The sequence below is a fragment of the Synechococcus sp. BMK-MC-1 genome (genome assembly GCF_014279955.1).
Classification (GTDB): domain Bacteria; phylum Cyanobacteriota; class Cyanobacteriia; order PCC-6307; family Cyanobiaceae; genus Synechococcus_C.
Map to the genome: position 1 here is coordinate 1,778,811 of NZ_CP047939.1, position 102,003 is coordinate 1,880,813.

Annotated in this window: 128 protein-coding genes and 4 tRNA genes (2 of these 132 running past the window's edge); 67 read left to right on the forward strand and 65 right to left on the reverse strand. The window is 61.5% G+C overall.

The window, feature by feature from the left end; genetic code table 11:
- Positions 1-103: the start of a hypothetical protein gene (locus SynBMKMC1_RS09930; RefSeq protein WP_011933716.1), read on the reverse strand. 197 nt of this gene lie to the left of the window's left edge; only the first 103 of its 300 coding nucleotides appear in the window; its start codon is at positions 101-103; the stop codon falls past the left edge of the window.
- Between the two features lie 60 nt (positions 104-163).
- On the opposite strand from SynBMKMC1_RS09930, the gene xth reads away from it, so the two are divergent.
- The gene (gene xth, locus SynBMKMC1_RS09935; RefSeq protein ID WP_186471614.1) at positions 164-994 is read left to right on the forward strand and encodes an exodeoxyribonuclease III; all 831 of its coding nucleotides are present in this window, start codon (positions 164-166) and stop codon (positions 992-994) included.
- Here the strand turns inward: xth and SynBMKMC1_RS09940 are convergent.
- The gene (locus tag SynBMKMC1_RS09940; RefSeq protein ID WP_186471615.1) at positions 991-2,463 is read right to left on the reverse strand and encodes an FAD-linked oxidase C-terminal domain-containing protein; all 1,473 of its coding nucleotides are present in this window, start codon (positions 2,461-2,463) and stop codon (positions 991-993) included. The genes xth and SynBMKMC1_RS09940 overlap by 4 nt on opposite strands.
- A gap of 135 nt (positions 2,464-2,598) precedes the next feature.
- On the opposite strand from SynBMKMC1_RS09940, the gene hemL reads away from it, so the two are divergent.
- Both hemL and SynBMKMC1_RS09950 read left to right on the forward strand, forming a co-directional pair.
- A complete protein-coding gene (hemL, locus tag SynBMKMC1_RS09945; RefSeq protein ID WP_186471616.1) occupies positions 2,599-3,900 on the forward strand; it encodes a glutamate-1-semialdehyde 2,1-aminomutase in 1,302 nt (433 codons plus the stop codon).
- A 143-nt stretch (positions 3,901-4,043) separates the two neighbouring features.
- Entirely contained in the window at positions 4,044-5,153 is a 1,110-nt protein-coding gene (locus SynBMKMC1_RS09950; RefSeq protein WP_255486161.1) for a carbohydrate porin, read from the forward strand.
- 1 nt (position 5,154) lies between these two features.
- Here the strand turns inward: SynBMKMC1_RS09950 and SynBMKMC1_RS09955 are convergent, their stop codons facing one another.
- Positions 5,155-5,649, reverse strand: a complete 495-nt coding sequence (locus SynBMKMC1_RS09955; protein ID WP_011933721.1) for a YajQ family cyclic di-GMP-binding protein — start codon at positions 5,647-5,649, stop codon at positions 5,155-5,157.
- A gap of 25 nt (positions 5,650-5,674) precedes the next feature.
- Positions 5,675-6,274 carry a CHRD domain-containing protein gene (locus SynBMKMC1_RS09960; protein ID WP_186471617.1) on the reverse strand — a complete coding sequence of 200 codons (600 nt, stop codon included), beginning with the start codon at positions 6,272-6,274 and terminating at the stop codon, positions 5,675-5,677.
- 22 nt (positions 6,275-6,296) lie between these two features.
- Here SynBMKMC1_RS09960 and SynBMKMC1_RS09965 point away from each other — a divergent pair, with 22 nt between their 5' ends.
- Positions 6,297-6,743 (forward strand): MAPEG family protein, encoded by a 447-nt coding sequence (locus SynBMKMC1_RS09965; protein ID WP_186471618.1) that lies wholly within the window; start codon positions 6,297-6,299, stop codon positions 6,741-6,743.
- Here the strand turns inward: SynBMKMC1_RS09965 and SynBMKMC1_RS09970 are convergent.
- Complete coding sequence (locus SynBMKMC1_RS09970; RefSeq protein WP_186471619.1) at positions 6,740-7,654, reverse strand: SPFH domain-containing protein; 915 nt, start codon at positions 7,652-7,654, stop codon at positions 6,740-6,742. The two genes, SynBMKMC1_RS09965 and SynBMKMC1_RS09970, sit on opposite strands and share 4 nt — an antisense overlap.
- Before the next feature lie 57 nt (positions 7,655-7,711).
- Here SynBMKMC1_RS09970 and SynBMKMC1_RS09975 point away from each other — a divergent pair, with 57 nt between their 5' ends.
- The gene (locus SynBMKMC1_RS09975) at positions 7,712-8,155 is read left to right on the forward strand and encodes an NfeD family protein (protein ID WP_186471620.1); all 444 of its coding nucleotides are present in this window, start codon (positions 7,712-7,714) and stop codon (positions 8,153-8,155) included.
- A gap of 3 nt (positions 8,156-8,158) precedes the next feature.
- On the opposite strand, the gene SynBMKMC1_RS09980 is transcribed toward SynBMKMC1_RS09975, so the two are convergent.
- Genes SynBMKMC1_RS09980 through ebsA form a run of 3 tightly spaced genes read right to left on the reverse strand, consistent with a single transcriptional unit; the run spans position 8,159 to position 10,203 of the window.
- Positions 8,159-8,671, reverse strand: a complete 513-nt coding sequence (locus SynBMKMC1_RS09980; RefSeq protein WP_011933726.1) for a hypothetical protein — start codon at positions 8,669-8,671, stop codon at positions 8,159-8,161.
- Between the two features lie 36 nt (positions 8,672-8,707).
- Positions 8,708-9,796, reverse strand: coding sequence for a phosphotransacetylase family protein (locus tag SynBMKMC1_RS09985; protein ID WP_186471621.1), 1,089 nt, complete (start codon positions 9,794-9,796; stop codon positions 8,708-8,710).
- Positions 9,797-9,822: 26 nt separating this feature from the next.
- Positions 9,823-10,203 carry a type IV pilus biogenesis protein EbsA gene (gene ebsA, locus SynBMKMC1_RS09990; protein ID WP_186471622.1) on the reverse strand — a complete coding sequence of 127 codons (381 nt, stop codon included), beginning with the start codon at positions 10,201-10,203 and terminating at the stop codon, positions 9,823-9,825.
- Positions 10,204-10,223: 20 nt separating this feature from the next.
- On the opposite strand from ebsA, the gene SynBMKMC1_RS09995 reads away from it, so the two are divergent.
- Complete coding sequence (locus SynBMKMC1_RS09995; protein WP_255486162.1) at positions 10,224-11,006, forward strand: SDR family oxidoreductase; 783 nt, start codon at positions 10,224-10,226, stop codon at positions 11,004-11,006.
- Here the strand turns inward: SynBMKMC1_RS09995 and map are convergent.
- Complete coding sequence (gene map / locus SynBMKMC1_RS10000; protein ID WP_011933730.1) at positions 10,987-11,826, reverse strand: type I methionyl aminopeptidase; 840 nt, start codon at positions 11,824-11,826, stop codon at positions 10,987-10,989. The genes SynBMKMC1_RS09995 and map overlap by 20 nt on opposite strands.
- A 70-nt stretch (positions 11,827-11,896) precedes the next feature.
- On the opposite strand from map, the gene SynBMKMC1_RS10005 reads away from it, so the two are divergent.
- The 6 genes from SynBMKMC1_RS10005 to gltX all read left to right on the forward strand — a co-directional run bounded on the left by SynBMKMC1_RS10005 (position 11,897) and on the right by gltX (position 14,815).
- The gene (locus SynBMKMC1_RS10005; RefSeq protein ID WP_011933731.1) at positions 11,897-12,211 is read left to right on the forward strand and encodes a hypothetical protein; all 315 of its coding nucleotides are present in this window, start codon (positions 11,897-11,899) and stop codon (positions 12,209-12,211) included.
- Between the two features lie 32 nt (positions 12,212-12,243).
- On the forward strand, positions 12,244-12,738 hold the full coding sequence (gene rplS / locus SynBMKMC1_RS10010; protein WP_186471623.1) for a 50S ribosomal protein L19: 495 nt from the start codon (positions 12,244-12,246) through the stop codon (positions 12,736-12,738).
- Positions 12,739-12,801: 63 nt separating this feature from the next.
- Positions 12,802-12,874 (forward strand) — tRNA-Trp (locus tag SynBMKMC1_RS10015).
- A 36-nt stretch (positions 12,875-12,910) separates the two neighbouring features.
- Complete coding sequence (locus SynBMKMC1_RS10020) at positions 12,911-13,099, forward strand: hyperconserved protein Hcp (RefSeq protein WP_006043540.1); 189 nt, start codon at positions 12,911-12,913, stop codon at positions 13,097-13,099.
- A 190-nt stretch (positions 13,100-13,289) separates the two neighbouring features.
- Positions 13,290-13,363: transfer RNA gene (locus tag SynBMKMC1_RS10025), tRNA-Asp, on the forward strand.
- A 21-nt stretch (positions 13,364-13,384) separates the two neighbouring features.
- Positions 13,385-14,815, forward strand: coding sequence for a glutamate--tRNA ligase (gene gltX, locus SynBMKMC1_RS10030; protein WP_186471624.1), 1,431 nt, complete (start codon positions 13,385-13,387; stop codon positions 14,813-14,815).
- Here gltX and SynBMKMC1_RS10035 read toward each other — a convergent pair.
- From SynBMKMC1_RS10035 to wecB, 4 genes are read right to left on the reverse strand one after another with little or no spacing between them, the layout of a single operon-like run.
- Positions 14,798-16,048, reverse strand: coding sequence for a sodium:proton antiporter (locus SynBMKMC1_RS10035; RefSeq protein ID WP_186471625.1), 1,251 nt, complete (start codon positions 16,046-16,048; stop codon positions 14,798-14,800). The genes gltX and SynBMKMC1_RS10035 overlap by 18 nt on opposite strands.
- On the reverse strand, positions 16,038-16,283 hold the full coding sequence (locus SynBMKMC1_RS10040) for a hypothetical protein (RefSeq protein WP_011933736.1): 246 nt from the start codon (positions 16,281-16,283) through the stop codon (positions 16,038-16,040). The genes SynBMKMC1_RS10035 and SynBMKMC1_RS10040 overlap by 11 nt, the downstream gene beginning before the upstream one ends.
- Positions 16,283-16,864 (reverse strand): DUF1643 domain-containing protein, encoded by a 582-nt coding sequence (locus SynBMKMC1_RS10045; protein ID WP_186471626.1) that lies wholly within the window; start codon positions 16,862-16,864, stop codon positions 16,283-16,285. Before SynBMKMC1_RS10045 ends, SynBMKMC1_RS10040 begins: the two co-directional genes overlap by 1 nt.
- Positions 16,809-17,921, reverse strand: coding sequence for a non-hydrolyzing UDP-N-acetylglucosamine 2-epimerase (gene wecB, locus SynBMKMC1_RS10050; RefSeq protein WP_186471627.1), 1,113 nt, complete (start codon positions 17,919-17,921; stop codon positions 16,809-16,811). The genes SynBMKMC1_RS10045 and wecB overlap by 56 nt, the downstream gene beginning before the upstream one ends.
- A 113-nt stretch (positions 17,922-18,034) precedes the next feature.
- On the opposite strand from wecB, the gene SynBMKMC1_RS10055 reads away from it, so the two are divergent.
- The gene (locus SynBMKMC1_RS10055) at positions 18,035-19,216 is read left to right on the forward strand and encodes a type IV pilus twitching motility protein PilT (protein ID WP_186471628.1); all 1,182 of its coding nucleotides are present in this window, start codon (positions 18,035-18,037) and stop codon (positions 19,214-19,216) included.
- 19 nt (positions 19,217-19,235) lie between these two features.
- Here the strand turns inward: SynBMKMC1_RS10055 and SynBMKMC1_RS10060 are convergent, their stop codons facing one another.
- Positions 19,236-19,427 carry a hypothetical protein gene (locus SynBMKMC1_RS10060; RefSeq protein ID WP_041428909.1) on the reverse strand — a complete coding sequence of 64 codons (192 nt, stop codon included), beginning with the start codon at positions 19,425-19,427 and terminating at the stop codon, positions 19,236-19,238.
- A gap of 42 nt (positions 19,428-19,469) precedes the next feature.
- Positions 19,470-20,540: a tRNA (adenosine(37)-N6)-threonylcarbamoyltransferase complex transferase subunit TsaD gene (tsaD, locus tag SynBMKMC1_RS10065; RefSeq protein WP_186471629.1), complete on the reverse strand. Its 1,071-nt coding sequence runs from the start codon at positions 20,538-20,540 to the stop codon at positions 19,470-19,472.
- 76 nt (positions 20,541-20,616) lie between these two features.
- On the opposite strand from tsaD, the gene SynBMKMC1_RS10070 reads away from it, so the two are divergent.
- A complete protein-coding gene (locus tag SynBMKMC1_RS10070) occupies positions 20,617-21,096 on the forward strand; it encodes a photosystem I reaction centre PsaF protein (RefSeq protein ID WP_011933742.1) in 480 nt (159 codons plus the stop codon).
- Between the two features lie 38 nt (positions 21,097-21,134).
- The gene (gene psaJ / locus SynBMKMC1_RS10075) at positions 21,135-21,248 is read left to right on the forward strand and encodes a photosystem I reaction center subunit IX (protein WP_011933743.1); all 114 of its coding nucleotides are present in this window, start codon (positions 21,135-21,137) and stop codon (positions 21,246-21,248) included.
- A 61-nt stretch (positions 21,249-21,309) separates the two neighbouring features.
- Here psaJ and gmk read toward each other — a convergent pair whose 3' ends face one another.
- The gene (gene gmk, locus SynBMKMC1_RS10080) at positions 21,310-21,885 is read right to left on the reverse strand and encodes a guanylate kinase (RefSeq protein ID WP_186471630.1); all 576 of its coding nucleotides are present in this window, start codon (positions 21,883-21,885) and stop codon (positions 21,310-21,312) included.
- A 63-nt stretch (positions 21,886-21,948) separates the two neighbouring features.
- On the opposite strand from gmk, the gene SynBMKMC1_RS10085 reads away from it, so the two are divergent.
- Positions 21,949-23,664 (forward strand): NFACT family protein, encoded by a 1,716-nt coding sequence (locus tag SynBMKMC1_RS10085; protein ID WP_186471631.1) that lies wholly within the window; start codon positions 21,949-21,951, stop codon positions 23,662-23,664.
- Positions 23,665-23,777: 113 nt separating this feature from the next.
- A complete protein-coding gene (gene tatC / locus SynBMKMC1_RS10090; protein WP_186473420.1) occupies positions 23,778-24,512 on the forward strand; it encodes a twin-arginine translocase subunit TatC in 735 nt (244 codons plus the stop codon).
- Here the strand turns inward: tatC and SynBMKMC1_RS10095 are convergent.
- Entirely contained in the window at positions 24,463-24,828 is a 366-nt protein-coding gene (locus SynBMKMC1_RS10095; protein WP_255486163.1) for a DUF3067 family protein, read from the reverse strand. The two genes, tatC and SynBMKMC1_RS10095, sit on opposite strands and share 50 nt — an antisense overlap.
- Before the next feature lie 85 nt (positions 24,829-24,913).
- On the opposite strand from SynBMKMC1_RS10095, the gene petC reads away from it, so the two are divergent.
- The 6 genes from petC to SynBMKMC1_RS10125 all read left to right on the forward strand — a co-directional run bounded on the left by petC (position 24,914) and on the right by SynBMKMC1_RS10125 (position 29,114).
- Positions 24,914-25,450 carry a cytochrome b6-f complex iron-sulfur subunit gene (gene petC, locus SynBMKMC1_RS10100; RefSeq protein WP_011933748.1) on the forward strand — a complete coding sequence of 179 codons (537 nt, stop codon included), beginning with the start codon at positions 24,914-24,916 and terminating at the stop codon, positions 25,448-25,450.
- Positions 25,451-25,491: 41 nt separating this feature from the next.
- Positions 25,492-26,424, forward strand: a complete 933-nt coding sequence (gene petA / locus SynBMKMC1_RS10105; protein ID WP_186471632.1) for a cytochrome f — start codon at positions 25,492-25,494, stop codon at positions 26,422-26,424.
- Positions 26,425-26,429: 5 nt separating this feature from the next.
- Entirely contained in the window at positions 26,430-27,296 is an 867-nt protein-coding gene (lgt, locus tag SynBMKMC1_RS10110; RefSeq protein WP_370593915.1) for a prolipoprotein diacylglyceryl transferase, read from the forward strand.
- Entirely contained in the window at positions 27,293-28,060 is a 768-nt protein-coding gene (gene cobM, locus SynBMKMC1_RS10115) for a precorrin-4 C(11)-methyltransferase (RefSeq protein WP_186471634.1), read from the forward strand. The genes lgt and cobM overlap by 4 nt, the downstream gene beginning before the upstream one ends.
- 32 nt (positions 28,061-28,092) lie before the next feature.
- Positions 28,093-28,164: transfer RNA gene (locus SynBMKMC1_RS10120), tRNA-Val, on the forward strand.
- Positions 28,165-28,277: 113 nt separating this feature from the next.
- Positions 28,278-29,114, forward strand: coding sequence for a helix-turn-helix domain-containing protein (locus tag SynBMKMC1_RS10125; RefSeq protein ID WP_255486164.1), 837 nt, complete (start codon positions 28,278-28,280; stop codon positions 29,112-29,114).
- Here the strand turns inward: SynBMKMC1_RS10125 and SynBMKMC1_RS10130 are convergent.
- Positions 29,098-30,693, reverse strand: coding sequence for a Ppx/GppA phosphatase family protein (locus tag SynBMKMC1_RS10130; RefSeq protein WP_255486165.1), 1,596 nt, complete (start codon positions 30,691-30,693; stop codon positions 29,098-29,100). The two genes, SynBMKMC1_RS10125 and SynBMKMC1_RS10130, sit on opposite strands and share 17 nt — an antisense overlap.
- Before the next feature lie 163 nt (positions 30,694-30,856).
- Here SynBMKMC1_RS10130 and SynBMKMC1_RS10135 point away from each other — a divergent pair, with 163 nt between their 5' ends.
- Both SynBMKMC1_RS10135 and SynBMKMC1_RS10140 read left to right on the forward strand, forming a co-directional pair.
- A complete protein-coding gene (locus tag SynBMKMC1_RS10135; RefSeq protein ID WP_186471636.1) occupies positions 30,857-31,753 on the forward strand; it encodes a 4-hydroxybenzoate polyprenyltransferase in 897 nt (298 codons plus the stop codon).
- Positions 31,753-32,670 (forward strand): LD-carboxypeptidase, encoded by a 918-nt coding sequence (locus SynBMKMC1_RS10140; protein ID WP_186471637.1) that lies wholly within the window; start codon positions 31,753-31,755, stop codon positions 32,668-32,670. Before SynBMKMC1_RS10135 ends, SynBMKMC1_RS10140 begins: the two co-directional genes overlap by 1 nt.
- Here SynBMKMC1_RS10140 and ispD read toward each other — a convergent pair.
- Positions 32,661-33,332: a 2-C-methyl-D-erythritol 4-phosphate cytidylyltransferase gene (ispD, locus tag SynBMKMC1_RS10145; protein WP_011933756.1), complete on the reverse strand. Its 672-nt coding sequence runs from the start codon at positions 33,330-33,332 to the stop codon at positions 32,661-32,663. The genes SynBMKMC1_RS10140 and ispD overlap by 10 nt on opposite strands.
- A gap of 72 nt (positions 33,333-33,404) precedes the next feature.
- On the opposite strand from ispD, the gene SynBMKMC1_RS10150 reads away from it, so the two are divergent.
- The 3 genes from SynBMKMC1_RS10150 to fabG are packed head-to-tail and all read left to right on the forward strand — an operon-like array spanning position 33,405 to position 36,153.
- Positions 33,405-34,232: a glycosyltransferase family 9 protein gene (locus tag SynBMKMC1_RS10150; protein ID WP_186471638.1), complete on the forward strand. Its 828-nt coding sequence runs from the start codon at positions 33,405-33,407 to the stop codon at positions 34,230-34,232.
- Positions 34,232-35,353 carry a TrkA family potassium uptake protein gene (locus SynBMKMC1_RS10155; RefSeq protein WP_186471639.1) on the forward strand — a complete coding sequence of 374 codons (1,122 nt, stop codon included), beginning with the start codon at positions 34,232-34,234 and terminating at the stop codon, positions 35,351-35,353. Before SynBMKMC1_RS10150 ends, SynBMKMC1_RS10155 begins: the two co-directional genes overlap by 1 nt.
- A 47-nt stretch (positions 35,354-35,400) precedes the next feature.
- Positions 35,401-36,153, forward strand: coding sequence for a 3-oxoacyl-[acyl-carrier-protein] reductase (gene fabG / locus SynBMKMC1_RS10160; RefSeq protein WP_011933759.1), 753 nt, complete (start codon positions 35,401-35,403; stop codon positions 36,151-36,153).
- 21 nt (positions 36,154-36,174) lie between these two features.
- Here fabG and SynBMKMC1_RS10165 read toward each other — a convergent pair whose 3' ends face one another.
- The gene (locus SynBMKMC1_RS10165) at positions 36,175-36,351 is read right to left on the reverse strand and encodes a hypothetical protein (RefSeq protein WP_186471640.1); all 177 of its coding nucleotides are present in this window, start codon (positions 36,349-36,351) and stop codon (positions 36,175-36,177) included.
- A 129-nt stretch (positions 36,352-36,480) separates the two neighbouring features.
- On the opposite strand from SynBMKMC1_RS10165, the gene groL reads away from it, so the two are divergent.
- Positions 36,481-38,151, forward strand: a complete 1,671-nt coding sequence (gene groL / locus SynBMKMC1_RS10170; RefSeq protein ID WP_186471641.1) for a chaperonin GroEL — start codon at positions 36,481-36,483, stop codon at positions 38,149-38,151.
- A 36-nt stretch (positions 38,152-38,187) separates the two neighbouring features.
- Here the strand turns inward: groL and SynBMKMC1_RS10175 are convergent, their stop codons facing one another.
- From SynBMKMC1_RS10175 to SynBMKMC1_RS10205, 7 genes are read right to left on the reverse strand one after another with little or no spacing between them, the layout of a single operon-like run.
- Positions 38,188-38,370 (reverse strand): hypothetical protein, encoded by a 183-nt coding sequence (locus SynBMKMC1_RS10175; RefSeq protein WP_011933762.1) that lies wholly within the window; start codon positions 38,368-38,370, stop codon positions 38,188-38,190.
- Positions 38,371-38,388: 18 nt separating this feature from the next.
- The gene (locus tag SynBMKMC1_RS10180) at positions 38,389-39,078 is read right to left on the reverse strand and encodes an N-acetylmannosamine-6-phosphate 2-epimerase (RefSeq protein WP_186471642.1); all 690 of its coding nucleotides are present in this window, start codon (positions 39,076-39,078) and stop codon (positions 38,389-38,391) included.
- Positions 39,078-39,521 carry a hypothetical protein gene (locus SynBMKMC1_RS10185; protein ID WP_186471643.1) on the reverse strand — a complete coding sequence of 148 codons (444 nt, stop codon included), beginning with the start codon at positions 39,519-39,521 and terminating at the stop codon, positions 39,078-39,080. Before SynBMKMC1_RS10185 ends, SynBMKMC1_RS10180 begins: the two co-directional genes overlap by 1 nt.
- A 4-nt stretch (positions 39,522-39,525) precedes the next feature.
- Positions 39,526-40,383: an ABC transporter permease gene (locus tag SynBMKMC1_RS10190; protein WP_186471644.1), complete on the reverse strand. Its 858-nt coding sequence runs from the start codon at positions 40,381-40,383 to the stop codon at positions 39,526-39,528.
- A gap of 37 nt (positions 40,384-40,420) precedes the next feature.
- Positions 40,421-41,434 (reverse strand): ATP-binding cassette domain-containing protein, encoded by a 1,014-nt coding sequence (locus tag SynBMKMC1_RS10195; RefSeq protein ID WP_186471645.1) that lies wholly within the window; start codon positions 41,432-41,434, stop codon positions 40,421-40,423.
- A 29-nt stretch (positions 41,435-41,463) separates the two neighbouring features.
- Positions 41,464-42,465, reverse strand: coding sequence for a heme o synthase (locus SynBMKMC1_RS10200; RefSeq protein ID WP_186471646.1), 1,002 nt, complete (start codon positions 42,463-42,465; stop codon positions 41,464-41,466).
- The gene (locus SynBMKMC1_RS10205; RefSeq protein WP_186471647.1) at positions 42,458-43,387 is read right to left on the reverse strand and encodes a heme A synthase; all 930 of its coding nucleotides are present in this window, start codon (positions 43,385-43,387) and stop codon (positions 42,458-42,460) included. The genes SynBMKMC1_RS10200 and SynBMKMC1_RS10205 overlap by 8 nt, the downstream gene beginning before the upstream one ends.
- Positions 43,388-43,612: 225 nt before the next feature.
- Between SynBMKMC1_RS10205 and SynBMKMC1_RS10210 the strand changes: the two genes are divergently transcribed.
- From SynBMKMC1_RS10210 to SynBMKMC1_RS10225, 4 genes are all read left to right on the forward strand, one after another.
- Positions 43,613-44,437, forward strand: coding sequence for a cytochrome c oxidase subunit II (locus SynBMKMC1_RS10210; protein ID WP_186471648.1), 825 nt, complete (start codon positions 43,613-43,615; stop codon positions 44,435-44,437).
- Entirely contained in the window at positions 44,434-46,104 is a 1,671-nt protein-coding gene (gene ctaD, locus SynBMKMC1_RS10215; protein WP_186471649.1) for a cytochrome c oxidase subunit I, read from the forward strand. Before SynBMKMC1_RS10210 ends, ctaD begins: the two co-directional genes overlap by 4 nt.
- Positions 46,101-46,703, forward strand: coding sequence for a cytochrome c oxidase subunit 3 (locus SynBMKMC1_RS10220; protein WP_186471650.1), 603 nt, complete (start codon positions 46,101-46,103; stop codon positions 46,701-46,703). Before ctaD ends, SynBMKMC1_RS10220 begins: the two co-directional genes overlap by 4 nt.
- Before the next feature lie 95 nt (positions 46,704-46,798).
- Positions 46,799-47,176: an AbrB family transcriptional regulator gene (locus SynBMKMC1_RS10225; protein ID WP_186473423.1), complete on the forward strand. Its 378-nt coding sequence runs from the start codon at positions 46,799-46,801 to the stop codon at positions 47,174-47,176.
- Positions 47,177-47,258: 82 nt separating this feature from the next.
- Here SynBMKMC1_RS10225 and SynBMKMC1_RS10230 read toward each other — a convergent pair whose 3' ends face one another.
- A complete protein-coding gene (locus tag SynBMKMC1_RS10230) occupies positions 47,259-47,849 on the reverse strand; it encodes an HdeD family acid-resistance protein (RefSeq protein WP_186471651.1) in 591 nt (196 codons plus the stop codon).
- Positions 47,850-47,922: 73 nt separating this feature from the next.
- Positions 47,923-48,570 (reverse strand): riboflavin synthase, encoded by a 648-nt coding sequence (locus SynBMKMC1_RS10235; protein ID WP_011933774.1) that lies wholly within the window; start codon positions 48,568-48,570, stop codon positions 47,923-47,925.
- A 66-nt stretch (positions 48,571-48,636) separates the two neighbouring features.
- Here SynBMKMC1_RS10235 and SynBMKMC1_RS10240 point away from each other — a divergent pair, with 66 nt between their 5' ends.
- The gene (locus tag SynBMKMC1_RS10240) at positions 48,637-49,224 is read left to right on the forward strand and encodes a bifunctional nuclease family protein (RefSeq protein ID WP_370593956.1); all 588 of its coding nucleotides are present in this window, start codon (positions 48,637-48,639) and stop codon (positions 49,222-49,224) included.
- 77 nt (positions 49,225-49,301) lie between these two features.
- Positions 49,302-50,378, forward strand: coding sequence for an aldo/keto reductase (locus tag SynBMKMC1_RS10245; RefSeq protein WP_050815938.1), 1,077 nt, complete (start codon positions 49,302-49,304; stop codon positions 50,376-50,378).
- Here SynBMKMC1_RS10245 and SynBMKMC1_RS10250 read toward each other — a convergent pair.
- From SynBMKMC1_RS10250 to topA, 5 genes are read right to left on the reverse strand one after another with little or no spacing between them, the layout of a single operon-like run.
- Positions 50,367-51,377, reverse strand: a complete 1,011-nt coding sequence (locus SynBMKMC1_RS10250; RefSeq protein WP_186471652.1) for an ABC transporter substrate-binding protein — start codon at positions 51,375-51,377, stop codon at positions 50,367-50,369. The two genes, SynBMKMC1_RS10245 and SynBMKMC1_RS10250, sit on opposite strands and share 12 nt — an antisense overlap.
- Before the next feature lie 9 nt (positions 51,378-51,386).
- Entirely contained in the window at positions 51,387-52,586 is a 1,200-nt protein-coding gene (locus SynBMKMC1_RS10255) for a nicotinate-nucleotide--dimethylbenzimidazole phosphoribosyltransferase (RefSeq protein ID WP_186471653.1), read from the reverse strand.
- Positions 52,558-53,202, reverse strand: a complete 645-nt coding sequence (locus tag SynBMKMC1_RS10260; RefSeq protein WP_011933779.1) for a DUF2232 domain-containing protein — start codon at positions 53,200-53,202, stop codon at positions 52,558-52,560. The genes SynBMKMC1_RS10255 and SynBMKMC1_RS10260 overlap by 29 nt, the downstream gene beginning before the upstream one ends.
- Positions 53,202-53,714: a hypothetical protein gene (locus SynBMKMC1_RS10265; RefSeq protein ID WP_186471654.1), complete on the reverse strand. Its 513-nt coding sequence runs from the start codon at positions 53,712-53,714 to the stop codon at positions 53,202-53,204. Before SynBMKMC1_RS10265 ends, SynBMKMC1_RS10260 begins: the two co-directional genes overlap by 1 nt.
- Entirely contained in the window at positions 53,714-56,419 is a 2,706-nt protein-coding gene (gene topA, locus SynBMKMC1_RS10270; RefSeq protein ID WP_186471655.1) for a type I DNA topoisomerase, read from the reverse strand. The genes SynBMKMC1_RS10265 and topA overlap by 1 nt, the downstream gene beginning before the upstream one ends.
- A 127-nt stretch (positions 56,420-56,546) precedes the next feature.
- On the opposite strand from topA, the gene SynBMKMC1_RS10275 reads away from it, so the two are divergent.
- From SynBMKMC1_RS10275 to SynBMKMC1_RS10285, 3 genes are read left to right on the forward strand one after another with little or no spacing between them, the layout of a single operon-like run.
- The gene (locus SynBMKMC1_RS10275; RefSeq protein WP_186471656.1) at positions 56,547-58,118 is read left to right on the forward strand and encodes an NAD(P)H-quinone oxidoreductase subunit N; all 1,572 of its coding nucleotides are present in this window, start codon (positions 56,547-56,549) and stop codon (positions 58,116-58,118) included.
- Positions 58,111-58,848: an ABC transporter ATP-binding protein gene (locus SynBMKMC1_RS10280; protein ID WP_011933783.1), complete on the forward strand. Its 738-nt coding sequence runs from the start codon at positions 58,111-58,113 to the stop codon at positions 58,846-58,848. The genes SynBMKMC1_RS10275 and SynBMKMC1_RS10280 overlap by 8 nt, the downstream gene beginning before the upstream one ends.
- A 31-nt stretch (positions 58,849-58,879) precedes the next feature.
- Positions 58,880-59,620, forward strand: a complete 741-nt coding sequence (locus tag SynBMKMC1_RS10285) for a response regulator transcription factor (protein WP_186471657.1) — start codon at positions 58,880-58,882, stop codon at positions 59,618-59,620.
- Here the strand turns inward: SynBMKMC1_RS10285 and SynBMKMC1_RS10290 are convergent.
- From SynBMKMC1_RS10290 to SynBMKMC1_RS10310, 5 genes are read right to left on the reverse strand one after another with little or no spacing between them, the layout of a single operon-like run.
- Positions 59,609-60,580, reverse strand: coding sequence for a M23 family metallopeptidase (locus tag SynBMKMC1_RS10290; RefSeq protein ID WP_186471658.1), 972 nt, complete (start codon positions 60,578-60,580; stop codon positions 59,609-59,611). The two genes, SynBMKMC1_RS10285 and SynBMKMC1_RS10290, sit on opposite strands and share 12 nt — an antisense overlap.
- A 30-nt stretch (positions 60,581-60,610) precedes the next feature.
- On the reverse strand, positions 60,611-61,381 hold the full coding sequence (locus SynBMKMC1_RS10295; RefSeq protein ID WP_011933786.1) for a biotin--[acetyl-CoA-carboxylase] ligase: 771 nt from the start codon (positions 61,379-61,381) through the stop codon (positions 60,611-60,613).
- Entirely contained in the window at positions 61,381-62,574 is a 1,194-nt protein-coding gene (locus SynBMKMC1_RS10300) for an aminotransferase class I/II-fold pyridoxal phosphate-dependent enzyme (RefSeq protein WP_011933787.1), read from the reverse strand. The genes SynBMKMC1_RS10295 and SynBMKMC1_RS10300 overlap by 1 nt, the downstream gene beginning before the upstream one ends.
- Entirely contained in the window at positions 62,561-62,887 is a 327-nt protein-coding gene (gene trxA, locus SynBMKMC1_RS10305; protein WP_186471659.1) for a thioredoxin, read from the reverse strand. Before trxA ends, SynBMKMC1_RS10300 begins: the two co-directional genes overlap by 14 nt.
- A gap of 54 nt (positions 62,888-62,941) precedes the next feature.
- Positions 62,942-63,709 (reverse strand): PspA/IM30 family protein, encoded by a 768-nt coding sequence (locus SynBMKMC1_RS10310; RefSeq protein WP_186471660.1) that lies wholly within the window; start codon positions 63,707-63,709, stop codon positions 62,942-62,944.
- An 83-nt stretch (positions 63,710-63,792) separates the two neighbouring features.
- Here SynBMKMC1_RS10310 and SynBMKMC1_RS10315 point away from each other — a divergent pair, with 83 nt between their 5' ends.
- Positions 63,793-64,335, forward strand: a complete 543-nt coding sequence (locus SynBMKMC1_RS10315) for a DUF721 domain-containing protein (RefSeq protein ID WP_186471661.1) — start codon at positions 63,793-63,795, stop codon at positions 64,333-64,335.
- On the opposite strand, the gene SynBMKMC1_RS10320 is transcribed toward SynBMKMC1_RS10315, so the two are convergent.
- Genes SynBMKMC1_RS10320 through SynBMKMC1_RS10330 form a run of 3 tightly spaced genes read right to left on the reverse strand, consistent with a single transcriptional unit; the run spans position 64,329 to position 68,235 of the window.
- A complete protein-coding gene (locus tag SynBMKMC1_RS10320) occupies positions 64,329-66,173 on the reverse strand; it encodes a glycosyltransferase family 39 protein (protein WP_186471662.1) in 1,845 nt (614 codons plus the stop codon). The genes SynBMKMC1_RS10315 and SynBMKMC1_RS10320 overlap by 7 nt on opposite strands.
- On the reverse strand, positions 66,170-67,276 hold the full coding sequence (locus SynBMKMC1_RS10325; RefSeq protein WP_186471663.1) for a glycosyltransferase: 1,107 nt from the start codon (positions 67,274-67,276) through the stop codon (positions 66,170-66,172). Before SynBMKMC1_RS10325 ends, SynBMKMC1_RS10320 begins: the two co-directional genes overlap by 4 nt.
- Positions 67,273-68,235 carry a DMT family transporter gene (locus SynBMKMC1_RS10330; protein ID WP_186471664.1) on the reverse strand — a complete coding sequence of 321 codons (963 nt, stop codon included), beginning with the start codon at positions 68,233-68,235 and terminating at the stop codon, positions 67,273-67,275. Before SynBMKMC1_RS10330 ends, SynBMKMC1_RS10325 begins: the two co-directional genes overlap by 4 nt.
- Positions 68,236-68,288: 53 nt before the next feature.
- Here SynBMKMC1_RS10330 and sppA point away from each other — a divergent pair, with 53 nt between their 5' ends.
- The 14 genes from sppA to SynBMKMC1_RS10400 all read left to right on the forward strand — a co-directional run bounded on the left by sppA (position 68,289) and on the right by SynBMKMC1_RS10400 (position 79,828).
- On the forward strand, positions 68,289-69,101 hold the full coding sequence (gene sppA / locus SynBMKMC1_RS10335; RefSeq protein WP_011933793.1) for a signal peptide peptidase SppA: 813 nt from the start codon (positions 68,289-68,291) through the stop codon (positions 69,099-69,101).
- Positions 69,098-69,478: a chorismate mutase gene (aroH, locus tag SynBMKMC1_RS10340; protein ID WP_186471665.1), complete on the forward strand. Its 381-nt coding sequence runs from the start codon at positions 69,098-69,100 to the stop codon at positions 69,476-69,478. The genes sppA and aroH overlap by 4 nt, the downstream gene beginning before the upstream one ends.
- Before the next feature lie 98 nt (positions 69,479-69,576).
- On the forward strand, positions 69,577-70,167 hold the full coding sequence (locus SynBMKMC1_RS10345) for a DUF2808 domain-containing protein (protein ID WP_011933795.1): 591 nt from the start codon (positions 69,577-69,579) through the stop codon (positions 70,165-70,167).
- A 54-nt stretch (positions 70,168-70,221) separates the two neighbouring features.
- Positions 70,222-70,359: a 50S ribosomal protein L34 gene (gene rpmH, locus SynBMKMC1_RS10350; protein ID WP_011128745.1), complete on the forward strand. Its 138-nt coding sequence runs from the start codon at positions 70,222-70,224 to the stop codon at positions 70,357-70,359.
- A gap of 24 nt (positions 70,360-70,383) precedes the next feature.
- Positions 70,384-70,779: a ribonuclease P protein component gene (locus SynBMKMC1_RS10355; RefSeq protein WP_186471666.1), complete on the forward strand. Its 396-nt coding sequence runs from the start codon at positions 70,384-70,386 to the stop codon at positions 70,777-70,779.
- Positions 70,776-71,207, forward strand: a complete 432-nt coding sequence (locus SynBMKMC1_RS10360) for a PH domain-containing protein (protein ID WP_011933797.1) — start codon at positions 70,776-70,778, stop codon at positions 71,205-71,207. The genes SynBMKMC1_RS10355 and SynBMKMC1_RS10360 overlap by 4 nt, the downstream gene beginning before the upstream one ends.
- 75 nt (positions 71,208-71,282) lie before the next feature.
- Positions 71,283-72,434, forward strand: coding sequence for a membrane protein insertase YidC (gene yidC / locus SynBMKMC1_RS10365; protein WP_186471667.1), 1,152 nt, complete (start codon positions 71,283-71,285; stop codon positions 72,432-72,434).
- Positions 72,431-72,985: a DUF177 domain-containing protein gene (locus SynBMKMC1_RS10370; RefSeq protein WP_186471668.1), complete on the forward strand. Its 555-nt coding sequence runs from the start codon at positions 72,431-72,433 to the stop codon at positions 72,983-72,985. Before yidC ends, SynBMKMC1_RS10370 begins: the two co-directional genes overlap by 4 nt.
- Entirely contained in the window at positions 72,978-74,477 is a 1,500-nt protein-coding gene (locus SynBMKMC1_RS10375) for an AAA family ATPase (RefSeq protein ID WP_186471669.1), read from the forward strand. The genes SynBMKMC1_RS10370 and SynBMKMC1_RS10375 overlap by 8 nt, the downstream gene beginning before the upstream one ends.
- A gap of 72 nt (positions 74,478-74,549) precedes the next feature.
- On the forward strand, positions 74,550-74,711 hold the full coding sequence (locus SynBMKMC1_RS10380) for a hypothetical protein (protein WP_011933801.1): 162 nt from the start codon (positions 74,550-74,552) through the stop codon (positions 74,709-74,711).
- Between the two features lie 58 nt (positions 74,712-74,769).
- Complete coding sequence (gene serS / locus SynBMKMC1_RS10385; RefSeq protein WP_011933802.1) at positions 74,770-76,047, forward strand: serine--tRNA ligase; 1,278 nt, start codon at positions 74,770-74,772, stop codon at positions 76,045-76,047.
- Positions 76,048-76,066: 19 nt separating this feature from the next.
- Positions 76,067-77,155, forward strand: coding sequence for an RIP metalloprotease RseP (rseP, locus tag SynBMKMC1_RS10390; RefSeq protein WP_011933803.1), 1,089 nt, complete (start codon positions 76,067-76,069; stop codon positions 77,153-77,155).
- A 43-nt stretch (positions 77,156-77,198) separates the two neighbouring features.
- Positions 77,199-77,501 (forward strand): 30S ribosomal protein S14, encoded by a 303-nt coding sequence (gene rpsN / locus SynBMKMC1_RS10395; RefSeq protein ID WP_011933804.1) that lies wholly within the window; start codon positions 77,199-77,201, stop codon positions 77,499-77,501.
- Between the two features lie 161 nt (positions 77,502-77,662).
- Complete coding sequence (locus SynBMKMC1_RS10400; protein ID WP_011933805.1) at positions 77,663-79,828, forward strand: polyribonucleotide nucleotidyltransferase; 2,166 nt, start codon at positions 77,663-77,665, stop codon at positions 79,826-79,828.
- Positions 79,829-79,840: 12 nt separating this feature from the next.
- On the opposite strand, the gene SynBMKMC1_RS10405 is transcribed toward SynBMKMC1_RS10400, so the two are convergent.
- Positions 79,841-80,752 (reverse strand): 3'(2'),5'-bisphosphate nucleotidase CysQ, encoded by a 912-nt coding sequence (locus SynBMKMC1_RS10405; protein WP_186471670.1) that lies wholly within the window; start codon positions 80,750-80,752, stop codon positions 79,841-79,843.
- Between the two features lie 23 nt (positions 80,753-80,775).
- On the opposite strand from SynBMKMC1_RS10405, the gene rsmI reads away from it, so the two are divergent.
- On the forward strand, positions 80,776-81,642 hold the full coding sequence (gene rsmI, locus SynBMKMC1_RS10410; protein WP_186471671.1) for a 16S rRNA (cytidine(1402)-2'-O)-methyltransferase: 867 nt from the start codon (positions 80,776-80,778) through the stop codon (positions 81,640-81,642).
- A 22-nt stretch (positions 81,643-81,664) separates the two neighbouring features.
- Entirely contained in the window at positions 81,665-81,892 is a 228-nt protein-coding gene (locus SynBMKMC1_RS10415) for a hypothetical protein (RefSeq protein WP_041428917.1), read from the forward strand.
- A 1-nt stretch (position 81,893) separates the two neighbouring features.
- Here the strand turns inward: SynBMKMC1_RS10415 and SynBMKMC1_RS10420 are convergent, their stop codons facing one another.
- Positions 81,894-82,640, reverse strand: a complete 747-nt coding sequence (locus SynBMKMC1_RS10420; RefSeq protein ID WP_186471672.1) for a helix-turn-helix domain-containing protein — start codon at positions 82,638-82,640, stop codon at positions 81,894-81,896.
- A 68-nt stretch (positions 82,641-82,708) separates the two neighbouring features.
- On the opposite strand from SynBMKMC1_RS10420, the gene SynBMKMC1_RS10425 reads away from it, so the two are divergent.
- The 4 genes from SynBMKMC1_RS10425 to SynBMKMC1_RS10440 all read left to right on the forward strand — a co-directional run bounded on the left by SynBMKMC1_RS10425 (position 82,709) and on the right by SynBMKMC1_RS10440 (position 85,155).
- Positions 82,709-82,782, forward strand: a tRNA-Arg gene (locus tag SynBMKMC1_RS10425).
- A gap of 127 nt (positions 82,783-82,909) precedes the next feature.
- On the forward strand, positions 82,910-84,199 hold the full coding sequence (locus tag SynBMKMC1_RS10430) for a hypothetical protein (protein ID WP_186471673.1): 1,290 nt from the start codon (positions 82,910-82,912) through the stop codon (positions 84,197-84,199).
- Between the two features lie 85 nt (positions 84,200-84,284).
- Positions 84,285-84,605: a DUF1778 domain-containing protein gene (locus tag SynBMKMC1_RS10435; protein WP_186471674.1), complete on the forward strand. Its 321-nt coding sequence runs from the start codon at positions 84,285-84,287 to the stop codon at positions 84,603-84,605.
- Between the two features lie 4 nt (positions 84,606-84,609).
- Complete coding sequence (locus SynBMKMC1_RS10440) at positions 84,610-85,155, forward strand: N-acetyltransferase (protein WP_186471675.1); 546 nt, start codon at positions 84,610-84,612, stop codon at positions 85,153-85,155.
- 4 nt (positions 85,156-85,159) lie between these two features.
- Here SynBMKMC1_RS10440 and SynBMKMC1_RS10445 read toward each other — a convergent pair whose 3' ends face one another.
- From SynBMKMC1_RS10445 to SynBMKMC1_RS10470, 6 genes are all read right to left on the reverse strand, one after another.
- The gene (locus tag SynBMKMC1_RS10445; RefSeq protein ID WP_186471676.1) at positions 85,160-85,396 is read right to left on the reverse strand and encodes a helix-turn-helix domain-containing protein; all 237 of its coding nucleotides are present in this window, start codon (positions 85,394-85,396) and stop codon (positions 85,160-85,162) included.
- Positions 85,396-86,196: a KilA-N domain-containing protein gene (locus tag SynBMKMC1_RS10450; protein WP_186471677.1), complete on the reverse strand. Its 801-nt coding sequence runs from the start codon at positions 86,194-86,196 to the stop codon at positions 85,396-85,398. Before SynBMKMC1_RS10450 ends, SynBMKMC1_RS10445 begins: the two co-directional genes overlap by 1 nt.
- A 135-nt stretch (positions 86,197-86,331) precedes the next feature.
- Positions 86,332-86,679 carry a hypothetical protein gene (locus SynBMKMC1_RS10455; protein ID WP_186471678.1) on the reverse strand — a complete coding sequence of 116 codons (348 nt, stop codon included), beginning with the start codon at positions 86,677-86,679 and terminating at the stop codon, positions 86,332-86,334.
- The gene (locus tag SynBMKMC1_RS14735; protein WP_255486168.1) at positions 86,672-87,163 is read right to left on the reverse strand and encodes a hypothetical protein; all 492 of its coding nucleotides are present in this window, start codon (positions 87,161-87,163) and stop codon (positions 86,672-86,674) included. The genes SynBMKMC1_RS10455 and SynBMKMC1_RS14735 overlap by 8 nt, the downstream gene beginning before the upstream one ends.
- 207 nt (positions 87,164-87,370) lie before the next feature.
- Positions 87,371-87,640 (reverse strand): Txe/YoeB family addiction module toxin, encoded by a 270-nt coding sequence (locus tag SynBMKMC1_RS10465; protein ID WP_186471679.1) that lies wholly within the window; start codon positions 87,638-87,640, stop codon positions 87,371-87,373.
- A complete protein-coding gene (locus tag SynBMKMC1_RS10470; protein WP_186471680.1) occupies positions 87,637-87,879 on the reverse strand; it encodes a type II toxin-antitoxin system Phd/YefM family antitoxin in 243 nt (80 codons plus the stop codon). The genes SynBMKMC1_RS10465 and SynBMKMC1_RS10470 overlap by 4 nt, the downstream gene beginning before the upstream one ends.
- On the opposite strand from SynBMKMC1_RS10470, the gene SynBMKMC1_RS10475 reads away from it, so the two are divergent.
- Positions 87,878-88,150 carry an integrase core domain-containing protein gene (locus tag SynBMKMC1_RS10475; RefSeq protein WP_370593916.1) on the forward strand — a complete coding sequence of 91 codons (273 nt, stop codon included), beginning with the start codon at positions 87,878-87,880 and terminating at the stop codon, positions 88,148-88,150. The genes SynBMKMC1_RS10470 and SynBMKMC1_RS10475 overlap by 2 nt on opposite strands.
- Positions 88,151-88,316: 166 nt before the next feature.
- Here SynBMKMC1_RS10475 and SynBMKMC1_RS10480 read toward each other — a convergent pair whose 3' ends face one another.
- The 5 genes from SynBMKMC1_RS10480 to SynBMKMC1_RS10500 form a co-directional block, all read right to left on the reverse strand.
- Entirely contained in the window at positions 88,317-89,093 is a 777-nt protein-coding gene (locus SynBMKMC1_RS10480; RefSeq protein WP_186471681.1) for a hypothetical protein, read from the reverse strand.
- A 162-nt stretch (positions 89,094-89,255) separates the two neighbouring features.
- The gene (locus SynBMKMC1_RS10485) at positions 89,256-90,071 is read right to left on the reverse strand and encodes an HNH endonuclease (protein WP_186471682.1); all 816 of its coding nucleotides are present in this window, start codon (positions 90,069-90,071) and stop codon (positions 89,256-89,258) included.
- 196 nt (positions 90,072-90,267) lie between these two features.
- The gene (locus SynBMKMC1_RS10490; protein WP_186471683.1) at positions 90,268-90,981 is read right to left on the reverse strand and encodes an endonuclease/exonuclease/phosphatase family protein; all 714 of its coding nucleotides are present in this window, start codon (positions 90,979-90,981) and stop codon (positions 90,268-90,270) included.
- Between the two features lie 606 nt (positions 90,982-91,587).
- Positions 91,588-92,025, reverse strand: a complete 438-nt coding sequence (locus SynBMKMC1_RS14845; RefSeq protein ID WP_186471684.1) for a GNAT family N-acetyltransferase — start codon at positions 92,023-92,025, stop codon at positions 91,588-91,590.
- Between the two features lie 130 nt (positions 92,026-92,155).
- Complete coding sequence (locus SynBMKMC1_RS10500) at positions 92,156-92,710, reverse strand: hypothetical protein (protein ID WP_186471685.1); 555 nt, start codon at positions 92,708-92,710, stop codon at positions 92,156-92,158.
- Between the two features lie 332 nt (positions 92,711-93,042).
- Here SynBMKMC1_RS10500 and SynBMKMC1_RS10505 point away from each other — a divergent pair, with 332 nt between their 5' ends.
- Positions 93,043-94,137: a hypothetical protein gene (locus SynBMKMC1_RS10505; protein ID WP_222930358.1), complete on the forward strand. Its 1,095-nt coding sequence runs from the start codon at positions 93,043-93,045 to the stop codon at positions 94,135-94,137.
- A 9-nt stretch (positions 94,138-94,146) separates the two neighbouring features.
- On the opposite strand, the gene SynBMKMC1_RS10510 is transcribed toward SynBMKMC1_RS10505, so the two are convergent.
- A complete protein-coding gene (locus SynBMKMC1_RS10510; protein WP_186471687.1) occupies positions 94,147-94,575 on the reverse strand; it encodes a type II toxin-antitoxin system VapC family toxin in 429 nt (142 codons plus the stop codon).
- Entirely contained in the window at positions 94,575-94,859 is a 285-nt protein-coding gene (locus SynBMKMC1_RS10515) for a hypothetical protein (protein ID WP_255486169.1), read from the reverse strand. Before SynBMKMC1_RS10515 ends, SynBMKMC1_RS10510 begins: the two co-directional genes overlap by 1 nt.
- 49 nt (positions 94,860-94,908) lie before the next feature.
- On the opposite strand from SynBMKMC1_RS10515, the gene SynBMKMC1_RS10520 reads away from it, so the two are divergent.
- Both SynBMKMC1_RS10520 and SynBMKMC1_RS10525 read left to right on the forward strand, forming a co-directional pair.
- On the forward strand, positions 94,909-95,439 hold the full coding sequence (locus SynBMKMC1_RS10520; RefSeq protein ID WP_186471688.1) for a hypothetical protein: 531 nt from the start codon (positions 94,909-94,911) through the stop codon (positions 95,437-95,439).
- A gap of 27 nt (positions 95,440-95,466) precedes the next feature.
- On the forward strand, positions 95,467-96,027 hold the full coding sequence (locus SynBMKMC1_RS10525; RefSeq protein WP_186471689.1) for a hypothetical protein: 561 nt from the start codon (positions 95,467-95,469) through the stop codon (positions 96,025-96,027).
- A 17-nt stretch (positions 96,028-96,044) separates the two neighbouring features.
- Here the strand turns inward: SynBMKMC1_RS10525 and SynBMKMC1_RS10530 are convergent, their stop codons facing one another.
- Both SynBMKMC1_RS10530 and SynBMKMC1_RS10535 read right to left on the reverse strand, forming a co-directional pair.
- Positions 96,045-96,308, reverse strand: a complete 264-nt coding sequence (locus SynBMKMC1_RS10530; RefSeq protein WP_186471690.1) for a hypothetical protein — start codon at positions 96,306-96,308, stop codon at positions 96,045-96,047.
- Positions 96,305-96,505, reverse strand: coding sequence for a hypothetical protein (locus tag SynBMKMC1_RS10535; protein WP_186471691.1), 201 nt, complete (start codon positions 96,503-96,505; stop codon positions 96,305-96,307). Before SynBMKMC1_RS10535 ends, SynBMKMC1_RS10530 begins: the two co-directional genes overlap by 4 nt.
- A gap of 53 nt (positions 96,506-96,558) precedes the next feature.
- Here SynBMKMC1_RS10535 and SynBMKMC1_RS14740 point away from each other — a divergent pair, with 53 nt between their 5' ends.
- From SynBMKMC1_RS14740 to SynBMKMC1_RS10555, 4 genes are all read left to right on the forward strand, one after another.
- On the forward strand, positions 96,559-96,987 hold the full coding sequence (locus SynBMKMC1_RS14740) for a hypothetical protein (protein WP_255486170.1): 429 nt from the start codon (positions 96,559-96,561) through the stop codon (positions 96,985-96,987).
- A complete protein-coding gene (locus SynBMKMC1_RS10545; RefSeq protein ID WP_222930359.1) occupies positions 96,960-97,406 on the forward strand; it encodes a PIN domain-containing protein in 447 nt (148 codons plus the stop codon). Before SynBMKMC1_RS14740 ends, SynBMKMC1_RS10545 begins: the two co-directional genes overlap by 28 nt.
- Before the next feature lie 71 nt (positions 97,407-97,477).
- Entirely contained in the window at positions 97,478-98,407 is a 930-nt protein-coding gene (locus tag SynBMKMC1_RS10550) for a hypothetical protein (RefSeq protein WP_186471692.1), read from the forward strand.
- A gap of 12 nt (positions 98,408-98,419) precedes the next feature.
- Positions 98,420-98,692 (forward strand): hypothetical protein, encoded by a 273-nt coding sequence (locus tag SynBMKMC1_RS10555; RefSeq protein ID WP_186471693.1) that lies wholly within the window; start codon positions 98,420-98,422, stop codon positions 98,690-98,692.
- A gap of 277 nt (positions 98,693-98,969) precedes the next feature.
- Here the strand turns inward: SynBMKMC1_RS10555 and SynBMKMC1_RS10560 are convergent, their stop codons facing one another.
- From SynBMKMC1_RS10560 to SynBMKMC1_RS10585, 6 genes are all read right to left on the reverse strand, one after another.
- Positions 98,970-99,188 (reverse strand): hypothetical protein, encoded by a 219-nt coding sequence (locus tag SynBMKMC1_RS10560; RefSeq protein WP_186471694.1) that lies wholly within the window; start codon positions 99,186-99,188, stop codon positions 98,970-98,972.
- Positions 99,188-100,354, reverse strand: a complete 1,167-nt coding sequence (locus SynBMKMC1_RS10565) for a DUF4912 domain-containing protein (RefSeq protein ID WP_186471695.1) — start codon at positions 100,352-100,354, stop codon at positions 99,188-99,190. The genes SynBMKMC1_RS10560 and SynBMKMC1_RS10565 overlap by 1 nt, the downstream gene beginning before the upstream one ends.
- 114 nt (positions 100,355-100,468) lie before the next feature.
- Positions 100,469-100,909 (reverse strand): hypothetical protein, encoded by a 441-nt coding sequence (locus SynBMKMC1_RS10570; protein WP_255486171.1) that lies wholly within the window; start codon positions 100,907-100,909, stop codon positions 100,469-100,471.
- 103 nt (positions 100,910-101,012) lie between these two features.
- Positions 101,013-101,285, reverse strand: coding sequence for a hypothetical protein (locus SynBMKMC1_RS10575; RefSeq protein WP_186471696.1), 273 nt, complete (start codon positions 101,283-101,285; stop codon positions 101,013-101,015).
- An 89-nt stretch (positions 101,286-101,374) separates the two neighbouring features.
- Complete coding sequence (locus tag SynBMKMC1_RS10580) at positions 101,375-101,599, reverse strand: DUF2811 domain-containing protein (protein ID WP_186473430.1); 225 nt, start codon at positions 101,597-101,599, stop codon at positions 101,375-101,377.
- Between the two features lie 320 nt (positions 101,600-101,919).
- Positions 101,920-102,003: the end of a hypothetical protein gene (locus tag SynBMKMC1_RS10585; RefSeq protein ID WP_186471697.1), read on the reverse strand. Its footprint extends 300 nt past the window's final position; only the last 84 of its 384 coding nucleotides appear in the window; the start codon falls outside the window, past its right edge; its stop codon occupies positions 101,920-101,922.

Genomic DNA, 102,003 nt, shown 5'->3' on the forward strand with positions numbered 1-102,003 from the left:
CCCCAGTCTCGGAAAGAGACGTCTGCGCGGCCGCCGGCAAGGGAGCGAGCAACAGAGCGGAACCTGCCACCGCCAGGACTGCGCCATTCAGAAGGGAGGGCATGGGTCGACTCCGGTCCAGGGCTGTAATGCTAAGGGTCGTTGGCCATCAACAACAGGGTCTGTGCGGATCGCCAGCTGGAACGTCAATTCGGTGCGGACCCGTCTGGAGCATGTTCTCGGCTGGTTGGATCGGAACACCATCGATGTGCTCGCCCTTCAGGAAACCAAGGTTGACGATCCTCTGTTTCCGCTGAAGCCCTTCCAGGAGAGGGGATATCACCTCAGCATCCACGGGCAGAAGTCCTACAACGGCGTTGCCTTGATCAGCCGCCAGCCCCTCGAGGATGTGCGCCTTGGCTTTACGGGCGAATTGCCCGGCGACGCGGATGCCGAAGCACTCGGCACGCAAAAGCGCGTGATCAGCGCCCTGGTGGACGGCATCCGCGTCGTGAATCTCTACGTGCCGAATGGTTCCAGCCTGGATTCGGAGAAGTTCAGCTACAAACTGAACTGGATGGGCTGCCTTGAGCGCTATCTGCGCGCTGCGGAAACCAGGGATGAACCACTCTGTGTGGTGGGTGACTTCAACATCGGACCGGAGGCAAGAGATCTCCACGACCCCGAACGCCTCACCGGAGGGATCATGGCCTCGGAGGCGGAACGGAAGGCTTTGGTTCAGGTGCTCGGCTCCAATCTGGGCGATGCCTTCCGCCTCTTCGAACCGGGCAGCGGACATTGGAGCTGGTGGGACTACCGCAGCGGAGCCTGGAACCGCGACAGCGGCTGGCGGATCGATCACATCTACCTCAGCAGCGATCTTCAGGAGCTTGCGCGCAGCTGCAGCATCGACAAAGAGGAGCGGGGCAGGGAGCAACCCAGCGACCATGCGCCGGTGGTGGTGGATCTGGCTTGGGACTTCGACGAGGACGACGAGGACCCTGAAAACGATTAAAAAACGCCGGCCCCGTCGGGTAACCGGCGACCGGAGCGTTCCAGGGCGACAACGCGCCGCTGCGATTCGCCACAGCTTTTCGGCGTGGGAAAGATCTTGCCGGGGTTGGCCAAGCCGTCGGGGTCAAACGCCAAACGCACCCGTTTCATCGTGGAGAGATCGTCTTCGCTGAACATGCGATCGAGGAAGCAGCGCTTGTCGCTGCCCACGCCGTGTTCTCCGCTGATGCTTCCGCCTGCGGCAAGGCAGAGCTCCATGATCGCGGCACCAAGGGTCTTCACCTTCTCGTTCACACCAGGGTCTGAAGCCCGGTACAGGATCAGGGGGTGAAGGTTGCCATCACCGGCATGAAACACGTTGGCCACCACCAGACCGTGCTCAACGCTGAGGCGGTCGATCGCCGCCAGAACGGACGGGAGGGCTGTTCGAGGAACAACGCCATCCTGCAGGTAGTAACTGGGGCACTGGCGCCCGAGAGCTGAAATCGCGCTTTTACGGCCCTTCCAGAGCCTGGCCCGTTCAGCCTCATCCCAAGCCTCGCGCACCTCCCCTGCTCCTGCTTCGCGGCAAAGAGTGATGGCCAGGGCCACAGCATCCTTCACCTCGAGGGACTGGCCATCCAGCTCAACGAGAAGAACAGCTCCGGCTTCCGGGGGATATTCCTCCTCCGCGAAGGCGGCATTGACCGCTGCGATGCAGGTGTGGTCCATGATCTCCAAACCAGCGGGCAGCACTCCGGCGGCCGTGATGCGCCGTACGGCCTCACCGGCGGGCTCCATGGAAGGGAAGTCGGCCAGAAGCACAGCCACCTCCTGGGGCGCTGGCAACAAGCGCAGGGTGATCTCCGTGGCGATTCCCAGCGTGCCTTCGCTGCCGATGAACGCCCCGCGCAAGTCGATGGCACAGGTCTCTGAAAGCGCTCCACCGAGCTCCGTGACCTGACCATCAGGCAACACCACCCGCATCGACAGAACGTGATTGCTCGTGACTCCGTATTTGAGGCAGTGCACGCCGCCGGAATTCTCGGCAACGTTCCCACCGATGCTGCAAACCACCTGACTGGAGGGATCGGGCGCGTAATAGAAACCATCACCGGCCACAGCACGGGTCACCCAGCTATTGATCACACCGGGTTCCACGGTGATCGTTTGGTTGCTGAGGTCGACAGCGAGAATCCTGCGCATCCGGCTGGTCACAATCAGGAGCGCCTCCTCTTCCACCAGAGCGCCTCCAGACAGCCCGGTTCCACTGCCCCTGGCCACAAAGGGGATGCCATGGCGATGACAGGCCGCAACGATGGCCGCCACCTCGTCTGTGCTTTTCGGGAGCACCGCCAGGGGAGGCGCGTGGCGATCCATGGTGAGCCCGTCGCAGTCGTAAACGAGCAGTTCTTCCCGGCGGGAGACCACAGCTTTGGGCTCCAAAAACCGCTTCAGATCTCGCTCAAGCGCGGCCCAGTCGTGAATCACTCCCGGTTTGCAAGACGCCAACAACCTAATAAGCAAACATGTCAAATCCAGGCTTCTGACACAGTTCCAGCGATTTGGGCCGTTCCTGGGTCAGGATGTTGCACGGTTTGCATCGGCCCATTGGCTACCGCCCCCGTGACTGCACCCACCCTCAACACCACCCGCTCCCAGGAGTTGTTCAGTGCCGCGCAGGCGCTGATGCCCGGTGGCGTGAGCTCTCCGGTGAGGGCATTCCGCTCGGTGGGAGGCCAACCCCTCGTTTTCGAGCGGGTCAAAGGTCCCTACGCATGGGACGTGGATGGGAACAAATACATCGATTACATCGGCAGTTGGGGGCCTGCGATCTGCGGCCATGCCCACCCCGAGGTGATCAGCGCTCTCCAGGAAGCGATTGAGAAAGGCACGAGCTTCGGCGCTCCCTGTGCCCTGGAAAACACCCTGGCGGAGATGGTGATCGACGCTGTCCCCAGCGTGGAGATGGTGCGTTTCGTGAACAGCGGCACCGAGGCCTGCATGGCCGTGCTGCGCCTGATGCGGGCCTTTACCGGCCGCGACAAGGTGATCAAATTCGAGGGCTGCTATCACGGCCACGCCGACATGTTCCTCGTGAAGGCTGGATCTGGAGTGGCCACCCTTGGTCTCCCCGACTCTCCCGGGGTTCCTCGGAGCACCACAGCCAACACCCTCACCGCCCCCTACAACGACCTGGAGGCGGTCAAGCAACTCTTCGCTGAAAATCCAGCCGCCATTTCGGGCGTGATCCTTGAGCCCATCGTGGGCAACGCCGGATTCATCCAACCGGAGCCAGGCTTTCTCGAAGGTCTGAGGGAGCTCACGAAGGAGCATGGAGCGCTGCTGGTCTTCGACGAGGTGATGACCGGTTTCCGGATCAGTTACGGAGGAGCCCAGGCGCACTTTGGCGTCACTCCCGACCTCACCACCATGGGCAAGGTGATCGGTGGCGGACTGCCGGTGGGTGCCTACGGCGGACGCCGCGACATCATGGAGATGGTGGCCCCTGCTGGCCCGATGTATCAGGCGGGCACCCTCAGCGGCAACCCCCTGGCGATGACTGCTGGTATCAAGACGCTGGAACTACTCCGTCAGCCAGGCACGTACGAAAAGCTGACGGCCACCACTGAGAAACTGATCGCGGGGATCAAGGACGCTGCGTCAGCCGCCGGCCTGCCGATCACCGGTGGCAGTGTCAGCGCCATGTTCGGTTTCTTCCTTTGTGAAGGTCCGGTTCGCAATTTCGAAGAAGCAAAAGCCACCGACGCCGAGCGCTTCGGGAAACTGCATCGAGCGATGTTGCAGCGGGGTGTCTATCTGGCCCCTTCAGCGTTCGAAGCAGGGTTCACCTCCCTGGCGCATTCCGATGGCGATATCGAAGCCACGCTTCAGGCGTTCCGCGAATCCTTCGCTGACATCGCCTGAATCCGGTGAGGTCTGCGATCAAGGGCATCAGCACTTCCATTGTGTTGGGGGTGCTCGGTGCACCTGTTGAAGCGGGCCTCCTGCAACCGTTACTTAGGCTCCCAGATTGGGTTGACTTCAGCATTCAGTTCACCTCTGAACCGATGGGAGGCATCCAAGGGGGCCTCAATCCATCGGCGAGCAGCTGGTTTCAGAACACGGTGGTGGGACTGAGCCTGGGCAGCGGCCTCAACAAGCCAGAAAAAAACTGGAAGGAGCTCGATCACTGGCAGGTGAATCTTGAACTCACCCATCAGGCAGGAAACCCCAACCTCAACAAGGAGCTCGGCTCAGCATTCCCGCTGCAAACCTTGGTGAACCCGGTCGGAACCTGGATCACGGCCGCCAGTGTGGAGCGCAATCGCGGCGAAAGCTGGTGGAGCGCATCGGCAGGTTTGCTGTCGATGGATCCAGACTTTCTGGTCACACCGGCGATGAATTCCTATATCAACTCAACCCTCAACAACACCCTCAACCTGCTGGTGGTGGGTCTACCGATCAATCCCTTCGTCACCCCTGGGGTGAAAGTGGCGGCCCACTCAGAAACGATGGGCTCCCTGGCCTATGGATATTTCCATCTCGATCCGGAAACATCGATCGCTGCCAGCCTGGGCGTGAACCCTGAGCAGCCGCAGGTGCAAGGAGGCGTCCAGGCGCTGCAGTGGAGCATCAATCCACTGAGGTCACGCCAGGATCTTCTTGAACCGATTCGCCTCAACAACAGTCACGTCACCGTGGAGCGCATGCTGCCTTCACCGGAGGCGCAACTCGGAAGCTATCTCGCTTCCACCAAGCTTCCATCGGCGCAGACGCCAGGGATGGGGTCAGGCCTGAATCGTGGGATTTACGGCTCACTCACCTGGCCCTTGCACGTTCCTCTGGGAATGGACAACCGAATCTGGGCTGCGGGAAGCCTCAGCCTCGATCCCGACAACAACCCGTTTCCAACCTTTCTGGGAGGGGGTTGGCAGTCTCAAGGGGTTCTGCCCAACCGTCCACTCGATGTTCTCGCTCTTGGGGTCAGCCGCACGAGTTTCAGCCCGACCCTGTCCCCAGGCGCGACCTACGAAGGCGTGATTGAACTCAATTATTCAATCCATGTGTCTGAAACAGTGCAATTGCAACCGGTCATGCAGTGGATCATCAATCCCGGCGGTGAAGGCCAGGTTCAAGGCATTTGGGCCGGAGGCGTTCAGTTGAATCTGAATCTCTAAGTCAGCGATAGTTCTCAAACTGAAGAGGCACATCCAGCTCATCCTCCTTCGAACGCAATAACTGAATCACCTGCTGAAGATCATCCTTACTCTTGCCGGTCACCCGGAGGCTCTCGCCCTGGATCGCAACGGTGACCTTTTTCAGTTCATCACGCACGATCTTGCTCATTTTCTTCGCCAGCTCCTGACTAAGACCTTTTTTCAACTGCACCACCTGCTTCACGCGGTTACCTCCTACAGCCTCAGGCGTTTGAAAATCAAAAATTTTCAACGACAGATTGCGCTTGGTTGCCTTCGCGCGAAGAACATCTTCAACAGCCTGCAACGTCATATCACTGGCCGTTGTAATCACGACCGCTGCCTCCTCCAGCTCAATCTCAGTATTGGAATCTTTCAGGTCGTAACGCTGGCCAACATCCCGTCGCACCTGGTCGAGAGTGTTGACCAACTCTTGACGATCAAAATCAGAGACGACGTCGAAGGAATACGTTGCCATCGTTCAGATCTTCACTTCGACCACCCTAGCGCTGGGGCACCAACGTTCCTCTGATTTCTCCATTGGGATATTTCTTGGAGTGGATATTGATATAGGTCTGGGATCCCAACAAAGCCTTGAGATCCTTGGACTCGATCTGCACGGATCCTGTGAGGCGACCAGCGCGAACCCCTTCAGGCAGGGGACCGCGGCTGAGTTTGAGGGTGGGTTGAAACTGATCTGTTGTGTTGAGCTTGTAAAGCACGCCCACATTGGCGCCAGGCTTGCCTTGGGGTGTGGGGCCATGGATGTGAATCCCCCCATGCACAGCGGGGAGAAACAGACCGCCACTGGAAAGATCCTGAAACGCGAAATCGAAGTGCAGCGTGCGGGTCTTGGCGTCGTAATAAAGACTTTTGGGATCAATCAGCCCACCGGTTGCCGATGAATCCTTTTTGTCTGCAAAGCCCTTGCCGGACTCTCCATTGCCTGGCAACAAGCCATTGCCTTGCTCTCCGGTGAGACGAAAGACAGTGACGTCAGCGACGGCAGGCATCGCTGTGGCGACAACGCCCAAGGCGACAACGCCTGGAAGGAGCAGGGCACGGCGCATGACGATTCCAGCGATTCCTATCGTCATAGCCATCGCGCTGTTCATTGTGAACTTGATGGATCTACTGACCCAAACACCCGCCGCCCCCTATGCCTGGTCGCTGGTGCTGTCGGGCGGCGTGGTGATCGCCAGCATCGTGCCCCTCGGCGCGGCTCGCTCCCAAGCCAATTTCACCATGAGTGACATGAAGGCACCCCGCGCGATGTTCGAGCGCCTTCCCGCGTGGGGACAGCGGGCCAGCTGGGCGCATCAGAACAGCTTCGAAGCCTTCACCCTGCACGCCCCCGCCGCACTACTGGCCCTGATTGCTGTGCTGCAAATGGGCCCCCTGGGCGGTCTTGCGCTGCCAGCGGCCCTGCTTCAACCCGTGCTCAGGCTGGTGTATCTGCCGGCTTACATCGCCAACGTGCCGCCTCTGAGAGGTCTCTGCTGGGCCGGGGCCCTGTCGTGCACCGGAATTCTGTATCTGGAGGGCCTGCGGGCCCTGATCGCAGCGGCTTAACGATCTCCCTGTTGAAATTGCTTCAAGGCCGCCAGCAACGATGCTGGGGACTGGGGATCGACCATCAACACGCTGCCAGCGGGAGAATCAGCCATCCGCTGACCCATCTCCATCCAGTTCTCAGCAAGCATCAAACGGATCGCTTCCTCTGTTTGCGGACTCTCTGAAAGGGCTTTGGCTACAACCAGAGCGGCCTGGGATTTCGCTTCCGCCAGCACGCTCTGCTGCTTGGCCTGGGCTTCTGCTTCAAGCAAGAGAGCCTCCTTCTGGGCTCGCGCATCGAGCACAAGGGCCTCAGCCCGTCCCCGCGCTTCGTTGAGCTGCGCTTCCTTTTCTCCCTCCGATCGCAGAATCGCTGCCCGTTTTTCCCGTTCTGCCGTCATCTGTGCCTCCATCGCCTGCTTCACCCCAGGGGAGGGATTGATGTCGCGCATCTCCACCCGGGTTACTTTCACGCCCCATGGATCGGTGGCCTCATCCAGTTCTCTGAGAAGTAATTCATTCACCTCACTGCGCGTGGTGAAGGTCTGATCGAGATCGAGTTTGCCCATTTCCGCACGGATCTGGGTCAGCACAAGATTCACCATGGCCGCCTGGAGATTGTCAACGGCGTAATAGGCCTGGGAGTGTTCCAGAAGCTGCCAATACACCACAGCGTCCACCTCGATGGAGACGTTGTCTCGCGTGATGCAGAGCTGGGGAGGAATGTCGAGCACCCGTTCCTTCAGGGATTCGTGACTCACAACTTTCTCCACTACAGGAAGCACAATCGACAGCCCGGGCTGGAGCTCACGGTCATATTTCCCGAGGCGCTCCACCAACCTGGATCGCCCGCCGCTGGTCACCTTGACGCTGCCGGCGCCGAGGAGCGCCAACAAAACGAGAGCGGGCAAACCAACCAGAGCTTCCATGATTTTTTTGTTTTCCCAGACGTTAGAGACCAGAGTGAGAGAAGTCAGTTCTCCGCGATGCCTCCTCTTGTCGGCCCCCTGGGTTGGTTACTGCTGGCAGGGCTTCTGCTGGCGATCGAACTCTCACAACCAGGCTTTGATGGGCTGATGGTTGCCGTGCTGGGAGGGCTGAGCCTTTCGGTTCTGACAGCTCTGCTCCCGGTGCCGCTCTGGCTTCAGATCAGCCTTTTCATGGTGATCACCGTGGCGGGGACCATCTGGCTCAGCCGCTGGTCGGCGAGGCGCTCGCCATCATCCGCTCGCCGCCTGCTGAAGGAAGACACCGCGGAGGTCCTCGGCACGATCAGTCCTGGTGGGGAAGGCCGGGTGCGATGGCATGGCCAGAGCTGGGCCGCGAGTTCGCTTGACCTGGAGCACGCCATAGCGGCCGGAGATCAGGTTCTGGTCATGGGAAGGGACGGAACCCACCTTCAAGTTCTGCCGATCAAGGCGCTGCGCTGACCTTCAGTCGAAGTACAGCAAACTCACCACTTTGCCCATGTCTTCAGCATTGCGGCAACTCGCCAGCAAGGTTTCGCTGTCGTGAAAGGCCAGACAGATCAACTGATCGCAGCGGCTGATGATGTCCTGATTGCAGAGACTGCTGGCCATTGGCAAGGGAAGATCGTCATGCTCTGGCTTTTCGATGAGGTGGAGCACCTGCTCCAACTGATCCTGGATCTCAGGTCCTTGGCGGCTCAGGCTTTGGGGAAGCAGCACGGTGAGCTTCGAGGCATCAACAGCCAACACACCCCTGATCACGGCAGCATTCACGCCCTGGGCTCCGGAGGTCACCAAGGAATGTCCCTCTTGGGCCAAAGAGCGCGCAATCAATTCAATGAGGTGAATGGCCACCACAGGAACATGGCGGCTTCCAAGGATGGCGATGCGCCGCTGGCCCTTGTCCTGCAGCAAGGCCAGTTCCTGAGCAAGGGTGTCGACCTTGTCCAGTGCAGGAAGATCGAGTGATCGGCTCAATGACGACGCGCGTGCGTCTCTTGAAACTAGCAGCGATTAAGCAAGACCAACGGCCTGGATGAGCTCATTCAAACGGCAATGCTCTTCGACCAGGCGAAAGGCATAGGTGGCTTTCACCGCCTCGTGCAGGCGCACATGGCCAAACGCCTGCTCGATCACTTCCACCGTGGCCAGGGTGTCGTGATCCACCTTCAGCAACGGAACTTCCAGCTCGTCGGCTCGGTTGATCAATTGCGGGAGAGGTTCGCCGGCGCCCGTGAGGATCAGGCACTGGGTGGAGGCCTCCAGGGCAGCCAGCTGAATGTCGGTGCGGTCAGCACCAGTAACCACGGCCATATTGCGGCGACGCCTGAAGAACTCCATCGCTGAGTTCACATTCATGGCACCGATACTCAAGGTTTCCACCAGAAGATCCAACTTTTCTGGGCAGCAGATAACCCGCGCGTCCAGTCGACGCACAAGCTCACCCACCGTGACGCTGCGCAACAGGGGGGAGCGGGGCATCACCCCAAACACAGTGAGTCCCAGCCTTTGCAGGGCTGGAACCACTTCTCGCTCGAGCAATTCAACGTCATCAGGAGTGACTGCATTCAGCACAACACCACGCAAGCGCTCCCCCAGTTGCGCCTTGGCTGCAAGCAGAGCATCCACACTGCAGCTGTCCTGCCAGAGATGCACCAGCACCACGGGAGCATCCAGATCATTCGCCAGCTGCACCAAACTCAAGCCGTAAAGCAAGCCTTCGTGGAGGTTGCCGGCAGCCTCGAGGAGGGTCACCCCACCGTCGAATTCGAGAAGGTGCTTGCGCAGATGATCCAGACCATCACCCGCGGATAGGAGCCCTCCCGCCAAACGGCTTTCGGCACTGGATGGCGACAGGAGATGCAGCGATGGAATCAACTCCTGATCATCAAGACCAAGGGTCTCACCAACAAAACGCACATCGTCATCGATCAGAGGATCCGGCAGGACACCCTGTTCAGGCAACCAATCGAAACTGGTGGCCAGGGGCTTCCCGAACCGAACCCGTTGCCCCGACGAGAGCAGATGACGGGCCAGCCCTAAGACGAGGGCTGATTTGCCACTGAAGGGTTCGCAGGATCCGATCAGCAGCGTGGAGCCCATGCAGAAATTGGTGGTTGTTCTGCAATTTAGAGGGGTCTGTCGTCAACAAACCTGCTGAGCAGCAGCCATTGCCAAAACCCGTCAGGGAGATCGCGTTCTTGGCCCTGCACCGGCCCCTCCATCAACCAGCTCAGCAACTGATGCGCGGGGCATTCGAAGCGGTACTCCACGTCGGGACGGTCCGCAAACAGCAGCACACAGCGACAGGGTTCGAGCGGAGCCTGCACGCGATCCCAGCGCAGAACAAAACGATGTGCGGGGGCATCGACAAGCAGTCGTTCACCGGCATACTCCCCTGACGGCAGCATGGCCAGCGCCTCCCGGAGGGATGGCTCCAGCTCACGCCCCCCGCAGTAGGGAGCGAAGAGCGCCAACTGAGCCTCCCAGGACAGGCCGAACAACGTCATACCGTCGGTGTGCCTTAAGCATGCCCCAGTTCATCGCGATGGCACAGACCAACAACACCTCTGCTCAGATCGGTGTGGGTGCCAAGGGATGGCAAGGAAAACGGGTGGGAATCACCGGCGCGAACGGTGAACTGGGGCGAGCGCTCACCGAGCAGTTGAGGGCTCGCGGCGCCTGGGTGGTTGGCATCAGTCACCGCGCCAGAGTTGAGACACCTTCGCCCCTGCGGTCGGCCCAGGATTGGGTGTGCTGGTGCAGTGGGAAGGAAGAGACCCTCGATCCAACGCTGAGAGATCTGGATGTGCTGGTGCTCAACCATGGCGTGAACCCTGGGGGTGATCAAACTCCTGAAACCTTGACCAAGGCGTTGGAGATCAATGCCCTGAGCCAGTGGCGTCTGATCCAACGTTTCGAGCAGATTTGCGTCGAAACCCCCCAGCGACCGAGAGAACTGTGGGTCAACACCTCAGAAGCTGAAATCCAACCGGCTCTCAGCCCCGGCTACGAACTGAGCAAACGACTGATCGGTCAATTGGTCAGTTTGCGCTGGAACGTTCCCGAACGCCATCGTGCCGGTCTGCCTCGCCTGCGCAAATTGGTGCTCGGGCCCTTTCGCTCGAGCCTGAATCCGATCGGTGTGATGCCTGCAGCCTTTGTCGCCCAGCAGGTTGTCTTTCAAGCGAACCTCGGGCTGCCGCTGATCGTGGTCACACCGAATCCGATCACCTTTGTCCTAATGCCGTTAACAGAGCTTGGTCGTTGGCTGTACAACCGAAGCTTCAGGCTCAATCGCCCCGGTCCGTAAGAATTTCACAACCATCCGATGTCACCACGATGGTGTGCTCCCACTGCGCCGACATCGAGCCGTCTCGCGTCACCACAGTCCAGCGATCCTTCAGGGTGCGGCAATCCTTGCTCCCGGCATTGAGGATCGGTTCCACAGCGAGGGTCATGCCCGGGCGGAGCGTCACATTGGGCAGCGCATCGGTGCGGAAATTGAACACAGACGGCTCCTCATGAAGATTGCGGCCGACGCCGTGGCCCGTGTAGTCCTCCACCACACTGAAACCACCTTCACGCACGCGATCTTCGACCGCACCAGCGATATCGAGCAGGGTGTTACCCGCACGAATCTGAGCCAGTCCAGCCAAAAGTGATTCCTGAGCGACCCGACTGAGGGTGGCCGCTTCTTCGCCCACATCGCCCACACAGATCGTGACGCAGCTATCGCCGTGATAGCCCTCAAAGAAGGCGCCCGTGTCGACCTTGAGGAGGTCTCCTGCCTTAATCACCCGCTTGCTGCTGGGAATGCCATGCACAACCTCGTTGTTAATGCTGGCGCAGATGCTGGCTGGAAACCCGTGATACCCCTTGAAGCTTGGGGTGGCTCCCATTTCACGAATCCTTCGCTCGGCATGGGCATCAAGATCACCTGTGGTCTGGCCTGGCTCCACCAGATCCATGATTTCCCTGAGCACCGTGGCCACGATGCGACTGGCTTTCGCCATGATCTTGAGTTCGCGTGCCGACTTGATCTCCACCCCACGTCGCTGCTGAATGCGTGGGCCTGTCGCGGTAACAGTGCTGCCTTGGGCTGATGCGAGAAGATCTGCGAACAAGTTCATCGGTCGTTCCTTCGGGCCAATCCCGACGTCTTGCTGTCACGCTATCAATCGTGCAAAGGGAATGACGGTGATGCGTTGGATAGCGCAGATCAGGCGCTGGCATCGGTGGATTGCCCCCTTCGTTTTGCTTCCGCTGCTGACCTCCGTGATCAGTGGTTTGACGTATCGATTGGCGCGGGATTGGGGAGGGTTAAGTCGTGATCAGGCCCACTGGCTGATGAGCCTCCACGAGGGCGAGTGGCTGGGGCCTGAACTCGAACCCGTCGTGGTTCTTCTCAACGCGCTCGGGGTGCTTTGGATGTTGATCACTGGTGGGGCTTTGCTCTTGCAGAGCTGGAGCGCAGCTTTGAAAAAGCGGGTGAAGGAGGGTGAGTCGGCAGGGTAAGCTGGTTGTTTGGCGTGATTCCCCGGAGCTGGATGGCAGCGGATCCAAACGACACTTCTGCAAAGGAGAGCGCAACAGCGACGACGGATGGCGCTGTGGAGACCAGTGGTGCTGATACTGCAGTTGCAGAGGCGACGAAAGCGTCAACCCCCACAGTGAGCAGCGTTCGCCTGAAGCCCGCGGAGCTCATCCGGGAATTTGAAACGGCCCAACTGAAGAGCGATCTCCCTGAGATTTACGTTGGCGACACCGTTCGCGTTGGCGTGCGCATCAGCGAAGGCAACAAAGAGCGTGTTCAGCCCTACGAGGGTGTGGTGATCGCCAAGCGCCATGGCGGCCTGAATCAAACCATCACCGTGCGCCGGATCTTCCAGGGCATCGGCGTTGAGCGAGTCTTCATGCTGCATAGCCCACAAGTTGCCTCCATCAAGGTTGAACGTCGCGGTAAAGTGAGAAGGGCGAAGCTTTTCTATCTGCGGGAACGGGTGGGCAAGGCCACCCGCGTGAAGCAGCGCTTCGATCGCTGAGGTTTCGGCCTCGTTCAATCCAAATGCCATCGTTTCGGCGATGGTCGAGGGGTTCATCGCCTTGCGCCGTTAGTTCAGTTGGTAGAACGCAGGTCTCCAAAACCTGATGTCGGGGGTTCGAGTCCTCCACGGCGCGTCCGATGGCCCCTACTGCAGTTTCCTGAGTTCGAGCATGGAGTTGGATCTTCAACCTGGTGATGTGGTCAAGGTGCTCGAATCAGCCGCCCTCGGCTGGGTTCGCGCACGGGTGATTCGTGTCAAATCTGGTGGTCGTGTCGTTGTTCAAAGCGATCAAGGTCGCGAATTCACCGCTCGCGGCAATCAAGTTCGTTTAATCGAGCCAGCCGGCTTCCGTCCTTAACCGAGAACCATCTGAGTTCTTTAAAACCCCGCCCCCGGCGGGGTTTTTTTATGGGTCGCCGTCCTCAATCAGCCGCAAGGGAGCGTTTCTTGTTCGAGTGTTGACGGAGGGCAGGGCAAAGGTTGATACTGACTTGGTCGCGCAGGCGACACAGGTCAACCGTTCGGAATGAGATGTCCGTCGGCAGCCTGGGACCGTAGTTCAACCGGTTAGAGCACCGCCCTGTCACGGCGGAAGTTGCGGGTTCGAATCCCGTCGGTCCCGTTTCATCACCAATGACCTCGCATGGTTCGCGTTCGTCTGGCTCCGAGCCCTACGGGAACCCTTCACATCGGCACGGCACGTACTGCTGTGTTCAACTGGCTGTTTGCGCGAAACCAGAACGGTTCCTTTCTGCTGCGCATTGAGGACACCGACAAGGAACGATCCAAGCCGGAATTCACCCAGAACATCCTTGAGGGCCTCCAGTGGCTTGGTCTGGACTGGGACGGCGACCCAGTGATCCAAAGCGAACAAACCGAACGCCATCGCAGTGCGATTCAAACTCTTTTGGAGGAGGGTCTGGCCTACCGCTGCTACGCCAGCGAAGAGGAGCTGGATGCCATGCGGACCCAGCAGAAAGCGGCCAACCAAGCTCCCCGTTACGACAATCGCCACCGCGACCTCACGCCCGAGCAAGAAGCGGCCTTCCAGGCTGAGGGTCGGGACGCCGTGATCCGTTTCCGCATCGATGAGCATCGCGAGATTCGCTGGAACGACCTCGTGCGTGGGCCGATGCTTTGGCGTGGAGCCGACCTCGGTGGGGACATGGTGGTGGCCAGACGGGCTCCCGCCGATCAAATCGGTGATCCGCTCTACAACCTGGTGGTGGTGATCGACGACGCCGCGATGGCCATCAGCCACGTGATCCGAGGCGAAGACCACATCGCCAACACAGCGAAACAGCTGCTCCTCTACGAGGCGTTGTCCTTACCGGTTCCGGCATTCGCCCATGCCCCTCTGATCCTCAACCCCGAAGGACGCAAGCTGTCGAAACGGGATGGAGTCACCTCCATCAATGATTTTCGAGCGATGGGCTACACGCCGGAGGCGCTCGCGAACTACATGACCCTGCTGGGCTGGTCGGTTCCTGAGGGCATGAATGAGATTTTCACGCTCGAAGCAGCGGCCAAGGTCTTCGATTTCGATCGCGTCAACAAAGCCGGCGCAAAATTCGATTGGGACAAGTTGAATTGGCTGAATGCCCAGGTTCTCCACAGCTGGGAGCCCGCGAAGCTTCTGAAAGCCCTGGCACCGCTCTGGGCCGATCAGGGTTGGACGCTCCCCGACACCACCGATTGGTCGCTGTCTTTGGTGGAGCTGCTCGGCCCCTCGCTGACCCTGCTGAACGATGGTGTGGATCAGGCCAAACCGTTTTTCATGGAGCCTGCTCTGGAGGACGATGCCCTCAAACAGCTTGATCAGGAGGGTGCCAAACCCTGTCTGCAGGCTCTTCTGAGCACCCTGGAGGAGGCTCCCTGGTCTGGCGAAAGCATCGACCAAGCTCAGGAGATGCTGAAAAGTGCTGCTGCGACAGCTGGTGTGAAGAAAGGGATCTTGATGAAGAGCCTCAGGGCAGCTCTCTTGGGTCGACTGCAGGGCCCCGACCTGCTCACCACTTGGTCTCTTCTGGCCCAGATTGGTCAGGATCTGCCCCGCTTAAGGCGCTGCCTCTGACGGTTCCGCCGGCAACGGCGCCCCGTCGCTGGCCTCGGGGGTCTGATCAATCAGACCAAGAACCTTGGCAAGGGGCTGAGCCGTGAGGCCCTGAAGGCCAACGGTCATCAGAATTGTGAGAAACACCAGGCCTTGCAGGCGTCCTGCTCCGAGCACCCCGGCTTGCTCGAGCCTGATGGCAAACAGCGAGGCCACAGCCGCGGTCACGATTCCCCGCGGCGCGAGCCATCCCAAAAAGAGCCGTTGCCGCCAATCAAGAGGAAGACCCACGGTGGCCACACTGACAGCCGCTGGGCGCACCACAACCATCAGCACCAGCACACAGCTCACCCCACCCCATCCGAGAGGACTGAGCTCCGCCCAGGACACATCAGCGGCCAGAAGCGGGAACAGCATGGTGATCGCAAGCCGGGCCAATTCCCTGATCAACTCATCCAGCTGACCTGCCTGGGTGGAGGGGCGACGCCCCACCACCACACCGGCGGCCACCGAGGCCGGCAGTCCGGACTCCGGGAGCAGCCATTCCGCAATCGAAAACATCAAAAACAGCACTCCCAGGGTGAGTTGCAGCCTCAGCCCCACGGAATGCTCCGAGGGCAATCGCCGCAGCACCTCCGACAGCAACCAGCCCACAGCCAAGCCAATCAGCACGCCGCCACCAAGGCGCGACATCAGCCCGATCGCCAACTCGCGCCAGCCATGGAGATCCCCCAGCAAGAGTTCAAGCAACAGCAGGGCCAGCACCGCGCCCACTGGCTCCAACACCAGGCCTTCCGCTTCCAGCACATCCCCCAAGGGCGAGGCCAGACGGATCTGCTGAACGATCGGCGTGACCACAGTCGGCCCAGTGCCCAACACGATGGCGCTGTAAACGGCAGCCACCGACCATCCCAGTCCTGCCAACCAGTGCGCAGCCAGCACCCCCGCTCCAAGCGACAACAGCAGGCGCAGCAGAGAAATCCGCAACACGGTCGCTTTGATCGTGTCCCCAGGGAGACGCAGGTTCAGACCGCCGTCGAACAGCACCAGACTGACCAGGAGGCCCACGGTGGTCTCAAGCCCCAACCCAAGGTCCAGCGGTTCGACCAGTCCCAGCCCGGAGCGTCCGATCAACAGACCGGAGAGAAGCAGCAAAACAACCCCCGGAAGCCCGGAGAGGGCAGCCAACAACCTGGCCCCGGCACCGGCGAACACCGTGATGCCCCAGAGCAATCCCAGCCGCTCAGGCGTCATCGATGGAGGCGTATTGCGGTTCCACGCGCAGTCCGATCACCGCCTCGGGGCGGATGACCAGATATTCCCCTTCGAGCTCACCCAAGGGAACATTCACGAACGCCTGAGCCTGGCCGCCGTTCACAAGGCCTTGATACCACTCCTGAAAGGTCTCGAGCGTGGGGAAATTCACCACTTCAGTCTGACCACCGGACAGATGGAGAGAAATGCGATAGCGGCGTGGTTGACGTGGCATCAGCGAACCGTACAGGCCCAGGGAGTTGGAACTCGGTCACCTGGAACATAGAGGGGATGGCGCGGCTGTCCGCTGCGCGTGGACCCCAGAGTGAAAGGCCCAGCCCCGGTCCTTCGGCTCTGAAGCGCAGGTTCAAGCTTGGCCAGCATCGCCTGATCCCGCTGAAACAGAGCGCCTCGGGTCCCCCAGCCCAGCCAGAGATCCCAAGAGGGATGGTCTGCCCAATCCTCCATCCAATGCTGCAGAACAGCATCGGTTCTGTCGCCGACCGGGTCGCTGCAGCGCTGCAATGCGCCTGGTGAAGGAGAGATCCGCGCGAACAAATTGACCACCACAAGCCGGTGATACCGCCAACGAGTTCCAAACGCTATGAGCCGTCGCAGCGTTGGATCGTCCCGATGGGCACCGGCGCGGGACGGGTTCAACCCCACAAAGATCAGCGTTCGCGGGTCTTCCGTTGGCAAAGGCTCCACCAGAGCACGGTGCAGCAGCCAGCGGTAACGGCCGCAACTGCTGAAGCAGGCGTCAGCGGACCAACAGCTCGAGGGCGGCTTGGAGGATGCGTCCGCTGGCGAGACCATCCCCGAAGGGATTGACTGCACGGGCCATCTGGTCGTAAGCGGCGGGGTCATCAAGGAGACGGGCTGTTTCCTGAGCGATCGATGCGCTGTCCGTACCCACCAGCCTCGCAGTGCCGGCATCCACAGCCTCCGGACGCTCGGTTGTACGCCTGAGCACAAGAACAGGTTTACCGAGAGCGGGAGCCTCCTCTTGCAGGCCACCGGAATCGGTCAGCAACAGGGTGCACCCTTTCATCGCCGCCACCAAGCGGTCGTAGTCGAGCGGTTCGGTGAGGACGACACGCGGATGGTGCCCCAACAGCTCCTGCAGGGGCTCGCGCACGGTGGGATTCCGGTGCAGCGGCAACAACAATGTGGTGTCGGGGTGGGACTCCAGCACCGCCAACATGCCTTCAGCAATGCTGCGCAGGCGATCCCCCCAGTTCTCGCGTCGGTGCACGGTGGCCAGAATGACGCGCTGGTTGGCCCAGTCGATGGGCAGGTCGGTGAGCGCAGGGGCGCGCTCAGCCATGCGCAGCAGTGCATCAATCACCGTATTGCCCGTGACCATGGCGCGACCAACCACACCGGAAGCCTCGAGATTGGCCTGGGAGCGCTGTGTCGGAGCGAAATGGAGCTGGGCCACCTGAGAAATGAGCCTGCGATTGGCCTCTTCCGGGAAGGGATCGAGGAGGTTGTCCGTGCGCAGGCCTGCCTCCACGTGCCCAACGGGGATCTGCTCGTAAAACGCAGCAAGCGCCGCTGCGAAAGCCGTGGTGGTATCTCCCTGCACGAGCACCAGTTGCGGCGGGAAGGCTTGAAAATCGTCGCGGAGTCCCTGCAAGGCCGCACAGGTGACATGGGTCAGCGTCTGACGGGGTGCCATCAGGTCGAGATCCTGATCGGCGCTGAGCTGGAACAGATCCATCACCTGGGTCACCATCTCCCGGTGCTGCCCAGTGAGCACGACGCGGGTCTCCAGTGCCGAGCAAGCTCGAAATTCCTGGATCACCGGAGCCAGTTTGATCGCTTCCGGCCGGGTGCCGAGCACGATGGTGACACGAGGCTTGGCCGCCATAAATGCAGGATCGGTGGCGGGATCCTAAGCGCGATTTAGCGAGCTCCCAGCCGATCCTCACTTGCCACGGCAGCAGCAGTGGCGAAGCTGAAACAAGAACGAGGCGGAAGCCGATGACTCAACCGATCTTCCCTCCCGGATTCCCCCCCCAACCTGGACCGACCCCGACCCGAAGCCCAACGTCGCGTCCACCGGCATCGAAGCCCCAGTCCTCTGGTGCACCAGGGCAGGGATCGCCAAGCCTTGAGGACATCGTGCAGATCGCCCATGCCAAGGGGCACTCCGACGTGCACCTTGGCGTGGGGGAAATCCCACGCTTTCGCGCCCGCGGCGAGATGCTGCAAACAGAGTGGCCGGTCACAGACCCAGGCACGTTTCAGGGTTGGCTCAGGGAAATTCTCTCGCCGCAGCACATTGATCTCTTTCAGCAAACGAAGGAATTCGACGGCTCCCATGCGTTCCCGTTTGTGAGGGTTCGGATCAACCTCCTCGATTCACTGCTGGGACCCGCGATGGTTCTCCGGCTGATCCCGCAAACCATCCTCACCCTCGAGGATCTGAACCTTCCCGACGTGCTGCGGGAGCTCTCGTCACGTCCGAAGGGACTGGTGTTGGTGACCGGACCCACTGGCTCAGGGAAAAGCACAACCCTGGCGGCAATGATCGACTGGATCAATCGCCATCAGACCCGCCATATCCTCACGATTGAGGACCCTGTGGAGTTCGTTCATCAGAGCCAGCGCTCGCTGATCAGACACCGAGAAGTAGGCCTGCACACGCTGCAGTTTCACAACGCACTCAGAGCGGCGTTAAGAGAAGATCCGGACGTGATCCTTGTGGGTGAGATTCGTGACCGGGAAACCTTGAGCACAGCCCTTGAAGCGTCCCAAACGGGCCACCTTGTGTTCGGGACCCTTCACACCAATTCGGCCGTGAAAACAGTCGAACGCGTGCTGGGACTCTTCCCGCCTGAAGATCAGGACAGCGTTCGCCGCTCGCTCTCGGAATCCCTTTTGGGAGTGATTGCTCAGGGGTTGATCCGAACCAACGATGGCAAGCGCGCCGCTTATCACGACATCCTGATCAACACCGAGGCCTGCAAGGACTACATCCAGCGCGGAGCCCTCGACGACGTCGAGGAAATCATGGAGCGCAGCGGGTTTGATGGGATGGTGACCAGCAATCAGTCGTTGCTTGCGCTCGTGGAGGCCGAACGCATCGAAGCCAGCGATGCGATTGCCCTCAGCCTCAAACCGAACGAATTGGCGCAGGCCATCCGAGGGAGAAGCACTTGAGGCCGAGGACTGATCGCCTTCAGCTTGCAGACAGACCCGAACTGAACGCTCGAACAACAATGAGCGTCAGTAAGCCGAGGGAGAGGCCCAGCATGGCCAGACGCCCATTCCAGATTTCTGCTTGTGGTGTGAAACCGCGACGCCACTCATTGAGTTCGTCGGCCTCCACCGGTTGCGATTGCTGCTGTTGTTGGGACTCGGAATCAACCACCCGCACCAGAGCGCAAGAGCGTTAACGATATTCCCGAAACTCTTAAAACTGTGGATCTTGGGCGTAAAGATCTCCTCCAGCCTCCAAAGGCCAGCGTGCGGAGACGCCAAGCCGGATCGAACTCGAACCCCATCCTGCTTGAAGCCGACCCAATGCCGCGGCACCAACCATGGCAGCGTTATCGGTGCAATAGGCCAGAGGCGCCAGGTGCACCGAAACACCACGCTTGCGCCCTTGCTGCTCCATCTGCACACGCAACCTCACATTCGCCGCCACACCGCCCACCATCACCAGGGTGGACAGGCCTCGATCAAGACAGCAGCGCAGGCTGCGCTCCACCAACACATCCACGACAATCTGCTCGAAGCTTGCGGCGAGATCCTCGAGGGGCAGCGCATCACTTTGAGCCTTCAGGCTCTCCACCTGCCGAAGCATGGCCGTCTTGAGACCGCTGAACGAAAAGTCATAGGGATAAAACCCACCCTCCGGACGGGACACCCGACCTTTGGGAAGGGAGAAACGCTTGGGATCGCCAGCTTTGGCAGCCGCCTGGATGGCAGGGCCACCGGGATAAGCCAGCCCGAGCAAACGAGCCACTTTGTCGAACGCTTCTCCAGCCGCATCGTCATGGCTGCGCCCGAGACGCTGCAGGCCACCGTCGCTGTCCACAAGGATCAATTCGGTATGTCCGCCACTGACCAGAAGCACCACGTAGGGAGCCTCGGGCGGAGATGACGCCAAACGCACCGAAGCAAGGTGCGCCTCAAGGTGGTGCACCCCGAGGAAGGGCTTGCGATGAAGGGCGGCCAGAGTGCGCCCTGTCAGCGAACCCACCATCAGCGCCCCAACCAGCCCGGGCGTCACGGTTGCGGCCACGGCATCCATCTCCTCCACCGCTAGCCCGGCCTCGTCGAGCACCGCGCTGATGAGGTGGGGCAATGCCTCCACATGGCGCCTGGAGGCAATTTCGGGAACAACGCCTCCCCATTGGGCATGTTCCTCAACCTGGGACGCGATGCGATGAGCCAGAACCTCCAATCCGCCAGCGCTGTGCTGCACAACGGCGGCGGCCGACTCGTCACAACTTGTTTCGAGCGCAAGCACCTTGGGCATTAAGGCCAAAACCCTCCACTACTGTCCGCTTGTGACATCCTGCCGCTTCGGGGCAGGCTTAACAGGAATCGTTCCGATGCGTCGTCTCTTCGCTCTCGCGCTCTCGGCCCTGCTGGTGTTTGGCTTTGCACCGGTTGCTAAGGCCGATGTGGCAGGCCTGACCCCTTGCGCTGAAAGTGCCCGTTTCCAGCAGCGTGCCAGCGCAGCCACCACTGATCAAGCCAAAGCCCGGTTTGAGATGTACAGCCAAGCCGTGTGCGGTGAGGACGGGCTGCCCCATCTCATCGTCGATGGCCGCTGGGATCATGCCGGCGAATTCATGCTGCCTGGCTTGATGTTCCTCTACATCGCAGGCTGCATCGGCTGGGCTGGCCGTGAATACCTGAAAGCCACCCGCGGAACCAAGGAGCAGTACACCAAGGAAATTCAGATCGATCTTCCTCTGGCCCTGAAGTCCTGCATCGCCGCAGCCACATGGCCGATTGCAGCCTTTGGAGAACTCACCAGTGGCAAGTTGCTTGAAAGCGACGACAAGATCACGGTGTCTCCCCGCTGAAGCTTCAAGAATTCAACCCTTCACCCAATTTTGGATCGATGCAGAAATTTCTCACAACCGCCCCAGTGGTTGCAGCCATCTGGTTCACACTCACAGCTGGAATTCTGATTGAGTGGAATCGCTTCTTCCCCGATCTTCTGTTTCACCCATAACCATCCACAATCTCAACACGATTCACAGAGGGCTTAAGGCCCTCTTTTTTTGTGGAAAGAATCAGATTGATCCTGCTAGTCCCATCAAACCCTCGAGTTCTAAAAGGGCTGCCTCGAGATCATCATTCACAACAACAGCATCGAATTCAGACTGAGCCTCCAGTTCAGCGCGCGCTCTGTCGAGGCGGCGTTGAATGGCATCATCCGATTCAGTGGCTCGCCCCCGGATGCGCCGTTCGAGCTCGTCGAAACTGGGAGGTGCCAGGAAAATCTGCAGCGCTTCAGGGAAACTCTTTCTCACCTGGCGAGCCCCTTCCAGTTCGATTTCCAGAAGAACGGGAATTCCCGCGCCCAGCCGTTCTTCCACGGGCCCACGGGGAGTGCCATAACAATTATTGGCAAATTCAGCCCACTCCAACAACCCACCGCTGCGAACGAGAGCTTCGAAATCTTGGCGGGTTTTGAAGAAGTAGTGCACGCCATCGCGCTCACCCTCCCGAGGAGCCCGCGTGGTGGCCGACACCGAGAGCCAGAGTTGGGGATGGCGCTCCTGCAAACGGGCGACGAGTGTGCCCTTCCCAACACCGCTGGGTCCGGTGAGCAACGCGAGCCGGGCCGGGGCTTGAGACGATGCCATCGCTTGTCTGCAGTCAGGCTGCAGGGTAGGAAGACACTGACCTCACCGGACCAGCAAGCGCGGATGGCCACCAGCACGCTCCAGGTGATGGATCTCACGGCTCTGAAAGCAGTGCTGAAAGATCTGCGCGACCGCCTGGTGCCCAGCCGGTTCGAAAAGGCGCAGCAACCCGATGCCCACACGCTCCAACTCGGCTTCCGCACCCTGCAAGGCATGGTGTGGCTGGAGCTCAGCTGGCAGGCGGAATCCGCGAGGCTTGTGCAGGTCAATTCTCCGCGGCGCCATGGCGGAGGCAGCACCCTGGCCCAGCAGGTTCAGCACGGGCTGAGGCAACTGGCATTGGTGGAAATCGAACAGCACGACTTCGAGCGTGTTGTGCTGTTCCATCTGGCGCCCCGCCCAGGACGTTCGCCGATCCGAACGCTGGTTCTTGAACTGATGGGCCGCCACAGCAACCTGTTGCTCCTCGATGAACAGAAACGCATCACCGCAATCGGCCGTCAGGTGCGCCAACACCAGTCGAGGATTCGCCCACTCAGCAGCGGTGATGTCTACACACCACCTCCAGCGCTGCAGGGACTGCCACCAACCCTTGATGAGCCCTACGAGCAATGGCAGCGCCGGCTTTCCTTGCTGCCGATTCCCCTCGGCAAAGCCCTACGGGAGACTTACCAGGGCATCAGCCCAGCGCTAGCGAACCAGCTCACCAGCTTTCCCGGGTCGCTCGATCGCCAAGGGAGGTTGTTGAAGGAACAACTGGTCAGCGACATTTCCGAACCGCAATGGCGACAACTCCATGAGCGCTGGGGCTGTTGGCTGCGCCATCTCAACGAAGAAACGTTTTCTCTGCAGCTCGATGACAACGGCTTCCGCCTCTGGAACGAAGCACCTGTCAATGCAGGGGATCAAGGTGTGCTCAGTCTCAGGCTGGGGTGCTACTACCAGGACCATCTGAGCAAGCGTCGCCTGTCGCGGGAGATCAGCACCCTGCAACAGCGACTCCAACAATGCCGAGAGCGGGAGCAGGCCCAGCGCGACGAACAAACGCAGCGACTCAAGGACACCGTTGGGGCCGCAACCCTGCAGTCGGAAGCGGATCAGCTGCTCTGCCAACCGGATCCCGATCGCGACACGATCACCCGTGCGCAGAAGCTCTACCACCAGGCCCGGCGCCTGCGCCGGGCCGTTCCTCTGATCGAGGAGCGACTCAAGCATCACGACCAGCGTTTGATGCTGATCGAAGGCAGTGAGAGCTTCCTAGAAGATCTCACCCAGGCTGACTGGGACGACCCCGATGAGCGCAGCCTGCAATTGAGAAATCTCCAGCAAGAACTGGAGGAGTTAATGGCACCAAGGCAGCGACGTCGCCGCAGCGTTGCACCGACGGGTCAACCTCAGCCCCTCGAGGTTCACACCAATGATGGTCTGAAAATCCAGGTGGGCCGCAACCACCGCCAGAACGAGTGGATCAGCCTGCGTCAAGCCAGAAGTGGCGATCTTTGGTTTCACGCGCAGGAATGTCCCGGCAGTCATGTGGTGTTGAAAGCCTCAATGGCGCCAGCCTCCGAGGAAGCGATCCAACAGGCTGCTGATCTGGCGGCGTGGTTCAGTCGTGCCCGGGGCAATCGCACCGTGCCGGTGGTGATGGCGGCCGTTGATGCGTTGCAGCGCATTCCAGGCGCCATGCCTGGAACCGTGCGCCATCGCAACGCAGAACTGCTCTGGGCAGAGCCTGACCGGGCCAGACGTCAACTTGAGGGGAGAAAACTCTTAGCCTGAGGGTTGAGCCGATTCATGATCTGAAGCCTTCCGACCCCAACGAATCCAGCGTTCTTCCTGCGCCGCCGCCGATCAAGGTGTCGGCAACTGGCGATGCGGAGAATGACGTTGAGATGCCTCTGGTGGACCATCTTGAGGAGCTGCGGCAGAGGGTTCTTCGCAGCCTTCTCGCTGTGGCGGTGAGTGCTTTCGCTTGCCTGCTGGTCGTGAGGCCTTTGGTTCGGCTGCTGGAGGAGCCCGCAGGCTCGATTCGATTTCTTCAACTGGCTCCAGGGGAATTCCTGTTCGTTTCGTTCAAGGTGGCTGGCTATGCCGGACTCACCCTGGCGCTGCCTTACGTGCTGTATCAGGGACTGGCCTTCGTTCTCCCTGGACTCACGCGCAACGAACGTCGCCTGATCGCCCCGGCCGTTGCAGGGTCAGCGGTGTTGTTTTTGGCTGGACTCGCCTTTGCCTGGTGGGCCCTCGTGCCGGCGGCACTCAGTTTTCTGGTGAGCTATGGAGCCGACGTGGTGGAACCGATCTGGTCGATTGAGCGCTATCTCGATTTCGTGCTGCTCTTGATGCTGTCCACAGGACTGGCCTTCCAGTTACCGGTGCTTCAGCTGCTGCTTGGTGCCCTTGGGTTAGTGAATTGGCGGCGGATGCTGTCGGCCTGGCGGTGGGTGGTGCTGACCTCCGCCCTGGCCGGAGCGGTGCTCACTCCCTCCACAGACCCCATCACCATGCTGCTTCTAGGAGGAGCGATCACCGCCCTCTTCCTGATCGGCGTGTTGCTGGTGGCGATTGTGCAGCGTTTCAAAGCAGAAACTCCTCCAGTCGCCCCTCCCCCGGCAGCTGCAGGCTGAGAGCTTTACCGAGCCGGGGCCGATCCTTGGTTGTTTGCAGCCAATCCCTCACGGAGCCAGCTTCTCCGAGCCTGTTCACCACTTCGAGCACCTCAGCCAGATGCTGGCGATAGGCGTCTTCCGTGAGCGGAAAGGATTGCTGTTCGAGATAAGCCCACATCACCTGCACATACAAACGGCGACGGCGGGTGACGATCTGCATGTCGTAACTGGCCTGCCAGCGGGAGCGGAAGAGGGCGACGACCTCGTCCGCACTGAGTGGTTCAGCCGGTGTTGAAGCAGCAACCTGGGGCATTCCGGAGTCGTCTTTGAACATCAGTGAAAATCCCAGTCGCCGCAAAGACTGACAGGGCCTAATGCACCCATAATGAACGCCATCCAGTGCCGATTGACATCCCGTCATGACCCAAATGCCAGCAGGTGATGTGCCCGGAATGGGGCGCAGGCAGTTCATGAATCTGCTGACCTTCGGGTCGGTCACGGGAGTAGCGCTTGGTGCTCTGTACCCGGTTGTGAACTACTTCATCCCCCCCCGCGCTGCAGGCAGCGGTGGCGGCACCAGTGCTAAGGACGAGCTTGGCAATGCAGTGACCGCCAGTGGTTGGTTGAGTACTCACCCAGCCGGCGACCGCAGCCTCGTGCAGGGACTCAAAGGCGATCCCACCTATTTGATCGTTGAAGGCGACGATGCCATCGGCAGCTACGGCATCAACGCGATCTGCACCCACCTCGGCTGCGTTGTGCCCTGGAACAGCGGCGCCAACAAATTCATGTGCCCTTGCCACGGCAGCCAGTACGACGCCACGGGCAAAGTGGTTCGCGGTCCTGCGCCCCTCTCGCTCGCCCTGGCCAATGTGAGCGTCGAAAACGACAACGTGTTCGTGAGCCAATGGACGGACACCGATTTCCGCACAGGCGAAAAGCCCTGGTGGGCCTGATCAACCTCGCTTTCCACGCTCCTCTCCGTTTCCAGCCACCGATGCGTCGCCTCCTCTCACCTCTGTTCGCTGCCCTGATCGTGGGCATCACAGTGCTGACCGCTCCCAGCACCAGTTGGGCTTACCCCTTCTGGGCCCAGCAAAATTACGACTCTCCCAGGGAAGCCACCGGGAAAATTGTTTGCGCCAACTGTCACCTTGCGCAGAAACTGACGCAAGCTGAAGTGCCCCAGTCGGTCTTGCCCGACAGCGTGTTCAAAGCTGTCGTCAAAATCCCCTACGACACATCTGTGCCTGAAATCGGTGCCGACGGGAGTGAAGTGCCGCTCCAGGTTGGCGCTGTGGTGATGCTGCCCGATGGGTTCACCCTTGCTCCACAAGATCGCTGGACGGATGACATCAAAGAAGAAACCGAAGGCGTTTACTTCTCTGAGTACAGCGACGACCAGCCCAATGTGATTCTCGTGGGGCCGATCCCTGGCGACCAACACCAGGAAATTGTCTTCCCCGTGCTGTCACCGGATCCGGCCACGGATAGCAACATCCATTTCGGCAAATATTCCATTCACGTGGGTGGCAACCGCGGCCGTGGCCAGGTGTATCCCACCGGTGAAAAGAGCAACAACACCGTGTTCACGGCTCCGTCCACTGGAACCGTGCGTTCCATTGAAGCGGGCGAGAACGGCGCCAGTGTGGTGACCATTGCCTCAGCTGATGGCACTGAACTGTCAGAAACCGTTCCTGTGGGCCCGGCACTGATCGTGTCGGTTGGCGATGCCGTTGAGGCGGGTGCTCCAATTACCAATGACCCCAATGTGGGCGGCTTTGGACAACTCGACACCGAGGTTGTGCTCCAGAACCCTGTGCGCATTTACGGACTGCTGGCCTTCTTCGCGGCCGTGGCCCTGGCCCAGATCATGCTGGTGCTGAAGAAGAAGCAGTTTGAAAAAGTGCAGGCTGCGGAGGGCGTTTGAATTCGGTGTTGATTCCTGCAGTCTTCACCTCCCCAGGGCCCGAGCTTTTTCAGCTCGGGCCTTTCGTTCTGCGCTGGTACGGCCTTCTCATTGCCCTGGCTGTGCTGATTGGCCTCAATCTCTCCAGTTGGCTTGCCAAACAACGGGGGCTTGATGGCGCATTAATCAGCGACCTGCTGCCCATTCTCGTGCTGGCCGCCGTTGTGGGAGCACGCATGTATTACGTGGCCTTTGAGTGGAAGACCTACCAGGGGTCGTGGTGGGATGCCTTCGCCATCTGGCGTGGGGGGATTGCCATCCATGGAGCGTTGATCGCAGGAACGTTGTCGGTGGTTCTGTTCTGCAGGTGGCGAAAGGTTGCCTTCTGGGATGTTCTCGACGTTCTTGTGCCATCGGTCATTCTTGGCCAGGCCATTGGCCGCTGGGGCAACTTCTTCAACTCAGAAGCCTTCGGAGTCCCGACCGATCTTCCCTGGAAACTCCTGATTCCCTTCGCGAACAGACCAAAGATTTTCGCGGATTCTGAGTATTTCCATCCCACATTTCTCTATGAATCGCTCTGGAACCTGGCTCTCTTCATTGCGCTGATTGTGTTGTTCAGGCTGGGGCAGCGCGGCCGAATTCAATTGCCTGCTGGCGCCCTGAGTTGTTTTTACCTCCTTGGCTACAGCCTCGGACGGGTGTGGATTGAAGGGCTGCGCATTGACCCGCTCTGCCTGGGTGGTCAGCCGCCGTTCTGCGACGGCGGTTTACGGATCGCGCAGTTCATGAGTCTCGCGCTGATGGCGCTGGCTTCCGCTGGGCTGTTTTGGCTCTATGGACGCGGAGCATCCCTTCCCGATCCAGGCCTCCGCCGCTGCGATCCTTCATGACAACCATTTCCATCGTTGGCGCCGGACCCGGCGCTCCAGACCTGCTCACCCGCAGAGCTGAACAGAGAATTCAGGCGGCCGATGTCCTGCTCTGGACTGACTCGCTGGTATCGCCTCAAATCGCCGCCTTGGCATCTGAGCAATGCGAACGGATTCGCACCAGCACACTCACGCTGGAAGAGGTGATCCCCCTGATGATTGATCGGGCGAACCAGGGATTGCGCGTGGTCCGCCTCCACGACGGCGACCCCTGCCTTTACAGCGCTCTCAACGAACAGATCTGCGCATTGGCCGATGCTGATCTCAACGTTGAAGTGGTGCCTGGGATTAGTGCCTATCAAGCCACCGCAGCAGCGATTAATGCAGAGCTCACGATTCCAGGCGTGGTGCAAACGATCGTGCTGGGCCGCACCGGGGGCCGCACTGGCGTTCCTGAGCGCGAACAGCTGGATCACCTCGCCAGATTGCAGGCGTCACTGTGCCTTTATCTCAGTGCGCGGCATGTTGACGAGGTTCAGTCCACGCTTCTCAAGCATTACCCCGCAGACACACCGGTCGCGATTGGCTACAGGGTGAGCTGGCCTGACCAGTCCATCGATGTGGTTCGCCTCGACGCCATGGCCGACGCAACACGGGCAAGGAAGCTGATTCGCACCACCTTGTATGTGATCAGTCCAGCACTTCGTGAGCAAAAGGGATCGGAGCGGTCGCGGCTGTATTCTCCCGATCACGACCATCTCTTTCGACCCGCAGGCGGAAACTGAGCTGCAGCTGGTGGTTTAAGATTACGTTGTGCGGGCGATTAGCACAGTGGTAGCGCACTTCCTTCACACGGAAGGGGTCACTGGTTCGAATCCAGTATCGCCCATGAATTTTGTTGCAGGTCTTGCTCAGCGAGCGCTGTGACTGTTCGTTCCCCATCGAACTGACAGGATCGGCAATCACCTCTATGTTCGAACGGATTCAGAGATTCGTTCATCAATGTCCTCTGACGCGTCAGCGAATATTGCAAGGAACGAAACGGCGTCCAGGTTGGAGTCTGTTGGCAGCCAACTGCGCTCAGCGAGGGAAGCGGCCGGCCTGAGTGCTGCGCAACTGGCTGAGTCCCTGCACATGGGGCATGAACAGCTCGACGCGTTGGAACGAGGTGAACGCGAGCGTCTGCCCGAACCGGTGTTCATCAAGGCCATGACCAGGCGCGTCGCGGCCAGGCTTCAACTCGATGCAGACCCGCTCATCCACGAGCTGACCATTGCCTTGGCAGCAGAACAAAAGGGTCAATCCCCACAGAAGAGCGCTGCCAAACCGTCGCCAGCTGTCTCCAACACCCGAGTGTCAAACGCTCAATCTGAATCCACACCATCGGCAACGCTCTGGAAGTCCGTGGCAACCATTGCCCTTCTGGGCGGTGTTGGTGTGGGCAGCGCCTTGGTGTTCGCCAAACAGCGGCCCATGCCAACGCCTGCAGTGGCCGTTAATGCAGCGTTGCCTCAGCCGGCACCAGAGACTGCGAAGCCAGCCACGACGACAGAAGCCGAACCCTCGCTGACTTCCCCATCAGCTGCTCCTGACGTGACCGAGACCGTGACCGTGACCGTGACCAGTCAGGAACCCAGCTGGCTGGAAGTTCGCAATGCCGACCTTGAGACGGTCTATGCGGGCACCCTCAACGACGAAACTCCCCTGACTGTCAATCCGGGAGACGAGATTTATGCAGGTCGGCCTGATCTCGTCTTCATCAGCAACGGGAACAATCAACCCCAACCGCTGGGGGACATCAGCGATATCCGCTGGCACAAGATCACTCCTGAACGCTGACCTTCAGGTTGAGTCCTGTGACCTCGCGAACGATCGATTCACAACTTTCCAAGCTCCATTGCTCAAGACTGAGGTTCTGATTCAGACGCTCGGGCACCAGTTCCAGGGTGATTGAACTGGATGTGAACTGCGCGGCGAGCGTTTTCACCACAGGGTCTGGACGACGATCCAAAGCGGCTGCCAAGCGAAGCAACAAGGCCATTTCAGACACGGTGCGTCGGTTCTGACGGGTCTGCAACGCTTGCCAGGCTTCATGTCGCTTCTTGGGCAAACTACGGCGGTGGTAGCGCGCGATCGCGGCGATCATCAGATGCTCAGATTCGGAGTAGCCAAGCAGTTCTCCATGACGTATCAAATACCACGAATGTTTGTGATAAGCACTGAGATTGATGTGTTGGCCACAGGCATGAAGCAAGGCCGCCGCCCACAGCAGATCACGACCTGACCCGTCATCACGGTGCAGGCAACCCTGGGTGTTGTCGTAAAGACTGAGCGCATGGGTGGCCACCCGTTCAGCCCGCACCTGGTTAACGGCAAATCGCTGAGCCTGATGCATCACCGTGCGCTGGCGGATGCTGCTTTGAAAGCTGAAGCGGTCCTCCAGCAGTCCATGGCGCAGCATCCAGTCCACGATCAGCCCTTCCCTCAGAGCTCTTTCACTGAGAACCAGTTCTCCCACACCCAGCATTTGCATGGTGGTTTGCAGAATCAAGGCTCCAGGAACAATGATCTCGGCTCTTCGGTCGTTGATCGGTGCCAGGTCGCGGCGTTGCTCCGGTGTCATCACCACCAGGCGCTCCACCACACGATCGAGGCGCTGTTTGGACACCCTGTAACCGTGCAGCTTCAGCGGCGGACGGTCGTCTTCAGTGGCGGCCAAAGCACCGATGGCCATGGCCGTGCCGCTGGTAGCAACCAGAACAGGGGTCTCACCCGGTTTGATCCGCCGGTGAACCTTGTCAACAGCGGGCTCGAGGGATCCCTGAATGAACGCCTGAAGAAACGATCGCCGATGGGGCGGGATGGGATCGTCCTTCACAAAATCCCGTTGCAAACGCACCGCACCAACCCGGGTGCTGGTCAGAGCGCGGGCATCACGGCCATCGGCAAGGATCAACTCGGTGGATCCGCCACCGATGTCCAGCACGAGATGGGGACGGTCGCCGAAGGGCATCCCAGAGAGGACCCCCAGGTAGATCAGACGAGCCTCCTCCGGACCGCTCACCAGATCCACATCCAGCCCGAGCTGATCCTGCACCGTCTGTAGAAAATCCCGACCGTTGGGGGCTTCACGCACAGCGCTGGTGGCTGCGATCACGATCTGCTCCACCTGGTGACTGATCGCCAGTTCCTGGAAGCGGCGAAGGCTGGACATCCCTCGATCCATCGCCTCGGCCGTCAGCTCGCCCGTGTCTGGATCCTTCTCACCCAATCGGGTGGTGGATTTCTCGGCTAGCTCGATGCTGAACGTTCCCAAGCCAACATCGACGGATGCCACCAGCAGGTGTGTGGAATTCGTACCGACATCGATGGCGGCGACTTTGCGCAGGCGTTGCCCGAACCGAACGTTCGCGGGCATCTCTTGCTGGGGCTGCCGGCCGTTCTGATCCCTCGCAGTCTCAAGAAATGGCTCGGCACCTGCCATGGAGCACCGTGATGGAAACCAGCCCACTTTGCCATCGGCACCAGGGGGCGCCTGCGCTGATTAAGGTTTGAGAAACACAAGTGCGTCATCCCAGTCCGTGACCGGCACGCTCCCCTCCCGCCTGACGTCGCCCTGGGTCGCCCTGTTGCGCTGGAACAAACCCAGTGGGCGTCTGATTCTTCTCATTCCAGCCGGATGGAGTCTCTGGCTGAATCCAGCAGGTCCACCCTCGCTGCAGCTCATTCTGCAAATCCTGATCGGAGGACTCTCCGTCAGCGCTGCAGGCTGCGTTGCCAATGATCTCTGGGACCAGAGAATCGACCGTGAGGTGGCACGCACAAGCCAAAGACCCTTGGCCCGAGGCGATCTCAACCGTGTGCAGGCCTTCACATTGCTCGCCGTTCTGCTGACGCTGTCGCTGCTGGTGGTGATCAGCCTGCCTGGCGACGTGAGGTGGCTCTGCCTTCAATTGGCCGTTCTTGCGTTGCCACCCATTCTTTTTTATCCCTCGGCCAAGCGCTGGTTTCCCTTCCCGCAGGCCATCCTCGCTCTGTGTTGGGGCTTCGCCGTCCTGATTCCCTGGGCCGCAGCCACGGGGTCCCTGAGTATCAGCTTGCCGCTGCTGGCCACCTGGGGAGCAACGCTTTGCTGGACCTTCAGCTTCGACACCGTCTACGCGATGGCAGACCGTGTTGATGACGCCAAACTCAAGCTGCGCAGCAGCGCCTTGACCCTTGGTGATTCCGCCGTCAGGGTCGTTCGCGCTGGCTATGGCCTCACGGCCGCGGGGCTGGCGATGGCCGCCGCCGCAACCCAGGCGGGGGTGATCTTCTGGATTGTTTGGGCTGTTGCCTGCATCGGCTTCTGGCGTTCAACCCTTCCTCTGAAAGCCGAGAAACAGCAAGCTCCCTCGGTGTATGCCAATCATTTCGCCCGGCAGGTGCAACTCGGCAGCTTGTTGCTCGCCGGGGTGATCCTGAGCCGCTTGGGTTGATGCCCGAGGCCATTCCAACGCTTGTTCCGCCACCGCTCAAGCGCGGCGATGCTGTGGCCATCGCCGCCCCCAGTTCGGCGTTGCGCGACGACGACAGCCTGAAACGCGGAATCAGCGTGTTCGAATCCTGGGGACTGGAGGTGACCCCCCAGGATCTTTCTGCGCGGAACTGGGGATATCTGGCGGGGTCCGACGCGCAACGCAGAGCCGATCTCGATCCGCACCCCACCCCACCGCTGCTGGCCTGCGCCCGTGGTGGGTGGGGAGCGGCACGCCTGCTCGAACACCCCTGGCCCTGGCGCCCTGGCTGGCTGCTGGGGTTCTCCGACATCACGGCCCTGCTCTGCTCACGGCTCGCCCAGGGTGTGGGGGGCGGCGTGCACGGACCGTTGGTCACCACCCTGGCCGATGAACCCGACTGGAGCCAGCAACGCCTCCAGGAACTGCTGTTCGATCGAGTGGCACCTGATCTTCAAGGAACGACCTGGGTGGGAGGACAAGCCCAAGGTCCGTTGGTCACCGTCAATCTCACCGTGGCATCACACCTGCTCGGCAGCGCCCATCTGCCTGATCTGAAAGGGAGGATCCTCGTGATCGAAGACGTGGGTGAGGCGCCTTACCGCTTGGACCGGATGCTGACGCACTGGCGTCTGACGGGCACGCTTCAGGGTCTGGCAGGTCTGGCCCTGGGGCGGTTTAGCGGTTGTGATGATCCCAACCTGTCAGCCGACGCGGATCAAACCTTCAGCCTGGAGCAGGTCCTGAAAGAGCGCACGCTCGACCTGGGCATTCCTGTGATCTCGGGATTGCCGGTCGGTCACGGTCCAGGTGGCAATGCAGCCCTGCCGATGGGCGTGCCCGCCAAGTTGGATGCCGATCGCGGAACGTTGGCTCTGGAACGTGCGGATCAGCGCTGAGCCAACACCGCCGCTGCCACGGTGAGATCGAACGGTGTGGTCACCTTGATGTTGCCCGGTCCTGCATCAAGCACCCGCACCGGCCAGCCCAGGCGCTCAAACAACGAGGCATCGTCCGTCACCACCCAGTTCCTGGCCCGCGCCTGGGCATGTCCTTCGCGCAGTTCAGACACAGAAAATCCCTGAGGCGTCTGAGCGGCCCAGAGCTCAGAGCGATCGGGAGTGTCTGTGATCACGCCCTGGGCATCAACGCGCTTGATGGTGTCACTCACCGGTGTGGCGGCAATGACCGCGCCACCCTCCAGGAGTGCTTCAGCGCAGCGATTGAACACTTGCGGCGCCACCAGGCAACGGGCGCCGTCGTGAATGAGCACATGGCGTGCATCCCCAGGCAACGCCTGCAAACCTCGCTCCACCGACTCCTGCCGGGTGCTTCCCCCCTCAATCCAGGTCACGGGTTGCCCTGCATGGTGAAACAAGGCCGCCATGGCGGAATGGTCCAGCGGTTGACCAATCACACCGATCCAATCGATCGACTGCGCGGCGCCGGCAGCTTCCAGGGTCCACGCGAGGACGGGTCGCCCATGCACAGCAAGCAGAAGCTTGTTGCGATCCGCCCCCATGCGCCGGCCACTGCCGGCTGCAGCAATCAACAGATGCACAAGCGACTCCTGCTGACAGCAGGCTGAAACGGCCTCCATACAATCAGCACGCACCACCTGTGCTGCCGCTTCATGCGCGTTCTTGCTCTCAGCCCCGGAAGCCTGCAGCTGCAGCTGGAGCGACTTCCAGCCCTTGCGGCCGTTGCCGAACAACTCGGAGCCCAGATTCAGGTGGCCTGCGAACCAGCCCATCGGCCGCTGTGGAGCTTGCTTCCCGCCGTTGAGAAAGTCATTCCCTTTCCGTTTGCCGGAAATCCCAACCTCGCTGAGTGGGCCAACCTTCTCGGACTCGTGCGCGAGCCCGACTTCCAGGCCTGTCTCAATTTCGCGACTGGACGCCAGGTCAACCTGATGCTCTCGATGAGCCACATCCCCGTTCGTGTGGCCACCGAGGGGTTTTCGAGCACCGCCCAGGTCACTCCAGGCCAGGGCTGGAAACCACAGCAACTCGCGTCCTATCTCAAACCCTTGGGCCTGTCTCTGAAGGCGGACGACTTCCGCCTCAGCCTGCCTGCCGACGCGATGGAGGCGGCCCGCCAGCAACAACCCCCTGGAGAGGGTCCCCTGCTGCTGTTGGCTCCGGATGACTCCGCCGACGACTGGCCGAACGAACGCTGGCAATCGTTGCCCGAGAGGATTCGGGAGCGGTTGCCCCAGCTGCGCTGCGAGGTGATCCCCCCCCAGGCAGCGCTGCCGCGACGGGCGGCGGCGGTGGCCTGCGCTGATGTGGTTCTGAGCAGCTGCGCGACCACCCAACTGCTGACCGCCTACTGCGGCGTTCCCCTGGTGGCGATGGGATCTGCAACCGATGCCCTGCCTGAACGCGACGTGATCCGGGTGCTAGCAGGCGAGCGCCAGGCGCTGAGCACCGAGGAGGTGATGAAAGCCCTCGGGTTCTGATGAACGAACAGCGACGCCAACGAAGACCGGGCCGAGCAAGGACTGGTCAGCGTCGGCGCCACCTGCAGCTGCTGGCCCGCCCGTGGGTTCTGCCCGTGATGGCGCTCACGGTCGTCATTGTCAGTGGCGCCATTGGTTATCGCATCACCGAAGGCTGGGACTGGGGCGACTGCCTCTGGATGGTGCTGATCACCATCAGCACCATCGGCTATGGCGAGGTGGAACCGCTCTCCCAGGCTGGACGCCTGGTGACCGTGCTGATCATCGCCGGCGGCCTGTTGGTGGTTCAGCTCACGATTCAACGGGTGCTGGGACTGTCACAATCTGGTTACTTCCGCCAGCTGCGGGAGCTTCGATTTCGTCGGATGCTGCGGCGCATGCACGACCATGTGATCCTCTGCGGATATGGCCGGATCGGCAAGGAAATCGGCGAGCAGCTGCTGCTTGAGAACGTTCAGGTTCTGGTGGTGGAACTGGATCCCAAACGCCACAAAGCCGCCCAGGAACGTGGACTGCAAGTGCTGCAGGCCGATGCAACCCTTGATGAAACGCTCCTGGAGGCTGGGCTCGACCGCTGCCGAAGCCTGGTGGCGGCGCTACCCAGCAATGCCGCCAATCTGTACGTCATCCTGAGTGCGAGGGGCCTCCGCAAAAACTGCCGGCTGATCGCCAGAGCCGACAGCGATGAGGCCGCCTCCAAACTGGAACTGGCGGGTGCGTCCGTGGTGGTCAGTCCCTACGTGGCAGGTGGGCGTGTGATGGCCGCCACGGCCCTGCGGCCGATCGCCGTTGACTTCATGGATCTGCTCGCTGGAACCGCCTGCGAAATCGAGGAGTTCCGCTTGAGCCGAGATCCTCTGCTCATCAGCCACCTCTCCCACCGCAGCCTGGAGGAGCTGGCGCTCGATCGTCGCAGTGGCGCCATGCTGCTGGCCATCCGCGACAACAGCACGCTCACCGCCAATCCGAGCGGGGACATGACCCTGGCACCGGGACAGATGCTGGTGGTGATGGGCAGCCAGGATCAGCTGACGGCGTTCAAGATGCTCCTAGGAGACGCCCTCGACACTGTTGAAACCATGGGCGGAAGCAGCCCATGGACTGAATCAACGTGGCGATGAAGCCCGGTTGGGGCTGATGCTTACGATCATTCGGCTGCAGAGATCGGATGAACCCAACCCGGACCCTCGATGGTCAAACCGCCCTCGTGACCGGTGCCAGCCGGGGCATCGGGCGTGCCGTGGCGCTGGCCCTGGCGGAGTGCGGCGCGGAAGTGGTGGTGAACTACGCCAGCTCGCCGGATGCTGCAGATGCCGTGGTGAAGGAGATCGAGAGCGGAGGAGGCAAGGCCTATGCCCTTCAGGCCGATGTGGGCGATGAAGAGGCCGTGGATGCCCTGATCAAAACGGTGCTGGAGCGCAGCGGTCGCATCGATGTGTTGATCAACAACGCGGGGATCACGCGCGACGGACTGCTGATGCGGATGAAAGCCGCCGACTGGAACGCGGTGATCAATCTCAATCTCACAGGGGTGTTTCTGTGCACCCGTGCCGTGGCCCGACCGATGCTGAAGCAGAAAAGCGGGCGGATCATCAACATCACGTCAGTGGTGGGGCTGATGGGCAATGCGGGGCAAGCCAATTACGCCGCTGCCAAAGCCGGCGTGGTGGGCCTGACGCGCAGCGCAGCCAAGGAAATGGCCAGCCGGGGCATCACGGTGAATGCCGTGGCACCGGGGTTCATCGCCACAGACATGACCAAGGACCTAGACGCCGAAGGCATTCTCAGCGCCATTCCCCTCGGCACCTTCGGGACCCCGGAGCAAGTGGCAGGCACGGTGCGCTTCCTTGCTGCCGATCCAGCAGCGGCCTACATCACCGGTCAGGTCCTGCAGGTGGATGGCGGCATGGTGATGGGCTGAACGCAACCCAGGGAAACCGACTCAGGGTTCGAGGGGCTGCACCAACTCGTCTCTGAGCCGGCGGATGTTCTGGAGCAGCTTGTATCGGCGACGGCGCTCCGTCGCCGTGAGAAAAATGCGCAGGGGGACATAAACCACCGCCATGATCCCGGCCAGACCGGTCATGAGAACGAAGAACAGCGCGCCTGAATCGTTCATGGGACAACGCTACCGAGCAGGCGTCGCTCTGGGGGGGCGAGCTGTTGAAAGATTCGGCTTTCCCCACATCAGGGACCGCCCAAACGACCCTGACGCTGTGGGACATTGATCGACGGGTAAGTGTCAATCATGGCCAAACTTCTCAAGTTTTCGGATGAATCTCGCGCTGCACTGGAGCGAGGCATGAATGCTCTCGCCGATGCGGTGCGCGTCACGATCGGCCCCCGTGGACGCAACGTGGTGTTGGAGAAAAGCTTCGGTGCTCCCGATATCGTCAACGACGGCGACACGATCGCCAAGGAGATTGACCTCGAGGATCCCTTTGAAAACATCGGCGCCAAACTGATTCAGCAGGTGGCGTCGAAGACGAAGGACAAAGCCGGTGATGGCACCACGACCGCAACCGTGCTCGCTCAGGCCATGGTCGAGGAAGGTCTGCGCAACACCGCAGCCGGTGCCAGCCCGATCGAACTCCGTCGCGGCATGGAGAAAGCGGTCGCCTTGATCGTGAAAGGGCTCGGCGAGCGCAGCCAGTCGGTGAGCGGAGATGCCATCCGTCAGGTGGCCACCGTCAGTGCCGGTGGTGACGACGAAGTCGGTCGCATGGTGGCTGAAGCCATGGACAAGGTCACCGTGGATGGCGTGATCACCGTTGAGGAATCAAAGTCTCTAGCCACTGAGCTGGAAGTGACGGAAGGAATGGCCTTCGATCGGGGCTACAGCTCTCCTTACTTCGTCACCGATGGTGATCGCCAGATCTGTGAGTTTGAAAATGCCCTGCTGCTGCTCACCGATCGCAAGATCAGTGCTGTAGCCGACCTCGTCCCGGTTCTCGAAACGGTTCAAAAGACAGGCTCTCCCCTGGTGATTCTGGCCGAGGAAGTCGACGGGGAGGCCCTGGCAACGCTGGTGGTGAACAAAAACCGCGGCGTGCTTCAGGTGGCCGCTGTGCGCGCACCGTCCTTCGGCGAGCGACGCAAAGCAGCCCTCGCGGACATTGCCATCCTCACCGGTGGAACCGTGATCAGCGAAGACCGAGCGATGACGCTCGACAAGGTGACGCTGGAGGATCTCGGACGCGCCCGCCGCATCACCATCAGCAAGGAAGAAACCACCATCGTCGCCAGCGAAGACAGCCGTGATGCTGTGGCTGAGCGTGTGGCCTCCATCCGCAGGGAATTGGAGAACAGCGATTCCGAGTACGACCGCGAGAAGCTCAATGAGCGGATCGCCAAACTCGCCGGCGGCGTGGCCGTGATCAAGGTTGGCGCTCCCACGGAAACCGAACTGAAGAACCGCAAACTGCGCATTGAAGATGCTCTCAACGCCACCAGAGCTGCCGTTGAGGAAGGCATTGTTGCCGGCGGTGGCAGCACATTGATTCAACTGGCTGGATCCTTGGACGGTCTGGCCAACCAACTGCACGGCGATCAGCGCACCGGAGTGGAGATTGTGCATCGCGCGCTGAGTGCACCTCTGCGCCAGATCGCGATCAATGCAGGGGCCAACGGCGATGTGGTGGTTGAGCAGGTGCAGCGCAGCGGCCAGGGCTTCAACGCACTCACGGGTGGCTATGAAAACCTTCTGGAAGCGGGCATCCTCGATGCCGCCAAGGTCGTGAGACTGGGTCTGCAGGATGCCGTCTCCATCGCGTCACTGCTGATCACCACTGAAGTGGTGGTCGCCGACAAGCCTGAACCTCCCGCAGCCCCTGCGCCCGGCGGCGATCCCATGGGCGGCATGGGTGGAATGGGCGGAATGGGTGGCATGGGTGGCATGGGCATGCCCGGCATGATGTGAGTCCGCTCACACCCGCCTGGCTCGCGCGATCGGCTGTCAGAGCGAGCGAATCAGGCGGGCGTGAATACGACACACCGCCAAGGCCTCTCGGGGTGGCTTCCGGCAAAGCTGCCCCAACTCCCGATTGAGGGCCTGAAGTTCACCCATTGGCAGAGCTGCCATCGGCAGCCCGAACACAAAACCTGCCATCACGACCGGGAGCACAAACTGGCGATTCACGACCGAGTCTCACGGGACTCACACAGTTTGCCTGGTGATGTGTCGGTGATAAGCCGCCACCTGCAGATCCACTCCCGTGATGGCAGTCCCCACCACCACAGCATCCGCGCCTGCGCTGATCGCATCCCTGGCCGTTTGCGGAGAGGCAATCCCTCCCTCACAGATCAAACCTGTTTGCGCAGGAAGCCCGTCACGCAAAGGCTTCAACAGGTGCAAACCAGGTGGTTTCGAGTCTTGGGTGGTTTCGGTGTAGCCAAAGAGGGTGGTGCCAACCCAGTCACATCCCAGCGACGCGGCTCTCAGGCCGTTCTTGATGCTGTCGACATCCGCCATCAACGGAGCGCCGAGATCATCCTTGGCCCGTTTCACCAAGCGTTCCAACTCTTCACCCTGCGGCCGGAGCCGATCGGTTGCATCCAAGGCCACCACGTCGGCACCCGCGCCCCACACAGCCTTCACTTCATGCCAGCGGGGCGTGATGTAAACCGAGCTTTCAGGCCAAGAACGCTTCCAGAGGCCGATAATCAGCGCCTCCGGGCAACGCTCTCGCACAGCAGCGATGTGCTCAGGGCTCTCCAACCTGACGCCAAGTGCACCGTTTCGCAGTGACGCTTCAGCCATGGCCGCGATCACGTCCGGGTGGCGCATCGGCGAACCTTCAGGAGCCTGAACCGACACGATCAGGCCATTCCCAAGGGGAAGAGTCATCAGGAAGCTTGGGGAAACTCATCATTCGTCACCGGCGTGAGCCAGCGCCGCAGCCGCCGGGGGCTGGCCAGGGGCACTGGAGCCGACGCCGGGCGCTCGCGCTCGAGCACAACCCCGTTGCTCTCATCGTTGCTTTCATCCAAGGTGCGAGCCACCTCATCAAGGGAGTCGCGCAGCAAGGAGGTGAACCGCTCGATTCCTGAGGGGGATTCAAGGCGTTCTTGGGGAGCTTCAGGCGCAGGCTGCACGCGCTCATGCCGGTGACTCTCCGCCTGAACCATGGGCTGAGCGGCAGCGGGCAGGGAGGTCACACCGAAGCGGTGAACCCACTGAAGCTCGAGACGCTGCAAGCGCTCATTATCCCCATCCTGTCGTGATTGCTCGATCTGACGCTGCAACGCGATCTGGCGAGGGTCCTGATGCTGGTAAGGAGAAAAAGTCACGGGATCAGGCGAGCTTGCGATTGAGCAGGGGACGAATGAGCAGAAACAGGCCGGCGGTCAGCAAAGTGAGCACGAGCAGACAGGTGGTGCCGCTGACAGAGCCGTAGGGAGCTTCCAAAAGAACGGAAGACAGATCCAACGGACCGGCATAGGCGGCGCGGATTGGCTCTATCGCGAAGGTAAGGGGATTCAGCGCCGCTAGCCAGCCCAACCAGGGAGGCATGAAACTGAGAGGAGCCAGAGCGGTGCTCGCGAACAACAAGGGAAGGTTCGCCACAAAGATCACGGCAATCAGCTCGATATGGCCGGGCAGCGCGAAGGCGAGCCCCAGGCTCAAGGCCGTGACGGCAAACACCAACAGCAAAAGCGTGACGATCACGAGCAGCAGGCCTGCCGCGCCAGGCCAGCCGTAGCCGAGGAATGCCGCGGTCACCATGATCGCCAGGCTCTGCACCAGGCTCAGGGTGGTGATGTAGATCACCGATGCGAGCACGATCGAACTGCGACTGCGCAGCGGAGCCACCAGCAGCCGGTTCAGAAAACCGAATTCGCGATCGAACATCACGGGCAGGCCAGCATTGAGAGCCCCGCTGAAGGCTGTGAACACGATCACGCCAGCACCCAGAAAACGGCCGTAACTCATCCCTCCCGGAAGAAGGCCTTCCGGTGCCCTGGAAAACAAGGCGCCAAACAGCACGAGCCAGATCAGTGGTTGCAGGATTCCCGCCACCAGCGTGGACGGTCGCCGCTGCAGCTGAACAAACAGCCTGCGGGTGAGTGCGCCGGTCTCCTGCGCCAGCTCCGACAAAGCGGAGCGTTGCTGCTGCTGCGGTGTGGAGAGATCGAGAACGGAGTTGGTCATGGATCAGAACAACGGAAAGAGCGACTGCAACAAGGTTTCAACGCATGGACTGGCGACGCTCCAGCTTTGGATCACGTTGCCCGGCCACCGCCAGTTCAGCGTCCATCAGGGTGCGCCCCGTCGCCTGGAGATAAACGTCATCCAAGCTCGGACGACTCTGAGCCAGAGAGAAAACGCACAGATCGTTGTCACCCAGACGCTGCTTGATACGGGGAAGGACATGATCGCCATCCACCACAAGATTGAGGGAATGCCCTTGGGCCCGGTTGATCACGATCCGGCGCACACCCTCAACCGCATCGAGCAGATCACGGATCGTCTCTGCCTCAACCTGGTCACTGAATTCGCGCACGCGCAACGTGACGCGATCGCCGCCGAGCGCACACTTCAGCTCCTCCGGGGTGCCCTCAGCGATCACCCGCCCGGCGTCGATGATCGCCATGCGTTCGGCCAGGGCCTCCACCTCCTCGAGGTAATGGCTGCTCAGCAGGATGGTGGTGCCTTGGTCCCGCAGGTCTTGGAGCACATCCCAGATCACCGCACGACTTTCAAGATCAAGGCCGACGGTGGGCTCATCCAGCACCAGCAGGCGGGGAGAATGCAGCAGGCCAGCGGCAAGATCCAGCCGTCGCCGCATCCCACCGGAATAAGTGCCGCAACGCCGGTCAATCCACTCCTGCATGGAGAGACGCTGGATCAAATCATCGATGCGCTGGTTTCTTTGCGTTCGCGGCAGGTGATACAGATCGCCCTGCAACGCGAGCAGCTCACGGCCTGTGAGGATTTTGTCGATCGCCACCTCCTGGGCCACGTACCCCAGGATCTGCCGCACCTGACGGGGGTTCTCAAGCGCATCAACGCCAGACACGATCACCCGTCCGCTGTCTGGCGACAACAGCGTGGCGAGGATGCGCAAGGTGGTGGTCTTTCCTGCTCCGTTAGGACCGAGGAATCCGTAGAGGCAGCCCTCAGGAACAGCGAGGGTGAGATCCGTCAGAGCCGGAACCGTCCCGTAGGACTTCACCAGATGATCCAGCTCAATCAGTGACATCCCTTCCTAGGAAACACATGGGGCAAAATCTAGGCATTGATGCCGGGAAGACCGGCGGGGAGGGCGGCAAGCCAGCCTCTCAGCTGGAGGTCGAACACTGCAGCGCCTGACTGACGGCTGAAAACCAACAGCAGACAGATCCCGAAGAGATAAAGAATCGACCAGCGGAACAGCCCCCTGGCACGATCGGTGCTGTCGGGCTCAGCGCCAAGCCGTTCCACCATCTGCAGCAACCGTCCATTGAAAGGAAGCAGAAGCAGCCCATACAGCAGGCCCCCCTCGGGCAGAGCCCACACCCCCAGAAAGCTGAGGAGCACAGTGGCCCAGCCATAACGACGAATGGCCCGTGCCGTCACAACCGGCCCCTTCACCACCGGCAGCATGGGAATGCCGACGGCGCGGTAGTCATCGCGCAGAAGCAGAGCCAGAGCCCAAAAATGAGCCGGAGTCCACACCATGACCAGGGCAAACAACCACCACCCCCCGAGACCCACATGACCGGTGGCTGCGGCGGCGCCAACCAACGGAGGAATCGCCCCGGCCACCCCTCCGATCACAATGTTTTGGGTTGTCCGCGGCTTGAGAAGAGCGGTGTAAAGCAGCACATAACTGCACAGCCCAAGCAACGACAGACCCGCAGCCAGACAATTCACTCCGCTCACCAGCAAGGTGGCAGCGGCCAAAGCGCAAGACACCGCTCCAGCGAACGCCGCCGTGGGAGACAGGCGACCCGATGGCAAGGCCCGCCCGCTGGTGCGTTGCATGCGGCCATCGAGCTCTTGCTCCCAGAGACAATTGAGGACACCGGCAGCTGCGGCTGCCAGCGCACCCCCACCCAGGGTGCAAACCAATCGAGGCGATGACAGAGGCCAGCCTTCGGTGAGCGCCATCCCCCCCAGGGTGGTGGCCAACAGAAGAGGAATCAGCCGCGGCTTGGCCACTTCCAACCAGGCAGGAAGCTTGATGCGTTGTCTCGAAGGAACCACCTGCTCACGGGTGAGCGGGACTGCTGTGGCGGATGAACTAGCCATGACAAGTCTCCAGAGTTGGGGAGTCGAGAACGACAGAACGGGGAGTCGAGGGGGAGGGGGGCCGGCGGCAGCTGAGAGCGGCAAGGACGGCCACCAGAAGACAGGCCACGAGCTGATGCCCCACCGTCAAAGCCGGCTGAGACAGGCCCATGCGCAACGTCGATACCCCGAGGGCGACCTGAGCTGCCACAAGCCCGAGGGCCGTGAGCAGCAGCGGCCATTGCTGCCGGGCCCAGCCACCGGCGAGAAGGGCAACACCAACAAACACAGCGACGGTGAGGGCCGCTGGCGTAGCAAAGGAGCGATGCCAATGCAGCCATTGGCAGGCCTGGCCGGCCTCAAGGCAGCGTTGGGCGGCCCAGGAGGTCGCCATCCGACCGCCCAGCAAGCTCTGCGTGGAGACAGCGACCACACTGAGGCCACCAAGCCAGGGCCACCAGCGAGGAGGTGGACTGGCCGTGGTTCCGCTAAGCAAAACCTGGGTAAGACCACTCACGGACATCACCAGGGTCAGAGCCAACGCCAGATGGGCGGTCACCACAGCCGAAGGCAACAGCTGAAGCACGGTGAGAGCCCCCAAGCCTCCCTGCAAAGCCACCATCAACACCAGTAGACCGCTGACAGGAAGCAGCCAGGTCGGCAGCGTGCGTCGGTACCACCACACGACCGCGAGCTGCACCAGCAGGGCAACGCCCACGACGAACGCGTCAAGCCGGTGGAACCATTCCAGAAAAACCTGCAGATTCATCTGCCGGCCGGGAAGGAAAGTCCCGTAACAAAGCGGCCAGTCTGGGCAGGCCAGACCAGCCTCCATCACCCGGGTGGCGCCGCCAATGACCACCAGAGCCACGAGCGCCACCACAAGATGCGCGGCCAGCTGAGCGAGGCGGAGACGAATCGAATCCAACGACGATGCAGTCAACGCTGACCCCCAGAAGAACCAGTCATGCCCAAAACGTAGCGATCTGATTCAGAACGACACGCTCTATGCAGGAGTGCAACATGAAGTCTCCTGATTAATGCGATTTCGCTGACATGAGCCGGATCAGGCAAGTCAAAACGAAGGAATTTCAGGCGTTTTTAACAATCACCCCGTGGTGAATGACGCGGAGCTCCATAGTCTGAAGATGCTTGTGATGAGGTCATCGTGCAGATCCCCTCAGCGATCGTCACTCTGGTGCTGGGGATGCTCCTCGTCCTCGGGGGGCTGTGGATCGGCCAGAACATCAATCTTCTGCCCGTTGACGCCAGTGCCAATGCACCCATTTATGACGAGCTGTTCCGTGTTCTTTTCAGCATCGGAACAATCCTGTTTCTCGGCATTGTCGGCCTGATCATCTTCAGCCTTGTGCGGTTCCGCCGTCGCCCGGGCCAACTCGGAGATGGCCTGGCCCTGGAAGGAAATCTCCCATTGGAAGTGTTCTGGACTGCTGTTCCGGCGATCGTGGTTCTCTTTGTCGGTCTTTTTAGTTACGACATTTACGAACGAATGGGAGGGATGGCTCCTCTCAGTCATGGTGACCATGGAACAGCGATGCAAACCGAACAACGCATCTGGGGAGGCATCGGATCGTCGGAAATCTCTACAACTTCTTCAGCATCGCCGTTGCAACCATTGCCGGTTGAAGTTACAGCCATGCAATTCGCATTTCTGTTTCATTACCCTGACGGCGACATCATGTCTGGAGAACTTCACGTTCAGGCCGGTCGCCCCGTCAGCCTGCGCATGGAAGCAAAAGATGTCATTCATGCGTTCTGGGTTCCTGAGTTCCGCCTCAAACAAGACGTGATCCCCGGACAACCCACCCTGTTGGATTTCACCCCGACCCGACCGGGGCGTTACCCCATCGTCTGCGCCGAGCTCTGTGGCCCGTACCACGGAGGCATGCGCTCAACCGTTGTGGTGGATAACGCCGACGATTTCAATGCCTGGCTTCAGGCGAACCGCAAATCTCCTGTGCAAGAGGCATGACACTCACCGTTCCCCAGCAATCACCACCCGCCCCTCAATCCCTTCAGCCAACAGGCTGGTTGCGCTATCTGAGCTTCAGCGTTGACCACAAGGTGATCGGACTGCAATACATGGTCTGCGGGTTTGCGTTCTATCTAATCGGAGGAGCGCTAGCAGGCGCGATCCGCACGGAGCTGGTCAGCCCCATCTCAGATTTCATGCCTCGAGATGTTTACAACCAGGTCCTCACTTTGCATGGCACGGTGATGATCTTTCTCTGGATTGTCCCAGTGGTTAATGGTGCGTTTGGGAACTATCTGATTCCCTTTTATGTGGGAGCCCGTGACATGGCGTTCCCCCGCCTCAACGCCGTAGCTTTCTGGCTGATTCCTCCAGCCGGTTTACTTCTGATCAGCAGTTATTTCATCACAGGGGCAGCTCAGTCGGGCTGGACGGCCTACCCACCGCTCAGCCTGACAACACCAGCGAGTGGTCAGATCATCTGGATTCTGAGTGTGCTGTTGCTGGGAGGAAGCTCCATCTTCGGAGGCATCAATTTCATTGCCACAATTCTGAAATTACGCCGACCAGGCCTGAAATTGATGCAACTACCAATGTATTGCTGGGCCATGCTTGGCACCAGCATTCTGGTGGTGCTGTCCACACCGGTGCTGGCTGGAACATTGATCATGCTCAGCTTCGACATCGTGGCTCATACGGGTTTTTTCAATCCTGGGTTGGGTGGCAATGTTGTGGTGTATCAGCACTTGTTCTGGTTTTACTCCCATCCAGCGGTTTACATCATGGTGCTACCGGCCTTTGGCTTGGTGAGTGAAATCCTGCCCATTCATTGCCGTAAACCCCTGTTTGGCTACACCACCATGGTGTATTCGATCATGGCAATTGTGGTGCTGGGTTTGGTGGTGTGGGCCCATCACATGTTCACCAGCGGTACACCGCCTTGGATGCGACTGTTTTTCACGATCGCCACAGCATTCATCGCCGTACCAACAGGCATCAAATTTTTCAACTGGCTCGCCACTCTCTGGGGAGGGAAGATCAGCCTCAACAGCGCCGTCCTTTTCTCCTGTGGCTTCATCGTGAATTTTGTCCTCGGCGGCATCACCGGTGTGGCGCTGGCACAGGTTCCTTTCGATGTGCATGTCCATGACACCTACTTCGTTGTTGCTCATTTCCACTACATCGTCTACGGCGGCTCGGTGTTTGTGATTTTCGCTTCGATCTACCACTGGTACCCGAAGGTGACCGGGCGGCTGATGAATGAACATCTCGGCAGGTTCCACTTCCTGCTCACCTTTGTTGGCTTCAACCTCTGCTTCGCACCGCAACACTGGCTTGGCCTGAATGGAATGCCCCGCCGGGTGGCGGAATACGACCCGCAGTTCCAACTGATCAACCAGTTCAGCAGTGTGGGTGCTCTATTGATGGCCATCAGCACACTCCCCTTTCTCTGGAATGTGATCGCCAGCGCCCTCCAGGGTGAGATCGCTGGCGACAACCCCTGGAATGCCCTCACACCCGAATGGCTCACCACCTCTCCGCCACCGGTGGAGAACTGGAAAGGAGAGCCACCGCTTGTCAGCAATCCCTATGCCTATGGCACTCCGGACGGTGAGATCGATCTTCGTTCCGTGAGTGGCAGTGATCTCTGGAGAAATGGCCAATGACATCCCTCAGCCCTCAGGACCAGATCCAAGAGCAGATCGAACATCACGAGGCGGAGCATCCCGACCATCGCATGTTCGGGCTCGCCACATTTCTTGTGGCCGACGCCATGACGTTTGCTGGCTTCTTCGCCGCTTACCTCACGTTCAAGGCCGTCAACCCCCTGATGCCGGGTGCCATCTACGAGCTGGAATTACCCTTACCCACCCTGAACACCATCCTGCTTCTGGTGAGCAGTGCAACCTTTCACCGTGCAGGGGTGAATCTGCGCAAAGGCTGCAACGAACGCTGCCGCGCCTGGCTCCTGGGAACAGCAGTGCTCGGGCTGGCTTTTCTCGTCAGTCAGATGGTGGAGTACTTCACGCTGCCCTTCGGCCTCGCCGACAATCTCTACGCGAGCACGTTCTATGCCCTCACAGGATTTCACGGCCTGCATGTCACGCTTGGAGCCTTGATGATCCTGATTGTTTGGTGGCAGTGCCGCACGCCCTCAGGGAGAGTTAGCGCCAGCAATCATTTCCCCCTCGAAGCCGCTGAGCTCTACTGGCATTTCGTGGATGGGATCTGGGTGATTCTCTTCGTCATTCTCTACCTGATCTAAGCAAGCCTCTGCCGCACAGCCGGACCCGATTTCCAGTCGATTCCTTGCCCTCAGGGCTGTCTGAAGCCACAATTGTTGTGTCTCTCTCAATTGAGATGCTGGTTGGAGACGAATTGCTATCGAAGGCTCGGGCTCTTAGTAACCGGCCTGAAGATGAAATCGCACGGGGGTGCGGCTACGTCGGCCCGAGTGGCCGCGTTCTGCGCAAAAGCTTCTATCGCGCTCTCGTTGAAGCCAAGGGCTACAAACTTCCCTCCACTTCAGCCAACCCGGGCGGACCGCGTGGCCGTCAGGCTGAATTTCGAACGCGGGTGCACGGCAATGGCAACCTCCTAATCGGCCATGCCTACACCCGCCGCTTGGGACTCACCCCGGGCCAGGAATTCAGGATTGAACTCAACAAGGACACCGGCACGATCGCTCTCAATCCCATGAACGCAGCCGATAGTCCCGACAACAACGGCGAAGACTGAAACAGGACCGGCTGATCATGCGGAATCAGCCGGTCCTGCGTTGGTGATGATTGTCAAGCCTCGGGACTCAATCAGGCCCGAATCAGGCCGCAGCCGGCGGATCCTGATCGTCGTGCATTGAGCTGCTGAATACAATCAGCTCGAGACCACTGAACAGGAAGCTGATTCCCACCAGGGTGCCGAGGACCCAAAGCAATCCCCAGAATTTCAAGGTGACGATCAAGAGCCCAAGGATGAAGGTGACCACGCCATTGGCGATGGCCCATCCAGCTCCTGGACGGTTGGTATGGGCCAAGCCGCTGATGAAGGCCACCACACCCTCCACCAGGAAAACGATTCCGATCGCCAGGGCAAAGGCAGCGACCTGCTGAGCTGCCTCAGCAGGGTCCCGGAAGTTACTGATCATCGAGGCGCCGGCCACGATGAACAGGGTTGACACCACCAGGCGCCAGAAGCAGATCCAACGGCCCATCCGCCCGGAACGGGCCAGATTGCTGATCCAACCCACCAGGCCACCGATCAGGAACAGCACGGCGATCACACCGGTGGTCCAGAACGAGGCGATCACCGGAAACACCAGGGCAAGGATGCCGAGAACGATCAGCAGGATTCCCTCGGCAATGGCAAAGGCCTTGAAGGTTCCAAGGGAACCGGAGCGGTCCTCAGAGCTCATGAAAGGTTCAGTAGGAACATCTCCTGAAAGGTATTGACGGTGCACGATTCTTGCCAGGATTTGTGCTGAGCTCTCATCCCCAGCCATGGGCGGAGAGCCAGTCAGCGCTGAGTTCCCCGCTTGGTGTTCCCCCATCACCGGCTGCGAGGAGCCGTTCGGTGTACCGCGCCAGCAGATCGATCTCCAGATTCACGTCGTCTCCGACGGCAAGATCCCTCAGGGCAGTCACCGACCAGGTGTGGGGAATCACGGCAACCCAGAAGCGTGTGCCCTGATCGCGGCTCCCGGCCACGGTGAGGCTGATGCCGTTGACGGCCACGCTGGCCTTATCGCAGATGTAGCGGCCGAAATGGGACTCCTTCCAGCGCAGTTCCACCGTCCAGGACTGGGGAAGCGCCTCGATCGAGACCACCTCGCCCGTGCCATCCACGTGCCCACTCACGAGATGCCCTCCCAGTCGGTCCGACAGTCGCAGGGCGGGCTCGAGGTTCACAGCCCCACCTCTGGAGGCCTTGCGGCCCAGTGACGTCCTTTGCAGGGTCTCCTCGCTCACATCAGCGAGGAAGCCGTCACCCACCAGTGACGCCACGGTGAGGCACACACCATCAACGGCAACGCTGTCGCCGAGCTGAAGCGGGGCAAACGCGGCGCAGCCCTCCACGAGCAGGCCCCGACCCCGGCGTTCCACCCGTCCCACCGCTTGCACCAACCCCGTGAACATCGGTTCTCTTCCGTGCCCTCATCCCTGGTCATAATCGATACAGCGGCGGAGCCGTCCGTGGTGGAGATGAGTGTGGCCGGCATCGCCCTTGATGCCAGCAGCAGAAGTCCGATCGTGCTGCTGCGCGACCCGTCGAGGCGCCGTCAGGTGCCGATCTGGATCGATCAGGCCCAAGCCCACAACATTATGGCCGGCCTGAACGGAACGCCCCAGCCGCGCCCCCTGAGCCATGACTTGATGGCCGCTTTGCTTGAGGCGGGAGGTCTCCAGCTCGAGCGCGTGATCATCCATGCCATTGAAGACAGCACGTTTCGGGCCGTGCTGCGCCTAAAACACGAGCAGGACGATGCCCAGCCCGGTGCGCAGGGTGCGATCGACACGGAAGCAGAGTCGGAGGCGGAGTGCCTCGCGGAGATCGATGCCCGTCCGAGTGACGCCATCGCCCTGGCCATCCGCACCGGCAGCAGCATCTGGATGCTGGAGGAGGTGGTCGCTGAGGCCTCAATCGCCGTGGATGCGGAAGCCGACGCTGAGGATCAGGATGAATTCCGCCGTTTTCTCGATCAAGTCAGCCCCGCTGCGCTAGTCCGCCACCTGAAAAGCAGGGACTCGGGGAATCCCAACGACGCACCCACCGACTCACCCGAGGTTTGAGCAACGCACCCGCGCCACTGACCCAGCGGCGCGCCTTCGGCGACGGCCCCGCGGTGAGCCTGTTCACCCTCGGAACGATGCGAGCGCTGCAATCACCGGAGCAGATGCTGTCTGTGCTGCGCAGCGCCCGCGACGCCGGCATCAACCACGTCGAGACAGCACCGGCCTACGGTCCAGCGGAGACTTTTCTGGGACAAGCGCTCAAGCAGCTGGATCAGGAGGGGGCCACGCCTGCACAGGGCGACTGGGTCATCACCAGCAAACTGTTGCCCGGTCAGACCCTCGACCAAGCGCGTCGAGCCCTTGATGCCAGCTTGGAACGGCTGAATCGTCCCCGGCTTGAGAACCTGGCGATCCATGGCATCAACCGGCAAGAGCATCTCCACTGGGCTTTGACCGGTGATGGGGCACAGCTGATCGACTGGGCACTGACCAGCGGCAGAGTTGGGCAGGTGGGCTTCACCAGTCATGGATCCAACGCGCTGATCCAGCAAGCCATCCAAAGCGGTCGCTTCCGCTTCTGCGGCCTTCACCTGCACGTTCTGGATCCGCAGCGCATCCCCTTGGCAGCCGAAGCTTTAAGCCAGCAGATGGGTGTGCTCGCCATCTCCCCGGCCGACAAGGGCGGACGTCTGCAGGCACCCAGCGATCAACTGATCAGCGACTGCGCTCCCTTCACTCCCCTGGCACTGGCTTACCGCTTTCTGCTCGCTGCAGGCGTGAGCACACTCACGCTGGGAGCTGAGAGAGCCAGCGACCTGACCCTGGCCGCCGCACTCGCCAACCAGGACGGCCCCCTGAGCGAGCAGGAAGCTGCAGTTCTTGCTCGCCTGCAAGAACTGCGCAAGGAACGCTTAGGCACGGAGTTCTGCGCGCAATGCCGTGCCTGCCTGCCCTGTCCGCGCGAGGTGCCGATTCCCGAGTTGCTGCGACTGCGCAATCTGACCCTTGGCCACGATCTCAGGGAGTTCGCGGAAGAGCGTTACAACTTGATCGGCCGAGCCGGGCACTGGTGGGAAACGGTGAAGGCGGATGCCTGCGCACACTGCGGCGACTGTCTGCCGCGCTGTCCCCATCACTTGCCGATTCCCAACCTGCTCGGTGACACCCACCGCAGGCTTGCCGCGGCGCCGCGACGGCGCCTATGGGGCTGAGGTGCTCCATCGCTGCTGCAGACGCAGCACCTCAGCAGCGGTGGGTGGATAGAGGGTCCAAGCGCGCAGCCAGACCTCCTGAGGAGGAAGCACGAGATCGCGCAGATCGGTTGCAATGCGACCACCTGCCTCGAGAAGCTCTTCGCGCGGGAGTGGCGGAATCCAACCCTGAGCCAAAAGGCGCGTGAGCAAAGGAGGTGTCCAGGCCTCGCTCACCCAGGCCTGAGGCAGGGGCTCCGCCGTGCCCGCAGGCCGGGCCAACAGAGTCCAGTGCAGGGGAGATCCACTGTTGGGCAGCACGGCAGTGAGGCGAGGATCCCGCTTCAAAGCCTGCATGCAGCGCTGGAGAGGCAGCACAGCCACCCGGGCATCGCCCTGCAGAAGCCAATTAAGGCCATAGCGATCGTCAAAGCTGATGGCCGCCTGCCTGAGGCGACGAAGCCCATCGGAACGATCCATGTGATCCGCCAGGGAGATCAGCAGGCGTGGGCTGGCCGGCAGCAGAACCTTGCCCTTAAGGGCCGGATCCAACAAGGTCATCCAGCCGTCGTCCGCCGGCGGAAGCGCCCGACCTTCGCGGCGAAACACCAGCACATAGGGACTGACGCCCACCGGAAGAAGCTTGGACCTCCATTCCGGTGGAGCGTCCTCAAGAAAGCGCTGGCCAAGCGCTCCAAGCCTGGCGGCCAGCGCAGGAGCGGCCACCGACTGAAGCTGATCAGGAGTCAGCGACGACCACCAGCCATCCGTCAGGGCCAGGAGATCCGTGGGATTGGGCCAAGGGGTCTGGAACGGCGTTGATCCACTCAGGGGTTCAAACCGCCAGGGTGCAGGGAGCTGGCGACGCCACAGCGAAGGAAGAATGTCCGCCGGGGCACGGAGCGTCGGCCTACTCCTCCCTTGCGCACACCCCGCCAGGCCTGCCGCCAGGCCAAGAGCACCGATCTGCAGCAACGTCCTTCGACGCAGGAGTGGCGGGGGGGACGGGGCAGCCTTCATGACCCGAAGCTAAGGGGCGGGCGGACGCCGACCCTGGGCCTGCAGCAACCGATCCATCGCATCGTCACACCCCTGCAGCAGCGTGCCGTGGTCCACCCCGCGCAAGGCCGCCAGCAGGGCCAGCCCCCCGGCACCCACCCCTTCCTTCACGTAACCGGATTCAAAGTCGCGCAATTGTTGATGGCGACTGTGGGAGAACCGCAACCCCGCTGCATAGGCCTCCAAGGCAATGCCGAAGTGCTGTTCAAGGCGAAGCAGCAGGGCTTCGAGGGAGGAGGAACCGGTCGCTGACTCCAACGATTCCGTCGCCAACCATGCCGTGGTCCCCAGCATCACCCTGTGGCAGAGAAGTTGCCGCTGGTGTGCTGGCAGCGCTGCCAACGCAAGAGCCAGCACCGCCACCATCTGGCTGCCTCCGGCCAGGAGGATGGGTTGATCCCTCTCCACCGCCCCCAGCAACACACCCATCGTGAGCGCCTGAAAAGGATCCCCAACTGCCGCCAGCAGCGCCTGCGGATCAGTGGTGCCAGGCGCGATCGCCGACAGCCCCTCTGCGACAAGCTCCTGCTTGAGCGCCATCGGTGGATGCAGAGCGCTTCCACTCACGAGTTGGGTCACAGGAAGACCGAGGCCCGTGAGTACCGCCAGCGCCGTTGTGGTCCCACCCGGCACGCACTCCGCCAAAACCAGGGGCCTGCGCAGGTTGCGGCCCATGCGTGTCCCCCGGTGGATCAGCTGGTCCACTCGCTCGGGGTCCATCGCGGCACCACCGCTGATGCAGCGCGCAGGACCATGGCGCGGGGCCTCGAAGCGAAGATGGGGGAAGGGAGGCTCAATCGCAAGCCCAAGGGCTGCCACCTGGAGATTGAGCGGGATTGTTTCGGCAACAACCCTGCTGATCAACGCTGGTGACACGCCTGCAGGGAGTGGGGGCAGCGGCCAGCGCGGAGGCACACCCGGGCCATGAATCAGCAGCTCGGCATCGGCGAGAGCCGTGGTGCGACGCGCTGCTGCCGTGCATCCAGCAGCGGAGATCCCTGGAACCTCAGCGGAGCGGGTGGAGGCGAGCACCAGCAAACAGTCCGGCGTGGGTAACGCCGGGGATTGCCAGCGGTTGCGTAGGGCTGTGGCTCCGGCTCCCGGGGATACCCCTGTCAACCGTCGACAGCCGGCAGGGAGCTCAGAGGGGATCGAGGGCAACCAGACCATGCAGAAGACGGGGCGGCTCTGGCACTGGAGCCTTCAGCCGGGGAAAGATCCAATAGGCCAAGGCATGGAGGGCCAGCACATAAATCAGCTGCTGAATAACCACCAGCACCAGGGCCATGACTTGCACCAACAGCAAATCCGGCGCGAGCGGGAGCTGAAGCAGCTCAAGCAGGCGATCGAGCAGCCCGGCGCCAGCTCGGGTGATCACCACCCAGAGGTTCTCACCCACCAGTAAGGAGAGAGCCACGACTCTCACCAAAAAACCAGCGGCTCCGATCACCACACCCAAGCCCCAACTGATCCACCAGCTCTGCCGATGCTGCCAGCACCAGCCCAGCCAGAGCGATAGCAATCCATAGGGGAAGAGCATCAAGGGGCCTCGAACGGGCCCCATCAAGGCGATCAGCAACAGAATCGAGACCGCCAGTCCCTCGAGGCCCGCACGGCCACCGCGACGCACCGTCAACAAGGCCAGGGGCAGGGGAAGAGCCAGCCGGAAGAGTGAGCCACCCACTGGGAGGTAGTAGAGGGCAAGCCAGATCAGAGCAGCGGCGGCCGCCAAATACGAGCACTCCATCATGCGCAGAGCCTGTCGGTGGCTGAGAGCTGGAGGCATCAGGGCGTTGCAGCGGATCGGTCATCCATGGGCGCAGCCGGCTGGGCCGTGGAGATTTTCTCAATGGTTTCCACTTCAAAACCAATTCCGGCCTTGCGCAGGGCCTCGGTGACGCCCTCAGCCGGTGCGGCTGGATCCGCCGACGACAGTCGGATGGTGATGCGATACGGCAGCGTGCGCCCGCTGGTGGCGCGAGGAGGATTGGCTTCAGACACCCCTGCCTGGCTGTTCACCGCCTTGCTGTCCAGGGAGTCAGCCGTGCCTGGATCCTCTTGGTCTGAATCAGCCACTGGATCGGCCTTCACGGGCTTGTCCTCCTCTGGCTTGTCCTTCTCCGACTCGGTTGTCCCTTGCTCGGCCTTGACCTGAACGGGTCGCGGTGCGTCTTCTGCTGCCGGCTGGGAGGTTGGATCGTCGAAACTGTCCGACAGCCGTTGGCCGAACGGCGTGCCATCACAGGCCTGCAGAAGCATCAACGCCAGCAGTACCCCGGGGAGCAGCCTCAGGGTCATCAGGAATCAGCGGGCCGGATCACCCGCACCGCACTCGCCCGGAGCCGTCCCGACTTGGTGGTGGCCGGGGGCTTTTTCGCCGCTGGTTTTTTGGCGGCAGGTTTCTTCGCCGCCGGCTTTTTGGCAGCCGCGGATTTGCGACTGCTTGATTTTTTCGTTGAAGCCTTCGCGGCCAGCAGCTCGACTGCTTCCTCGAGGGTGATGTCGTCCGCACCCTTGCCTTCAGGCAGCGAAGCATTGACCTTGCCCTGCTTCACGTACAAGCCGTAAGGGCCGTCGTACACCTGAATGGTCTCCTCGCTTCCCTCCGGTTTCCCCAAGTCCTTGAGGGCTGTGCGACCGCCGCGGCCACGCTTGGGCATCGCCAGCAGCTCAAGGGCACGGGTCAGGCCAACGGCCAGCACATCGTCATCGCCTTTCAGCGATCGGTAGTCCTTTTCGCCTTTGCCCTTGTCCCACACCACGTAGGGACCGAAACGACCGAGGCCTGCCTGAATCTTGCCGCCATCAGGGTGCTCGCCAAGCAAACGCGGCAGACGCAGCAAGCCAAGCGCGTCGTCGAGGTTGAGGTCCTCAGGTTTCACCCCTTTGGGCAGCGACGCTCGCTTGGGCTTCGGGTTCTCATCACTCACCTGCCCGCGTTGCACGTAAGGGCCGTACTGCCCGAACAGCAAATACACCAGGTCGCCGGTTTCGGGATCTTCGCCCAACGCTTCAGGGCCATCGGCCTTCTGCTTGAGGATCAATTCCGCCTGGTCGGCATCGAGATCCGCGGGGGTGATTTCCCTCGGCAGCGTGGCCTTGATCAGTTCCTCCTCGCCATCGTCTCCGACGCGTTTCGACTCCAGATAGGCACCGAAACGACCAATCCGCACCACGCACGGCAGGCCTTCGAGATCAATGGTGCGGGAGGCACCGGGATCGATATCCCCTTCCCGTTGATGAACCTGGGATTCAAGCCCTTGGTCACCTTTGTAAAACCCCTCGAGATAGGGAAGCCATTGCACGGTTCCATGGGAGATCTCGTCGAGGGTGTTCTCCATCCGGGCCGTGAACCCCGGATCCACCAGATCAGGGAAATGCTCCTCAAGCAACGATGTCACCGCGAAGGCGGTGAAGCTCGGGGTGAGGGAATTGTTCAGCAGGGTGGCGTATCCACGGTCCACGATCGTGCCGATGATCGAGGCATAGGTGGAGGGCCGGCCGATGCCTTCCTTCTCCAACATCTTCACCAGAGACGCTTCGCTGAACCGTGCTGGTGGCTGGGTCTGGTGGCCGAGAGCTTCCACCTCCTTCAGGGATGGTGCGTCGCCAACACTCAGCGAGGGGAGCAGCACTTCCTGGCCTTCCAGGGCCGCATCAGGATCATCACTGCCCTCCACATAGGCACGGAAAAATCCCGGGAAATCGATGCGCTTGCCGCTGGCCTTGAACACGGCGTCGGCAGCGTTGAGATCCACCGAGAGCATGGTCAAACGCGCCTCAGCCATCTGACTGGCCACGGTGCGCTTCCAGATCAGCTCATACAGGGCCAGATCCCGCCCGTCCAGGCCCGTCTCCTGGGGAGCTCGGAAACTCTCGCCGGCGGGGCGGATCGCTTCATGGGCTTCCTGGGCATTGCGGGACTTGGTGCTGAACTGGCGCACCGACTTGCTGAGGTACTCCTTGCCGTAGCGGGATTCCACACAGCTGCGTGCTGCGCTGATGGCCTGATCCGACAGATGCACCGAATCCGTTCGCATGTAGGTGATGAAGCCCCGCTCATAGAGCCCTTGAGCGCAGCGCATCGTCTCCCGCGCCGACAACCGCAGCTTCCGGTTTGATTCCTGTTGAAGGGTGCTGGTGGTGAAGGGCGGCACTGGACGACGCACCGTGGGTTTCTCCTCCACGGCCGTCACGCTCCAGTCCGCAGCCTCAACAGCGGCGGACAGCTTGCGGGCTTCCTCCTCGCTGAGCAGCCGCACCTTGCTGCCTTCTTTCAGACCACCGGTGCTCTCGTCGAAATCATTGCCGGTGGCAATGCGCTGCCCCTCGAGGTGGGTGAGCTTGGCTTCAAAACGCGTGCCAGCTTTCTCCAGCGCGGCCTTGAGGTCCCAGTAACTGCCGCTTCGGAACGCCCTTCGGGCCCGTTCCCGTTGCACCAGCAAGCGCACAGCCACCGACTGAACGCGGCCTGCGGACAACCCCCAGGCCACCTTCTTCCACAGCAATGGCGACAGGGTGTAGCCCACCAATCGGTCGAGGATCCGACGGGTCTCCTGGGCATGCACGAGCTCCATATCGAGCTCCCGGGTCTGATCAAGAGCGCGCCCGATCGCCTCCTTGGTGATCTCGTGAAACACCATCCGTTTCACAGGCACCTTGGGGGCCAGAAGCTGCAGGAGATGCCAACTGATGCTTTCGCCTTCGCGGTCTTCGTCCGTCGCCAGCAGAAGCTGATCCGCTCCCTTCAGCGCATCCTTGAGCTCCCGAACGATCTTCTTCTTGTCCTTCGGCACCACATAGAGCGGCTCGAAGTCGGCTTCGGTGTTGACACCGAGATTGGCCCATTTCTGCCCTTTGTGAGCCGCAGGAATCTCGCTGGCGTTGTTCGGAAGGTCACGCACATGGCCCATGGACGCCTCCACCCGGAAGGCCTTGGGCAGGAATCCACGGATGGTGCGGGCCTTGGTAGGGCTCTCAACGATGACCAGGGTGTGCGCCACAGGCGGGCCGATAACCGTCCCCTTCTTTATCGCACCGCCGCACCGGCTGCAGCGAATTCACCAATGATCTCAAGCCCGATCGGCAACGCCGCTACAGTCCCCCCTATTGCTCTGCCCTGCGCGCGCCATGCCCGAGATGGGTGCTCTGCTTCTAACCACCCCGGCATTGGCAGCTCCTGGTGAGCTGCTCAATCTCTCGCTGAATGCGAGTGCTGTTGCACCGGAGGGTGCGGTTCTGCTCGCCATGCTGGCCACCTTGCTGGTGGATCTGGCCGGCGAAAAGGTCTCCACGCGCTGGGTTCCCCCCATCTGCTACGCGGGGTTGGGGACTGCGCTCCTGCTGCTGGCGCTTCAATGGAATGCCCCCCTGGAACCCTCCTTCCTCGGCGCCTTCCTTCCCGACCACCTCGCCATCGCCTTCCGGGCGGTCGTGGCGCTTTCCACCCTGCTGTCGCTGATGATCAGCTGGCGGTACGCCGAACAGAGCGGTACCCCCGTTGGTGAGTACGCAGGCATCCTCCTGGCTGCAACCCTCGGCGGAATGCTGCTCTGCGGAGCGACGGATCTGGTGAGCGTGTTCGTGTCGCTGGAAACCCTGTCCGTCGCCAGCTATCTGTTGTCGGGCTACATGAAGCGCGACGCCCGCAGCTCCGAGGCCGCTCTGAAATACCTGTTGGTGGGATCGGCCGCGGCCGCGGTCTTCCTTTATGGCTCCTCCCTGCTCTACGGCCTGAGTGGATCCACCAGCCTGGAAGCGATCGGGCAGGCACTCCTCTCCAGCCCCACCCCGCTGGCCGCCCTGGCCTTGGTGTTTGTCCTGGCCACAGTGGCCTTCAAGATCGCTGCCGTCCCGTTCCACCAATGGACGCCTGATGTCTACGAGGGCTCACCAACGCCTGTGGTCGCCTTCCTCTCCGTGGGTTCGAAAGCTGCTGGCTTCGCCCTTGCCCTGAGGCTGCTGGTGGGATGCTTCGGCAGCTTCGACACGCAGTGGAAACTGCTGTTCACCGTGCTGGCCGTGCTCAGCATGACCCTGGGGAACGTGGTGGCGTTGGCCCAGACTTCGATGAAGCGGATGCTGGCGTACAGCTCCATCGGCCAAGCGGGCTTCGTGATGATCGGCCTGGTGTGCGGCACCGAAGATGGCTTCGCCGCCATGGTTCTGTACACGGCGGCCTACCTGTTCATGAACCTGGGCGCCTTCGCCTGCATCATCCTCTTCTCGATCCGCACAGGCAGCGATCGGATCGCTGATTACGCGGGCCTCTATCAGAAGGATCCACTGATCACGCTCGGACTCAGTTTGTGCCTGCTCTCCCTTGGGGGAATTCCTCCGATGCTCGGCTTTTTCGGCAAGATCTATCTCTTCTTCGCCGGCTGGGCTGACCACCAATACCTGCTTGTGGTGGTTGGTTTGATCACCTCGGTGATCTCGATTTACTACTACATCGGTGTGATCAAGATGATGGTGGTGAAAGAGCCCCAGGAGGCGTCCGACGCAGTGAAGGCCTACCCCCCTGTGCAGTGGTCAACCCTTGGGCTCCCTCCCCTGCGCGTTGCCCTTGTGGCCTGTGTTGTTGTGACAGCAGTGGGCGGCATTCTCTCCAATCCCCTGTTCCAGTGGGCCAGTGATGCGGTGGCCGGTACCCCCCTGCTGCAACAGGCGATCGCCAGTGTGAACGGATCATCCCTTGGCTGATACCAGCCCATCCGAACGCCGACCCGTCGCGGAATTGCGGGCTGTCGAGAAGGTGTATGGCTCCGGAGACACCCAGGTGCGTGCGTTGGATGGTCTTGACCTCACGGTGTTGCAGGGGGATTACCTGGCCGTGATGGGTGCCAGCGGATCCGGCAAGAGCACCGCCATGAACATCCTGGGCTGCCTCGATCGGCCCACCAGCGGGTCGTACCGCCTGAATGGCCATGCGGTCGAGCAGCTCGATGATGATGCGCTCGCCGATCTGCGCAATCAGGAACTGGGATTCGTGTTCCAGCAGTTCCACCTCCTTCCCCATGCCACCGCCATGGAGAACGTGATGCTGCCGATGATCTATGCCGGCATTGATGTGAACCAGCGACGGGATCGCGCCCGTGCAGCCCTGGAGCGGGTCGGTCTGGGGGATCGCCTTGAGAACAAACCCAATCAACTGTCTGGAGGTCAGCAGCAGCGGGTGGCCATCGCCCGGGCGATCATCAATCAACCCGCGCTCCTGCTCGCCGATGAGCCGACAGGGGCCCTCGACTCGCGCACCACAGACGACGTTCTCAATCTGTTTGACAGCCTGCACAGCCAGGGCATCACCGTGGTGCTGGTCACCCATGAGGACGATGTGGCCGCCCGCGCTGAGCGCGTGGCCCATTTCCGGGACGGGCAGGTGGAACGCTGGGAGATCCCAGAACCAACAACAGGTCCTGGCCATCACCCCTGATTAAGGTGTGATGGCAACAGAAATGGTTCGCATGGGAGCTGCTCCTGCTCCATCCATTCGCATCCTTCTGGTGGATGACGAAGCCCGATTAACGGACCTTCTCAAGATGGAGCTGGAGGTGGAAGGATATGACGTAGTTGTGGCCTCCGATGGCGCATCAGGCCTCTTCCATGCCCGCGAAACACCTGGCCCAGATCTGATTGTTTTGGATTGGAATCTGCCCGATTTCAGTGGCATCGACATCTGCCAAAGAATTCGAACCAGTGGTGTCACAACCCCAATCCTGATGCTCACGGGGCATGACGACATCTCCGATCGGGTCACGGCCCTGGATGCAGGCGTGGATGATTACCTCATCAAGCCCTTTTCCATCGAGGAATTGATGGCCAGGTTGCGGGCCATGCAACGCCGCGCGATCACGTTTGCGGCCGTTAATGGTGATGGGCCACAACCGGAAACCCTCAGCGTTGGAAACCTCAGCATGAACACCATCACCAGGGATGTGTCCCGCGGTGAACGGATGATTCAGCTCTCAGTCAAGGAGTACGAACTGCTGAATTTCCTGATGCGCGGTCAGGGCAAGGTGTTGGAACGCGCTGCAATCATGCGCGGAGTCTGGGGAGAAAACTTCTATGGCGACGACAACCTTCTCGATGTTTACATCCGCTATCTGAGACAAAAGGTGGAGTCAAAAGACCTTCCCACCTTGATTCACACCGTGCGAGGGGTGGGATTCATCCTCAGAGAGGAGACGAGCGCTTCAGGCTCCTGACGCTGAGGCGCCCGGCCTTTCCAAACTGTTCATCAGCTGGCCAACCAGCAACGACACCGCATCGTCCCCCGATGCGGTGAGTGGATTGAGATCGAGATCGCCGGGATCGGTCGCCACCCAACCGTCACCGTCGGGGCGGCGCAGTTCGAAGTGAAGGTGGGGTCCGGTGCTGAGGCCAGTGCTGCCGACACGCCCGATCACTTCACCTTGGCGCACGGTCTGGCCCGCTTTCACATAGATCTCGGAAAGGTGTCCGTAGAGCGTCCGCCGTGACGGATTGCCGTGATCGAGCTCAACAGCGATGCCATATCCCCCCGCAAGGCCACTGCTCAGAACCGTTCCTGACAGGGCTGCCACAACCGGCGTCCCTTCTGGAGCAGCAAAATCCTTGCCTGCATGCATCAGCCATTGCCCCACGATGGGGTGCATGCGCCATCCGAATTCACTGGTTGTGATGGCCGATCCAAGAATGGGGAACAGAAGCTTGCGGTTGCCGTTGCCAGGGATCGCAGCCGGACGGGGAGATACCGCAAACACTGATTCAAGGCGGAAGCCAGCCGTTGAGCCAGCAAGCAGCGCTGACACCGGAACGGAGATGGGCGGCAGCGGGCGACCATCCGCACTGCGCCGTCGCAAACCACTGAAGCGTCCATCGCGTCCGTTGAGCACCACACGGGCACCACGGCGTCGATCTCGACCACGCACAGCCACACCCTCACTGCATTCCTGCTTCGAAAGGGCGCCCGTACGGCAAGCCTGCTGAAAGGCGGGCACATCGATCGGGCGTGTCACGCCCGATCCCGTTTCAATCTGCCGTCGCTCTTGGGGGGTGATCACACGATTTTGCTCAAGCGCGTCGAGGGAGTGATCAAACGTCAGTGGAGGTGCCACCGGCGTTTCAACCTCGGGTGCCAGCGGCAGCATGAGAAGGATCGGTGCAGCAAGCCAGCGAAAAGCCAACGGATCGAAGCGATCTCATCGTGCGAGAACTTAGACACTTCTGCCCTGGCTGTCACCCCACCGGGTCCAGCTGCAGGTCCGGTTGCCCTGAGCCAGCAGCAGGCGTCCATCCAGACCCAGCCCCTGAACCTGCCAATCGTCGCCACTGCGGGGGTCGCGCACCCGATCGCTCCAGAGCCGACGCTCCACTTCCCGCACCACAAACGCGGGGTCGCCGGCGAGATCCATCGAGCGGTCGAGGGCCTGCAGCACCGCGCTTTGCCAGCTCCGCAGGCGGCAGCGCCCACGGGGCAACAGCTGCTTCAGGGCCACGGCACCGGAGGGAACGGCATTGCACACATTGAGTCCAATCCCGATGCGGGCTTGCCGGACCCGACTGCCGCGAAACACCAAGGTGGGCAGAATCCCCGCCAGCTTTCTGGAGTGCACCAGCAGGTCGTTGGGCCACTTGATGCACACCGGCACAGCCTGGGCTTCGAGCTGTTCTGCCAGCGCCAGGGCCACCACCAAACCAAACAATCCTGTGGCCTGGATCGGATGGGGCCAGGGCAATGCCGCACTGAGCCAGAGCCCTCCCCGCGGCGCCAGCCACACCCGTCCGTGCTGGCCGTGACTCTGGGTTTGATGGGTGGCGAACACAGCCCGGGGTTGACCACCGCTCCAGGTTTGGCGCTCCAACCAACGCACCAGCTCAAGTTCCGTACTGGTGCAGACCTGCACGTGCCTCAGCCTCCAGTGCGAGCTGCCGCGACGGCGCAGATCCCTGAGAACGGGCGCACCTCCTCGGACCAACGGCCGCATCAGCTCTGGAGCGCCCACCAGGGTGCAAGCCGGTCGACAGCAGCTTCGAGCTCCATCACAGGCCGCACCAGGGCCAGTCGCAGCCAGCCAGCTCCCGCAGTTCCGAAGCCTGACCCAGGGGTGAGCGCTACGCCGCAGTGCTCCAGCACTTCAGCGGCCAGCCGTTCATCACTCCAGCCCCGGGAATGAACCCAGGGTGGCAGCGGCATCCACAGATACAGGGCCATGGAGGGCTCAGGCACCGACCAGCCGATCCCTGCCAAGGCGCTCAGCATGCGATCGCGGCGTTGCCGGTAAACAGGGCGCAGGGATCCAGGCCAATCGGCGTGGCGATCCAGCGCCAGCACCGCTCCCTGCTGCAAGGCGCGGCACTGATTGAAATCCACCACTCCTTTGAGTTGACGGAGAGCACTGATCAGCGGTGCAGCCCCCACGGCGAAGGCCAGACGGAATCCCCCTAGACACCAGCCCTTGGAGAGGGAGAAGAACTCGATTCCCCGCTCTTTCCAATGGGGGCAGCGCAGAAGAGCGGGCGCTTCACCCTCGAGCGCCAGATCAACGTAGGGATTGTCATGCGCCAGCACGAGGTCATGGCGATGGCAGTGGGCCATCGCTTCATCAAGCCATGTCTGATCTCCTGTACAGGCGGTTGGGTTGTGGGGGAAGCCCAGAACCATGAGGCGTAGCTGCCTCCACTGCTCCGTTGTGAGTGCGGAAAAGTCGGGAGCCCATCCCCTCTCAGCCTGAAGCGGCAGGGTGTGAATTCGTGCATCCGCCAGTTCAAGGCCTCCGCGATGGGAGGGATAGGAAGGGTCGAGGATCAAGGCGCTGTCGCCAGGATCCAAAACGGCCATCGGCAGATGGGCGGTTCCCTCCTGGGACCCGACCAACAGGAGCACCTCGGTTTCAGCATCCACGGCCACACCAAAGCGACGCTCGCACCAAGCCGCCGCTGCATGGCGAAACGCTTCGGTTCCAGCATGCAGGCAGTAGGACGCGCTGACGGGTTCCTGAAGGGCCGTGGCCATGGCCGCGATCACCTCAGCGGGTGGGGCCAGATCGGTCGACCCCAAGGACAGATCGATCAGCGGCTGCTGGGGATGACGATCACCAAGGCAGTACTGCGCTTTGCGGCGATCATTGCGGTCGAAAACACCACTGCCCAGCCGGGCCAGGCGTTCAGAGGTGAGCATCCAGGAACGCCTGCAACTGAGGTCGGGCAATGGCCCCCTCATGACGGCCGATCTCCGCACCATCACGGAAGAGGATCAACGTTGGAATGCCCTGCACCTGGTAGGCATCGCGGGTTGCGGGATTGCCGTCCACTTCCAGCTTTCCCACCTGCAGACGCCCTGCATAGGTTTCGGCCGCCCAGTCCATCAGAGGCACCATGAGCCGGCAGGGACCGCACCAGGGCGCCCAGAAATCCACCAACACTGTTCCGGATGCCTTCAGGACCTCCTGATCAAATCCGGCATCGGTGTAGTCGGAAACAGCAGCTGACACAGCAAGACAACAACACAACCCTGATCCTATGGACAGAAGGGGCTGCTCAGGCGATCAGAGCTTGTCGATGGATCGCCGCAGTTCCTCAAGGTCTTGGTCCACCTCGGCCACCTTCACCGGCTGCACCTTGTCATCCGCCTGGGGAAGGGCCACCGCCTCAGGCCCGCCCTGAAGCTGTTGCCGCAACGACGCGAGCTCATCATCCACATCGCTGCCACTTTCCAGTGCGGCGAACTGGCTCTCCAGGTCTGCTCCAGCCAACTCAGCCGCCGCCTGACTGGTGGCTTCCATCGACTGAACCTTGTCTTCCATCCGCTCAAAAGCGGCCATGGCGGAGTTGGTGCCAATGCCATTCACAGCGCTCTGCAGTTGCTGCTGCGCCTGGGCGGCCTGGGCACGAGCCTTGAGCATGTCCTTCTTGGTGCGCGCCTCAGCGATCTTGCCCTCGAGAGCCACAAGGCTCTTCTTGAGGGTCTCCACCTGCGCCTCCTGGGCCTTCACCTGATTGCTCAGGGAGGTGGCGGTTTCCTGGAAGGTCTTGCGGCGGGTCAGGGCTTCCCTGGCCAGATCCTCCTCGTTCTTCTTCAGCGCCAGTTCAGCCCGCTCGTACCAAGTGCGCGACTGGGTTTCAGCCTGATCGGCCTGGTTGCGCAGGCGCTTCTGGCTGGCAATGGCCATGGCGACCGCCTGACGCAGCTTCACCAGGTCAGCCTGCATATCAGCCACCGACTGATCGAGGATCTTGACGGGATCTTCCATGCTGCTAACTGCAGCGTTGGCGTTCGCGCGAACCAGACGGCTCAGCCGATCAAAGAAACCCATGGATCCGGGCTAGCAGTGGTCAGAGGCTAGCGAGAGGGTTCGCCAATCCTCTCTATCGTCACGAGATCGATCTCAGATCGGCCATGGGAAGGGCACCGAAATCGCAGCGACGCCGCTTCGGCAAGGGTGAGCTCTTGATGCCGGCACCCCCTGAGCCGGCCCAGTCGATCCGGGGATGCCTGGACCGACTGAACCAGCAATGGCGTCAGGACGGTTCGATGGCAGCGCTATGGCAGGACTGGCCGAAACTGGCAGGCCCCTCCCTGGCGGAACACTGCCGGCCCCTCACCCTGAGACAAGGGGTGCTCAGCGTGGGAGCCAGCCACCCCCAGTGGCGCCAGGCTCTGCTCTACAGCAAGCTTCAACTCCTTGCTGCCATCCGCGGCGCCGGGCACCCCGTGCGCGATCTGCGCATCCTCCAGCACCACACGGCCCGCCGCTCTGACCAAGGGGACCCTCTCGACGAGTGGAACCGCCATCCCAGCCGATCGGATGTGCATGGAATGGCCACCTGCCCGCGCTGCGGATCACCGGCTCCGATGGGAGAGATGGCCTACTGGGGGCACTGCAGCTTCTGCAGAAGCGCTGACCTGGGCGCGCAGGTGGCCAACGGCGCTGATCAGTAGCGCTCTGGCCTTGGATCCCTCCAGGTGAGGTCGACCCCACGCGCCCGCAGCGCTGCAGAGCGCTGCTCAAGCCGGCTGCGATCCACTCGCCAGAGCGAATAGATCCCCGAGCGGCTCAGGATCTCAGGAGCCAAACCCTGCCAGTGATCTCGATCGGCGGTGCGTTCATCAATCACCACCAGCACCGTGTCTGAACTGTTGGGATCGTTAAGGGGGATGCCTTGAAATCCCTGGCGCTGCTCATGGCTGAGTCGATCCGCCAGATTCACCAGTGCCGATTTCGATTTGCCCTCGTAGAGCACCACTTGACGGGTATAGAAGTGCAGTGAGGGTTTGAGAACGCCGATCATCGCCACGGGTTCCCCGGGTCGCCGTTGGCTCACCACCGTTCCAGCCACCTGGCGGACGGGACGCTGGCGCACGCGATCGCCGAGTTCGATCATCGGCAGGAGCGCGACAAGCTGAAAAACCACCAATGGCCCCTGCACAGCGAGCAGGCGGCCATCGGTGGTCCGCAGCAAGGTGATCAGGCCAAGCAAGGCCGCCACCGTGAAGCAAACAGCCGCCCTGAGCACCAGACCACTGGCCAGGAGCTCAGCGGGAAGCGTGGGCATCTCCGGATCCTGAATCAGTGGAATCCAGAGGGGCGACACCCAGAGACCCGCCGCAAGCACGGCGGTGAGCATCAGGGTGAAGAACCACATCCACAGAAGCAGTGGACGCTTCCTGAGTGAGGGTGCCTGGGCCGTCAGGGCGATCACCAGGGCAGCGGCGGGAGTGGCCGGCAGCCAATAGCTGGGCAGTTTGGTCGCCGCCAGGGTGAACAGAATCAGCACTGACAACACCCAGCAACCCGCGAAATCGCGCAGGCTCTGCGCAGCTGGCATCTGCAGGCGGGATCCTCCGCCCCGAAACGCGCCCAGGCAGCGGGCAAGGCCGAGCAGGAGCAGGGGCGTGAACGGGAGCGACCCCACCACAAGCACCGGGCCAAAAAACCACCAGGGCTGGAGATGGTCATTGACCACGCTCGTGAGGCGTTGAAGGTTGTGATAACCAAAGAAGCTGTCCCAGAAGGGCTGGCCCTCCACCACCAGCTCGGCCACATACCAGGGCAGGCTGAGCGCAGCGGTGATCAGCAAGCCGGGGATGGGGCGCAGGAGCCGCCATAGTCCGGAAAGATCCCTGCGAATCAGGGCATAAAGGCTCAGGGTGATCCCGGTAAGCACCACCGCCACGGGCCCTTTGGTGAGCACCGCAAGCGCCAGCAGAACCCAAGCGAGCCACCAGCGCCGCGTGGACCCACTCGCGTAGCAACGCCACTGGCAAAGCAAGCTGAGGCTCAGGGTGCCACTGAGCAGGGCGTCGCTCACAGCGGTGCGGCTCCAGATCAACACCAGAGGGGAGAGCGCAAAGGCCAACGCAGCAGCCACCGCCGTCCGCCGCGGGTGCGCATCACCCGCAAGCGGGTAGCGAAGCAACGTGTCACCCAGCATGAGCATGGATGCCATCGATGCCAGGGCCGAGGGCAAGCGCGCCGCCCAGGTGCCGAGGGGGTCCCATGACGCCGAACCCGGCAGGCTGTAGGTCAGCCCCATCAGCCAATACACCAGGGGCGGTTTATCAAAACGCGGTAGGCCGTTCACCCGGGGGGTCAACCAGTCGCCGGTCTCGGCCATGGCGCGACCGGATGCCGCGAAGAGAGGTGGCGTTTCATCCACCAATCCAGTGCTTCCCAGCTGCCAGATGAAGATCACCACAGCCAGCACGAGGATGCACCAGAGCCCTCGGCGCCGCACCTGGGGCGAGGGCTCAATCGTTTGAAGCCGATCCGCTGTCATCGGACGATGGTGCCATCCATCGGCGACAGACCCCGGCGAATCCAGGTTTCCACGCGCATGGCGAGAGCGTCCTGACTCGCCCATTGCTCCGCCCAGCCGCGACAGGCCCGACGATCGATGGCAGCAACCCGTTGCGTGGCGCGGGTTAGGGCGTCGCGGTCATCGGGGGGAACAAGCCAGCCCGTCACACCGTTTTGAACAATCTCCCCGGGACCTCCGCGGTCGTAAGCCACCACTGGCACGCCACAGGCCAGAGCTTCCACCACGACATTCCCGTAGGCCTCATTCCATTTAGGCGTGTTGAGAAGCGCCCGGCAGGCCCCAAGCTCTCGCTGAAGCTCCGCAGTGGGCTTGAAGCCGCACCACTCGATCGTGCCCGGCGGCACTTCGGCCTCAACACGCTGGGCGTAGGCGTGGTCTTCCACCAGACCCCAAACCCGCAGCGTTTCCCCGAGGGCCGCAGCCACGGCCGCCGCATCCTCCAGCCCCTTTTCCGGTGCGACCCGACCGGCCCAACCCAAGGGACCCGATGGTGCGAGCTGAAGGTCGTAGCGAGACAAATCAAACCCGTTGCCCACCACCTCAGGCGGAGCGACCAGGTCGAAATCCTGGGCCTGACGGCGGGTGTGAAAAGCGAGCCGCCGCTGATCCCAACGGGCCACCGCCGCCACAGCGCGATCCATCACCTGCGAAACCGACCCCATGCTCACCAGATGGAACAGGGCCGCAGGGGCATGGGGCGTCAGCCAGAGGGGAAGCCAGTCGTAACCGAAATTGAGCACAGCATCAGCCTGGGAGCCCAAATCCAGGGCACGCTCCCAAAGGCGGGGGAGCACCCCGTCATCGGGGATCTGCATCGGAGCGCCGCGATCGGCATGCTGCCAGCTCGGCTGATCCACTCCCTTGCAGGGATGCACCTGCACCGCGTCATCAAGCACTGGCGAGCGCGACCCCTCCGGTGCCACAAGCGACAGCTGATGGCCGCGGCCCACCAGGCCACGCAGCACCGAGCCAAGGGTGAGTTCGACGCCACCACCGCGCCCGCTGCCGAGCTGACCAATCGGAGTGCTGACCAGCACCAGATGCAGAGGACGCTCCGTCATGCCTTCAAGTCTCCGGGCTGGGGCACAGCGGCGCGCAGCAGCGGATCCCAGAGCTTCTGCCGCTGACTGACCAACAGCACGGACGCCAACACGAGCAACACGGCAAGCCATTGCAGGCCCGCCAGGCGTTCTCCAAGCAGCACCCCCCCTGAAGCGAGGGCAAACACAGGGGTGAGGAAGCCCAGGGTGGTGAATCCGGTGAGATCCTCACGGTTGGCGAACCAGAAGAACAGGCCGTAGGCCAAGGCACTGCCAAGGATGGAGGCGTAGGCCATTTGAGCCCAGTCCAGGCCGGTCCAGGGAGGGAGCATGGAGGTGGCCGGATCGAGTCCGTGCCAGATCAGCAAGGGAATGCCCCCCGCCACCATGTGCCAGCCGGTCACGGCCACTGGATCACTGCGACGGCAGGCAAAGCGGCTGATCACTGTGCCCAGGGCCATGGTGAGAGCAGCCAGCAACATCCAGCCGGTCCCGGACTGCCATCCGGACTCCCAGGACGCCAGGTCGGCCTCCAGCCACCAGTGGTTGAGCAAGGGAGCGGGGACCCCGAGGCAAACGATTCCGGCCAGTCCCAGCGCCAAGCCGAGCCACCCGAATGGATTGATGGATTCGGCAAACAGCCAGCGCGCCAGCAGCGCCACGATCAAGGGCTGGGAATCAATCAACACCGACCCGAGCCCTGCACCTGTGCCTTCGATTCCCTTGGCGAGAAAGATCTGAAACAAGAAGGCGTCCACGAGGGTGAACAGCACAAACCAGCCGCGATCGCCAGGGTCGATGCGCAGAGAACGACCAAGCCACGGCACGGCAATCAGCAGAACAGCACCAGCTGGAAGAAGCCTGAGACAGGCCACCAGCGCTGGCCCTCCGGAATGCACCAGGGGAGCCATTGCAGCCATGGCCGTCCCCCACAAGGCGAAGGGCAGAACCATCAACAGCCCGCGCTGCAGGGAGGACATACATTCGGGCCGACAGGGTCCTTTTTAAGATCCGGCGAGTTGAACGGAGAGTCATGGTGTGGCCGTGGCGCCGGAAATCCAGACGTCGCATGGCGAGAATCGCCATCGAAGGAGCCATTAGCGGGTCCACCCGCCGGCGGGTTCTCAAGGCGCTCCGCGAGGTGCAGGAGCGGGAGTTTCCTGCCTTGCTGCTGCGCATCGACAGCCCCGGAGGCACGGTTGGCGACAGCCAGGAAATCCATGCCGCCCTGCTGAGATTGCGCGCCAAAGGCTGCCGGGTGGTGGCCAGTTTCGGCAACATCTCCGCCTCCGGTGGGGTGTACGTGGGCGTCGCAGCCGAAACGATCGTGGCCAATCCCGGCACCATCACGGGATCGATCGGCGTGATCCTGCGCGGCAACAATCTGTCGGAGCTCCTGAACAAGATCGGGATCCGCTTCGAAACCGTAAAAAGTGGTGCCTACAAAGACATCCTTTCTCCGGATCGGGCCCTCAGTGCCGATGAGCGGCAGCTGCTGCAAGACCTGATCGACAGCAGCTACGACCAGTTCGTCGCGGCCGTTGCTGAGGGCCGCGGCCTGGAGCCCGATGCGGTGAAGGCGTTTGCCGACGGCCGAGTCTTCAGCGGTGCGCAAGCCAAGGAGCTTGGCCTGGTTGATGAGCTTGGCGATGAAGAACAGGCCAGGGTTCTGGCGGCCCGACTGGCCGATCTGGATGAGGAACGCTGCAAGCCCGTGACCCTCGGGAAGCCGCGCAAAAGCCTGCTCCAGGGACTCCCGGGCTCCGCATTGCTCAGCGCCGTCCAGCAACGGCTGAGTGCGGAGTTGGAGCTGAGTGGTCAACTCCTTTGGATGCACCGGTCATGACCCTTCCCCTGCAGCTGCGCGGCCTGCGCGGAGCCACCACCAGTTCAGACAACACAGCCGCCTCCATCAGCGACGCCGTGGCTGAACTGGTGGATGCCCTGATGGAGCAGAACCAGCTGCAACCCAATCAACTCGTCTCGGTGACGTTCTCGGTGACGACTGATCTCGATGCCTGTTTCCCGGCCGCAACGGCTCGGCATCGTGCCGGTTGGGACACCGTCGCCTTGCTCGATGTGCAGCAGATGGCGGTTCATGGCGATCTCGCTCGCTGCATCCGCTTGCTGGCTCACGCCTGGCTTCCAGGGGATCAGCCACTCCATCACCCCTATCTGCGCGGCGCGGCGCGCCTGCGGCCTGACAGATCCGGTCACAGCTGACAGCTGAAGGGCCGACCCTCGAGGGGCCGATCAACGCGCAATTCTCAGGACAATTCACACACGTCCCACGGCGACATCGCCTTAAGCCATCCGATTCCATGACTCGAAGCCTGTTCCGACTAACCCCCCGCCGTGCTGGTGTCGCCGCCGCACTCGTTGCCGGATCAATCGGCACTGCAAGCCTTCTGCTCCCTGCCGCACCTCCAGCCGCACGGGCCCAGAACACCCCATCACTGCTTGAATTTCGCTGGGATGGCTCGAAGGATTACAAGAAGCTCTACTTCGTGCAGAGCAGCACGCAGCAACTCGAGCGGGCCGAGTACTTCTTCATGCTGAGGCCGAAGGATCGCAAGACCGCCATCCTCAAGCTGAGCATCACGGTGCCGAGCTATTTCAACGCCCGGATTCAGCCCAAGAACCTCTCGCTCTGCAAGATGAAGCTTGGCGGCGTTCTCTCCCGCAGCCGTTGCAAGGAGGTGCTGCCCGCTGTGTTCGAGGTGAACGAAAAGCAAACCGCGATTGAGGTGTTCCCCGATTCCCCGATCCCCACAGGAGGCACCTACGCCGTGGTGATGAACATCTTCAATCCCAACTCTCAGGGCATGTATCAGTTCAACGCGCTGGCCCAGGCCCCTGGCGATGTGCCCGTGGCCGGCTATCTCGGCAGCTGGTTGATCGATATCGACTGAGCCCTCCCTGATAAACTCTCCTCTTGAGAAAAAGCCGGACGCCGGAACAGATTCATGACGAAAAGAACCCTCGGTGGCACGAGCCGTAAGCGCAAGCGCGTTTCCGGGTTCCGCGTGCGCATGCGTTCGCATACCGGCCGCCGCGTGATCCGCACCCGCCGCAAGCGTGGTCGCAGTCGCCTGGCCGTCTGATCCGGCTCCAGCACACTGTTAGCGATGGTTCTGCCCGCTTCCATGCGTTTGCGTGGCCATCGCTGCTTTGACCACTTGCACAGGCGTGGCAAGCGTTATTACGGCACCTGGATGGTGCTGCGCAAAGCGCCCAGCAACGCAAAACTGCTCCGTCGCGACACCCACGGGCTGTTGACGCAGACGCAGCCTCAGAGCTGCAGGATCGCTGTGGTGATCAGCGGCAAGGTGCACAAACGAGCGGTCGTGCGCAACCGTCTCCGGCGTCTGCTGCACGACCACCTTCGCCTGCGTCTCGAAGCGCGCTCAACCCACAGCGATGTGTGGCTGCTGTTCAGTCTTCGGCCCGGTGCTGACGCCGATGAAGCCAACTTGCTGGAAGAATGCGACAAATTGCTTGAAGAGGCGGGCCTCCAGCCATGACGAAGTCCATTCAGGAAGACACCTTCTACGAAGGAGGTCCAGCCAAGGGGGACCTGATCATCAACCTTCTCCTTGGTTTCACGCTCATCGGCCTCCCCTTCACCATCGGGGCTGTTGTGCGGGCCCTCTGGCTCCGCTTCAACATCACCAGCCGCAGAGTCTCCGTGAGTGGGGGCTGGATGGGGCGTGACCGCAGCCAGGTGGTTTACAGCCAGATCAGCGAAGTGCGTTGCGTGCCCAGAGGATTTGGCGCCTGGGGAGACATGGTGCTGGTTCTCACCGATGGCTCAAGGCTGGAAATGCGCTCGCTGCCTCGCTTCCGAGAGGTCGAGACCTACATCCTGGAGCGCATCCAATCCCGTCCCACGGGCAACAAGCCCAGCCAGGCTGGGCTCGACGACTCCTCAAGCAAGGGTTTCGCTGCCTGACGCCCGGCAGCACCGCAAGAGCGGCGACGCTGTTGCACACTGGCATCACCTTTCACCACACCGCGGAACGCCATCGTGATCGGATACATCTCCGACAATCTGCTCCTGCCAATCCTGGATTTCTTCTATGGATTGGTTCCGAGCTACGGACTGGCCATCGTGGCGCTGACGGTTGTCATTCGCCTGGCACTGTTCCCTCTCAGCGCTGGTTCCATTCGCAGCGCCCGGCGCATGCGCATTGCCCAGCCGGTGATGCAGAAACGCCAAGCCGAAATCAAGGCCCGTTTTGCCAGCAACCCTCAGAAGCAACAGGAGGAACTGGGAAAACTGATGAAGGAATTCGGCAGCCCGTTGGCCGGCTGTCTGCCTCTGCTGGTGCAGATGCCGATTCTCTTCGCCCTGTTCGCCACCCTGCGGGGATCACCGTTCGCCGACGTCCCCTACACCCTCAATCTCAAGGTGTTGCCTGCCGAGCAGATCGCCGCCGTTGATCCCAAACCGTTCAACAGCGCCAGTCACTCGATTTTCGTGACGGAAACCGATCACGTGCCCGTGATTGCCAGCCTCCCCGGTGGCACCAAGATCGGCGCCGGAGAGAACGTTCAGATTCAGCTCCAAACAAAAAGCGGAGAACCCTTCAGCAACGTTCTCAGCGACGTGGAGAACGGTCAGTCCTTCCTTCCCAGCTGGTCGGTGACCAAAGGGGAATCGGTGGTGTCCGTCTCTGACGACGGCACCATCCAGGCCTTGGCCCCGGGGGATGCCACGGTTGAGGGCAAGATCCCAGGACTGGCAGCACGCAGCGGCTTTCTGTTCATCAAGGCCCTTGGCCAAGTGGGCTTCTACACCGAAGGATCCATCAACTGGGACATCGCCATCCTCGTGGGTGCCTTCGGCTTGAGCCTCTTCATCTCCCAGCTCCTGTCGGGCATGGGCATGCCGGCCAACCCCCAGCAAGCCACGGCCAACAAGATCACGCCTGTGATGATCACTGGCATGTTTCTGTTCTTCCCACTGCCGGCCGGCGTTTTGCTCTACATGGTGATCGCCAATATCTTCCAGGCCCTGCAGACCTTCCTGCTCACCCGCGAAGCACTTCCCGACAACCTGCAAGCAATCCTGGATGACCAGATGAAACAGCAGGCCCAGACCCCTGCTACCGCCACGGCCGGTGGTGGATCCCAGGCCGGCCGCCTGCCCTTTGAACCCAAAGGCGGAAACAAATGATTCCCGGCCTGGAGCCGGTGGCGTTGCGAGAGCTCCAGGCCCTGGGTCAACCCAGGGTTTGGGAGGTAGATGGAACCCACGACGAGCTTGCAAGCCTCACGCCGATCCGCGGGCGCGTCTGCGCCGAACACCGCGGCAACATCCTTGAGGTTGAAGGGTCCCTGAGCACCATCATTTGCTTGCGCTGTGACCGCTGCCTTGGTCACTTCAATCAGGAACTCAACGTCGAGAATCGCGAACTGATCTGGCTTGGTTCGGATCCCTCCGATGCCAACGTCAGCACTCCAGAGTTGGATGCGGCAGTCCCCGAAGGCCTGATGGAGTGTCTGGACCCACGGGGACGTTTCGAGCCTGAACGCTGGGTGTTTGAGCAACTGAGTCTGCAGATGTCGGTGGTCAACTTCTGCGGAGATCACTGCCCAGGCCCCCCCCTGCAGACCAGCACCCCAGCAGCCTCCACACCACCAACGCCACTGAACGATCCCCGTTGGCAGGCTTTGCGGGATCTTCAGGCTTCCATGCAGCCACCGTCCGACCAACCCGATGACTGAATCCTGGAGCCGTCAGCTGGATCTCCTGATCCGCTCGGGAACCCCCCTGATCTGGATCCGCAGCCACGAGGAAGAAAGGGTGGAGGCCCTCCTGGCCCAGGCCAGTGACCGTCTCGGCGACCGTTTGCTGGCCCGCTGGGATTTTGTTGGCGGACTTCGCGGTGCTCTCGGCCAGGAGGCCCTGGGGGCTCGGCAGCCGATGGCGGTTCTGCAGTGGTTAAAGGAACGGTCGAGCAACGACCCCACCCTGCTGCTGCTCAAGGATGTGCATCGGTTCTGCGATGACCCGGGCATCGCACGCATGCTGCGCAATCTGGCCAGCGAGCTGCGATCCACTCCCCACACCCTGATCCTGAGCTGCGGCCAGTGGACGCCCCCTGCCGACCTCGACGAAGCGCTCACCCTTCTCGATCTGCCCCTGCCTCGAGAGGAGGAATTGCGGACGCTGCTGAGCAACATCGCCAGAGCCAGTGGGTCTGTCCTCGAGGAGGACGTGCTGGAGGAGCTCACCCATGCCTGCTGTGGACTCAGCGAAGCCAGGGTGAGGCATGTGGCCGCCAAGGCCCTAGCCCAGCGGGGCTGCCTCAGCCGCGACGATCTGAGCGATGTGCTCGAGGAGAAACGCCTTTCTCTGGCCCGCAGCGAGGTGCTGGAGTTCTGCCACACGGATGCCACGCCCGCGGATATCGGTGGGCTGGAGACCCTGAAGCACTGGCTCGATCAGCGGCACCGCGCCTTCAGCGACGAGGCACGGCGTTTCGGACTGCCCCTGCCGCGGGGTGTGCTGCTGGTTGGTCCCCAGGGAACGGGAAAATCACTCACCGCCCGAGCCATTGCCCACAGCTGGTCGATGCCCCTGCTGCGACTGGATGTGGGCCGTTTGTTCTCAGGGCTGGTTGGGGCCAGCGAGGCACGCACGCGCGACATGATCCTGCGCGCCGAAGCCATGGCGCCCTGTGTGCTGTGGATTGATGAAATCGACAAGGGCTTCGGCCAAGACGGCCGCAGCGACGGCGGCACCAGTCAGAGGGTTCTGGCCACGGTGCTCACCTGGATGGCCGAGAAACGCTCCGCTGTGTTTGTGGTGGCCACGGCCAACGGTGTGGAGCGCCTGCCCCCCGAACTGCTGCGAAAGGGTCGCTTTGACGAGATCTTCCTTCTCGATCTGCCATCGCGAGAGGAGCGCTGCGGCATCCTCAGCCTCCATCTCCAGCGCAGACGGCCGCAACTCGATCTGCCCCTGTCCACCGTGGTGGACCGCACGGAGAGCTATTCCGGCGCCGAGCTCGAGCAGGTGGTCATCGAAGCGATGCACCTCGCCTTTGCGGAGCGCCGGGAGCTCAACGAAAGCGATCTGATCAAGGCTGCATCCCAGCTGGTGCCCCTGGCGCGCACGGCCCGCGAACAGCTCGACACCCTGAAGCAGTGGGCCAGCGCGGGCCGTGCCAGGCCCGCTTCATTGCGGCAAGTAACGAACCCTGACGCGCCGTAACGAATCCAGGGGTGTCGTCGAGACGACATCGAACAAGCTCCGTAGGTTGCCGGGACTACAGACAAATCGGTTGTGAACCGTACCACTGACCTCACCACCCAACTCGCCGCCGCCTGCCTTGGCGCTGGAGTGATCACCACTGTTGCCGTGGTGCAAGGCCAGAATCCGATCACCGCCCTCGGCATCACTCTGTTCTCCGCCGTGGCGGCTGTGATGGTCGGCCAGGTTCTCTGACTCAGCCGAAGCTCTGAAGGCGGACGCTTAGGCTGCCCGCGCCATCATTGAAATCCCTGTGCTCGATCAGCGTCTGGTGCGAGAGAACCCTGAGCTGATGGCCAGGGAGCTTGCTCGCCGCGGCTTGACGGTTGATCTCAACAGCCTGCAAGCCCTGGCCCAACAGCAGCGCGACCTCGAGGAGCAGCGCAGCAGCCTGCAAGCCGAAGGCAACCGTGTGGGCAAGGAGGTTGGCCTCAAGATCAAGGCAGGGGCGGATCCGAAGGGCAGCGACGTGGCTGAGCTGCGTCAGCAGGGCAACGCCATCAAACAAAAGGTGGCCGTGCTGGAGGACGAGGAACGTCAACTGGCCGCCGAGCTGAAGACCCAGCTGCTCACCTTTCCCAATCTCCCTTCGCCCGCCTGTCCGGACGGCCGGGACGAGAACGACAACATCGAGGTCCGCAGCTGGGGAGACCCACGCCGCCAGGAAGGGCTGGATGAGCATTGGGCCATCGCCGATCGCCTGGGCCTGCTCGACAGTGAACGCTCGGTGCGGATCGCGCAGAGCCGTTTTGTGACGTTGTTCGGGCAGGGTGCGCGCCTGGAGCGAGCCCTGATCAACTTCATGCTGGATCTCCACACCGGCAAGGGCTATCGCGAAGTTCTGCCTCCGGTGCTCGTGAACAGCGCCAGCCTCACGGGTTCAGGCCAGCTGCCCAAATTCGCGGAGGAAAGCTTTCGTTGCGCGGACGACGACCTCTGGCTCACCCCCACAGCCGAGGTACCGCTGACCTCGCTGCACCGCGATGAAATCATTCCGCTCGATCAACTGCCCCTGCGTTACGTGGCCTACAGCCCCTGCTTCCGGCGGGAAGCGGGCAGCTACGGGCGCGACACCCGGGGCCTGATCCGCCTGCATCAGTTCAACAAAGTTGAGCTGTATTGGTTTGTGCATCCCGACCACGCCGACGAGGCGCATGCGGCAATCACCGCCGATGCCGAAGCCGTTCTTCAGGCGCTCGAGCTGCCTTACCGGGTGCTCGAGCTCTGCACCGGTGATCTGGGGTTCTCCGCAGCGCGCACCTACGACCTGGAAGTGTGGCTTGCAGGGGCCGGGGCCTACCGGGAAATCTCCAGTTGCAGCGTTTGCGGCGATTTCCAGGCGCGGCGCTCATCCATCCGCACCAAAGACGGCAAGACCACCCGGCTTGTGCACACCCTCAACGGAAGCGGCCTAGCCATCGGCCGCACCATGGCCGCCCTGCTGGAGAACGGTCAGCAGGCTGATGGCAGTGTTCTCCTGCCCCAGGCGCTCGTGCCTTACTTCGGTTCGGATCGTCTCCAGCCAGAATGATCCGACTGCGTGAATCCTCATGAACGTTCTGGCCTCACTGCTCGCTCTGGGGCTCCTGATCGTGATTCATGAGGCAGGTCATTTTCTGGCCGCCCGCCTGCAAGGCATCCGCGTGAACGGCTTTTCCGTGGGCTTCGGGCCAGCGCTGCTGAAAACCGAGCGCAACGGCGTTACCTATGCCCTGCGGTTGCTGCCCCTTGGCGGTTTCGTCTCCTTCCCCGATGACGACGACGACAACGATCAATCCATTCCTTTGGATGATCCGGATTTGTTGCGCAACCGTCCGATCCCCCAACGGGTGCTCGTGATCAGTGCCGGGGTGTTGGCGAATCTGCTGTTGGCCTGGCTGGTGCTGGTGGGCCATACGGCCGCAGCCGGTGTTCCCGGTGATCCAGCTCCCGGCGTGGTGGTGATGACGGTGCAGGACGGCGCTCCAGCGGCTCAAGCCGGACTGAGACCAGGAGATCGCATTCTCTCCATCGATGCCCAAACCCTCGGCAGCGGAGAGTCGGCCGTTCGGGCCGCCGTTGAACCGATCCGCCGCAGCCCCGGCCAGAAGCTTGAACTCGAGGTTCAGCGCGGTGAGGCTGTCAGCACCCTGCGGCTCACCCCCGCTGACCAGCAGGGCACCGGTCGGATCGGCGCCCAGCTGCAGGTGGCGATGGGTGGTGGCAGCCGTCCGGTGCGCTCTCCTTTGGAAGCGATCAGCGCTGGCAGCAGGCAATTCGCCAGTCTGTTCAGCCGAACGGTGTCGGGCTACGCCAGTTTGTTCACCGATTTCAGCTCCACCGCCCAGCAGGTGTCTGGGCCCGTGAAGATCGTGGAGATGGGGGCACAACTCTCCAGCCAGGGAGGGTCTGGCCTGGCCCTGTTCCTGGCTCTGATCTCCATCAATCTTGGTGTCCTCAACGCCCTGCCCCTTCCCCTTCTTGATGGCGGACAACTGGTTTTCCTGCTGCTGGAGGGCCTGCGGGGACGGCCGCTGCCCGAACGCTTCCAACTGGCAGTAATGCAATCCAGTCTGCTGCTCGTGCTCGGCCTGAGCGTGCTGTTGATCGTGCGTGACACCAGCCAGCTGACGGTGGTGCGCCAATTGATGGGCCAATGAAGCAGTAAAGTTTCAGATTGAACTGCTCTTTTCCCACCGCTGCATGGCCAAGAAGTCGATGATCGCTCGCGATGCGAAGCGCAAGAAGATGGTTGAGCGCTTTGCCGCCAAGCGGTCGGCCCTGATGGCCGCCTTCAATGCAGCGGAGGATCCCATGGAGCGTCTGGAAATCCACCGCAAGATCCAGGGCCTGCCCCGGAACAGCGCTCCTACCCGCATGAGGAATCGTTGCTGGGCCACCGGCAAGCCCCGGGGCGTGTATCGCGATTTCGGGCTGTGCCGCAACCAGCTGCGTGAACGCGCCCACAAAGGCGAGCTCCCCGGCGTGGTGAAGTCCAGCTGGTGATCACCGTTCCGCTGGAACGCCATTCAAAGAGGTTCGGAGGTGATCAATCACCTCCTTTTTTTTGCCTCGATTCAGAACAAAATTCATCAGCACTCGGGGGATTTGACGATCCGTTCCTGCTGAATGCCAGAATCAGACTTGACAGAAAGACATAAGCACAAGTGCAAGGTCAGACACAGTCAATCTCCTTCGACGGTCGGGAGATTCGGCTGACCACGGGGCGCTATGCCCCTCAGGCCGGCGGATCCGTGATGATCGAGTGTGGTGACACCTCGGTGCTGGTCACCGCAACCCGTTCCTCAGGCCGGGAAGGCATCGACTTCCTGCCTCTCATCTGCGACTACGAAGAAAGGCTGTACGCCGCAGGACGCATCCCAGGCAGCTTCATGCGCCGGGAAGGCCGTCCCCCCGAGCGGGCCACCCTGATCAGCAGGCTGATCGATCGGCCGATGCGGCCACTCTTCCCCAGCTGGCTCCGCGATGACCTGCAGATCGTTGCAACCTGCATGTCCCTCGATGAGCGCGTCCCTGCTGATGTGCTGTCAGTCACCGGTGCGTCGATGGCCACCCTGCTGGCCGGCATTCCGTTCTACGGACCGATGGCCGCCGTACGCGTCGGCCTGCTCGGCGACGACTTCGTGCTCAATCCCAGCTACCGCGAAATCGAGCGAGGCGATCTGGATCTGGTGGTGGCAGGCACACCGGAAGGGATCGTGATGGTGGAAGCCGGAGCCAATCAGCTTCCCGAACAGGACGTGATCGAAGCGATCGACTTTGGCTACGAAGCCGTCTGCGAACTGATCAAAGCCCAGGAGTCGATCCTCAAGGACGCGGGGATCGAGCAGGTGAAGCCGGAACAACCTGAAGAAGACTCCACCCTGCCGGTGTATCTGGAGAAGGCATGCACCAAGGCCATCGGCGAGGTGCTCAGCCAATTCGACCAAAGCAAGGCGGATCGTGACAGCAAGCTCGATGCCATCCGCAGCAGCACCGCAGAAACGATCGAAGCACTGAAAGACAGCGATCCGGTGCGCAAGCTGGTGTCAGCCAACAGCAAAGCGCTTCCCACCAGTTTCAAGGCGCTCACCAAGAAGCTGATGCGCCAGCAGATCGTGAAGGACGGCAAGCGGGTGGATGGCCGCAGCCTGGACCAGGTTCGCCCGATCAGTGCTGCCGCCGGGGTGCTTCCCAAACGCGTGCATGGTTCTGGCCTCTTCCAACGCGGGCTGACCCAGGTGCTCTCCACCGCCACCCTGGGCACCCCCAGTGACGCGCAGGAGATGGATGACCTGAATCCCAGCACTGAAAAAACCTATCTGCATCACTACAACTTCCCCCCCTACTCCGTGGGTGAAACCAAGCCGATGCGCTCACCTGGCCGCAGGGAAATCGGCCATGGCGCCTTGGCAGAGCGCGCCATCCTGCCCGTGCTGCCCGCCAAGGACACCTTCCCTTACGTGGTGCGCGTGGTGAGCGAGGTGTTGAGTTCCAACGGCTCCACCTCCATGGGCTCTGTGTGCGGCAGCACCCTGGCCCTGATGGATGCCGGTGTTCCCCTCAAAGCACCCGTGAGTGGTGCTGCCATGGGACTGATCAAAGAAGGGGATGAGGTGCGGATTCTCACCGACATCCAGGGCATCGAGGATTTCCTCGGCGACATGGACTTCAAGGTGGCCGGCACCGACAAGGGCATCACCGCCCTGCAGATGGACATGAAGATCACCGGGCTGGCGATGGGCACCATTGCCGAGGCCATCAATCAAGCCAGACCGGCACGCCTGCACATCCTCGAAAAGATGATGGAGGCGATCGATACACCGCGCGACGGACTGTCTCCCCATGCCCCGCGTCTGCTGAGCTTCCGGATCGATCCGGAACTGATCGGCACCGTGATCGGTCCGGGCGGCCGAACGATCAAGGGCATCACCGAGCGCACCAACACCAAGATCGACATCGAAGACAGCGGCATCGTGACCATCGCCTCCCACGACGGAGCGGCGGCCGATGAAGCGCAGAAGATCATTGAAGGGCTCACCCGCAAGGTGAATGAAGGCGAAGTCTTCAGCGGTGCGATCACGCGGATTATTCCGATTGGCGCCTTCGTGGAGATCCTTCCGGGCAAGGAGGGCATGATTCACATCTCCCAGCTGTCCGAAGCACGCGTGGAGAAGGTGGAGGATGTGGTGAAAGTGGGCGACGAAGTCACCGTGCGCGTGCGCGAGATCGACAACCGTGGCCGCATCAACCTCACCCTGCGCGGCGTGCCTCAGAACGGTGAGGAGGCGGAACCCGCACCGGCTCCCACACCTGTCGCCCCTCTCAACTGAGGAGCACCCGGGTCAAACCGGGAACCCCGGATCAATCTCTGCCATCGCCCGTGCCGCCTGATCTTCCAGGGCGGCATGGGTTTTTCCATGGCTGGCGATCAGGCATCCAGCCTGGCGGATGTCGCCGGTGTTGTAGGTGAGAAGACGGCCATCGGCATGGGTGAAGGCCCCTCCTGCCGCGAGCAACACCGCTTCTGGGGCCGCCATATCCCAGTCCTTCGGAGCACTCTTCCCAGACAGGGAGATGTACACATCGGCCTCTCCACGCAGGATCGTGGCCACTTTGCAACCAACGCTGCCCACCGCCTTGGAGCTGCCCAGGGGCAAGGCATCGATCAGGCGTTCCAGCCGCTCATCGCGATGGCTGCGGCTGGCCACGAGCACCAGATCCTCGGTGCGATCACTGAAGCGCACGGGACTGCGCTCGGCAGCACGGTTCTCGCACCAGCTGCCCTGGCCCACCACGCCGAACCAGAGCTCATCGGCCTCTGGCAGCAGCACCACCCCCAGCACGGGACGCTCCCCCTGCACAAGAGCCAGGTGCACGGCGTATTCCCCCGTGCCCTGGAGAAAATCCTTGGTGCCATCGAGGGGGTCGAGAATCCAGAGCCACTCAGCAGCGAGGGGCTGGCCCGCGGTGAGCTGCTGCTTGGCGGTCTCCTCGCTCAGCAAGGTCCACCCGGCATCCGGGAAGGCCGCCCGCAAACCATCGAGAAGCCACTGATTCACGGCCAGATCCGCAGCCGAAACAGGGCCTTCACCGCCATCCTCAACGCTGAGCGCCCGGGAAAAACCGTGAGGGGGCTGCTCGCCGCGGGCGTAGGCACGGAGAATATCGGCCGCACCCCAACACAGCGGTCGCAGGGCCTCAAGCAGTTGGGCTTGATCGATGCCGGCGGGAAGGGTCGGAGCAATCGGCATCATGGAGAGATCTTGGTGGAGCCATTGTGAAGCAGCGGGCCGAGCCTGATGCCGGAGTGCTTTACGTGGTCGGCACACCGATCGGGCACCTCGGCGACCTCTCCCCACGCGCCCGGGCTCTGCTGATCGCGGTGGACACCATCGCCTGCGAAGACACCCGCCACAGCGGCCAGCTCCTCAGCGCCCTGGGGTCCCAGGCGCGGCGCTGCAGTTTTCACCAGCACAACACCCACACCCGAATCCCCCAGCTCTTGGAGGAACTGAGGGACGGCCGCAGCGTTGCTGTGATCAGTGATGCCGGTCTGCCGGGCATCAGCGACCCAGGAGAGGAGTTGGTGCGGGCAGCGCGAGAAGCCAACCACGGGGTGATCTGCATCCCGGGTCCCTGTGCCGCCACCACAGCACTTGTGAGCAGCGGTCTGCCCAGTGGTCGATTCTGCTTCGAGGGATTCCTGCCCAGCAAGGGTCGGGAACGCAAGGAGCGCTTGGAGAGTCTCGCCGTTGAGCAGCGCACAACGGTGCTTTACGAAGCGCCCCATCGCCTGCTCAAACTGCTGGAGGAGCTCGCGGAACATTGCGGTGGCGAGCGGCCACTGCAGGTGGGCCGGGAGCTCACCAAACGCCATGAGGAGCAGGTGGGTCCCAGCGTGAAGGCCGCCTTGGAGCATTTCGCCCAGCACGCTCCCCAGGGGGAATTCACCCTGGTGCTGGGAGGGGCCACGGCCCGTGAAGTGCCCCAGTACAGCGACGAGCGCTGCCTCGAGGAGCTGCGCGAGCTGATCAAGCGGGGACTGAAAGCCAGCGAAGCAGCCAGGGAGCTGGCCCCGGCCAGCGGGCGCAGCCGCCGAGAGCTGTATGCGCTACTGCATGAAGCGGAAAAGCAGGCAGACTGACGAAGCCTCGATGGTTGGCGCCATGCTGCTGCGCCTGCGTCTGCTGATGATCACCGTGGGCGGGAGTGCTGCCCTGCTGTTGGTGCTTTGCCTCGGTGCTCAGAATCTGGGAGACCGTTACCGCCTGAACCTGGGTGTGGGCTCCACCGCACCGCTGCCAGCGGGCTTTGTGGTGGGTGTCAGTGCAGTGCTGGGTTTGCTTGGAGGCGGCAGCCTCACGGCCTTGCTGCTGCCAGACGCCAAACGTTGAATCAGGCGTCGAGCGCGTAGAGCGCACCCTCCACCAGCAGGCGGGTGATGCCACGGGCCACCAGGTGGCGTGTGGTGATGGCAAACACCTGGGTATCAGGCACCTTGATCACCCGCTGGCTGCGGCCGCACTGGCGCTTGGCTGTGCGCGGGCTGGTGAACAGGCAGAGCGCCTGAAGGGCCTGCTCGTCCGGATCAGCCACACCAAGCTCAGGAAACTCGCTGAGCGGGCGCGGATCCAGTTCAACCGTCTTGTCCACCAGCATGTACACGCTGTCGGGGAGAACCCCGGCCGCAAACGGCAGACAGTGCACCTGCTGGGTGTTCACCTGGGGCAGATCGACGGGCAGCACGGCCACTTCATGAAACTCCTCCCCGCCCGGGAAACCTTCCCCAGACTCTTCCTCCGCGAGGGCCTCCGGCTCATCCGCGCCGAAATCATCGGCATCGTCGAGGGCCAGGCCCGAAGACGCGCCGTCATCCCCCTCGGGGTTGACCGGATCCTCAACGGACACTTCCACAGCAGCCTCAGGCTGGGGCTGCGGCTGTGGCACTGATGCTGAAGACCCCCGAGAACGGGACGCTTTGAGAGCGCTGTACTCCTCCTCCGACAGCAAGGAGCGAACGGTGCGACTCACCGTGTTGGCACTGCATGCAAAGGCATCCGCCAAAGCAGCACTGGACTCACCTTGGCGGTAACGCTCCAGGAGCTCTTGCTTCTGACTGTCGGTAAGCCGGCTTGGGGCCATCGCCTGCACTGCACAGCCTCCAACAGTAGGCGCCGCCGTCGGGATCGACTGCAAGAATGGCTGAGCGAGCTCCCTTAGCTCAGCTGGATAGAGCAACTGCCTTCTAAGCAGTCGGTCGATGGTTCGAATCCATCAGGGGGCGTTTCAATCAGAGCCTATTTTCTCGGCCCAAAAGCCTTTCTGGCACTGGCTTTTGCTCTGACAGCCTTTGCCTGCTTCTGATCGCCCGTGCCGGGCTGTGAGAAGGACCTTCTCACAAACCTTCTCACATGCCAGCGGTCCCGGAATGGGATGTGTTGCTCCGTGGCGGCGTGCTGCGGGCTCTTAGCCAGAGGGGCTGCCGCAGCGGCTGGACGGTGTCGAATTTCAGGGGACGTGCACGGCTTCACATCACGGCCCGAGCAGGCGATGGGCATCGGAAACAGCTGCTGCTGCCGTACCCCTGGGAGTCGGACCAACTCGAAGCCATTCGTGATGGGGTGGTGGCGGTTTACGACGCTTTCCATCAAGGAGTTCCGCTGGAGCAGGCCATCGCCGAACTGAGTGAGGCCAAGGCTGAAGCTGATGCCAGGCGCCAGGCTGCAGCAATGGCCAGCGAGCCGTCAGTGCTGCAACCCAGCGTCATGGCCACGGCTACAACCAATCGATCGGCCCCAATCGACTGGCCGGGCCTGATTCGCCGGTATCAGCAGCACAAGCTGCGCAGCGGCGAGATCAAAGAAACAACCTGGGAGCGGCTTTACAGGCCACGCATGGCGCTGGTCCTCAAGACCGTGAAAGGTCCACCGGTTATCCGCGATGCGACCCAACTGCTGGAGGCGCAAGCCGATCAGTGGAGTCAGCGGCCTGGCTGCCGTACCAGACGAATGCAAATCCAGTACACCGCTGCGCTGCTGCGCTGGGCAGTGAGCCAAAAGCTGCTTACAGGCCCATGGGCTCCGCCACCGGAGCTCTCAACATTCATCGGCCGGTCACGGGAGAACCGCACAGTCACCACACCGATTGCCGTTCCGGACATCCTGGCGGTAGTGGAGACCATCCCAGATCCGCGCTGGAGGTTTGCCTTCCAACTGCTTTGTGCGTTTGGCCTGCGACCCGAAGAGCTGCAGCACCTGCAGCTTCGCCAGGGACGGCTCTGGTGCATGTATGAAAAGGTTGCCTCTCGTGGCAAAACCAAGCCCAGGCCCCTGCGGCTGTTGCCTTGTGACCAATGGGCCACGGAATGGCAGCTTCTTGAAACCTTTGATCCGGCAAGGCTTCCACCCATGCGAGCCGGGTTCGGCTCAGATTCTTTCAGTCGCTACTTGCTGCGGCGAGAACACTGGCAACGCCTGCGCCAGCAGTACGAAGCCCAGGGAGAAAAGTTGGTGCTCTATTCCTGCCGGCACGGCTACGCCCACCGCGCCCATGTGTTCTGCGATCTTCCGCCCAAGGTGGTGGCCGCGGCGATGGGGCACAGCGTGCAGACCCACTTGGCGGCCTACAGCCGCTGGTGCGGCGACGATGTGGTGGATGACGCCTTCGCCAAGGCAGAGCAAAGGCTGACCCCTGAGGGATGACTCCCTCAGGGGACAGCACCGTCATGCACACATCTGCCACGTACGGCCATCGCCCGTACAATCAGGAGGCTATTCCGGGTGTGCCATGTCACCGGTCGAGACCGCGCTCCATGCGGCGATCGAAGCGATCGACGAGCCCCGCTCGGCTCGGATGGACCAGCGCACCAAGCCCTCGGTGAAGGCCAGCATTGAGGCCGCGGCTGACCTGATGGGAATCGAGGCCTCCGCCTTCGTGGTGATGTCGGCATATGCGCGTGCCCAGGAGCTGCTCAGTGGCAGGCAGCAGACCCTGCTCAGCCAGGGCGATCACCAGGCTCTGCTCGCCGCCCTCGACGAAGCGACCACGCCAACGCCCGCCCTGCTGGAGGCCTGGCAGCTGCACCAGGACCAGGTCGTGCGCTCCTGAACCGGTGGCTTACCGGATCGAAGCCTTTGACTCTGGCCTGCACGACACCAAAGACTTCCGCTGCGGCAGCGACAGCCAGGACAACTTTCTGCGCCGCACCGCCAAGCGGCAGCAGCGTGATGGCTACACCCGGCTCTACGTCGCCACTGACACCGCCCAGGCAGGCGAACCTCGGGCCTGTCTCGGCTTCTACGCCATCAATGCCCATGCCATCGGCGTGGCTGATGTGCCTGCCGATGCTGTCCCACGGGCACCACGCTCGAATCTGATTCCAGGCGTTTTTCTCAGTCACCTCGCTGTCGACGGGAGACACCAAGGCCAGGGGTTGGGGCGCATCCTGCTGGTGGATGCCATGCAGCAGTGCCAGCGGGCGGGGCAGATCCTGGGGGTGCGGCTGATGTTGCTCGATGTGGCGGGCGCCGCTGGAGACGCGGAACGCGCACGCCTGCACAGCTTCTACGCGTCGATGGGGTTCCGGCCTTTGCCAGGACGACCGGAGCGGTTGTTCCTCTCTCTGAGTGCCCTTCCACCCCTGCAATCGGGCGGATAAGGCATCAGAGGCGCAGATGCCGCCGGCTCCAGCCAGTGATAGTGGCCTCCACGTTCTCGAGATGCCACTGCAGGGGGCCTCGGCCCTGAGTGCAGCCCCAGCGCCGGTAGTGCTTGCCCGGGGTGAGCACCCCCCGCAGCCGGAGCTGGCGGAGGGTTTCGCGGCTCATCCCCAGAGCTGCGCACGCTTCTGCTGTTGTGACCCAGACCCGCTGGCGGGTTGGCGTTGTGGTGGTGTCCATCAGCCCCCTGCCAGCTGGGCGCGGAAGCGCTTGAGGGTGTCGATCAGCCAGGAACGCCTGTCGCTCTTGACCTGACGTGGGGCCCCATCAACGAACTGCTGGCGAAGCGGCGGCTCCTGGCCAAAGTCCTCGCGGTAGGCCTCGGCCAACAGCATCCCGGCCGAGCGGTACTTCGTGCGCGGCAGCACTTGCTGAAACACCTCCAGCCAGGCATCGCTGAGGGTGAGCTCCTCGTCAGTCGGCGCACCGGGGAGCAACCCTGCACTGGCGGTGAGCACGTTGCTGCGCACGATGTCTTTGAACAGGAGCTGGTCGCGTTCATCCAGGCCGCCGAGTTGCTCGAACAAGCCAATGCTGCGCTCCACCAGGGTGATTACCTCGGCTTCCCTGAGCTGCAGCGTGCTTTCCTGCACCGGTGTCGGTTGGGGATGCTGGATGCTCTCCAGGAACCAGCCGTCCATCCACACCGCAAACGGTGCGCTGATCCAGCGGGCCAGGTCGACCGCGACCTGGGGATGGACCCAGGTGCCGCCGCCCTGGCCCTGGCGGGACTCGCTCAGGTCAAACATCCGAATTTCGGAGGTTTCAGCCAGGGCATCGAGATAGGTCTGGCAGCGGTCGCTTTCCCGGTACTTCGACCATTGCTTGCCATTGGCTTTGCACATGGCGGTGGCATTGACGTAGCCATCGGTGGTGCGCCGAGAAATCGGCGTGCCGTTCCAGGAACGGGAGACCAGGGCGGGGTGATCCATCGAGGCGAGAGCTGCAGTGGATTGGGATGACGTCGTTGTCTTGTTCATCGGTCTGAAAGCGGTGTGATGGTGCTTGTGCTGGCTGCCGGCGGCTGCGGCAGAAGGCAGGCAGCTGGGGACTGGGCCGGTGAGGGGGCCTGCCCCTCCAGGCCCCGGCGTTGTGGTCCTGATGATCGAGTGGCATCAGAAGGGCGCCTCCTCGTCGTCGTCGCCATCCGTCGCCCAACCGCTGGCTGCCGCAGCGGCCGTGGTGGTGTAGCCGTCGACCTCCTCAAACCCGTCGGTGGGGTCGACCTGCTCGTAGGGCACGAACTCCACGACCTGGACGGCGCGGCGCTTGCGGCTGCCGTGCAGGGCGATGAACTGGTCCTCCATCGCCAGCAGGAAGGCCTGGGCCTTCTCGTCTCCGTTGGGGAGAAGCAAATCGCAAGTCCAGGCCTTGGGTTTGCTCTTGTCGAGCTGGTTCCTGGGGGTGATCAGGTGAGCCCAGCGCACTTCGGCGAGGGGCGTGCGGAAGATGTCCTTAGCCATGGGGTGAATCGGTGGAAATGGGCTGTTGATCGAAGGGAGGCAGGGGCGGCAGGCCAAAGCGCTCACGCAGCAGGTGATGCACCGCGCCGCTGGCCGAGAGGTTGTGGCGCTCCATCACCTCGCGAACCCGCAGGTACACATCGGTGCGCACCTGGGTCTGGATGAAGTGGCGACCGGCCTGGGAGCGGGGCTGCTCGCCGTAGCGGCCTGGCTCCGCAGGAGCTTCCGCTTGCACCTGTCCCTGCGCTTCTGCGAGGAAGAGCTCGATGAAGTCGCTGTGCTGCCGTTGGGTGATGCGATCCCCGATGGAGCGGGCATTGCGCGGCACCTGGAAGTGCTCGCGGAAGGCTTTGGTCAGCGCCTGGCGACTGGCCTGGGGTAGTTCGAGGACGCGGCGGTGAACCTCGCTGACCTCTTCAGGGGTGAGGGGAGCGAGGCCTGGATCACCGCCCGCAGGTGCCCCGTCACCATTGGCGTCAGCCAAGGGAAGCGACTCTTCCGGCGATGGGCCCGCGGCCGCAGGCCAGGCGGATGCGCTGCTGGATTTCGTGGTCGCTGGGGGAGGAGGCCATGCCTCCTGTTGCCGGACTGGCCGTCAGCGATGGGCATGTATTCGCAGATCAGCGAATAGCTGCCTTGTATTGACAGATCTGGCTCGGCCGCCAATACGTCCTGATCGCGAACGGTGCGCCTACTCGTAGTGGGTCCAGAGGCGCAATACCTTCACGATCCGCTCCTCCTCCAGCACCTGGTAGACGAGCCGGTGCTGGATGTTGATGCGCCGTGAGCAGGCTCCGCGCAGCTCCCCGACGAGGGCTTCATAGGGCGGTGGCTGCTGATAGGGATCGACGGCCAAGACTTCCAGCAGGGCCTGGGCTTTCTGCTTGAGCGCTGGAGAGGCCGAGGCGAGCTTGCGGGCGTCCTTCTGGGCCTGCTTGGTGAACAGAACCGTCCAGCTCACCAGCCCGGTTTGCTGCTCAGCTCAGAGGGGTCCGTGGCCATGCCTTCCAGGATCGATTCGCGCATACCGGGAATCGAGACCAGATGCAGCGTCTCCTGGATGGCCCGCCAGTCGTCTTCCGAGAGCAGGACAGCATTGCCCCGCTTGCCGGTGATCTGCACGGGCTCGTGGGACTGACCCACCTCATCGATCAGGGCGTAAAGCCGCTTGCGGGCTTCTGTGGCTGAAACGGTGGTCATGGCGTTCCTGCTGCCCGTACGTCAAAGCGTACTGCTTTTGGTCGTTGTGCGCTGCCTGACGCCCAAACGCACTCGGCCCTACACACCGAGAACCAACGGAAAGGCGGAGCGGTTCATCAAGACCCTGCTGGCTGAATGGGCTTACTCCATGCCATTCCAGACCTCAGGGGAACGGAACCAGTGGTTGCCGCGCTATCTGGCGATCTATAACGGCCGCAGGTGCCACATGGCCTTGGCGGGCCGCACTCCCATTCAGCAGCTCGGCTGGTAACGGGCTACTGAATGACCTGGTGAGAAAACACACCTAACGCTGCCCCTGAGTGGCAGGCCATCAGGTTGGGGTGGCGAAGCAGAGGGCTGATGGTGGCCTGACCACTCGAGGGGCTTGTTGGGAGGATCAATTAGAACGAGTTGGTCCCCAGATAGCCTCTCCTCATTTATTGCTTATAGCTGTTGAGAACCGCAAGAATTTGACCAAAGTCACTACTTATGTTGTCCCATAATTCACGTTGGTCATCATGAATGGCAGGGTTGTCATAGATATCGTCCAAGACGGCAGGCAGCCCTGGATCAATTGCCCTGGTCAGCGGATCGCTGTTGTTATCAATGGCATGTGTAATCGCTTCAAGTTTTTCGCCCGGGATCAATGCCCATCTATCCTTGAATGCATCTATTCTTCTTGCAATGTCAAAAGCACGCGTGTAGCATTCAGCCTCTGGCCCATAAAGCCAACAGTAGGCATACATTGCGAGCTGCATCTGTTGCAATAACTGACTTCCTCTCGTGCAGCTTGCTAGGCGCTTCGCCAATTCGCGATAGATTACAATGTTCGAGATAAGGTAATTTAGGTCTCCCTCGATAAACTTAATTGCCATTGGCTCGGGCAGCCCGGCATTCGTGAGATTCGAAGACAGTCTTTTCAAGTCCGCTACGGCAGTTGATGTACTCGGGTCTTTTGTAATCCAGTCAATCAGTAAAGCATTGATTACTCCTTCTTCTTCGCTAGATGACAGGGGTTTGGCTCCGTTGGGCGCTCCCTCCAGGTTCTCCTGTGGCCCAAATGTGAATTTCAACAAGTCCCCTGACTTCCAGTTTAGAGCCTGCAGGTTTTGAATAGGCTGCTTCCGCAGACTTACAACCATGCAGGTAGCAAAGCCAAATGCAAAAGAGATGCAATAGTTAATCCAATCAGATGGGACCGACAAAAAACTCATTCTGGGCTTGATTCAAAGAAAGGCTAGCGCCCTTATGGGACTGCTTCAGTCGCTTGTCTTGCCTCCCAACGCTGCCCCTGATTGGCAGGCAATGAGCCTGCGGTGGCGCAGCACAGAGTTGGAGGTGGCCTGTCCACTCGAGGGGCTGGTTGGATGGGCTCTCTAGAACTTATCAAAGATATTCTGCCTGTGATACTGCAGGAATGCAGGATTTATAGGGGTGACAGATGGAGCAGCTATCTTGCGGCCACGAAGAGCGAGAAGCCGCTTCCGAAGCGGGCTTGAGAATGATTGGTAATAACTGGTAACTATGATCGAGAGGTCATCTTCGAGTGAAATATATCCTCTATCAAAATACTTGTCGTACTCGACAAATAAGCAAAGGCCGTTTGCTGGGTCGCTTCGCCTGCTCTTGTCATGGCTCCAAGGAATAATATGGCTGGCCACAAGAAGGCTTGGCTCGGCTATACTTGATATGCAGCATGTAGCCTGAAAATTGGAGAGCACTAAAGATCTAAACTCCGATTGGCCAATTCTTATCTTTATATTTGCCAGTGCGTCTTCGATCGTATAATCAACATCAAACTCATTAGATAATTCTCCAAAGATCGGCGCAAGCTGAGAGCCTGCGTCGACATAGAACTCGCTAATATCCAGAGAATATTCTGAATTCGCTCGCATTAGGAAAATATTATTGACAATCGTGGCAGTCCATCTACGCATGCCTTTGTCTGCGTACTTGCCACTGGTCATAAGGCTTTCTGTGAACAGATGTTCAAGTCTCTCAAAAGGTATGCAGAAATAGTGGTCAACAGGGTTGTTTCCCCAAAGGACAATATTGAATGCTGATCCGTGCCTCTGCTTCAGCTCATCAATGACCCCTTTGCTAAATCCACACCATTTATTCTTCGAGTCGGCCTTTTTTATATAGTTGTTGCCGCCTTGCTTGTAACCAGAAAATAGACTTTCTATGTCCATGGTGCCTGCCTGGGCTGAGCGAGAGGTCTATTCCTGTATTCTTGCTCTTGATTTTGGCCTTGCCAGCAGGCCTTGGCACGAGCATACCCGCTTTTACGCCTGCTAGCTCCATCCAACGCTGCCCCTGAGTGGCAGGCAGGGTGCTTGGGGTGGCGCAGCAGTTGTTTAATGGTGGCCTGTCCACTCGAGGGGCTTGTTAGGCGGAATCGGGCAGATTCACTCGAACTACTAATGGCATGTGGTCGCTCCATTGCAACCATTCTTCGGATTCACCAATCCATGCAGAACAGCCATCCATCCACGCAACTGGAGCGAAGGCATAATCGATGTGATACGCCTTCAGAGGATTGCGCTGCAGGAAGAATGTTGGCTCTGGCTCTGAACCCTGCGGAAGACCGCGAGCGCGGTGGTATACGCTCTCCAGTCCGAGTTCCGACAACTCTTTAACTACATCGGAGTGATTCCACCAACGATCCCATTTGTCCCAGCGGACATTGCTGTTTAGGTCTCCTACAATCATCGCTGGCTGAGATGAAAGGATTGAACGGTGAGCTTGAATGAATTTCCAGAGTTGCCCAATGTATTGAAAAGTAGGTGAGTTCGCTTGTCGAGTCCAAGTGGCCACGAGCAAGAAGCTTCCTTGAACCCGACACGGAAGAAACGACTGGAGTTGGCCAAGGTCAAGATCAACAGGCTGTAGCTTCACTTCTGGGGCAGCGAATACTCCAATCCCTTTGTTCTTATTCGTTCCTGTCCAAAGGTAATTCTTCGCCCATGCCTTATAGGGGGCACTCGTTGAGCGGGCGGGATCCTCACACTCTTGGATCACTGCGATATCAAACTTCAATTTATCTAATGCATCCAGCTTCTTGCGCAAGGCGCCGTTGCAGTTCCAGGTCGCGATGTGCATACGCCTAACTAGTTATTGGGCGGTTCCGATAACCACCTCTGAGCAGGTCTTGCTTTCCGTGAACCACGAAACCTTCATGGTCTGGCGCTGGTCAGATCGCTTTGATGGCATAGCCTCTGCAGAATCCTGGTCCGATCGTAGCCATGGTTAACGGGTCCGATAACCAACTATTCGGCAGAGCACAAAGATGTGAGCCATGCTTCATTGCTTCTAATCGTTGCTTCAGTCGGAAATTGGCTTTCCAAAATACGCCTAACTAGTTATTGGGCGGTTCCGATAACCACCTCTGAGCAGGCCTCCCTTTCCGTGAACCACGAAACCTTCACGGCCTGGCGCTGCTCAGATCGCTTTGATGGCATGGCTTTTGAAGAATTCTTCCTCGATCGTAGCCATGGTTCACGGATCCGATAACCAACTATTCGGCAGTGCACAAAGATGTGAGCAATGCTTCATCGCTTCTGATCGTTGCTTCAATCGGTCATTGGTCTTAAAAAATGCGCCTAACGCCCTGCTAAGTCGGCCGAACCGAGAGTGAAACACAGCGCATACAATGGCGAAGCCATGCGCTGAGTGGAGCGTAGGTGAAGGTTCGACTTGAGCACCTTGTTAGATGCCACGCCTCTTTACCATTTTTATATGAGGAATTTTGGTTTTTGGAGATAGATATTCAACACCACTAACCTTAAACCCTAACCTGCTGTACAGAGAAACGGCGCTCACTCGCGCATTGAGGAAAACTTCTTTAGAGCCGGCACGTTCGCACTCTTCAAGTAAGTAGGACAACAGTTTCGACCCGTAGCCCTTTCGTTGCTCTGAAGGATTCACAACGATTTGTGATATCTGGAAAATACCGCCTTCAATGAAACTCAACCTACCGTATGCAATCAACCTTTCGCTTTCCACGATCGCAAAATGCCTACTCTTCGGCTCTAGTTCATCGTGAAGAACAGACTGGTCATACCGTGTACTCTCGAAGAAGAGTTCGTATCTTAGATTAAGGGCTTCTTGGTAAAGCTTGCTTTCTTTTTTTATTTCTAAGAACACGGGGATTAACGTTTATCTAACGCTCAAGATCAGCGGCGGGCAGTAGCTTTTTGCACCTTCCATGAGTCTATGGACCCGCCCGCTGCATCTTGATGTTCGAAGGCGTCCAGGGGTATTCCAGGAATATTAACTACAAATCACTGCTAGCACGCTTTCGAGAAGTCTTTCGAAGCCACTCAAAGAATCCAAGATAACCCTCGGGTTCCTGGAACGTAATCGATCCAATATCGGCGTGAAATGAGAGACTGTCAAAATTTACAGCCTGGTCCCCTTTGGAGGTATTACCACTCTCTCCCTCAAGAAGGTGCGCGATGGAGTGCCGAACAATAGCAACTGCTTTGGCGGTTCCAGTGAGTTTCGAGCATTTCTTTCCTTTGTCAAGTTTTGCCTTCCAGTCATCCGGGAGGTTATGGCAGTGCAAATCACTATCCCAAAGCCGATGAAGATAGGAAACGTAAGGGAACATCAGAAGGACTCCCGTTTTCATTTGAATCAAAGGCAATAGGCCGTGAGATGATGGATCATTAATTCCCTTTCCATTGAAGTACTTCGTCGCAATCGCTTTGCCAGCATCTGTATCTTCCAGCTCCATTAACACGCCAAGCAACGAATCGTGCTTAAGGATTGCTTCTGCGATTATCTTCTTGCTGCTACCAGACTCTTGAGTGCTGTTTGGTGAATCCATTTTAAACAAGGTAAACAGACAACTGGTGAATTGAATCTCTGGTCAAGTGGGGGATTGCCCTTCGAACTAGATATTCGATGGTTCCGATAACCCCATCGGCATGCCGATTGTTTTCCGATAAACATCCACAGGGTGACAATCAAGGGATCTTCGCGGGCTGTGATAGCAGTGGCGTTGTGTCGACCTTCGTCAACCGTACGTGTGGTTCGCGGGTCTGAGAACCATCCAGCACCAACATCCTGACGCAGCTCTCCCATCCCTTCCGGTTCGGAAGCGGACTGCGGTACAGCGCAAGGGGAGCACCGGCAATAGCCAGCAGCTGCTGATTGGCTTTGACCCAGCTCGCCTCGGATGCATCCCCCTGGCCGCTGCACCCCAGCCTGGCGGCGCTGCTGCCGCGGCTGGAGCTGGTGCAGGACTGCTGGCAGCTGCTGGCGGGGCGGCGGGAGCAGTGCCTGAGCCGGGGTGAACGAGAACCGGAGGCGGCTTGCCAGCGGCGGGTGGAGGCGGCCTTACCGTCGGGGTTCTTCCGCGATGCGCTGCTCACCTTCGCGGGGATGCTGGCCTCCAGTCACTGGCGGGAGCTGCCGGCCTCCCTGCAGGCGGCGATCAGCGATGTGGATGGTCGCGGCACCGACCTGGGGGTGTTTCTGGAAGCCGCTGATCTGCTGGTGCTGCGCGATGGCGCCGCCCTGGTGGGGGTGATCCCGCCGCTCCACCCCTGGATCTACCGAACGGCCTCACTGACGGCGGCTGGTCCCGGCGGATCGGGCATGCACCTCACCACCGAGGCCCTGGTGGCAGATCCGCAATCCACGACTGGCTGGCGCCGGCAGCGGCTTGATCAACGCCACTACAGCGGCATTCAGCAACTACCGGCGGTCTGGTACGCCAGCCATGGCGCTGCCTTTGGAGAAGGGGAATTGCCGCACCTGGGGCTGGCGCACCAGTACCTCAACCACTTCCGCTGCCAGAGCGATTACCAGGAGCTGCTCTACCGAACAGCCCTGCCGGTGGGTGTGCGCACCGGGGTGGCCGAGCCGCTGGGCAGCAGCACCGGAGCCTCGCAGCAGGAGCCGTGGTGCTCGGGCCCAACACGGTGCTGGATCTGCCGGAGGGCGCCACGCACGGCAACGGAGATCTCGATGGCGGCATCTCAGGCCTATGCATTGCTGCAGAGCCAGGCGATTCAGAAGGCCTCGATGTTCTCCTCGCTGCTGCAGCACTGGTGCGCGATCACCGGTGAGCTGCTTCCTGTGCAGGAGGGGCCGGCACTGCTGGTGGAGATCAGCCCGCTGGCACCGTCACCCAAACCGCAACCGACGGTGAGCGAGATGTTGCAGCTGCAGGAACGCGGGATCATCAGCGAGGTGGCCCTGCGGCAATGGCTGGGGGATCTGGCCGGCATCGCACCGGCCACAGCCTGATGGTCTCCCTCAGCTGAGCGGGACCCGGTGGAAGGGTTGACGCCGGTAGCGGCGATAGACGTCGAAATCGCTGTCGAGGCTGAGGATCTCGGCGACGTTCAATCGCTCTGAAAGCGTCACCAGGGTGAGGTCGGCGAAATCACCGGGCAGGTCGGCGTAGCGCTCATTCAGTTCCGCGATGCGGGCGTAGTCCTCAGGCCGCAGATCGATCACCTCGATGCCGCCGCGGCTGACAGCTCCCAGCAGGTGATTCTGAGCCGCCAGAACGCGTGGATCGCGGGGATCCCCCAGCAGCCAGAGCACTTCAGCGATGCAGATCGAGGACGTGATCAGCTGCGCGGCAACCCGATCAAAGAACGCGACAACCGCCTGATGAAGGAGTTCCTGCTGCTGGTAATAGCTGAGCAGAATGCCCGAATCAACCAGGATCCGCCGCATCAGGCTCGTTCCGCCCGTCGCGCTGCAAGCCGCTGATCCAGCAGCCGACGCCTCGGCTGACGCTCCGCACTGCCAGCCGGCAGGGTGCTAAGGAAGCCGTCGGGGTGGCCGCCGAGTTGCTGGGTGATCGAGGCCGATGGCTGGCGCTGCTGCCAACGCTCGCGAATCAGCTGGCGGATCAATGAGCTCTTGTCCTGGCCCGTTTCGGCCAGGAGGTCCTGCAGGCAGTGTTCTGTGTCGGCATCCAGTCTCACCGTGAGCGGCATGACCCGCCAGGGACGCACCCTGTATTACTAATGGACCAATTGTAATACAGATGATCGCCCTGCGGCAATGGCTGGGGGATCTGGCCGGCATCGCACCGGCTTCTGCATGACCAGCTGGCAACCGAACGACCCAGAAGCGATTCGTCAGGCGCTGGCTCTGCCCGCCACCGTGCCCTGCCTCGACGCGATCAGCCGGGCGATGGCGGATCTGGAGCGCCGGCATCCAGCCGGGGTGCTGAGCGCACGGGCGTTGCTCGATGCGGTGGCCCTGATCGATCAGCAACTGCTGGCAGGCGGCCCTGAGCAGGAGCAGACGATCGAGAAGCAGAGCAGCTCGGGGCCGATTGCTGGTTCGGTGGCCGCCGCCGGCGATGCGCCGCAGCAGAAGGCGGATGTGATCAGTTACGACACCAGTCTGCTGCGGCAGGAGCGGGAGACCGTTTATGCCAACCCCCGCTCCGAGGCTGCTGCCCTGCTCAGTCAACGGCGGCGCTACGGCGAGCAGCTGCTGTTGCTGCTTCCGGGTCTGAGCAGCTGGGTGTCCTTCACTGCAGCCGCTGCAGGTTCGAACGGCACCACCACCATGTTGCGGGGCTGAATGATGAGGATTTTGCCACCGCAGGCGATGGTGAGCCCGCGCCGTTTCTCGAGCGGGCAGCACAGACGCAATGCTGCACTCTGGGGCCCCACGCCCCTGCAGCGGTTTGCCAATGCCCGGCTGCTGCAGCATCAGAACGCCACCCCCGGTGACACCACCTCCGCGGTGGTGGCCAGTCATGTGCTCGAGTGTTTCCTTGAGCGGGCCAATGACATCTCAAGCAAAGAGAACGGCCCTGGAGTGGACACCGGTGACTTCACCTGCAACGGCTTCATCTGCCGCAGCGCCCGCCTGCCGCCCAGCCCGGGTGCGATCTGGCTGAGCAGCGATCTGGTGTGGCAACAGCACGGCCGCCGGGTGGCCGCAGATGGCTACACCGTGGTGGCGCCCTGCGAGGGGCTGATCTGGCTGGGGGATCTGGCGCTGCTCAATGCTGCTGGCGATGCGGATGTGGACCCCTACCCGCAATTCACCGCCTTCCATGGCCTGGAATTCGGCGCCAACTACGGATCTGGCGGCATCGGTGCGCTGGTGCAGCCGCTGATCGGTGAGCGGATCTTTGGCACGCTCAAGCCCAATCGGGGATGAACGTCTCCGACTTGTGATCAAGCCTTTTTCAGGAGCTTGTCGTATTGGGCATGGGTGCCGATCCACACCCACAGCAACGCATCCGTTGACGCCTCGACGGCCAGTGCACGGTGCCGGAGACCGACGCGAACGGACCAGAATCGTCCAATACGCTTGAGATGTAGCGAGGGAGGGCGCGGGTCCGCCTTGAGCTGCTCATAAGCACGATCGGCCTGGTCCTGCACATCAGTAGGCAAGGCCTGATAGCAGGACCAGAAGCGGGGACTGGCCTGATGCTTCACCGATCGGTGCAGCGACCGGCAGTGAGGTCATCAAGAGCCTCGTTCGCTAACCAGTCCAAATGCCCAGCTTGCAGGTCTTGCTCCAACTGCAAATCCCATTCGCGGGCATCAAACGCTTCAAACCAGGCCCGAAACTCCGCTCGCTGTTCAGGGGCCAGCTGCTCGACGGCAGCTTCGATAGCTTGCACGTTGGTCATATGAACAGGTTAGAGCGCCTCGTCGGAAAAGATCTGCGGTTCGGCAACAGGGGATGGCAGCGCCGCGATGGGCTGCCGATCGCTTGGCCCCTGTGGACCCGCGCACCCGGCTCAAGGTGCTGGAGTTCGATACCTGCCCATGGCTTTGGTGGTTGCTGCGTCTATGCAGGCAATCGCCCACCTCAGATCTAGAATGTGTACACATTTGCGGGGTTGCTGCCGTGGCCGTCCGTATTGGCATTCGTGAACTCCGGGCCAAGCTGGCCTCGCACCTCGAATCGGTGACCCCCATTGAGGTGACGCGCCACGGCCGCACCATTGGCCTTTACGTGCCCTTCCCCCAGGAGGGTGCTCAGGACGAGCGCCAACGCCTTCTGGAGGCAGGCCGGCTTATGCAGGCTGAGCTCGAGCGTCTCGGGCTCACAGAAGAGGAACTCAGTGCGGACTTCAACGCTTGGCGGCAGCGACGGCATCAGCCCTGACGGTGGAGCGCAAACGCCTGGTTCTTGATGCCAACATCCTGATTCGTGGCTGCCTTGGCGTTCGGGTGAGGACCCTGATTGCCGAGTACGCCGATCGGGTGGACTTTTTTGTTGCCGAGGCCAATGTCGCCGAGGCTGCCGGCTACATCGCCGACCTCGCCAGGGACAAGAACCTCGACGAAGCTGTCTGCACCGAGGCACTGCTCAGTTTGATGCGCGTGGTTCAGATCGTGGAAGACACCGTGCTGGAGTCGGCTCGCGAGGAGGCGCTGGCCAGGATCCGTGACGCTGATGACTGGCCTGCATTGGCTCTGGGACTGCAGTTGGAGTGCGCCATCTGGACGGAGGACCAGGACTTTTTTGGCACTGGCGTTGCGACCTGGTCCAGCAGCACGGTCGAGCGTTATCTGAACAGCTGAGCATCGTCTCGGCAACAGGGGATGGCAGCGCCGCGATGGGCTGCCGCATCCACTGACAGCCGAGTCGGGTCATGGCTTCCACTTCCACAACCACCACTTCTGCCAGCAGCAGCAACACTGCCGCCAGCGCCACGGGCAACAGCACCACCAGCAGCAGCGACCGCCTCGACACCCAGGTCGTCATGGACCCAGAGCAGCCCCTCAACAACGACGGAGCTGCCACGACCATGCCTGCTGCCGATCGCAGTGCCCCAGCGGAGATGGACGCCGGCAGCACTCAGGGCAGCGATGGCCTGACAGAAGCGCTCAAGGCGGAACGCCGCCGCAGCAACCAGCTGGAGAAGGAACTGAGCGGCCTGCGCCAGCAGCTGACCCGTTTTTCTGAGATCAACCCGGAGGAATACGCCCGCCTGCAGGAGGCGGAACGACAGAAGCAGCACCTCGAGCAACAGCTGGAACTGCGGGAGCGGCAGATGGAGGAGGCCACCACCAAACGGGTGGCCAGCGTTGCCGCCGAACGGGATGCGGCCAATGACCGGGTGCAGGAACTGCGCAAGGAACGGCTGCTGGAACGTGCCTTTTCAGAAGCGGAAGGCCGCACCGGCGGCGATGGACGCGGCACCTTCTTTCAGGTGTTCAAAGGACAGCTGTGGGATGCATTCCGTCTCAGCAGCAGCAAGGACGGTCAGGATCAACTTGAACCACTCGACGGTCAGGGCCAGCCGCTGCTGGGGGATGACGGCCGGCCGATGAGCACGGCGGATTTCATGGATGCGCTGCGCATTCACCCGGTGTACGGCTTCCTGTTTCAGCAACGGGGGGCGATGGGCGCTACCCCCCTGACCAGCGGCCCGGGACTGGCGGCGCCAGCTGGTGCTGCAGTGGCCGGTGGCTTTGGGGAGGTGATCAATCCCCAGGCGATGAGTGCCGCGGAGCTGTACCGCGCTGGCTTTGTGATGCCGGAGCGCCATGGACCACCCCGCAGTCGGCCCGGCAGCTGAGGGGAGGGCTGCGTGTTTTATCTGGCCTTCTGGCGACAGCGCAGCACCGCCACGGTGGTGGAGGCCCGCAACAGGCAGCAGGCCAGAGCCCGGGCCATGGCGCGACAGAAACAGGGCTATGGCGGTTTGGTGTCGCTCCAGCAAGCGAGGCCCGAGGATGCAGCCCTGATTCGCCGCGGGGTGTGGGTGCGCCGGCGGCGCGATGGCTCCAGCCCCCAGTTCGGTTCAGCGGCTGAGCGGCAACGGGCCCGGCACCAGCGCAGCCGATATCGCTCCTGGCTGTGAGCCGATGGCGTTGGAGTGATGCGAGACAACCCAGTCACCTGCGCGCTGTGGTCTGGCTCCTGGTTCAGCTGCCGCCGAATCCCTGGACCAGCCTCAGAGGTTGCCGTTCAGACGGTTGTCTGACGTCAAGAGTCTGCTGCTGATCGATGAGGCTTGCGCTTTCATCGCAGAGCTCCTCATCGGCGAGATCCTCGACCAGGTCATAGAAGGTCAGTTCAAACCAGTCCCGGAAGAGCCTCAGGGTCCGTGGTTCAGGCCAGGCGGTGCGATCAAGACACTAGCTCTCCAGTTCCTGCTCAAAGATGGCAGCGAACCAACTATCAAGCAGCTTGTCGGTGCCGGCCTCGCTGTCGCCCTCGGGGATCAGATAGAGAGTCGGTTCGCAGGCGCCATCGTCCAGATCGAGAGTGGCCGAGGTGGGATCCAGGTTGCGGATCCAGGCAAGCATCGGCTGCCGGGGCCTGATGCCAAAGGCACACCGGTTGAGGACACCCATCAGAACCACTCCGCGAGCGCGTCCTCTCGCCGGTTGAGCTGCGCTTGGGGTGTGGAACGCCAGAAGACGAGATGTTTCCATCGTTTCTGCACGCCATCGGCTGCAGTGGCCTCAATGGGATAACGCTGTTCACCATCAGGAAAGGGAACCTGAATGTGAAAGGTGCCATCGGCCTCGAGGTCGATGCGTTCCGCTCCGATCTGGAGCTGGGCTGTCGCGTCTGTGGCGCCATGGACGATCAACTGGGCATCGGCCACAAGCCAGAAGGACCGCTGGCGCGGCTGGACGCCTGCGCCGGAGAGCCCCATGCCGGAAGCGCTGCGGCCACTGGCCCAGAAGCCGGCGCCGGAGGCATGCAGAGCTGTTTCGGCGCCCTGCTGTTGCTGCAGGGCCTGGCTGCGGCTCTGCTCATGGAGTTGTTCGGAACCGATGCGGCGCCGCCTGGGGCTGGCGCTGGTGGCCAGTTGGTAGAGCCGTTCGTGGTCCACCCCGGCCGTGCTGACCGCTGAGGCGATCGGAGTGGCCATGGTCTCCAGGTCACTGTGGGGCCCGGAGGTGGGGGGCAGCGGATCGTCTGCCGCGACGGGCACCATCACCGCCTCTGAGATGGCCAGCGACTGCCAGAGCCCACCGGGTTGTCTGAGGCCGAGCGCGATGCGATAGGCGGCACCACTGACGGGAACGGGCAACCACCAGCTCGTGCTGCCTGCATCGACCATGACCTCCAGGCGCGCCATCGGTGTGAGCCCTCCTGAGCCGGAGTCGTCCGCGACGGGCATCAGGCGCAGGGCGAGTGAATTCCCAGTCGCGCTGTAGAGCAGGTCTGCCGCGGTGGCCGAGAGCTGCCAGGTCACCTGGAGCCAATGGGCGTCCTGGGCCACCAGCTGAATCACGGTTGGCGGCTGGTGTGACGAGGAATCGGTCGCTGGTTTGGGGACTGCAGGAGCAGAGGGTGTGGCGGTCTTGCTGGTGGTAATGGTGTCGGGGTCAGCGCTGAGCACACCACGGAGGTTGAGCACGGTTTTCAGTGCCGCCGGCTTGAGGCGTGTCGCCATTGGGCCAAGACCGCTCATGCGGGCCAGGCGACGCAGGCTGTTGAGGGCGCGGCTGCCGTAACGCTGGGGCATCGATCCCAGGGGGCCCTGGCCTTGATCAGATCTGAGCATCAATCTGCTTCTCACTACAAGTGAGGCAATGGTCCTCTGTGCGGCGAGGGGACGAGTGGCGTGTCAGCGGATGGCCACCGGAGCTGAGTCGTTGCGCTGCAGACCTTTGGAGGTTCAGCTGGACTCGATCTCCCTGAGCAGCTCCTCAAGCAGCTGGCGTTCGTCTGGTGTGGGTTGATTGCGCAGGGGTTCCGCCATGTGGAGATCGTCGATCAGGCCGTAGAAGCGCACATCGAACCAGAGCAGGAACAACTCGAGGGTGAGCGGCTGGGGCCAGAGGCTGGGGTCCTCACACCAGCAGCGCAGCTCCTCCTGAAAGATCGACAGGACATGCTCCCGCAGGCGCTCCTCTGGTGGGCGGTCCTGATCCTGGAGTGGGATCAGATAGAGCGAGGGTTCGAGGTCATCGATCAGAGGCGCTTCTGGTTCCATTGCATGGGCCCAGGCCCGCATGGGTGAACGGGCACGGATACCGATGGCGCAACGATTCACCACTCCCATGCGCCCGTAGCTGAACCGCGCCTGTCGGTGTCCCAGCGAACCTCCTGCGTTCAACCGTAGAAACGGCCATGGCGCCCGTCAGCTGATCTCCAGGAGTGCCAACGGCTTGTGCACGCTGTGATGCAGAACCTGCAAGGAGTGGGGGGCCTGATGTTGATCAGGCGCTCCGGCGTGCGCTCTGTGGGTGGGGTCGCCGGAGGGGACGGATCTTGCTGCCCTCGTTCGTGCCCGCTTTGGGGGCAGAACTGTTCCCGTTATGACTGGGCTGGGGCTTGGGCTGGGCACCGAGAAGCCGTTGCTGGCTGGCAGGATCGAGCAGAGCCTGGATGTCCTGACCTGCTTGGTCCTGGTAGCGGTACAGCGCCAGGCCATCGGGGACCTGATCAAAGAGCTGTTTACGGCCGTCTCGGAGCAGAAAGCAGGGGGCCATGACGTCAGTGCACAGAAGCAGCGGAGCTGCACCCATGGAGACACTGGAACGCTGAGTCGGCAACGGCCCGATGTGGCAGTTCGCCGGGGTTACACAAGAGGCTGGGAAGCTGGGCAGTCGTTGCGGCGAAAGAGACCGCCGAGATAGTGGCGAACGACCGAACGCTCTTTGCAACCCTGCTGGAACAGAAATCCGGCGATGGCGGCCTGCACCAGGCGGTACTGGTCCCATTGGGGATGCTCGGAGATGAACAGGCCCATCGCCCGGTAGAGATCTTCTGGGAGTTGGTTTTCCACACTCACGTGAACGGGCATGGCATCGGGTGTCTCCTGCAACACGCTCTCTCGCTGTCAACGTCTTCATCTGGCCACAGGGCGAGGAGTGCTGTCAAAAGAGCGACAGAGGCGAGAGGCGCTATTGAGAATCCAAGCTGCTACTGGGTTTTAAGTGGTCGCATGTGCTCTGGGACACAGTGCTTGGAGCGCTCAGCGCCCCGCGTCAAGTGGAAAGAAGCTTTTCCACGGTTCTGGTTGGGAAGGCCGTGGTCGCGGGGTGTTGAGCGGTTCAAGGCTGTGGAAAAGGTGTGGAATGCCGCGCGCGAGATGGTGAAAACAGCGCTGTTCACCGCTGCTGATCAGTGCGGAGCAGGGGCATCTGGAGTCGCGATCGACGCTTGTTGCTGCAGGGGGCCATCGCGATCGGAGCGGTAGCGGAGCTG

Coding starts and splice junctions, on each gene's coding strand:
- SynBMKMC1_RS10325 (WP_186471663.1), bottom strand. CDS start 67,276: ATGACGGAGCGTCCTCTGCATCTGGTGCTGGTCAGCACTCCGATTGGT.
- SynBMKMC1_RS10265 (WP_186471654.1), bottom strand. CDS start 53,714: ATGACCCTGAGGCTGCTCCCCGGGGTACTGCTGGCGTTGATGCTTCTG.
- SynBMKMC1_RS10330 (WP_186471664.1), bottom strand. CDS start 68,235: ATGTCCTCCCTGCAGCGCGGGCTGTTGATGGTTCTGCCCTTCGCCTTG.
- SynBMKMC1_RS10055 (WP_186471628.1), top strand. CDS start 18,035: ATGACTCAACCGATCTTCCCTCCCGGATTCCCCCCCCAACCTGGACCG.
- SynBMKMC1_RS10415 (WP_041428917.1), top strand. CDS start 81,665: ATGCTGCTGCGCCTGCGTCTGCTGATGATCACCGTGGGCGGGAGTGCT.
- ebsA (WP_186471622.1), bottom strand. CDS start 10,203: ATGACGTTGTTCGGCCTGTCCTGGGAGGCTCAGTTGGCGCTCTTCGCT.
- SynBMKMC1_RS09975 (WP_186471620.1), top strand. CDS start 7,712: ATGCCTCCTCTTGTCGGCCCCCTGGGTTGGTTACTGCTGGCAGGGCTT.
- SynBMKMC1_RS10455 (WP_186471678.1), bottom strand. CDS start 86,679: ATGGCTAAGGACATCTTCCGCACGCCCCTCGCCGAAGTGCGCTGGGCT.
- SynBMKMC1_RS09985 (WP_186471621.1), bottom strand. CDS start 9,796: ATGGGCTCCACGCTGCTGATCGGATCCTGCGAACCCTTCAGTGGCAAA.
- SynBMKMC1_RS10295 (WP_011933786.1), bottom strand. CDS start 61,381: ATGCGGCCGTTGGTCCGAGGAGGTGCGCCCGTTCTCAGGGATCTGCGC.
- SynBMKMC1_RS10020 (WP_006043540.1), top strand. CDS start 12,911: ATGGAGTTGGATCTTCAACCTGGTGATGTGGTCAAGGTGCTCGAATCA.
- SynBMKMC1_RS10255 (WP_186471653.1), bottom strand. CDS start 52,586: ATGGTCTGGTTGCCCTCGATCCCCTCTGAGCTCCCTGCCGGCTGTCGA.
- SynBMKMC1_RS10130 (WP_255486165.1), bottom strand. CDS start 30,693: ATGCCCGCGAACGTTCGGTTCGGGCAACGCCTGCGCAAAGTCGCCGCC.
- SynBMKMC1_RS10470 (WP_186471680.1), bottom strand. CDS start 87,879: ATGACCACCGTTTCAGCCACAGAAGCCCGCAAGCGGCTTTACGCCCTG.
- SynBMKMC1_RS10275 (WP_186471656.1), top strand. CDS start 56,547: ATGCCCGAGATGGGTGCTCTGCTTCTAACCACCCCGGCATTGGCAGCT.
- SynBMKMC1_RS10235 (WP_011933774.1), bottom strand. CDS start 48,570: ATGTTCACGGGGTTGGTGCAAGCGGTGGGACGGGTGGAACGCCGGGGT.
- aroH (WP_186471665.1), top strand. CDS start 69,098: ATGACCCTTCCCCTGCAGCTGCGCGGCCTGCGCGGAGCCACCACCAGT.
- SynBMKMC1_RS09965 (WP_186471618.1), top strand. CDS start 6,297: ATGGATCTACTGACCCAAACACCCGCCGCCCCCTATGCCTGGTCGCTG.
- SynBMKMC1_RS10150 (WP_186471638.1), top strand. CDS start 33,405: ATGCGCGTTCTTGCTCTCAGCCCCGGAAGCCTGCAGCTGCAGCTGGAG.
- SynBMKMC1_RS10520 (WP_186471688.1), top strand. CDS start 94,909: ATGGCTGGGGGATCTGGCCGGCATCGCACCGGCTTCTGCATGACCAGC.
- SynBMKMC1_RS09950 (WP_255486161.1), top strand. CDS start 4,044: ATGGGAGGCATCCAAGGGGGCCTCAATCCATCGGCGAGCAGCTGGTTT.
- SynBMKMC1_RS10155 (WP_186471639.1), top strand. CDS start 34,232: ATGAACGAACAGCGACGCCAACGAAGACCGGGCCGAGCAAGGACTGGT.
- SynBMKMC1_RS10510 (WP_186471687.1), bottom strand. CDS start 94,575: ATGCGGCGGATCCTGGTTGATTCGGGCATTCTGCTCAGCTATTACCAG.
- SynBMKMC1_RS10140 (WP_186471637.1), top strand. CDS start 31,753: ATGCCCGAGGCCATTCCAACGCTTGTTCCGCCACCGCTCAAGCGCGGC.
- SynBMKMC1_RS09960 (WP_186471617.1), bottom strand. CDS start 6,274: ATGGCTATGACGATAGGAATCGCTGGAATCGTCATGCGCCGTGCCCTG.
- rpmH (WP_011128745.1), top strand. CDS start 70,222: ATGACGAAAAGAACCCTCGGTGGCACGAGCCGTAAGCGCAAGCGCGTT.
- SynBMKMC1_RS10220 (WP_186471650.1), top strand. CDS start 46,101: ATGACATCCCTCAGCCCTCAGGACCAGATCCAAGAGCAGATCGAACAT.
- SynBMKMC1_RS10360 (WP_011933797.1), top strand. CDS start 70,776: ATGACGAAGTCCATTCAGGAAGACACCTTCTACGAAGGAGGTCCAGCC.
- SynBMKMC1_RS10450 (WP_186471677.1), bottom strand. CDS start 86,196: ATGAACAAGACAACGACGTCATCCCAATCCACTGCAGCTCTCGCCTCG.
- tsaD (WP_186471629.1), bottom strand. CDS start 20,540: ATGCCCAAGGTGCTTGCGCTCGAAACAAGTTGTGACGAGTCGGCCGCC.
- SynBMKMC1_RS10355 (WP_186471666.1), top strand. CDS start 70,384: ATGGTTCTGCCCGCTTCCATGCGTTTGCGTGGCCATCGCTGCTTTGAC.
- SynBMKMC1_RS10475 (WP_370593916.1), top strand. CDS start 87,878: ATGGCGTTCCTGCTGCCCGTACGTCAAAGCGTACTGCTTTTGGTCGTT.
- SynBMKMC1_RS10375 (WP_186471669.1), top strand. CDS start 72,978: ATGACTGAATCCTGGAGCCGTCAGCTGGATCTCCTGATCCGCTCGGGA.
- SynBMKMC1_RS10500 (WP_186471685.1), bottom strand. CDS start 92,710: ATGGATTCACCAAACAGCACTCAAGAGTCTGGTAGCAGCAAGAAGATA.
- gltX (WP_186471624.1), top strand. CDS start 13,385: ATGGTTCGCGTTCGTCTGGCTCCGAGCCCTACGGGAACCCTTCACATC.
- SynBMKMC1_RS10040 (WP_011933736.1), bottom strand. CDS start 16,283: ATGCCACGTCAACCACGCCGCTATCGCATTTCTCTCCATCTGTCCGGT.
- SynBMKMC1_RS10445 (WP_186471676.1), bottom strand. CDS start 85,396: ATGGACACCACCACAACGCCAACCCGCCAGCGGGTCTGGGTCACAACA.
- SynBMKMC1_RS10230 (WP_186471651.1), bottom strand. CDS start 47,849: ATGAGCTCTGAGGACCGCTCCGGTTCCCTTGGAACCTTCAAGGCCTTT.
- SynBMKMC1_RS09955 (WP_011933721.1), bottom strand. CDS start 5,649: ATGGCAACGTATTCCTTCGACGTCGTCTCTGATTTTGATCGTCAAGAG.
- sppA (WP_011933793.1), top strand. CDS start 68,289: ATGGTGTGGCCGTGGCGCCGGAAATCCAGACGTCGCATGGCGAGAATC.
- SynBMKMC1_RS10095 (WP_255486163.1), bottom strand. CDS start 24,828: ATGTTCAAAGACGACTCCGGAATGCCCCAGGTTGCTGCTTCAACACCG.
- SynBMKMC1_RS10285 (WP_186471657.1), top strand. CDS start 58,880: ATGGGAGCTGCTCCTGCTCCATCCATTCGCATCCTTCTGGTGGATGAC.
- SynBMKMC1_RS10195 (WP_186471645.1), bottom strand. CDS start 41,434: ATGTCACTGATTGAGCTGGATCATCTGGTGAAGTCCTACGGGACGGTT.
- petC (WP_011933748.1), top strand. CDS start 24,914: ATGACCCAAATGCCAGCAGGTGATGTGCCCGGAATGGGGCGCAGGCAG.
- SynBMKMC1_RS10125 (WP_255486164.1), top strand. CDS start 28,278: ATGTCCTCTGACGCGTCAGCGAATATTGCAAGGAACGAAACGGCGTCC.
- SynBMKMC1_RS10310 (WP_186471660.1), bottom strand. CDS start 63,709: ATGGGTTTCTTTGATCGGCTGAGCCGTCTGGTTCGCGCGAACGCCAAC.
- gmk (WP_186471630.1), bottom strand. CDS start 21,885: ATGGCATCGTCTCAAGCCCCGGCCCGGCTCGCGTTGCTCACCGGACCC.
- ctaD (WP_186471649.1), top strand. CDS start 44,434: ATGACACTCACCGTTCCCCAGCAATCACCACCCGCCCCTCAATCCCTT.
- map (WP_011933730.1), bottom strand. CDS start 11,826: ATGAACTTGTTCGCAGATCTTCTCGCATCAGCCCAAGGCAGCACTGTT.
- SynBMKMC1_RS10320 (WP_186471662.1), bottom strand. CDS start 66,173: ATGACAGCGGATCGGCTTCAAACGATTGAGCCCTCGCCCCAGGTGCGG.
- SynBMKMC1_RS10005 (WP_011933731.1), top strand. CDS start 11,897: ATGCGTTGGATAGCGCAGATCAGGCGCTGGCATCGGTGGATTGCCCCC.
- SynBMKMC1_RS10070 (WP_011933742.1), top strand. CDS start 20,617: ATGCGTCGTCTCTTCGCTCTCGCGCTCTCGGCCCTGCTGGTGTTTGGC.
- SynBMKMC1_RS10245 (WP_050815938.1), top strand. CDS start 49,302: ATGCGAGCGCTGCAATCACCGGAGCAGATGCTGTCTGTGCTGCGCAGC.
- psaJ (WP_011933743.1), top strand. CDS start 21,135: ATGCAGAAATTTCTCACAACCGCCCCAGTGGTTGCAGCCATCTGGTTC.
- SynBMKMC1_RS10035 (WP_186471625.1), bottom strand. CDS start 16,048: ATGACGCCTGAGCGGCTGGGATTGCTCTGGGGCATCACGGTGTTCGCC.
- SynBMKMC1_RS10490 (WP_186471683.1), bottom strand. CDS start 90,981: ATGCACATCGCGACCTGGAACTGCAACGGCGCCTTGCGCAAGAAGCTG.
- fabG (WP_011933759.1), top strand. CDS start 35,401: ATGAACCCAACCCGGACCCTCGATGGTCAAACCGCCCTCGTGACCGGT.
- groL (WP_186471641.1), top strand. CDS start 36,481: ATGGCCAAACTTCTCAAGTTTTCGGATGAATCTCGCGCTGCACTGGAG.
- SynBMKMC1_RS10435 (WP_186471674.1), top strand. CDS start 84,285: ATGTCACCGGTCGAGACCGCGCTCCATGCGGCGATCGAAGCGATCGAC.
- SynBMKMC1_RS10260 (WP_011933779.1), bottom strand. CDS start 53,202: ATGCCTCCAGCTCTCAGCCACCGACAGGCTCTGCGCATGATGGAGTGC.
- SynBMKMC1_RS10180 (WP_186471642.1), bottom strand. CDS start 39,078: ATGACTCTTCCCCTTGGGAATGGCCTGATCGTGTCGGTTCAGGCTCCT.
- rplS (WP_186471623.1), top strand. CDS start 12,244: ATGGCAGCGGATCCAAACGACACTTCTGCAAAGGAGAGCGCAACAGCG.
- tatC (WP_186473420.1), top strand. CDS start 23,778: ATGCCTCTGGTGGACCATCTTGAGGAGCTGCGGCAGAGGGTTCTTCGC.
- SynBMKMC1_RS10370 (WP_186471668.1), top strand. CDS start 72,431: ATGATTCCCGGCCTGGAGCCGGTGGCGTTGCGAGAGCTCCAGGCCCTG.
- SynBMKMC1_RS14740 (WP_255486170.1), top strand. CDS start 96,559: ATGGCAGCGCCGCGATGGGCTGCCGATCGCTTGGCCCCTGTGGACCCG.
- SynBMKMC1_RS10580 (WP_186473430.1), bottom strand. CDS start 101,599: ATGCCCGTTCACGTGAGTGTGGAAAACCAACTCCCAGAAGATCTCTAC.
- SynBMKMC1_RS10225 (WP_186473423.1), top strand. CDS start 46,799: ATGCTGGTTGGAGACGAATTGCTATCGAAGGCTCGGGCTCTTAGTAAC.
- SynBMKMC1_RS10085 (WP_186471631.1), top strand. CDS start 21,949: ATGGCCACCAGCACGCTCCAGGTGATGGATCTCACGGCTCTGAAAGCA.
- SynBMKMC1_RS10535 (WP_186471691.1), bottom strand. CDS start 96,505: ATGACCAACGTGCAAGCTATCGAAGCTGCCGTCGAGCAGCTGGCCCCT.
- SynBMKMC1_RS10045 (WP_186471626.1), bottom strand. CDS start 16,864: ATGGTCTCGCCAGCGGACGCATCCTCCAAGCCGCCCTCGAGCTGTTGG.
- SynBMKMC1_RS10200 (WP_186471646.1), bottom strand. CDS start 42,465: ATGGCTAGTTCATCCGCCACAGCAGTCCCGCTCACCCGTGAGCAGGTG.
- SynBMKMC1_RS10345 (WP_011933795.1), top strand. CDS start 69,577: ATGACTCGAAGCCTGTTCCGACTAACCCCCCGCCGTGCTGGTGTCGCC.
- petA (WP_186471632.1), top strand. CDS start 25,492: ATGCGTCGCCTCCTCTCACCTCTGTTCGCTGCCCTGATCGTGGGCATC.
- SynBMKMC1_RS10575 (WP_186471696.1), bottom strand. CDS start 101,285: ATGGCCCCCTGCTTTCTGCTCCGAGACGGCCGTAAACAGCTCTTTGAT.
- SynBMKMC1_RS10480 (WP_186471681.1), bottom strand. CDS start 89,093: ATGAGTTTTTTGTCGGTCCCATCTGATTGGATTAACTATTGCATCTCT.
- SynBMKMC1_RS10190 (WP_186471644.1), bottom strand. CDS start 40,383: ATGACCAACTCCGTTCTCGATCTCTCCACACCGCAGCAGCAGCAACGC.
- SynBMKMC1_RS10240 (WP_370593956.1), top strand. CDS start 48,637: ATGAGTGTGGCCGGCATCGCCCTTGATGCCAGCAGCAGAAGTCCGATC.
- SynBMKMC1_RS10420 (WP_186471672.1), bottom strand. CDS start 82,640: ATGGCCCCAAGCCGGCTTACCGACAGTCAGAAGCAAGAGCTCCTGGAG.
- SynBMKMC1_RS10525 (WP_186471689.1), top strand. CDS start 95,467: ATGGTGAGCCCGCGCCGTTTCTCGAGCGGGCAGCACAGACGCAATGCT.
- SynBMKMC1_RS09995 (WP_255486162.1), top strand. CDS start 10,224: ATGCCCCAGTTCATCGCGATGGCACAGACCAACAACACCTCTGCTCAG.
- rpsN (WP_011933804.1), top strand. CDS start 77,199: ATGGCCAAGAAGTCGATGATCGCTCGCGATGCGAAGCGCAAGAAGATG.
- SynBMKMC1_RS10300 (WP_011933787.1), bottom strand. CDS start 62,574: ATGCTCACCTCTGAACGCCTGGCCCGGCTGGGCAGTGGTGTTTTCGAC.
- rseP (WP_011933803.1), top strand. CDS start 76,067: ATGAACGTTCTGGCCTCACTGCTCGCTCTGGGGCTCCTGATCGTGATT.
- SynBMKMC1_RS09970 (WP_186471619.1), bottom strand. CDS start 7,654: ATGGAAGCTCTGGTTGGTTTGCCCGCTCTCGTTTTGTTGGCGCTCCTC.
- SynBMKMC1_RS10430 (WP_186471673.1), top strand. CDS start 82,910: ATGCCAGCGGTCCCGGAATGGGATGTGTTGCTCCGTGGCGGCGTGCTG.
- wecB (WP_186471627.1), bottom strand. CDS start 17,921: ATGGCGGCCAAGCCTCGTGTCACCATCGTGCTCGGCACCCGGCCGGAA.
- SynBMKMC1_RS10565 (WP_186471695.1), bottom strand. CDS start 100,354: ATGCTCAGATCTGATCAAGGCCAGGGCCCCCTGGGATCGATGCCCCAG.
- SynBMKMC1_RS10405 (WP_186471670.1), bottom strand. CDS start 80,752: ATGATGCCGATTGCTCCGACCCTTCCCGCCGGCATCGATCAAGCCCAA.
- SynBMKMC1_RS10165 (WP_186471640.1), bottom strand. CDS start 36,351: ATGAACGATTCAGGCGCGCTGTTCTTCGTTCTCATGACCGGTCTGGCC.
- SynBMKMC1_RS10250 (WP_186471652.1), bottom strand. CDS start 51,377: ATGAAGGCTGCCCCGTCCCCCCCGCCACTCCTGCGTCGAAGGACGTTG.
- cobM (WP_186471634.1), top strand. CDS start 27,293: ATGACAACCATTTCCATCGTTGGCGCCGGACCCGGCGCTCCAGACCTG.
- SynBMKMC1_RS10560 (WP_186471694.1), bottom strand. CDS start 99,188: ATGGGTGTCCTCAACCGGTGTGCCTTTGGCATCAGGCCCCGGCAGCCG.
- SynBMKMC1_RS10485 (WP_186471682.1), bottom strand. CDS start 90,071: ATGGACATAGAAAGTCTATTTTCTGGTTACAAGCAAGGCGGCAACAAC.
- SynBMKMC1_RS10315 (WP_186471661.1), top strand. CDS start 63,793: ATGGGAAGGGCACCGAAATCGCAGCGACGCCGCTTCGGCAAGGGTGAG.
- SynBMKMC1_RS10550 (WP_186471692.1), top strand. CDS start 97,478: ATGGCTTCCACTTCCACAACCACCACTTCTGCCAGCAGCAGCAACACT.